The organism is Pseudonocardia ammonioxydans (genome assembly GCF_900115005.1).
GTDB classification, from domain to species: Bacteria; Actinomycetota; Actinomycetes; order Mycobacteriales; family Pseudonocardiaceae; genus Pseudonocardia; species Pseudonocardia ammonioxydans.
On sequence record NZ_FOUY01000027.1, the window covers coordinates 1 to 101340 of the forward strand.

96 protein-coding genes and 2 pseudogenes are annotated in these 101340 nt (G+C 73.7%); 50 read left to right on the top strand and 48 right to left on the bottom strand.

Annotation, left to right across the window (positions count from 1 at the left end):
* Positions 1-142 (top strand): annotated as a pseudogene (locus tag BM093_RS35270) (integrase core domain-containing protein); the annotation flags it as partial.
* Here the strand turns inward: BM093_RS35270 and BM093_RS22885 are convergent.
* Positions 139-945 (bottom strand): SGNH/GDSL hydrolase family protein, encoded by an 807-nt coding sequence (locus BM093_RS22885; RefSeq protein ID WP_093348915.1) that lies wholly within the window; start codon positions 943-945, stop codon positions 139-141. The pseudogene BM093_RS35270 and the gene BM093_RS22885 sit on opposite strands and share 4 nt — an antisense overlap.
* Before the next feature lie 88 nt (positions 946-1033).
* Positions 1034-2593 (bottom strand): long-chain-fatty-acid--CoA ligase, encoded by a 1560-nt coding sequence (locus BM093_RS22890; RefSeq protein ID WP_093348921.1) that lies wholly within the window; start codon positions 2591-2593, stop codon positions 1034-1036.
* 96 nt (positions 2594-2689) lie between these two features.
* On the opposite strand from BM093_RS22890, the gene BM093_RS22895 reads away from it, so the two are divergent.
* Both BM093_RS22895 and BM093_RS22900 read left to right on the top strand, forming a co-directional pair.
* Complete coding sequence (locus tag BM093_RS22895; RefSeq protein ID WP_245773731.1) at positions 2690-3385, top strand: GntR family transcriptional regulator; 696 nt, start codon at positions 2690-2692, stop codon at positions 3383-3385.
* A 25-nt stretch (positions 3386-3410) separates the two neighbouring features.
* Entirely contained in the window at positions 3411-4556 is a 1146-nt protein-coding gene (locus tag BM093_RS22900; RefSeq protein ID WP_093348930.1) for an acyl-CoA dehydrogenase family protein, read from the top strand.
* 244 nt (positions 4557-4800) lie between these two features.
* Here BM093_RS22900 and BM093_RS22905 read toward each other — a convergent pair whose 3' ends face one another.
* On the bottom strand, positions 4801-6192 hold the full coding sequence (locus BM093_RS22905; protein ID WP_177238650.1) for a glycosyltransferase: 1392 nt from the start codon (positions 6190-6192) through the stop codon (positions 4801-4803).
* Positions 6193-6533: 341 nt separating this feature from the next.
* Here BM093_RS22905 and BM093_RS22910 point away from each other — a divergent pair, with 341 nt between their 5' ends.
* Entirely contained in the window at positions 6534-6890 is a 357-nt protein-coding gene (locus BM093_RS22910; protein WP_093348940.1) for a tetratricopeptide repeat protein, read from the top strand.
* 885 nt (positions 6891-7775) lie between these two features.
* On the opposite strand, the gene BM093_RS35275 is transcribed toward BM093_RS22910, so the two are convergent.
* Both BM093_RS35275 and BM093_RS22920 read right to left on the bottom strand, forming a co-directional pair.
* Entirely contained in the window at positions 7776-8708 is a 933-nt protein-coding gene (locus tag BM093_RS35275) for a glycoside hydrolase family 16 protein (RefSeq protein WP_143105490.1), read from the bottom strand.
* Positions 8709-9667: 959 nt separating this feature from the next.
* Positions 9668-10900, bottom strand: coding sequence for an MFS transporter (locus BM093_RS22920; protein WP_093349265.1), 1233 nt, complete (start codon positions 10898-10900; stop codon positions 9668-9670).
* Positions 10901-10994: 94 nt separating this feature from the next.
* Between BM093_RS22920 and BM093_RS22925 the strand changes: the two genes are divergently transcribed.
* The gene (locus BM093_RS22925) at positions 10995-12224 is read left to right on the top strand and encodes a class I SAM-dependent methyltransferase (protein ID WP_093348948.1); all 1230 of its coding nucleotides are present in this window, start codon (positions 10995-10997) and stop codon (positions 12222-12224) included.
* Here BM093_RS22925 and BM093_RS22930 read toward each other — a convergent pair.
* A complete protein-coding gene (locus tag BM093_RS22930) occupies positions 12199-12639 on the bottom strand; it encodes a VOC family protein (RefSeq protein ID WP_093348953.1) in 441 nt (146 codons plus the stop codon). The genes BM093_RS22925 and BM093_RS22930 overlap by 26 nt on opposite strands.
* Positions 12640-12722: 83 nt before the next feature.
* Entirely contained in the window at positions 12723-13220 is a 498-nt protein-coding gene (locus tag BM093_RS22935; RefSeq protein ID WP_143105491.1) for a GNAT family N-acetyltransferase, read from the bottom strand.
* 76 nt (positions 13221-13296) lie between these two features.
* On the opposite strand from BM093_RS22935, the gene BM093_RS22940 reads away from it, so the two are divergent.
* Positions 13297-14358: an NAD(P)-dependent alcohol dehydrogenase gene (locus BM093_RS22940; protein WP_245773733.1), complete on the top strand. Its 1062-nt coding sequence runs from the start codon at positions 13297-13299 to the stop codon at positions 14356-14358.
* Positions 14355-14936, top strand: a complete 582-nt coding sequence (locus BM093_RS22945; RefSeq protein WP_093348965.1) for a nucleoside/nucleotide kinase family protein — start codon at positions 14355-14357, stop codon at positions 14934-14936. The genes BM093_RS22940 and BM093_RS22945 overlap by 4 nt, the downstream gene beginning before the upstream one ends.
* A 75-nt stretch (positions 14937-15011) precedes the next feature.
* Here the strand turns inward: BM093_RS22945 and BM093_RS22950 are convergent, their stop codons facing one another.
* Genes BM093_RS22950 through BM093_RS22960 form a run of 3 tightly spaced genes read right to left on the bottom strand, consistent with a single transcriptional unit; the run spans position 15012 to position 16998 of the window.
* A complete protein-coding gene (locus tag BM093_RS22950; RefSeq protein WP_093348968.1) occupies positions 15012-15758 on the bottom strand; it encodes a hypothetical protein in 747 nt (248 codons plus the stop codon).
* A complete protein-coding gene (locus tag BM093_RS22955; protein WP_093348971.1) occupies positions 15755-16639 on the bottom strand; it encodes an ABC transporter ATP-binding protein in 885 nt (294 codons plus the stop codon). Before BM093_RS22955 ends, BM093_RS22950 begins: the two co-directional genes overlap by 4 nt.
* On the bottom strand, positions 16639-16998 hold the full coding sequence (locus BM093_RS22960) for a GntR family transcriptional regulator (protein ID WP_093348976.1): 360 nt from the start codon (positions 16996-16998) through the stop codon (positions 16639-16641). Before BM093_RS22960 ends, BM093_RS22955 begins: the two co-directional genes overlap by 1 nt.
* Positions 16999-17117: 119 nt before the next feature.
* Between BM093_RS22960 and BM093_RS22965 the strand changes: the two genes are divergently transcribed.
* Genes BM093_RS22965 through BM093_RS22985 form a run of 5 tightly spaced genes read left to right on the top strand, consistent with a single transcriptional unit; the run spans position 17118 to position 20340 of the window.
* The gene (locus BM093_RS22965; protein WP_093348981.1) at positions 17118-17465 is read left to right on the top strand and encodes an ArsR/SmtB family transcription factor; all 348 of its coding nucleotides are present in this window, start codon (positions 17118-17120) and stop codon (positions 17463-17465) included.
* Positions 17465-18085: an SRPBCC family protein gene (locus tag BM093_RS22970; protein ID WP_093348986.1), complete on the top strand. Its 621-nt coding sequence runs from the start codon at positions 17465-17467 to the stop codon at positions 18083-18085. Before BM093_RS22965 ends, BM093_RS22970 begins: the two co-directional genes overlap by 1 nt.
* Positions 18082-18576, top strand: coding sequence for an SRPBCC family protein (locus BM093_RS22975; protein ID WP_177238651.1), 495 nt, complete (start codon positions 18082-18084; stop codon positions 18574-18576). The genes BM093_RS22970 and BM093_RS22975 overlap by 4 nt, the downstream gene beginning before the upstream one ends.
* A gap of 52 nt (positions 18577-18628) precedes the next feature.
* Positions 18629-19639, top strand: a complete 1011-nt coding sequence (locus tag BM093_RS22980; protein ID WP_093348991.1) for a DMT family transporter — start codon at positions 18629-18631, stop codon at positions 19637-19639.
* A complete protein-coding gene (locus BM093_RS22985; RefSeq protein ID WP_093348996.1) occupies positions 19636-20340 on the top strand; it encodes an ArsR/SmtB family transcription factor in 705 nt (234 codons plus the stop codon). The genes BM093_RS22980 and BM093_RS22985 overlap by 4 nt, the downstream gene beginning before the upstream one ends.
* Before the next feature lie 9 nt (positions 20341-20349).
* On the opposite strand, the gene BM093_RS22990 is transcribed toward BM093_RS22985, so the two are convergent.
* Positions 20350-21000, bottom strand: coding sequence for a hypothetical protein (locus tag BM093_RS22990; protein ID WP_143105492.1), 651 nt, complete (start codon positions 20998-21000; stop codon positions 20350-20352).
* A gap of 134 nt (positions 21001-21134) precedes the next feature.
* On the opposite strand from BM093_RS22990, the gene BM093_RS22995 reads away from it, so the two are divergent.
* Positions 21135-21821: a TetR/AcrR family transcriptional regulator gene (locus BM093_RS22995; RefSeq protein WP_177238652.1), complete on the top strand. Its 687-nt coding sequence runs from the start codon at positions 21135-21137 to the stop codon at positions 21819-21821.
* A gap of 13 nt (positions 21822-21834) precedes the next feature.
* On the opposite strand, the gene BM093_RS23000 is transcribed toward BM093_RS22995, so the two are convergent.
* The 6 genes from BM093_RS23000 to BM093_RS23025 form a co-directional block, all read right to left on the bottom strand.
* A complete protein-coding gene (locus tag BM093_RS23000; RefSeq protein ID WP_093349007.1) occupies positions 21835-22554 on the bottom strand; it encodes a hypothetical protein in 720 nt (239 codons plus the stop codon).
* A complete protein-coding gene (locus tag BM093_RS23005; RefSeq protein WP_245773734.1) occupies positions 22551-23480 on the bottom strand; it encodes an ATP-binding cassette domain-containing protein in 930 nt (309 codons plus the stop codon). The genes BM093_RS23000 and BM093_RS23005 overlap by 4 nt, the downstream gene beginning before the upstream one ends.
* Positions 23481-23603: 123 nt before the next feature.
* Entirely contained in the window at positions 23604-24257 is a 654-nt protein-coding gene (locus BM093_RS23010) for a DedA family protein (protein ID WP_245773735.1), read from the bottom strand.
* A gap of 69 nt (positions 24258-24326) precedes the next feature.
* Positions 24327-24623: a Dabb family protein gene (locus BM093_RS23015; protein WP_093349011.1), complete on the bottom strand. Its 297-nt coding sequence runs from the start codon at positions 24621-24623 to the stop codon at positions 24327-24329.
* Positions 24624-24792: 169 nt separating this feature from the next.
* Positions 24793-26967: a 3-hydroxyacyl-CoA dehydrogenase NAD-binding domain-containing protein gene (locus tag BM093_RS23020; RefSeq protein ID WP_093349016.1), complete on the bottom strand. Its 2175-nt coding sequence runs from the start codon at positions 26965-26967 to the stop codon at positions 24793-24795.
* Between the two features lie 31 nt (positions 26968-26998).
* Positions 26999-28219: an acetyl-CoA C-acetyltransferase gene (locus BM093_RS23025; RefSeq protein ID WP_218162889.1), complete on the bottom strand. Its 1221-nt coding sequence runs from the start codon at positions 28217-28219 to the stop codon at positions 26999-27001.
* Between the two features lie 203 nt (positions 28220-28422).
* Between BM093_RS23025 and BM093_RS23030 the strand changes: the two genes are divergently transcribed.
* The gene (locus tag BM093_RS23030; protein ID WP_093349020.1) at positions 28423-29181 is read left to right on the top strand and encodes a MerR family transcriptional regulator; all 759 of its coding nucleotides are present in this window, start codon (positions 28423-28425) and stop codon (positions 29179-29181) included.
* Positions 29182-29210: 29 nt separating this feature from the next.
* On the top strand, positions 29211-29642 hold the full coding sequence (locus BM093_RS23035; RefSeq protein ID WP_093349025.1) for an acyl-CoA thioesterase: 432 nt from the start codon (positions 29211-29213) through the stop codon (positions 29640-29642).
* A 7-nt stretch (positions 29643-29649) separates the two neighbouring features.
* Here BM093_RS23035 and BM093_RS23040 read toward each other — a convergent pair whose 3' ends face one another.
* On the bottom strand, positions 29650-30825 hold the full coding sequence (locus BM093_RS23040; protein WP_245773736.1) for a fumarylacetoacetate hydrolase family protein: 1176 nt from the start codon (positions 30823-30825) through the stop codon (positions 29650-29652).
* A 199-nt stretch (positions 30826-31024) separates the two neighbouring features.
* Between BM093_RS23040 and BM093_RS23045 the strand changes: the two genes are divergently transcribed.
* Positions 31025-32113, top strand: a complete 1089-nt coding sequence (locus BM093_RS23045) for an S-(hydroxymethyl)mycothiol dehydrogenase (protein WP_093349030.1) — start codon at positions 31025-31027, stop codon at positions 32111-32113.
* Positions 32110-32751 (top strand): MBL fold metallo-hydrolase, encoded by a 642-nt coding sequence (locus BM093_RS23050; RefSeq protein ID WP_425439193.1) that lies wholly within the window; start codon positions 32110-32112, stop codon positions 32749-32751. Before BM093_RS23045 ends, BM093_RS23050 begins: the two co-directional genes overlap by 4 nt.
* A 219-nt stretch (positions 32752-32970) precedes the next feature.
* Here the strand turns inward: BM093_RS23050 and BM093_RS23055 are convergent, their stop codons facing one another.
* Complete coding sequence (locus BM093_RS23055; RefSeq protein WP_093349034.1) at positions 32971-34167, bottom strand: MFS transporter; 1197 nt, start codon at positions 34165-34167, stop codon at positions 32971-32973.
* A gap of 148 nt (positions 34168-34315) precedes the next feature.
* On the opposite strand from BM093_RS23055, the gene BM093_RS23060 reads away from it, so the two are divergent.
* Together BM093_RS23060 and solA are read left to right on the top strand one after the other, a co-directional pair.
* On the top strand, positions 34316-35677 hold the full coding sequence (locus tag BM093_RS23060) for a sodium/glutamate symporter (protein ID WP_093349039.1): 1362 nt from the start codon (positions 34316-34318) through the stop codon (positions 35675-35677).
* Positions 35674-36849 (top strand): N-methyl-L-tryptophan oxidase, encoded by a 1176-nt coding sequence (solA, locus tag BM093_RS23065; protein ID WP_093349044.1) that lies wholly within the window; start codon positions 35674-35676, stop codon positions 36847-36849. The genes BM093_RS23060 and solA overlap by 4 nt, the downstream gene beginning before the upstream one ends.
* Positions 36850-36861: 12 nt before the next feature.
* On the opposite strand, the gene BM093_RS23070 is transcribed toward solA, so the two are convergent.
* Together BM093_RS23070 and BM093_RS23075 are read right to left on the bottom strand one after the other, a co-directional pair.
* On the bottom strand, positions 36862-37503 hold the full coding sequence (locus BM093_RS23070; RefSeq protein WP_093349049.1) for a VC0807 family protein: 642 nt from the start codon (positions 37501-37503) through the stop codon (positions 36862-36864).
* Positions 37500-38909 carry a carotenoid oxygenase family protein gene (locus BM093_RS23075; RefSeq protein WP_093349053.1) on the bottom strand — a complete coding sequence of 470 codons (1410 nt, stop codon included), beginning with the start codon at positions 38907-38909 and terminating at the stop codon, positions 37500-37502. Before BM093_RS23075 ends, BM093_RS23070 begins: the two co-directional genes overlap by 4 nt.
* Positions 38910-38982: 73 nt before the next feature.
* Between BM093_RS23075 and BM093_RS23080 the strand changes: the two genes are divergently transcribed.
* Positions 38983-39513 (top strand): PadR family transcriptional regulator, encoded by a 531-nt coding sequence (locus BM093_RS23080; RefSeq protein ID WP_093349058.1) that lies wholly within the window; start codon positions 38983-38985, stop codon positions 39511-39513.
* 39 nt (positions 39514-39552) lie between these two features.
* Here BM093_RS23080 and BM093_RS23085 read toward each other — a convergent pair whose 3' ends face one another.
* The 6 genes from BM093_RS23085 to BM093_RS23110 all read right to left on the bottom strand — a co-directional run bounded on the left by BM093_RS23085 (position 39553) and on the right by BM093_RS23110 (position 47166).
* Positions 39553-40713, bottom strand: a complete 1161-nt coding sequence (locus BM093_RS23085; protein WP_093349061.1) for an amidohydrolase family protein — start codon at positions 40711-40713, stop codon at positions 39553-39555.
* Positions 40714-40788: 75 nt separating this feature from the next.
* Positions 40789-42477 carry a chaperonin GroEL gene (gene groL, locus BM093_RS23090; RefSeq protein WP_093349066.1) on the bottom strand — a complete coding sequence of 563 codons (1689 nt, stop codon included), beginning with the start codon at positions 42475-42477 and terminating at the stop codon, positions 40789-40791.
* 209 nt (positions 42478-42686) lie between these two features.
* The gene (mimD, locus tag BM093_RS23095; protein ID WP_425439194.1) at positions 42687-43046 is read right to left on the bottom strand and encodes a propane 2-monooxygenase effector subunit MimD; all 360 of its coding nucleotides are present in this window, start codon (positions 43044-43046) and stop codon (positions 42687-42689) included.
* Positions 43043-44251: a ferritin family protein gene (locus BM093_RS23100; RefSeq protein WP_093349071.1), complete on the bottom strand. Its 1209-nt coding sequence runs from the start codon at positions 44249-44251 to the stop codon at positions 43043-43045. The genes mimD and BM093_RS23100 overlap by 4 nt, the downstream gene beginning before the upstream one ends.
* Positions 44251-45303 (bottom strand): FAD-binding oxidoreductase, encoded by a 1053-nt coding sequence (locus BM093_RS23105; protein WP_093349076.1) that lies wholly within the window; start codon positions 45301-45303, stop codon positions 44251-44253. The genes BM093_RS23100 and BM093_RS23105 overlap by 1 nt, the downstream gene beginning before the upstream one ends.
* Before the next feature lie 213 nt (positions 45304-45516).
* On the bottom strand, positions 45517-47166 hold the full coding sequence (locus BM093_RS23110) for a ferritin family protein (RefSeq protein WP_177238653.1): 1650 nt from the start codon (positions 47164-47166) through the stop codon (positions 45517-45519).
* 530 nt (positions 47167-47696) lie between these two features.
* On the opposite strand from BM093_RS23110, the gene BM093_RS23115 reads away from it, so the two are divergent.
* Genes BM093_RS23115 through BM093_RS23125 form a run of 3 tightly spaced genes read left to right on the top strand, consistent with a single transcriptional unit; the run spans position 47697 to position 51267 of the window.
* Complete coding sequence (locus tag BM093_RS23115; protein ID WP_245773737.1) at positions 47697-49550, top strand: sigma-54-dependent Fis family transcriptional regulator; 1854 nt, start codon at positions 47697-47699, stop codon at positions 49548-49550.
* Between the two features lie 10 nt (positions 49551-49560).
* Entirely contained in the window at positions 49561-49812 is a 252-nt protein-coding gene (locus tag BM093_RS23120) for a hypothetical protein (protein ID WP_093349086.1), read from the top strand.
* 54 nt (positions 49813-49866) lie between these two features.
* On the top strand, positions 49867-51267 hold the full coding sequence (locus BM093_RS23125; protein WP_093349091.1) for a gamma-glutamylcyclotransferase family protein: 1401 nt from the start codon (positions 49867-49869) through the stop codon (positions 51265-51267).
* 144 nt (positions 51268-51411) lie between these two features.
* On the opposite strand, the gene BM093_RS23130 is transcribed toward BM093_RS23125, so the two are convergent.
* The gene (locus tag BM093_RS23130) at positions 51412-52791 is read right to left on the bottom strand and encodes an MFS transporter (protein ID WP_093349301.1); all 1380 of its coding nucleotides are present in this window, start codon (positions 52789-52791) and stop codon (positions 51412-51414) included.
* A 177-nt stretch (positions 52792-52968) separates the two neighbouring features.
* Between BM093_RS23130 and BM093_RS23135 the strand changes: the two genes are divergently transcribed.
* Complete coding sequence (locus tag BM093_RS23135; RefSeq protein ID WP_093349096.1) at positions 52969-53874, top strand: ABC transporter ATP-binding protein; 906 nt, start codon at positions 52969-52971, stop codon at positions 53872-53874.
* Positions 53871-55049 carry an ABC transporter permease gene (locus BM093_RS23140; RefSeq protein WP_093349099.1) on the top strand — a complete coding sequence of 393 codons (1179 nt, stop codon included), beginning with the start codon at positions 53871-53873 and terminating at the stop codon, positions 55047-55049. The genes BM093_RS23135 and BM093_RS23140 overlap by 4 nt, the downstream gene beginning before the upstream one ends.
* A gap of 32 nt (positions 55050-55081) precedes the next feature.
* Here the strand turns inward: BM093_RS23140 and BM093_RS23145 are convergent, their stop codons facing one another.
* From BM093_RS23145 to pdxH, 4 genes are all read right to left on the bottom strand, one after another.
* Positions 55082-56476, bottom strand: coding sequence for a cryptochrome/photolyase family protein (locus BM093_RS23145; protein ID WP_093349103.1), 1395 nt, complete (start codon positions 56474-56476; stop codon positions 55082-55084).
* 188 nt (positions 56477-56664) lie between these two features.
* Positions 56665-57975 (bottom strand): citrate synthase, encoded by a 1311-nt coding sequence (locus BM093_RS23150; RefSeq protein WP_093349108.1) that lies wholly within the window; start codon positions 57973-57975, stop codon positions 56665-56667.
* A gap of 89 nt (positions 57976-58064) precedes the next feature.
* Complete coding sequence (locus tag BM093_RS23155) at positions 58065-59573, bottom strand: MFS transporter (protein WP_245773740.1); 1509 nt, start codon at positions 59571-59573, stop codon at positions 58065-58067.
* Between the two features lie 55 nt (positions 59574-59628).
* Positions 59629-60282, bottom strand: coding sequence for a pyridoxamine 5'-phosphate oxidase (pdxH, locus tag BM093_RS23160; protein ID WP_093349111.1), 654 nt, complete (start codon positions 60280-60282; stop codon positions 59629-59631).
* A gap of 216 nt (positions 60283-60498) precedes the next feature.
* Here pdxH and BM093_RS23165 point away from each other — a divergent pair, with 216 nt between their 5' ends.
* Positions 60499-61638, top strand: coding sequence for a citrate synthase 2 (locus BM093_RS23165; protein WP_093349116.1), 1140 nt, complete (start codon positions 60499-60501; stop codon positions 61636-61638).
* A gap of 233 nt (positions 61639-61871) precedes the next feature.
* Here the strand turns inward: BM093_RS23165 and BM093_RS23170 are convergent, their stop codons facing one another.
* Complete coding sequence (locus tag BM093_RS23170; RefSeq protein ID WP_093349120.1) at positions 61872-63158, bottom strand: MFS transporter; 1287 nt, start codon at positions 63156-63158, stop codon at positions 61872-61874.
* A 71-nt stretch (positions 63159-63229) separates the two neighbouring features.
* Between BM093_RS23170 and BM093_RS23175 the strand changes: the two genes are divergently transcribed.
* The 3 genes from BM093_RS23175 (at position 63230) to sepH (ending at position 68134) form a co-directional block, all read left to right on the top strand.
* Complete coding sequence (locus tag BM093_RS23175) at positions 63230-64219, top strand: GlxA family transcriptional regulator (RefSeq protein WP_093349125.1); 990 nt, start codon at positions 63230-63232, stop codon at positions 64217-64219.
* An 84-nt stretch (positions 64220-64303) separates the two neighbouring features.
* Positions 64304-65437, top strand: coding sequence for a phosphoserine transaminase (gene serC, locus BM093_RS23180; RefSeq protein WP_093349311.1), 1134 nt, complete (start codon positions 64304-64306; stop codon positions 65435-65437).
* 336 nt (positions 65438-65773) lie between these two features.
* Positions 65774-68134, top strand: a complete 2361-nt coding sequence (gene sepH, locus BM093_RS36730) for a septation protein SepH (RefSeq protein ID WP_218162890.1) — start codon at positions 65774-65776, stop codon at positions 68132-68134.
* Between the two features lie 11 nt (positions 68135-68145).
* On the opposite strand, the gene BM093_RS23190 is transcribed toward sepH, so the two are convergent.
* Complete coding sequence (locus tag BM093_RS23190; protein ID WP_093349129.1) at positions 68146-68955, bottom strand: TrmH family RNA methyltransferase; 810 nt, start codon at positions 68953-68955, stop codon at positions 68146-68148.
* A gap of 146 nt (positions 68956-69101) precedes the next feature.
* Here BM093_RS23190 and BM093_RS23195 point away from each other — a divergent pair, with 146 nt between their 5' ends.
* The 7 genes from BM093_RS23195 to BM093_RS23225 all read left to right on the top strand — a co-directional run bounded on the left by BM093_RS23195 (position 69102) and on the right by BM093_RS23225 (position 76495).
* The gene (locus tag BM093_RS23195) at positions 69102-70607 is read left to right on the top strand and encodes a glutamate-cysteine ligase family protein (RefSeq protein ID WP_093349133.1); all 1506 of its coding nucleotides are present in this window, start codon (positions 69102-69104) and stop codon (positions 70605-70607) included.
* Positions 70608-70825: 218 nt separating this feature from the next.
* On the top strand, positions 70826-72211 hold the full coding sequence (locus BM093_RS23200) for a hypothetical protein (RefSeq protein ID WP_143105494.1): 1386 nt from the start codon (positions 70826-70828) through the stop codon (positions 72209-72211).
* Positions 72208-72726 (top strand): hypothetical protein, encoded by a 519-nt coding sequence (locus BM093_RS36110; protein WP_093349142.1) that lies wholly within the window; start codon positions 72208-72210, stop codon positions 72724-72726. Before BM093_RS23200 ends, BM093_RS36110 begins: the two co-directional genes overlap by 4 nt.
* Positions 72727-72731: 5 nt before the next feature.
* Positions 72732-73865, top strand: a complete 1134-nt coding sequence (locus tag BM093_RS23210) for a VldE C-terminal domain-containing protein (protein ID WP_143105496.1) — start codon at positions 72732-72734, stop codon at positions 73863-73865.
* Between the two features lie 4 nt (positions 73866-73869).
* Positions 73870-74454, top strand: a complete 585-nt coding sequence (locus tag BM093_RS23215; protein WP_093349152.1) for a hypothetical protein — start codon at positions 73870-73872, stop codon at positions 74452-74454.
* Between the two features lie 17 nt (positions 74455-74471).
* Positions 74472-75458, top strand: a complete 987-nt coding sequence (locus BM093_RS23220) for a family 16 glycosylhydrolase (protein ID WP_093349157.1) — start codon at positions 74472-74474, stop codon at positions 75456-75458.
* A gap of 83 nt (positions 75459-75541) precedes the next feature.
* Positions 75542-76495: a glycoside hydrolase family 16 protein gene (locus BM093_RS23225; RefSeq protein WP_093349160.1), complete on the top strand. Its 954-nt coding sequence runs from the start codon at positions 75542-75544 to the stop codon at positions 76493-76495.
* Between the two features lie 186 nt (positions 76496-76681).
* On the opposite strand, the gene BM093_RS23230 is transcribed toward BM093_RS23225, so the two are convergent.
* Positions 76682-78115 carry an NCS2 family permease gene (locus BM093_RS23230; RefSeq protein WP_093349163.1) on the bottom strand — a complete coding sequence of 478 codons (1434 nt, stop codon included), beginning with the start codon at positions 78113-78115 and terminating at the stop codon, positions 76682-76684.
* 62 nt (positions 78116-78177) lie between these two features.
* On the opposite strand from BM093_RS23230, the gene BM093_RS23235 reads away from it, so the two are divergent.
* Both BM093_RS23235 and BM093_RS23240 read left to right on the top strand, forming a co-directional pair.
* Positions 78178-78483: a DUF2530 domain-containing protein gene (locus tag BM093_RS23235; RefSeq protein ID WP_093349167.1), complete on the top strand. Its 306-nt coding sequence runs from the start codon at positions 78178-78180 to the stop codon at positions 78481-78483.
* A gap of 68 nt (positions 78484-78551) precedes the next feature.
* Entirely contained in the window at positions 78552-79295 is a 744-nt protein-coding gene (locus BM093_RS23240; protein WP_093349171.1) for an SDR family NAD(P)-dependent oxidoreductase, read from the top strand.
* Positions 79296-79309: 14 nt separating this feature from the next.
* On the opposite strand, the gene BM093_RS23245 is transcribed toward BM093_RS23240, so the two are convergent.
* On the bottom strand, positions 79310-79504 hold the full coding sequence (locus tag BM093_RS23245) for a hypothetical protein (RefSeq protein ID WP_093349175.1): 195 nt from the start codon (positions 79502-79504) through the stop codon (positions 79310-79312).
* 44 nt (positions 79505-79548) lie between these two features.
* On the bottom strand, positions 79549-80598 hold the full coding sequence (locus BM093_RS23250; RefSeq protein ID WP_093349179.1) for a UDP-N-acetylmuramate dehydrogenase: 1050 nt from the start codon (positions 80596-80598) through the stop codon (positions 79549-79551).
* A 23-nt stretch (positions 80599-80621) separates the two neighbouring features.
* Between BM093_RS23250 and BM093_RS23255 the strand changes: the two genes are divergently transcribed.
* From BM093_RS23255 to BM093_RS23265, 3 genes are all read left to right on the top strand, one after another.
* Entirely contained in the window at positions 80622-81119 is a 498-nt protein-coding gene (locus BM093_RS23255; protein WP_093349183.1) for a DUF2505 domain-containing protein, read from the top strand.
* Positions 81116-82012, top strand: a complete 897-nt coding sequence (purU, locus tag BM093_RS23260; RefSeq protein WP_093349188.1) for a formyltetrahydrofolate deformylase — start codon at positions 81116-81118, stop codon at positions 82010-82012. Before BM093_RS23255 ends, purU begins: the two co-directional genes overlap by 4 nt.
* Positions 82013-82231: 219 nt before the next feature.
* Positions 82232-83119 (top strand): endonuclease domain-containing protein, encoded by an 888-nt coding sequence (locus BM093_RS23265; protein ID WP_093349192.1) that lies wholly within the window; start codon positions 82232-82234, stop codon positions 83117-83119.
* A 126-nt stretch (positions 83120-83245) separates the two neighbouring features.
* On the opposite strand, the gene lon is transcribed toward BM093_RS23265, so the two are convergent.
* The 7 genes from lon to BM093_RS23300 all read right to left on the bottom strand — a co-directional run bounded on the left by lon (position 83246) and on the right by BM093_RS23300 (position 90513).
* Positions 83246-85696: an endopeptidase La gene (lon, locus tag BM093_RS23270; protein ID WP_218162891.1), complete on the bottom strand. Its 2451-nt coding sequence runs from the start codon at positions 85694-85696 to the stop codon at positions 83246-83248.
* 55 nt (positions 85697-85751) lie between these two features.
* A complete protein-coding gene (locus tag BM093_RS23275) occupies positions 85752-86324 on the bottom strand; it encodes a YbaK/EbsC family protein (protein ID WP_245773738.1) in 573 nt (190 codons plus the stop codon).
* Positions 86321-86629: a DUF2516 family protein gene (locus tag BM093_RS23280; protein ID WP_093349198.1), complete on the bottom strand. Its 309-nt coding sequence runs from the start codon at positions 86627-86629 to the stop codon at positions 86321-86323. The genes BM093_RS23275 and BM093_RS23280 overlap by 4 nt, the downstream gene beginning before the upstream one ends.
* A 169-nt stretch (positions 86630-86798) precedes the next feature.
* Entirely contained in the window at positions 86799-87545 is a 747-nt protein-coding gene (locus tag BM093_RS23285; protein ID WP_143105497.1) for a hypothetical protein, read from the bottom strand.
* A 5-nt stretch (positions 87546-87550) separates the two neighbouring features.
* Entirely contained in the window at positions 87551-88075 is a 525-nt protein-coding gene (locus BM093_RS23290; RefSeq protein WP_093349208.1) for a helix-turn-helix domain-containing protein, read from the bottom strand.
* A 151-nt stretch (positions 88076-88226) separates the two neighbouring features.
* Positions 88227-89495: a DUF445 domain-containing protein gene (locus BM093_RS23295; protein WP_177238655.1), complete on the bottom strand. Its 1269-nt coding sequence runs from the start codon at positions 89493-89495 to the stop codon at positions 88227-88229.
* 511 nt (positions 89496-90006) lie between these two features.
* Positions 90007-90513 (bottom strand): bifunctional DNA primase/polymerase, encoded by a 507-nt coding sequence (locus BM093_RS23300; RefSeq protein WP_093349218.1) that lies wholly within the window; start codon positions 90511-90513, stop codon positions 90007-90009.
* A gap of 317 nt (positions 90514-90830) precedes the next feature.
* Between BM093_RS23300 and BM093_RS23305 the strand changes: the two genes are divergently transcribed.
* Complete coding sequence (locus BM093_RS23305) at positions 90831-91604, top strand: tryptophan-rich sensory protein (RefSeq protein WP_093349223.1); 774 nt, start codon at positions 90831-90833, stop codon at positions 91602-91604.
* Between the two features lie 97 nt (positions 91605-91701).
* Here BM093_RS23305 and BM093_RS23310 read toward each other — a convergent pair whose 3' ends face one another.
* Entirely contained in the window at positions 91702-91905 is a 204-nt protein-coding gene (locus BM093_RS23310) for a cold-shock protein (protein WP_010243760.1), read from the bottom strand.
* Between the two features lie 621 nt (positions 91906-92526).
* Between BM093_RS23310 and BM093_RS36735 the strand changes: the two genes are divergently transcribed.
* On the top strand, positions 92527-93825 hold the full coding sequence (locus BM093_RS36735) for a hypothetical protein (protein ID WP_218162892.1): 1299 nt from the start codon (positions 92527-92529) through the stop codon (positions 93823-93825).
* A 421-nt stretch (positions 93826-94246) separates the two neighbouring features.
* On the opposite strand, the gene mftR is transcribed toward BM093_RS36735, so the two are convergent.
* The gene (gene mftR / locus BM093_RS23320) at positions 94247-94885 is read right to left on the bottom strand and encodes a mycofactocin system transcriptional regulator (protein WP_093349227.1); all 639 of its coding nucleotides are present in this window, start codon (positions 94883-94885) and stop codon (positions 94247-94249) included.
* 241 nt (positions 94886-95126) lie between these two features.
* On the opposite strand from mftR, the gene BM093_RS23325 reads away from it, so the two are divergent.
* From BM093_RS23325 to BM093_RS23340, 4 genes are all read left to right on the top strand, one after another.
* A complete protein-coding gene (locus BM093_RS23325) occupies positions 95127-96182 on the top strand; it encodes a sigma-70 family RNA polymerase sigma factor (protein WP_093349230.1) in 1056 nt (351 codons plus the stop codon).
* Between the two features lie 132 nt (positions 96183-96314).
* On the top strand, positions 96315-96875 hold the full coding sequence (locus tag BM093_RS23330; RefSeq protein ID WP_093349235.1) for an ATP-dependent Clp protease proteolytic subunit: 561 nt from the start codon (positions 96315-96317) through the stop codon (positions 96873-96875).
* 13 nt (positions 96876-96888) lie between these two features.
* Positions 96889-97524: a MerR family transcriptional regulator gene (locus BM093_RS23335; RefSeq protein ID WP_093349238.1), complete on the top strand. Its 636-nt coding sequence runs from the start codon at positions 96889-96891 to the stop codon at positions 97522-97524.
* A 60-nt stretch (positions 97525-97584) separates the two neighbouring features.
* Positions 97585-98523: a hypothetical protein gene (locus BM093_RS23340; RefSeq protein WP_093349242.1), complete on the top strand. Its 939-nt coding sequence runs from the start codon at positions 97585-97587 to the stop codon at positions 98521-98523.
* Here the strand turns inward: BM093_RS23340 and BM093_RS23345 are convergent.
* On the bottom strand, positions 98507-99451 hold the full coding sequence (locus BM093_RS23345; RefSeq protein ID WP_093349247.1) for an MBL fold metallo-hydrolase: 945 nt from the start codon (positions 99449-99451) through the stop codon (positions 98507-98509). The genes BM093_RS23340 and BM093_RS23345 overlap by 17 nt on opposite strands.
* 76 nt (positions 99452-99527) lie before the next feature.
* On the opposite strand from BM093_RS23345, the gene crcB reads away from it, so the two are divergent.
* The 3 genes from crcB (at position 99528) to BM093_RS23360 (ending at position 101011) form a co-directional block, all read left to right on the top strand.
* On the top strand, positions 99528-99956 hold the full coding sequence (gene crcB, locus BM093_RS23350; protein WP_245773739.1) for a fluoride efflux transporter CrcB: 429 nt from the start codon (positions 99528-99530) through the stop codon (positions 99954-99956).
* Positions 99953-100327 carry a fluoride efflux transporter FluC gene (locus BM093_RS23355; RefSeq protein WP_093349257.1) on the top strand — a complete coding sequence of 125 codons (375 nt, stop codon included), beginning with the start codon at positions 99953-99955 and terminating at the stop codon, positions 100325-100327. The genes crcB and BM093_RS23355 overlap by 4 nt, the downstream gene beginning before the upstream one ends.
* A 189-nt stretch (positions 100328-100516) precedes the next feature.
* On the top strand, positions 100517-101011 hold the full coding sequence (locus BM093_RS23360; protein WP_093349262.1) for a nuclear transport factor 2 family protein: 495 nt from the start codon (positions 100517-100519) through the stop codon (positions 101009-101011).
* Here the strand turns inward: BM093_RS23360 and BM093_RS23365 are convergent.
* Positions 100983-101340 (bottom strand): annotated as a pseudogene (locus tag BM093_RS23365) (HD domain-containing protein); the annotation flags it as partial. The gene BM093_RS23360 and the pseudogene BM093_RS23365 overlap by 29 nt on opposite strands.

The following is a 101340-nucleotide window of genomic DNA, read 5'->3' on the forward strand; positions in this document are numbered from 1 at the left end:
CCAGCCGTATCAGTCCGAGACCGAACGCCAGGTCGCGTTCGGGGACTGGCTCGACTGGTACAACTTCCACCGACCCCACACCGGAATCCGAGGCCACGCACCAGCCGACCGCGTCACCAACCTCTCCGGATCACACAGCTAGATCGCGGACAGCACCGCGCGCAGGATCGCGACCTGGCCCAGGGGGCTGGGGTGCAGGCCGTCGTCCTCCCAGAAGCCGGGACGCACCGGCAGCCGGCTCAGGTCGATCGCCTCCGGGTCCACCTCCCGGACGACCGCGACGAGCTCGGGCAGGTCGCTCGCGTCCCACCACTCGCCGGTGATCTCCCGGGTCAGGCCGACGCGCGCCGGGTCGACCGGCGGCGGGACGACGAACCGCACCCGCGCCCCGCCGTCGGTCTCGAGCAGCAGGCGCAGCGCACGCAGGTTCCGCGCGGTCTCCGACGCCGACACCATCCGGATCCCGGTGGTCGCGCCCTCGCGGCGGACGTCGTTCGTGCCGAGCATGACCAGCACCCGGGTCGGGACCCGCGAGACCAGCACCGGGCCGAGCGCGAGCGCCTCGGAGCTGGTCCGCCCGGACAGGGCCAGGACCTCCACCGACGCGTCGGGCTCGACCATCGGCACCAGCTCGGCGAGCAGCCGGGCCCAGCTGAGCCGGTCCGCGGAGATCGAGTCCCCGACCACGACGACCCGCTCCCCCGGCCGCAGCGCCATCCGGTGCAGCCCGGCCGCGACCGGACGCTCGCCGAGCAGCGCGCGCGCCGCGGACCGCACCCGGCCGGACAGATCCGACCGCACACCGGCGACGGCCGCGGCGTCCAGGCCGGCGGTCGTGGCCAGCAGCCGGTCGATCTCCTCCTCCCGCACCCCGAAGGCGGCGAACGCCGGCCACGCGGTGAGGTCGGCATACCGGATCAGCCGGGTCATCAGGTCGCTGTCCACGCATCCCTCCACATCGGTGGGTGGCCGGACACGAGCATCCCGCGTCGATCGGCGGCGCCCGCACCCGGCCCCGCGCGCAGGAGGCGGCTCAGCCGATGGTGCGGCCCACCCCGGCCCAGTACGGCGACCGCAGCTCACGCTTGAGGATCTTCCCGCTCGGATTGCGCGGCAACGCGTCCACCACGTCCACCGAGCGCGGCCGCTTGTACCCGGCGATCAGCGGCCGGACCCAGTCGAGCAGCGCGTCCGGATCGATCGTCGCCCCCTCGCGGGGCACGACGACCGCCTTCACGGCCTCGCCCCAGCGCTCGTCGGGCACCCCGATCACCGCCACGTCGGCGACGTCCGGGTGCTCGGACAGCACGCTCTCGACCTCGATCGGGTACACGTTCTCCGCCCCGGTGACGATCATGTCCTTGATCCGGTCGGTGAGGAACAGGTAGCCGTCCTCGTCGAAATAGCCGGCGTCGCCGGTGCGCAGCCTGCCGTCGTCGCCGAGCGCGGCCGCGGTCTCCTCGGGCCGCCGCCAGTAGCCGGAGGTGACCTGGTCGGAGTGGATGCGCACCTCACCGACCGCGCCCGCCGGGAGCTGCTCCCCGGTGGCCGGGTCGACGACCGTGAGCTCCACCCACGGGTACGCCCGCCCGGCCGAGCGCATCAGACGGGCCCGCGGGCCGTCCGGGTCGTGGTCGTCGGGGTCCAGCTGGGTGATCGCACCGGTGGTCTCGGTGGAGCCGTAGACCTGGAACAGCGGCGCCCGGAACGTCTCGACGACCGAGCGGAGCGCGCCCGCGGTGATCGGCGAGGCGCCGTAGGCGATCGAGCGCAGCGCCGACCAGTCCCGCTCGGCCGCCCCGGGCACCGCGACGAGCATCTGCAGCACCGCCGGGACGAGGAAGGCGTTGGTGACCCGCTCGTCGGACATCGTGTCCAGCAGGGCACCCGGCACGATGTCGGCGACCAGCACCACCCGAGCACCCGCCGCGAGGCACACCAGCGCGTAACCGACCCCGCCGATGTGGAACAGCGGCATCGCGACCAGCGCCGTCGACCCCGTGTCGATCGACCAGTGCCCGGCCGCGAGCAGCAGCGCGGAGAACTGCCGGTGCGCCAGCAGCACACCCTTGGGCAGCCCGGTGGTACCCGAGGTGTAGAGCTGCAGCACCGGGTCGTCCGGGGACGAGCCGTCCGGGACCGACGACGGCAGCGGCGCGGCCGGGGCGTCCCGCCAGGCCTCGTAGCCGTCCCCGGCCACGAGCACGCGCCGGTCCCCCAGCGCGGGCCGCAGCGCCGCGAACTCCGGGCCGAGCACGACGAGCCCGGCGTCGGCGTCCTCGACGAGCGCGAGCAGGTCGGCCTCGGTGAGCCGGATGTTCAGCGGGACCGACACCGCGCCGATCCGCGGCGCACCCAACAGCAGCTCCAGGAACTCCGGGCAGTTCTTCCCGATGAAGACCACCCGGGCACCGGCGCCGAGGCCGAGATCCGCGAGCGCGGCCGCGGCGAGCCCGGCCCGCCGGTCCAGCTCCCGGTAGCTGACGGTGGCGCCGTCGAACGAGACGGCGGTCTGGTCCGGGTGCGCCGCCACCCGCTCCCGGAGGATGTCGGTCAGCCGGAAATCCGTCGCCACAGTGCTCTGAGCTGCCACTCCGTGCTCCTTCGGTCGTCGTCGGCCGTCACTGCCAGCGAATCGTATATGATAGTGGCTGTGCCTATGTCGTCGCCGGACCGTGTGCTCGGCCCCGTGACCCTCCCGGGGCGCTCGCCCCAGCTCCCCGACCGGATCGCGCTGGTGCTGCGCGACCGGATCCTCTCCGGCGAGCTGCGTCCGGGCACGTTCCTGCGGATGGACCGGATCGCCGCCGAGCTCGGCGTGAGCCACACCCCGGTCCGTGAGGCGCTGCAGTCGCTGCGCGCCGAGGACATGGTCCACGCGGTCCCCCGCCGCGGGTTCGTGGTCGCCGAGCTGACCCGCGACGACGTCGCCGACCTGTTCGAGGTCCAGGCCGACCTGACCGGCACGCTCGCCGCCCGGGCCGCCGAACGGCTCGCCCCCGGCGACCTCGACCGCCTGCGGGTGCTGGCCGACCGCGTCACCGAGCTCGCCGGGAGCACCCGCGAGGACAACGACCCGGCCGAGCTGGACCCGCTGGTCTCGGCCGAGCACCGGCTGCACGCCGAGGTCAACCGGGTGGCCGCATCGCGCAAGCTCGCCTGGCTGGTCGGGCGGTCGGCCCACTACCTGCCGGCGCACTTCTACACCGGCTCCCCCGCCTGGCGGACGGGCGCGCTCCGCTCGCACGCCGAGCTGCTCGACGCGCTCGGCGCGACCGATCCGGACGCCGCGCGGTCGGCGATGCGCCGGCACGTGCTCGACGGCCGGGACCTGCTCCTGGCCCACCTGGACGCGATCGGTATGTGGACCGATCCCCCGACGTGAGAACGCCGAACCGAGGAGGAGACCGATGCCCGTGACCCTGAGCGAGGACCAGGCCGACCTGGCCCGCGCGATCGGCGAGTTCTGCCACCGCGAGCTCGGCTCGAAGGAACGCCGCGACGAGCTCACCGAGAACGGGACGAACCCGCACTCGCAGGAGATCTACCGGAAGATGGCCGGGCTGGGCTGGCTCGGCATCGCCGTCCCCGAGGAGTACGGCGGCGCCGGCAGCGGCATGCGGGAGCTGCTGGTGTTCCTGGAGGAGACCTCCTACGGCCAAGCGCCGATCTCGGGCTTCGCCACCACGATCATCACTGCGGCGGCGATCGAGAAGTTCGGCTCCGAGGCGCAGAAGCGGGAGCTGCTCGGCGGGGTGTGCCGCGGCGACGTGCTGTCGATCTCGATGTCCGAGCCGGAGGCCGGGTCCGACGTGGGCGGCCTGACCTGCCGCGCGACGCGGACCGATTCCGGCTGGCGGATCGACGGGCAGAAGACCTGGTGCTCGAACGCGCACATCGCGACGCACATCCTGCTGGTCGCCCGGACCTCCACCGAGGGCGGCAAGCACGACGGCCTGACGATGTTCGTCGTGCCGGCCGACGCCGCCGGGCTGACCGTGCGCGGCATCGACACGATGGGCGGCAAGGAGGTCAACGACCTCTACTTCGACGGCTGCGAGCTGCCCGCCGACGCCGTCGTCGGCACCGAGGGCCAGGGCTGGAAGCAGCTGATGGCCGGGCTCAACCTGGAGCGGATGATCCTCGCCGGGCTGATGCTGGGGCTCTCCCGCCGGGCGTTCGACGACACCGTCGCCTACATCCGGGAGCGCACCCAGTTCGGCCGCCCGGTCGGCAGCTTCCAGGCCATGCGGCACCGGGTCGCCGACAACGCGACCGAGCTGGCGGCGACCCGGCTCCTGGTCCACGACACCGCCCGGGTGATCGACGAGGCGGAGCCGGGCGCGCTGTTCCCGCGCGAGGCGTCGATGGCCAAGCTGAAGGCCACCGAGCTGGCCAAGCACCTCTCGCTGGAGGGGATGCAGATGCTCGGCGGGTACGGCTACGCCACCGAGTACGGGATGGAACGGCTGCTGCGGCAGAGCGTGGTGTCCACCGTGTACGGCGGCACCAGCGAGATCCAGCGCGACATCATCGGCAAGACGTACGGCCTCTGAACCGCGGGGCCCGCTCGGCCGGCCCGATCCGGGCGCCGGCACCTGATGCTCGGCCGGCCCGGTCCCGGTGCCGGCACCGATGCGCACGCTCGGCCGGCTCGATCCGCGCGCCGGCACCCGAACCGAGGGGCACGCTCGACCGGCTGGATCCGGGCGCCTGCACCTGAACCGAGGGGCACGCTCTGCCGCCTCGGTCCCGGCGCCGGTACGCCGCCCTGCTGCTGGCCGGCCGGGGGCCAGTCGGTCAGCGCGCCCCGACGCAGGCCCGCTCGGCCCGCGGCGTCGGCACCGCGGCGGTCCCCCGGGCCACCACCGTCGGCACGGTGGCCTGCGCCCGACCGTCGCCGTCGCCGTCCGTGACCGGGGCGGCCTCGTCGGCGGGACGGGCGGCGCGCCGGATGTGTGCGGGAACGGTGCTGCTCCGGCGCGGCATCAGCATCGGCGGGACCGCGCCGCCGTTGCGGCGGACCTCGCGGGACCGGCGCACGTACGCCAGGCCGCCGCGGGCCAGCCGGGCACCGCGCTGCAGCGCCCCGGCCTCCGGCATCGCCGCACCGGCACCGGCCTCGCGCTCGGAGATGTGGCGCAGCCGGGCGACCGCGGCGGGCAGCCGGCGCAGCGCCGCCGCCCGGCCCTGCGGGGACAGCGCGACCTTGGTGAGGAAGCTGCCGAGCCCGACCGCGTAGCCCTCGAGCTGCGAGGCGAGCGCGTCGTGGTCGGGACGGTGGTGGTGCCACAGGTACGCGCCCGGCACGTAGCCCAGCACGTGACCGGCCAGCACCATCCGCACCAGGAACTCGATGTCCTCACCGCCGTGCGTCGGCGTGCCCGGGCCCATGGCCTCGTCGAAACCGCCGACCGAGCGGGCCGCGACGGCGCGCACGGCGAGGTTGGCACCGATGCCGAACAGGCCCGGCGCGAACGGGAAGACCGGCGAGTCCGCGGGCGGGTGGTCCAGCGAGAACCGGCGCGGGGCGAAGCCCTTGTTCCAGGCCAGCGCGACGTCGGCGGCCCGCTCCTCGGGGCTGCCCAGCCGCGCCGCGAGCACCGGGCCGGACACGCAGGCCAGATCCGGGTCGGCGGCGAACGCCCCGGCGATGCGACCGGCCCAGCCGCGGTCGACCTCGGTGTCGTCGTCGGTGAAGGCGACGATCTCGGTACGGGCCTCGGCGAGTCCGCGGTTGCGCCCGATCGAGACGCCCCGGCGGGGTTCGCGCACGTAGCGGACCCGCGACGAGCCCGCGGCGGCGACGGCGAGCTCGGTGCGCTCGTCGTCCGGGTCGTTGTCGACGACGACGACCGACAGCGCCGGGTGCTCGGAGGCCAGCACCGCGCGCAGGCAGCGGGCCAGCGACTCGGGACGGTTCCGGGTGGCGATGACGACGGTGACCGGGTCGGTCCCGACCGGCGCCCGCTCGACCCGCCCGAGGGGCCCCAGCGGCGCGACGGCGTCCGCGATGTCGGCGGCGGAGGCACGCCCGTTCCGCAGGGGCACCGTGACCTGGCCCTGCGGGGTGCCGTCCACCGTGATCAGCAGGCGGGCGGCGCCGAACCGCGGGTCGACCACGAGGTCACGTGCGGGCCCGAGCCGGTCCAGCTCGCCCACCCAGGTCGGTTCGTCCGGATTCGTCGCCATGGGTCCCATGGTGCGACTCGCTCCTGTGATGACGCTGAGACCTGAGCGTGCGTGGCGCAACACTGCTCCGGGCGAGCCCGGGAGCTCCCCCGTACGGCCCGCCCGCACCGTCCTCGTCGAGATGCAGCTCAGCGCGAATTGCCGATCTTCCCGCGACGCTGAGCTGCATCTCGGCGGGCATCGGGTGTTGCCGGCCGGGCGCGATGCGAGATCGGATCGGCCCTGCTCCATGCGGGCATACGGGCACCCGGACATGCGGGCCCGCCGCACCGCGGGAATGCCCCGGTACCGCCCACCGTTCTGGTTGATGCTTCAACAAATGGACCGGAGGGAGGCCGACGATGAACCTCGACTCGCTGCCCTGGACGGTGGACGCCACCGCGGGCCCGGCCGACCGCTGGGAGCAGGCGACCTACCTGTTCGACTCCGGCGACCACATCGCCGCCGCGCGGGTACTCGCCGATCTCGTCGCCGAGGAGCCCGACGCGCCGGCCCTCCGCCAGCTGCTGGCCCGGGCGTACTACCACTCGGCGCAGCTCGGCCGCGCCGAGTCCGAGCTGCGTGAGCTGCTCGAGCGGGCCCCGTCCGACGGGTACGCCCATCTGCTGCTCGGCCGGACGCTGCAGCGGCGGTCCCGGCACGACGAGGCCGCGCCGCACCTGCGCCTGGCCGCCGCGATGGGCGTCACCGCGTCCTGACCGCGGGTGGCACCGGTGCCCGCCGGTGCCACCCCGGCCCGGCGGGCACCGCGTCGCCCGACCGCTCCCCCGGCCCCAGGTTCACCCGACGCGTACGACCACGTCACCGCGCCCGCCGGCCCGGCCCGCAGTCGCCGCGGAGGACTTCGGCGGCCGGCCGAACGCCGTCCAGTTGCACGATCCCGCCCTGCCACAGGCGACAACGCGCAGATGACCATGACCACGGCCGTCGAGCTGCACGCTTCCGCCCCGCCGAGGGCGGAAACGTGCACGTCACCACGGTCGCGTCGTCGAGACGCACGCTTCCGCCCTCTGCACTGTCGAGAACGCCCACTCGCCACGGCTCGTGCCGTCGATCCGCACGGTGCCGCCCCCGGCCCGGGCGGCATCGTGCAGCTTGCCGGCGCCGAGGCCGGCGAGGTGCACCCTTCCGCCCTCCCGAGGACGAGACCGTGCAGATCGCCGCGGCCGGCGCCTACTGGGGCGCGCACTGCACCCTCGCGGTGACAAGAACGTGCAGCTCAGCACTCCCGGCACTATCGAGGTACGTGCCCCTGCCCTCCCGAGGGCGGAAACGTGCAGATCACCATGGCCGCCGCCGTCCAGTTGCACGATCCCGCCCTGCCACGGGCGACAACGCGCAGATGACCATGACCACGGCCGTCGAGCTGCACGCTTCCGCCCCGCCGAGGGCGGAAACGTGCACGCCACCACGGTCGCGTCGTCGAGGCGCACGCTGCTGCCCCCTGGCGCGACGGCGCGGCCGCCGCGATCGGGGTGCACCGCGCGCTGCTGCCTCCGGATGCGAGACGCCCGTGAGCGGGGCGCGTGCACCGCGCGCCGTCCCCGACGAGCATGTGCGGCTCGGGCGGGCGCCGCGCCGGATCAGTTCTCGAGGTCGTAGATGCGGACCCAGTCGACCTCGTAGGTCGCGGGCTGCATGTCGCCACCGAAGAAGTTGTCGAGCTGGATCGTCAGGTGCCCACTGGGCATGTCCTGGATGTTGCGCCGGTTGCCCTGCGCGCCACCGGAGAAGCTGAACCACTCCACGCCGTCGATGAAGCCCGTGATGTGGTCCGGGGTCCACTCGATCGCGACGTTGTGCCACTCCGACAGCGGGGCGCCGCAGTCGCTCTCCCGGACGAACTCCTGCTGGATCGCGCCGCGGCCGTGCGGGTAGTGGATGAACGCCTCGGCGCACTGCTCGCCCGGCGCGCCGTTCTCCAGGAAGTCGTACTCGCCGTCCTCGGGCCACTGGTCCGACTGCGGCCAGATGATCAGCAACGGGTGGTACTGGCGGCCGTTGTCGGGGCCGGTCCCCTCGGAGCGGACGCGGGCCTCCCAGCGGCCGTACTGCTGGTTGAACGTGGAGCCGATCCAGGCCGAGTCGCCGTCGGCGAGACCGGTCTGGACGAGCTTCTCCCCGTCCACGGTCGACCGGCTCGCGCAGCGGCCGCCGTTGCCGTCGTGCCCGGGCCAGCACTCGCCGGCGTGCTTCCACTTCTGCGGGTCCGGCGGGCCGTCGTAGTCGAACTCGTCGGACGCGGGCAGCGGGGTGCCCCACCCGTAGCGCTCGGCCGCGGTGGGCGCACCGGGCTTCGGGCGGCTCTGGTCGGCGGGCCGGGCCGAGGGGTCGGGCTGCTCGTCGGCGGGCGGAGCGGTGGGGTCCGCGCCCGGTGACGCAGCCGGATCCTCGCCCGGCGCATCGGCGGGATCGGACGCGGCCGGATCGGCAGCGGGCCCCGAGCCGGCCGGGCCGTCCACGGGGTCGGGCCCGGCCGGGCCGTCGACGGGGTCGGATGCCGCCGGGCCGTCCACGGGATCGGCCCCGGCCGGGCCGTCGACGGGATCGGCCGCCGCCGGGGCATCCGCGGGGCCGGCGCCGGCCGGATCGTCGGCAGGCTCCGGCGCCCCGGGATCGTCCGCAGAACCGGGCGCGCCCGGGTCGCCGGCAGGATCGGACGCCGCCGGACCGTCCGCAGGGCCGGGCCCGGCCGGGCCATCGGCCGGCTCCGCCGCGCCCGGCGCATCCGCAGGACCGGACCCGCTCTGGTCGCCCGCCGGCCCCGACGCCCGCGGACCGTCCACAGGGCCGGGCACGGCCGGATCGCCGGGCGGCCCCGACGCCGCCGGGCCGTCCGCGGGATCGGATACGCCCGGGTCGTCCGCCGGACCGGATGGGACCGGCTCGTCGGTCGAGTCGGACCCTGCACGGTGAGCAGGGCCCTCGGCCGGTGAGCCGGCCGGCTCACCGGCAGGCGCAGGCACAGCCCCGGCAGACGGCGACTCACGCGACCCCGATGACGACAGGTCGGCCGAGCCGGACGACCGCGGATCAGTCGGGCCGCCGGGCGGCGAACCGGCCGGGTCCGACGATGATTCGCCCGGCCCCGCGGGCACCGCAACGGGCGCGGCCGACACCGTGGGTGCCGAGGACCCGGCCTCCGTCGTCCCGCCGGCCGTCGCGACACCGGTGCTGGTGAACGCGACGACACTCACCGTCACGATCGCCGTCGCGCCGATCACCGTGCGTCGTGCCAGTCCGCGCCTCATGGCCCGATCCGCCCCCGTCCGTGTCCGGCTTGTCCGATATGGCGGACGCTAAGTGCACGGCGGGCACGACGACCATGCGAGCCACCCGACGGTGGGGTGACCACACCCGGTCAGGTGTCCCCCGGTACGGGAACCGGCCCGGGCGGCGGGTGCCCGGCGCGACGGGTGGGGCACAGGGGGGCGGGGCAGGTCCGCATCCGGGTGAGACGGCGACCCGGACGCGCTCAGCCCGCCGGCCGCACCCGACCCGGGAGGGTCTCCGGCGCCCGCACCCACACGACCATCGCCACCAGCGACAACGCACCGGTCAGGGCGAACGCCGGCCCGTAGCCGAGGCCTTCGGCCAACGCCCCGGCGACCAGCGGACCGGCGATCGCGCCGAGGTCGGCGGCCATCTGGAACCCGGCCAGCACGGACCCGCCCCGGGCCCGCTCCCCGATCACGTCGGCCACGACGGCGTTCAGCGGCGGGTTCACCAGGCCGCTGCCCAGGCCGGCGACGAACGACAGCGCCAGGAACAGCCACGGCGAGGCGGTGTAGCCGAGCACCGCCGTGGCGGCCCCGGACACGGCGAGCCCGGCGATCAGCGGCGGCCGTCGTCCCGACCGGTCGGCCACCCGCCCGGCCACGAGCAGCGTCGCCGCGTTCCCGACGGCGAACACCGACAGCGCGATGCCGCCGAACACGTCGTCGCGACCCAGTGCCTCGACCACGACCAGCGGCACCAGCGCGATCCGGACGCCGAACACCGCCCACCCGTTCGCGAAGTTCCCGATCAGCGACGCCCGGTAGGCGCGGGTGCGCACGGCGTCGCGGAACCGGGTACGCGGCCGCGCCTCGCCGCCGTCGGCCTCGTCCGGCGGGCGCCGCAGCATCCGCCCGCCCACCGCCAGCACCAGCACGAGCAGCCCGGCGTAGATCAGGAACGGTGCCCGGATGTCGATCGCGGCGAGGGTCCCGCCGAGCAGCGGGCCGGCGATGTTGCCGAGCAGGAAGCCGGTGGCCCACAGGCTCGTCGCCCGTCCCCGCTGGTGCGGGGGCGTGAGCCGGACCAGCAACGACACCGCGGAGATCGTGAACATCGTCGAGCCGATGCCTGCGATCCCGCGGAACGCGATGAGCTGCCAGTACGCCGTCGCGAAGGCGAGCCCGGCCGTCGTCACCGCGACGACCACCAGCCCCCCGACGAAGACCGGCAGCTCACCGAGCCGGCTCACCACCGTCCCGGACATCGGCGCGAACACCAGCCGGGAGAACGCGAACACGCTGATCACCGCGGAGGCGGCCGTGATCCCGACGTCGAACGACCGGGCGAACGCCGGCAGCACCGGGGCGACGAGGCCGAACCCGAGGGCGATCGCGAACGCGGACCCGACGAGGACGTAGACCTCCCGGGGCAGCCGGCCCGTCCCGGGCCCGCCGGGTGCGCCGGAGACGTGGCCGTCCTGGTCGACCACGATCCCTCCCTCGTCCGAGCCCGCGACGTGTCCGACCGACGACCGTACGCGCGTACCGGAACCCACTGCCGCCGGGCGTCCGGCGACCCGGAAAATGGGGGACGTGGATCGCGAGGACACCACGTGGCTCGACCGGCTCACCGAGCCGGAGGGTGCCGCGCTGCTCGACCACCTGGCCACCACGGACCGTTCCGGGGGCGGCGCACTCCGGCTGGGCAGCGCCCTGCGCCGCGAGCACGACGCCGTCCTGGTCGCCGACGCCATGGCACTCGCGGAGCTCCGTGACCGGGCGGCGGCGAAGTTCAGCCACGCCGACCGGATGTGGTTCACCCGCGACGGGCTCGAGCAGGCGTCGTCGGAGGTGCTCGCGCGCCACCGCGCGGCCCGCTACGACGGCCGGGGCCCGCTCGCCGACCTGTGCTGCGGCATCGGTGGTGATCTCTCCGCGCTGGCCTGCGGGCACGAGGTCACCGGCGTCGACCTCGATCCGGTGCACCTGTGGATGACCCGGCACAACGCCGAGGTCCACGGCGGGTGCGCCCGGACGGTCCGCGCCGACGTGCGGGACGCCGACCTGTCGGGTGTCGACGGTGTGTTCGTCGACCCGGCCCGGCGCACGTCCGGCGGGCGGAAGCGGACCGGCGACTCCGAGCCGCCGCTGTCCTGGTGTGTGGACCTGGCCTGCCGGGTCGACGCCGTCGGGATCAAGGCCGCACCCGGGATCGGGCACGACACCGTCCCGGCGGACTGGGAGATCGAGTTCCTGGCCCTGGGCCGCGAGCTGAAGGAGGCGGCCGCCTGGTCCCCCGCGCTGGCGGACACCCGGACCCGGGCCACCGTGCTCGACCCGGACGGCACCGCACACGTGCTGGCCGGCACCCCCGACCCCGAGGACGGCGACACCGGCGTCCCGCTCCGCTCCCCCGGCGGCTGGCTGCTCGACCCGAACCCGGCCGTCACCCGCGCCGGGCTGGTCTCGGAGCTGGCCGGGCGCACCGGCACGGCCCGGATCGACCCGCGCATCGCGTTCCTGACCGGCGACGACGAGCCGCAGCCGACGCCGTTCGCCCGCACCCTGCAGGTGATCGACTCCCGGCCGTGGGACCAGAAGCGGCTGCCCCGGCTCCTGCGCGAGCTCGACGTCGGCGCGGTCGACGTGCGGCGCCGCGGCCTGGCCGGTGACGTGGACGCGCTCGCCCGCAAGCTGCGCGGGCACGGGTCGCGGCGGGCCACCGTCGTCATGACCCGGGTGGACGACCGGCCGTGGGGCCTGGTCTGCGTGGACCCGGACCGGGCGACTACGCCCGGCCGGGGAAGTGGATGAACTCCAGCGCGATCCCGTCCGGGTCCCGGAACTCCAGCGTCGCGTAGTCGGTCGGGTCGGTGCGGTCGGCGACGCCCTCGTGCGGCACCGAGAGCATGTCCAGCCAGGCCGCCCAGCGGTCCAGCGTGGCGCGGTCGGACACGCCGAACGCCAGGTGGTCCAGCGCGCCCCGCACCGGGCCGCTGTCGCCGTCGGCGGGCGCGTGCAGCTCGATCATGACGCCGGTGGCGGAGTCGAGCAGCAGCGTGGCCTTCTCCGGATCGCCGCCGCCTGCCTCGTGGTGCGGGAAGGTCATCGGCAACCGTTGCAGCCCCAGCACCCGCTGGTACCAGGTGGCGCTGGCCTCCACGTCGGAGACCACCGCCGAGACATGATGGAACCCGGTGACCGCCGGTCGTTCGATGCCCGAGTCCATCGGCGCGCCTCTCCTCCCCGGCCGTGGGCCTCCCACGGCACAGTCAACTCACCGGGCCCACCCGGTGTCCAGGTCCGGCGCCGTCAGCCATGATCGTCGCTGGGGAACCGGGCCGTCACGGCCCCGTCCGTGCCTGGTGCCGTCACCGCGCCGAGCGCGCGCAGCAGTCCCAGCGCGGCGCGGTTGGCCGTGGTCGTGCGGGCGACGAGCGGCGTGCCGGCGGCGCCCACGGGCCCTGCGAGCTGCCCCGGCCCGAGCAACTGCCGGACGGCGGCGGCACCCAGCCCGCGACCGCGGGCGTCGCGCACGAGCCAGATCCCGACCTCGTCCCCGTCGGGTCCGGGCTCGAGCCGCAGCGCCCCGACGGCGTCACCGTCCGCCCGGACCACCCAGGTGCGTTCCACCGGATCCGGGGCCAGCGCGCGGCCGCGGTGGAACGCGAGGAACCGGGCACGCAACCCGTCGTCCCAGGTCGCGCCGGCCGCGGCGGGCAGCACCTCGGCCGGGTCCGCGCCGGCGACCGCCGCGTCGAGCAGGTCGGCGAGCCCGCGCTCGTCCAGCGGGTCGATCCGTACGTCCACGGCGCCCAGCGTGACCCCCGCCCCGTCCCGGTGCGAGCGGATTGCCCCGGCCCGCGGGCCGTGCCACCGTCGCCCGGTGAGCGCGAGTGTCGAGGTCCCCGAGTCGATGCGGTGCAGCGTGCTGCAGGCCGCGGGCGAACTGGAGGTGCAGCAGCGGGCGGTGCCGCGCCCGGGGCCGCGGGAGGTCCTGGTGCGGGTCGGCGCGGTCGGCACCTGTGGCTCGGACGTGCACTACTACCGGCACGGCCGTATCGGGGAGTTCGTCGTGCGCGAGCCGCTGGTGCTCGGGCACGAGCCGTCGGGCCGGATCGTGGCCGTCGGCCCCGGGGTCGACGCCGGCCGGATCGGGCAGCGGGTCTCCCTCGAACCGGGTGTGCCGTGCCGGCGTTGCCGCTACTGCCACACCGGCTCCTACAACCTGTGCCCGGACATCGTGTTCTTCGCGACGCCCCCGGTGGACGGCGCGTTCGCCGAGTACGTCGCGATCGCCGACGACTTCGCCCACCCGGTGCCCGAGCACGTGTCCGACGACGCCGCCGCGCTGCTCGAGCCGCTCTCGGTCGCGCTCTGGGCGCACCGCCGGGCCGGCACCGGCATCGGCTCGCGGGTGCTGGTCGCCGGTGCGGGCCCGATCGGGCTGCTGGTGGCGCAGGTGGCGGCGGTGCAGGGTGCGACCGAGATCCTCGTCAGCGACCCGGACCCGGCGCGCCGCGAGCTCGCCCGGACGTTCGGCGCGACGGCCGTGCTGGACCCCGCCGTCGACGATCCGGCCGGTGTGGACGGTGCATCCACTGCGGACGGTACCGCAGGCAGGCACGGCGTGGACTCCTTCGTGGACTGCTCGGGGGTCGCGCCCGCCGTCCTGTCCGGACTGCGGGCGGTGCGCCCGGGCGGCACCGTGGTCCTGGTCGGGATGGGCGCCGACGAGATGACCTTGCCGGTCGCCGCGCTGCAGTCCCGCGAGATCGTCCTGACCGGCACGTTCCGCTACGCCAACACCTGGCCGACCGCGGTCCGGCTCGCGGCCTCCGGTGCCGTCGACCTCGACCGGCTCGTCACCGGGCACGTCGACCTCGAGCACGTCGGTGACGCCCTCGACCCTTCCCCGGCGCAGGTCAAGGTCATGGTCCGGCCGTGACACCGCGACTCCTGCCGGCGGCGCCCGGCTGGGAGCAGCGGGTCGCCGGGCTGGTGCGGTGCGCGCCCCCGGGCGGGGCCGGGAACCGGCTCGTCACCGTCGACGGGTTCTCCGGAGCCGGCAAGTCGACGCGGGCGGGCGCGCTCGCCGCGGCACTCGACGCCCCGCTGCTGGAGATCGAGGACCTGTGCCCGGGCTGGGACGGCCTGTCCCGGGCCCCCGCGCTGGCCCGGCGCGGGATCGGCGACCCGCTGGCCGCCGGGACGACGCTGCGCTGGACGTCGTGGGACTGGGAACACGACCGCCCCGGCCCGGTCCGGTCGCTCCCGCCCGCCCCGGTCGTCGTCCTGGAGGGGTGCGGGGCCGCGGCCGCGGTGCTGGCCCCGGTGACCTCGCTGGCGATCTGGGTGGACGCCCCGGCCGAGGTCCGGGAGCAACGGCTGCGCGCCCGCGCGGACTGGCCGGTCTACGCCCCGTACCGGGAGGTGTGGCGGCGGGCCGAGGAGGCGCTCGCCGCCGCCGACCACAGCCGCGAGCGGGCCGGCGTCGTGCTCGCGGACCCCCGGAGCGTCGAGTAGTGGACACACGTCCGCGACCCGGCAGCACCCCCCAGTGGATGCCGGGCCGCGGAGCGTGGGGACGGCAGCGGGGTCTCAGACCCTCGCCCGCCGGACGACGAGGTAGCCGCCGACGACGGCGACCGCTGCCAGGATCATCGGGTAGCCGAACATGAGCACCGGGATCGGCGTCTCGACGAAGAAGCTCCCGAACGCGGGCCAGGCGTTCTGCCAGGTGAGTACGAACGTGATCGCGCCGAGGACCAGGACCAGGCCGATCATCACCGTCCACACCCCGAACTGGCCCCACCGGCGGAAGACCGCACCGACGGCGAGGAACACCAGCCCGATCGTCAGCAGCGGGCCCCAGTAGGTGAGCACCTGCAGCAGCACGTTCTGCTCCGGGATGAACGACATCGAGAAGAAGTCCATCCGGATGCCCCAGCCATCGGTCGCCCGTTCGATCCCGAGCAGCGCGGTCAGCACGAGCGCGTGGAACAGGGTCTCGACGGCCAGCAGCAGCGACACGCCGCCGTAGAAGTGCCGCCGGGTGAGCCCGAGGCTCAGCGCGAACGGCATCACCTGGGTCATCGCGATCAGGTAGGTGGAGCCGACGATGAAGAACAACGCGGAGACGGCCCCCGTGGTCCCGGCCCCGGCGTCGTCCACGTTGACCCGGATCGCCCACCAGATCGCGAAGTTGACCGCGAAGATCGCGGCCAGGATCACCCAGGGCCCGCCCACCCGGCCGCGGAGGTCGACCGTGTTCAGCCGCAGCACGGCCGCCAGCCGGCTGCCGGTGGTGACGGGCTGTTCCGCCGCAGCGACGGTGGTGGCGCTCATGACAGGACCTCCCGGTCGGGACGGGCTCCGGAGTTCAGCTGGGTGGTGCGGACGACGAGCTGCTGCAGCGAGACCGGCTCGAACTGCAGGCTGGTCTCCCGGGGCTCCGGCTCGGCACCGGACAGGGTGACCCGCAGGAAGCCACCGAGCTGCTCGCGGTGCAGTTCGACGTGCCCGCGGGCGAAGCGCTCGACCGGTTCGACCGGGCCGGTGACGGTGACCGCACGCCCGCGCAGGTCGTCGGCCCCCGCGTCGATCAGGACCCGGCCCTGGTCGATCAGCACGACGTGCTCGATCAGGTCGGACACCTCGTCGATCAGGTGGGTGGACAGGATGACGGTGCGCGGGTGCACGGCGTAGTCGGCGAGCAGCCGGTCGTAGAACAGCTGCCGGGCGACGGCGTCGAGGCCGAGGTAGGGCTCGTCGAAGAAGGTCAGCGGGGCGCGCGAGGCGAGTCCGATGACGACACCGACCGCCGACTGCTGGCCGCGGGAGAGCTTGTTGCACGGCCGGCCCGCGGGCAGCCCGAACTCCTCGACGAGCTGCTCGGCGAACGCCGGGTCCCAGTGCGGGTAGACGGTCGCGGCGGCGGCCAGGGCGTGGCGGACCTTGTAGGCGTCCGGGTACTTCAGCGACTCGCGGATGAAGCAGGTGCGGGCGAGCACCCGGGCGTTCTCGTACGGCTGCTCGCCGAAGATCTCGGCGCGGCCGGAGGTGGCGAAGTTCTGGGCCGTGAGGATCTGCATCGCGGTCGTCTTGCCGGCGCCGTTGCGGCCGAGCAACCCGTGGATGCGGTTCTCCTCGAGCGTGAAGCTCACGTCGTCGAGCGCGGTCACGTCGCCGTAGCGCTTCGTGACGCCGTACATGGCGAGCACGCTCATCACTCGTCCCCCCAAACATCGATCATCTTCTTCAGCTGCTCCGGGTCGATCCCGATCTTGCGGGCCTCGATCACCAGCGGAGCGATGTACTGCCGGGCGAAGTCCTCGCGGCGGCTCTCCAGCAGGCGGGTCCGGGCCCCCTCGGCGACGAACATCCCGATCCCCCGTCTCTTGTAGAGGACGCCCTCGCTGACCAGCTGGTTCAGCCCCTTGGCCGCGGTCGCCGGGTTGATCCGGTGGAACGCGGCCAGCTCGTTGCTGGACGGGACCTGGGACTCCTCGGGGTAGGTCCCGTCCACCACCGCGGAGGCGATGTCCTCCGCGATCTGCACGAACAGCGGGCGACCGTCGTCGTTCACGGCGGCCCCCCGGTGTTGCAGTGCAGTGGTTCATTAGTCATGTAATGAACCATAGCGGCGACGAACCTCTTCGTCCAGCAGGCCTTCTATTTTCGATTTGTCTTATATAAGCTGCCACTGTGCATGCTTTCGACGTCCTGGGCGACCCCGTCCGGCGCCGGATCCTCGAGCTGCTGGCCGGCGGCGAGCACACCGCGGGCCAGGTCACCGAGGTCATCCGGGCCGAGTTCGGGATCTCCCAACCCGCCGTCTCCCAGCAGCTGAAGGTCTTGCGGGAGAACGGCTTCGCGACCGTCCGTGCGGAGGGGACCCGGCGCATCTACGCCGTCGACCCGAGCGGGGCGGCCGACGCCGAGGAGTGGCTGTCGCGGCTGCGCGGCTTCTGGTCGCAGCGGCTGGACGCACTCGGCACCGAACTGGCACGCGGCCGGCGCGAGCGTGGCCGCCGAGCTCCCGAGGAGACCTGATGAACGACCTGCTGGACGCCCTGGAGGCCGTCCACCGCCGGGTGCACGCCGGCACCGACGAGGACGCCGTCGCCGTTGTCCTGGAACGCCGCTACCCGGCCGGCCCCGCCGACGTCTGGGACGCGCTGACCGCCCCCGACCGCCTGGCGCGCTGGTTCCTGCCCGTCACCGGGGACCTGCGCCCGGGCGGACGGTTCCGGACCGAGGGCAACGCCGACGGCGAGATCCTGGCCTGCGACGCCCCGCACCGGCTGGTGGTGACCTGGGGCGCGCCGGAGAGCATCGTGTCGGTGCGACTGACCGCGGACGGCCCGGACACCCGGCTGGAGCTCGAGCACGCGGTCCCCGCCGCGTACGTCCCCGACGCCGGCGGCGCGCTGTACGTCGGCCCCGGCTGGGACGAGGCGCTCGTGACGCTCGGCCTGTACCTGGCCGGGGACACGATCCCGCCGGACCTGGGCACCTCGCCGCAGATGTACGAGTACGGCGGCCACACCGTGCGGGCCTGGGAGTCGGCCCTGCGCCGGTCCGGGATGGCCACCGACGAGCAGGTCGACGCCGCCGTCGCGGTGTCGCTGCAGCAGTTCGCGGTGCGCCCGCAGGACGGGGACGGGGCGTGAGCGCCCCGGCCGGCACCGTCGTCCGCGGGGCGGACGGCCGGGAACGCCTGGCGTTCCGCCGCGAGTTCCGGGAGCCGGTGGACGACGTGTGGTCGGCGATCACGGACCCGGACCGCTGCGCCCGCTGGTTCGGCCACTGGACCGGCGACGCCCGCCCCGGTGGGACGGTCGCGTTGACCCTGACCAGCGACGAGGACGGCGGCGGTCCGCCCGCCGACGCCCGGATCGTCGTCTGCGAGCCGCCGCACCGGCTGGCCGTGGAGATCGCCGAGGACACCGGCCCGCCGTGGGAGCTCACGGTCGCCCTCACCGCGGCCGGCGGCGGCACCGTGCTCGAGTTCGAGCAGGTGCTCCCGGACGGCTTCTCGCCCGCCGACGCCGGGCCCGGCTGGCACTGGTACCTCGACCGTCTCGCCGCCGTCCTGGCCGGCACCCCCATGCCCGACTGGGAGGCCACCCTCGCCACCACCCGTCCCCTCTACCCGGCCTGACCGCGGGCGAATTCGCTGCCCGGCGAAACGTTCGGCGCCTAGCGTTCGCGGCATGAGCGGAACGAGAGCGCGGGTCGCGGTCGCGGCCGGGGTGACGGTGCTCGCCTGGGCGTCGGCGTTCGTGGCGATCCGGGCGGTCGGGCCGGTGTTCGGCGCCGGCGGGCTGGCACTGGGCCGGCTGCTGGTCGGCGGGGCGGCGCTGACGGTCGCGGTGCTGGTGCGCCGCACCTGGATCCGTCCGACGGCGCGGGAGTGGCTGCTGCTCACCTGCTGCGGGCTCAGCTGGTTCACCGTCTACAACGTCGCGCTGAACGCCGCCGAGGAGCAGCTCGACGCCGGGACCGCGGCGATGCTGGTCAACGTCGGGCCGATCTTGATCGCGCTGTCCGCGGGCGTCGTCCTGCGGGAGGGTTTCCCCCGCCCGCTCCTCGCCGGCGCCGCGATCGGTTTCGCCGGCGCGGTGGTGATCGGGTTCGCGACCTCCGGGCCGGGGCCGGCCGGCGCGGCCGGGCCGGCGGGGGCGCTGCTGTGCCTGCTGGCCGCGGCGACCTGGACGATCGGGGTGCTGACCCAGAAGCCGGTGCTGCGCCGCATCCCGGCCCTGCAGGTCACCCAGATCGCCTGCGTGATCGGGGCGGTCGGGACGCTGCCGTGGGCCGGGGACCTGGCCACCGCGCTCGGTACCGCGCCCGCCCCGGCCGTCGCCGGGCTGGTCTACCTGGGACTCGTCCCGACCGCGCTGGCGTTCGGGACGTGGGCCTACGCGCTGTCCCGGACCGATGCCGGGCGCCTGGGCGTCACCACGTACCTGGTGCCGACGCTGGTGGTGCTGATGGCCTGGCCGGTACTGGGCGAGCTGCCGCCGCCACTCGCGCTGCTCGGCGGGGCGCTGGCGCTCAGCGGGGTGGCACTGTCTCGCTACCCCGCCCGCCATCCCGGGCGGCGGGTTCCACGCCGGCCCGCCGCTGCCGCCGGCGTCGAGGACGAGCCACGGGATCCCGGGACCCGGATGCCGGCCGAGGCGGCGGAGCCGGACCACGACCGGACGGGGCCGCAGCGATGAGCGGCGCCGGTCCGGTCGACCCGGCGGCGCTCGCCGCCCGGGCGGCCCTGCTGGCCGACCGGACCCGGGCCACGTTCTGCCTCGCGCTGATCGACGGCCGTGCCTGGACCGCCGGTGAGCTGGCCCGGCACGCGGGCGTCGCACCGTCGACGGCGTCGGTGCACCTCGACCGGCTGGTGCGGGCCGGGCTGCTGGTCACCGAGCGGCAGGGGCGGCACCGGTACCTGCGGCTCGCCGGGCCGGAGGTCGCGCGCACGGTGGAGACGCTGGCCGGTGGCGCCGGCCCGGCACCGGTCCCGCCCGGTCTGCGGGCCTCCCGCGCGGCGAGCCGGCTGGCCGCGGCCCGCACCTGCTACGACCACCTCGCCGGCGCGCTCGGCGTCACCCTGTTCGACGGGCTGGTCGCCGATGGCCTGCTCACGACCACCGACGGGCTCGCACTCACCCCACCCGGCCGCGCCTGGTTCACCGCGCTGGCCGGGCCGGACCCGCTGCCCCGGACCGGCCGTCCGGTCGTGCGCGCCTGCCTGGACTGGACCGAACGCCGGCACCACCTGGCAGGGGCGGCCGGCGCCGTGCTGTGCCGGGCGCTGTTCGCCCACGGCTGGGTCGAGCGCGGCCGGGACCGGCGCTCGGTCCGGATCACCGAGGCCGGGCGGGCCGCGCTCCCCGACCGGCTGACGGTGGCGCTGCCGTCCTGAACCGGGCCGTCACACCCGGTGGGCGTCCCCGGCCGCACGATCCGCACCGGTCCCCGCGTGACGGACGTCCACGGCGGACCGCCGCAGCCCCGCCGCCAGCAGCAGGCACCCCACCCCCAGCAACACCCCGTGCGCGATCCGCAGCGGGGGTGTCCCGAAGAACTGCGGCAGGTACAGCACCAGCCCGGCGGCGACCACGGCCGCCCCGGTGACCGGTACACCCCCGCCGCCGCGGCGGGCCGCGACCAGCACCGCCACCCCGGCCGCCGCCACGGCGAGCAGGCCGAGCCCGAACGTCGATATCGCGTAGGGCCCCATCCGGATCGCCTCGGCGACCGCCTCCGAGCCCGGCCCGGACAGCGCCGCCAGCCCGTAGGACTCGGCGCCGAAGTACGGCAGCACCAGGGCCGCCCCGGCTCCGGCCAACAGCAGCGCCGCCCATGCCGGCCCCTCCCCCGGCGTCCCGCGCAGGCGTGCCCACACCGCGGCGAACCCCGGCACCAGCAGGGCGAACCCGAGCGCCCCGAGCAGGTGGGCGGGCACCCACAGCGGGTGCGCCCACACCTGCGGTCCGTCCACGTACGGGCGCAACACCGGGAACGCCGCGAAGGCCACCCCCGCCACCCCGAGCGCCGCGACTCCCCACACCGTCCGATCCATCCGAGCCCCCTCTCAACGATGAGAGCAATGCTCTCGTAATGGATCAGCAGACACAAGAGCACTGCTCTCTTTTTCCAACACGCCCGTGCCCAGAGCATCGCTCTCGTCCAGGATCAGTGACCTACGCTCGGGTCGTGAACGCCTCCCGCACCGCCCGCGAACGAGCCCGGGCCGAGCTGGTCTCCGAGATCACCGCCGCCGCCCGGCGACAGCTCGCCGAGACCGGGGCGGCGGCGCTGTCGATGCGTGCGGTGTCCCGCGAGCTCGGCATGGTGTCCTCGGCGCTGCACCGCTACTTCCCCACGCGGGACGACCTGCTCACCGCGCTGATCGTGCAGAGCTACGACGCACTGGCCGACGCGCTCGACGCGGCCGCCGCCGACGTGGCCGAGCCGGCGGGACGGTGGCGCGCGATCGCCGGGGCGGTGCGGTCCTGGGCCCTCTCGCACCCGCACGAGTACGCCCTCATCTACGGCTCACCGGTCCCCGGCTACCGGGCCCCGGCCGACACCGTCCCGGCCGCGGGCCGGGTCATCGCGCCCTTCGCCCGGCTCCTCGCCGACGCCCACGCCGCCGGCGCCCTGCACGCCGGGGCCGCCACCGCCGGCCCGCCCGCGGACCTCGAGCGGCTCCGTGCGGCGCTGGAGACCCCGGACCTGTCCGACGACGCGCTGCTCGCCGCCGTGACGGCGTGGACGGGCCTGTTCGGCCACGTCTCGTTCGAGCTGTTCGGCCAGTTCCAGAACGTCTTCGACGAGCGGGACGCGCTGTTCGCCGCGACCGTCGACCGGCTCGGCCGGCTGGCCGGTTTCGTGCCCTGACCGCTCGCGGACCTCAGCCGCGGGACCGGGCCCGGTCGAGCATCGCCGCCCACCGTTCCCGCCAGGCCGCGAACCGGCCCTGCTCCACACCCGCCACGAGTGCGAGCGCGGCGACCGCGACGAGCAGCGCCAGCACGAGGTCACCGAACGGGCCGAGGCCGCCGCCGCGCTCGCTGCCCAGCGAGGCCGCTGCGGTGCCGACCGGGGGCAGCCACGAGCTCGTACCGGTGACCACGAGGAAGGTCAGCGCCGCGACCAGGGCCACGCCCTGGCTGCGGAACAGCGGGCGCGCGAACACCGTCCCCACCGCGGAACCGGTGATCCCGCAGGCCAGGTGCGCGAGCAGCCCGGCGAGCAGGCCCCCGGTGGTGGCCGTGCCCCAGGTGGCGATCACCCCCCACACCACGGCGACCAGGCCGAGCGCGGCGATCCCGGCCGTGGCGGCCAGGAACCCGCCCACCACGACCGGGAGCGGGCCCCCGGCGGCGGAGAGGGTGACGGTGCGGGCGGTGTCGTCCTCGGTCTCGGCGACCGCGTGGGCCAGCCAGGCACCGACCGGGTAGAGCAGCAGGGCGCTGGCCGCCCACGGCTCCGGCAGCGGTCCGGGCGCGCCCCCGAACAGGATCGCGAGGAAGCCGGCGTAGAGCACCGCCGGGGCGACGAACCGCTCCGACCGTGCGACGTCCTCACCCAGCAGCATCGCCACCGCGGTGGCCGAACGCAGCCACCTCATCGCGGCACCTCCTCGGACCGGCCCGGGCCGGGTGGCATCGGCAGCCGGTTCGAGTCCTGGCCGGGCCGCACCGGCCGTACCGAGCGGACCGCGCACCCGGCGGCGAGCGCGGCGGCCAGCCAGGCATCGCTGTCCGGGGCGGGCACCCGGACGGTGAACCGGCCCGGCGCGGCCCCCTCCACCCGGGCCGGCGGCAGGACGCGTTCCAGCAGCGGACGGGGATCTCCGGCACAGGCCATGTCGATCCGCATCATCGCTCCCGGCGGGGGCGCCGTCGGCAGCGGCACCGACTCGGGGTCGGCGGCGGTGGCGAGCCGCCCCTGGCGCAGCCGGTGCACCCGGGCGCCGGGCAGACCGTGCGCGGTCCCGGTGTGGTCGGTGATCAGGACGGCGCCGGTGCGGGAGGCGAGCAGCGCGGTCAGCGCGTCGGCGGCGTCGTCGTCCAGCCCCGACCAGGGCTCGTCCAGGACGAGCAGGCCCGGCTCGCAGGCCAGCGCCTGCACCAGACCGATCTTCTGGGTGTTCCCCTTGGACAGCTCGGACATCGGCTCGTCGTCGTCACCGGTGTAGCCCAGCTCCTCGAGGAGTCCGTCCGCCCGGTCGGCGACGACGTCCGGGTCGAGCCGGCGCACCCGCGCCATGTGGTCGAGCCAGCGCCGCGGGGGCAGCCGCAGCCGCGCCGGGAAGCGGTCGGGCAGGTAGCCGACGACCGCGGGCCGGTCCTCGACGGTGCCGGCGGTGGGCGTCTCGGCACCCGCGGCGATCCGCAGCAGGGTGGACTTCCCGGCGCCGTTGCCGCCGCGCACCACGGTGGGGACGCCCGCGTCGACGTCGAGGTCGACGCCGCGCAGCGCGGCCGTCCCGGACGCGTAGGTGTGGTGGATGCCGACGAGGCGCACGACCACCTCCACCTGTCCGGGAACCACCTGCTGACGACGGTCAGGTTCGCACAGTGCCGTGCCGGGGCGACCGGCCGGTAGCACACCGGCCGGCCCGGTGGTGGGACCGGCGCGCAGGCGGTGTCGAGATCACCGCGACGAGCGGCCGGGTCAGGAGCGCGGTGGCCCCGTCCGCGGCACGTCCTTCTCCTGGACGCCACCGCGCGCGCGGCGCTGCCGGATCTTGCGCCAGACGAGCCAGGCCAGCACCAGGACGCCGAGGACCGCGACGCCCCTGCTCAGCGGCGAGATGTACCCCTCGACGGTCTCCCAGCGCTCGCCGAGGGCGTACCCCAGAGACACGAAGATCGCGTTCCAGACGCCGCTGCCCAGCGTCGAGAGCGCGGTGAACCGCAGCAGCGACATCCCGGCGATCCCGGCCGGGATCGAGATCAGGCTGCGCACGATCGGGATGCAGCGCCCGCCCAGCACGAACCAGTTGCCGTACCGCTCGAACAGGTCCAGGCCCTTCTCCAGGTCCTTCTGGCTGGAGAGGACGAACCAGCGGTTCCCCGCCAGCGCGTGCAGCCGCTCGAAGCCGAGCCACGATCCCAGCGCGTAGAGGACCAGGGCCCCCGCGACGGCGCCCATCGTCGCCGCCGCCCAGACCCCGATCGGGTCCATCGCGCCGGTCGAGGCGCGGAACCCGCCCAGTGGGAGGATGACCTCGGAGGGGATCGGCGGGACGACGTTCTCCAGGAAGATCAGCAACCCGATCCCGGCCGCCCCGAGCCGGTCCACGATGTCGAACACCCACTGCGTCACGCACCCCATGGTGCCTGCACGACGGACCGGTCACCCTCCGGGTTCACCCGGAGTGACGGCCCGCGACACTCAGCCGGGCAGCCGGAACTGGATGCGGTCGATCGACGCGCTGATCGGTGCGAACAGCTCGCGGCGGATCCGGTTGTGCTCGGGGTCGGTGTCGTAGGCCTGGTAGGCCCGCTCGTCGGGCAGGTCGACGGTGATCGCCCAGGACGCGTTGCCGTCGCGCAGGCCGAGGTCGAGCCCGGCCTCCAGGCTCAGCTCGACACCCTCGACGCGCAGGTCCCGCAGCGCCTGCAGGGCCTTCTCCGCCTCGGCCGGGGCCACGCCGTCCTTGAGCCGCCCCACGACCACGTTCCGAATCATGAACCGACCCTACCGTCGCGGGTGATCCGCCATCGGGCGTCGATCCGGCCGTCGGTGACCGCTTCCACGCCCGATCCGTGATCACACCTGCCACCGGGGCGACATCACCACGACACGACGGAGGCCCGCCGGCCAGGGTGCCGGCGGGCCTCGCGACGGAGCGGCGGGATCAGGCGGCCGCGGTGGCCGCCTCACCCTTCGCGGCCCGGTCCCGCAGGCTCTGCGGGACGTCGAACCGGTCGCCGTAACGCGCCTTCAGCTCGTCCGCGCGGGCGACGAAGCCGGCCGGGCCACCGGGGTAGCCCTCGATGTACTGCAGCACACCGCCGGTCCACGCCGGGAAGCCGATGCCGAAGATCGAGCCGATGTTGGCGTCGGCGACGGTGGTCAGCACACCCTCGTCGACGCACTTGACGGTCTCGATCGACTCGATGATCAGCATCCGCTCGGACAGCTCGTGCAGGTCGACGTCGTGGTTGGTCGCCCCGAAGTGCTCGCGCAGGCCCGGCCACAGGCCGGCACGCTTGCCGTCCTCGTAGACGTAGAACCCGGCGCCCGAGCTCTTGCCCTTGCGGTCGTACTCGTCGAGCATCCGGTCGACCACGGCGTCCGACGGGTGCGGGGTCCAGGTGCCGCCGGCGGCCTCGACGCCCTTGCGGGTCTCCTCGCGGATCTTGCGCGGCAGCGTCAGGGTCAGCTCGTCCATCAGCTGCAGCACCGGCGCGGGGTAGCCGGCCTGCGACGACGCCTGCTCGATCGTCTGCGGGTCGATGCCCTCGCCGATCATCGCGACACCCTCGTTGATGAAGGTGCCGATCACGCGGCTGGTGAAGAACCCGCGGGAGTCGTTGACGACGATCGGCGTCTTCTTGATCCCGAGCGTCAGGTCGAACGCCTTGGCCAGGGCCTCGTCGTTCGTCCGCTCACCCTTGATGATCTCGACCAGCGGCATCTTGTCCACCGGGGAGAAGAAGTGCAGGCCGATGAAGTCGTCCGGACGGTCGACGCCCTTCGCGAGCTCGGTGATCGGCAGGGTCGAGGTGTTCGAGCAGAGCAGGGCGTCGGCGTTGATGTACTTCGCCGCCTCCCGGAACACCTCCTGCTTGAGCTCGACGGACTCGAACACGGCCTCGATGACGACGTCGCAGCCGGCGAGGTCGGCGTAGTCGTCGGTCGGGGTGATCCGGCCCAGCAGGGCGTCGCCCTTCTCCTGGGTGACCTTGCCGCGCTGCACGCCCTTCTCGACCAGGCCGACCGAGTACTGCTTGCCCTTCTCGGCGGCCTCGCGGGAGACGTCCTTGAGCACGACCTCCCAGCCGGACTGGGCGCAGACGTAGGCGATGCCCGCACCCATCATCCCGGCGCCGAGGACGGCGACCTTGCTCGGCGCCCACTTCTCGGGGCCGGACGGGCGGGACTTGCCACCGTTGATCGCGTTGAGGTCGAAGAAGAACGCCTTGGTCATGTTCTTCGAGACCTGGCCGGTCACCAGCTCGGCGAAGTAGCGGCCCTCGATCCGCAGCGCGGTGTCGAAGTCGACCTGGGCGCCCTCGACCGCGGCCGCGAGGATGTTGCGCGGCGCGGGCATCGGCGCGCCCTTGAGCTGCTTGCGCAGGTTCGCCGGGAACGCGGGCAGGATCGAGGCCAGCGACGGGCTCGACGGCGTGCCACCGGGGATCTTGTACTTCGGCTTGTCCCAGGGCTGGGCGGCCTCCGGATTGGCCTTCACCCACTCCTTGGCCTTCGCCAGCACCTCGTCCGGCGTCGAGGCCAGCTCGTCGATGACTCCCAACTCCAGGGCCTTGGCCGGCTTGAGCCGCTGGCCCTGGGCCAGGACGTTCATGAAGCCGTTCGCGATGCCCAGCATCCGCACGATCCGGGTGACGCCGCCACCGCCGGGCAGTAGGCCGAGGGTGACCTCCGGCAGGCCGTAGACCACGCCCTTGGCGTCGATGCCGACCCGGTGGTGACACGCCAGCCCGATCTCCAGGCCGCCGCCGAGCGCGGTGCCCGCCATCGCGGCCACGACCGGCTTACCGAGGGTCTCCAGCTTGCGCAGCTGGGCCTTCACCTCGGTCACGTTCTCGAACACCTGCGGGGCCTCGGCCGGTCCCGCGGCCGAGAGCTGCTCCAGGTCGCCACCGGCGAAGAAGGTCTTCTTCGCCGAGGTGATGACCACGCCGGCGATGTCGTCCTTCGCCGCGACCAGCTCGTTGACGACCTCGTCCATGGCCGCCTTGTAGCGGTCGTTCATGGTGTTGGCGCTGCGGCCCGGGTCGTCGAGGGTGACGATCGCGATCCCGTCCGCGTCCTTCTCCCAGCGGACGGCCTTCTGCTCACTCACTGTGATTCCGTTCCTTCCGAGTTCCGGGAGATCAGACGCGCTCGACGATGGTGGCGATGCCCATGCCGCCGCCCACGCACAGCGTGGCCAGCCCGCGGCGCAGGTCGCGACGCTCGAGCTCGTCGACCAGCGTGCCGAGGATCATCGCGCCGGTGGCGCCGAGCGGGTGGCCCATCGCGATGGCGCCGCCGTTGACGTTGGTCTGCTCGGCCGAGATGCCCATGTCACGCATGTAGCGCAGGGCGACCGCGGCGAACGCCTCGTTGATCTCGAAGAGGTCGATGTCGTCGACGGTCAGGCCGGCCTTGTCCAGGGCCTTGCGCGACGCCGGGGCCGGGCCGGTCAGCATGATCGTCGGGTCGGCGCCGGACAGCGCGGTGGACACGATCCGGGCGCGCGGGGTCAGGCCGTTGGCCTTCCCGGCGGCCTCGGTGCCGATCAGGGTCAGCGCGGCCCCGTCGACGATGCCCGACGAGTTGCCGGCGTGGTGCACGTGGTCGATCTTCTCGACCCAGTGGTACTGCTGCAGCGCGACGGCGTCGAACCCGCCGTCGGCGCCCATCATCGCGAACGACGGCTTGAGCCCGCCCAGGCTCTCCAGCGTCGCGCCGGCGCGGACGTGCTCGTCGCGGTCGAGGACCGTCATGCCGTTGCGGTCCTTGACCGGGACCACCGAGTTGGCGAAGTACCCGTTCGCCCAGGCCTTGGCGGCGCGGGTCTGCGACTCGACGGCGAAGGTGTCCACGTCCTCGCGGGAGAAGCCCTCGAGGGTGGCGATCAGGTCGGCGCCGATGCCCTGCGGCACGAAGCCGGTGGTGTAGGCGGTGTCCGGGTCCATCGCCCAGGCGCCGCCGTCGGAGCCCATCGGCACCCGGCTCATGGCCTCGACGCCGCCGGCGAGGACCATCTCCTCCATGCCGGAGCGCACCTTCTGGGTGGCGGTGTTGACCGCCTCCAGGCCGGACGCGCAGAACCGGTTGAGCTGCACGCCGGCGACGGTGTCGGGCAGGCCGGCGGCGATGGCCGCGGTCTTGGCGATGTCGCCGCCCTGGTCGCCGATCGGCGAGACGACGCCGAGCACCAGGTCGTCGACGACGGCCGGGTCCAGCTCGGGGTTGCGCGCGCGGATCTCGTCGATCAGTCCGACCACCAGGGAGATCGGCTTGACCTCGTGCAGCGAACCGGAGGCCTTGCCCCGGCCGCGCGGTGTGCGGATCGCGTCGTAGATGTAGGCCTCGGGGATCTCGCTCATCCGAACCTCTCGTAGGTGGTCGGGCGCTCCAGGTCGCGAGCGCGAGGCGCGGCTGTGCGCCTCCTACTTGCTGGTAGCTTTGTTACAGCAGCGCTGTCACATGGGTCAAGCAGCCGGCGGCGACATGTGACAGCGATAATGTCACACCACCACTGTCACACCGATGCTGTCACGTTCGCCGTCCGGCCCGTACCCTCCTCGCCATGTCCGCCGCGCCGACCGGGTCCGACGACCAGCTGACCGACGACCAGCTGACCGTCGACCAGCTCGCCGACCGGACCGGCGTGTCGGTGCGCACCATCCGGTTCTACGCCGGCAAGGGCCTCATCCCCGCGCCCCGGCTGCGCGGCCGCACCGGTCTGTACGACGCCGGGCACCGCGCCCGGCTGGAGCTGATCAGCGAGCTGACCGCGCTGGGCTTCACCCTCGCCGCGATCGAGAAGCAGCTCGCCCGGCTGCCCCACGACGCCGGCCCGGAGGAACTCGCGCTGCAGCGGGCGCTGCTCACCCCGTGGGTGCCCGAGGACGGCGAGGAGCTGACCCGCGCGGACCTGGACCGCCGCGCGGGCCGGCCGCTGTCCGACACCGAGGTCGATGCCCTGGCCCATCTCGGGGCCCTGGCCCGGCACGCCGACGGGGCGGTCCGGGTGCGCGGGGCGACCGCGCTGACCTCGGCGCTCGAGGCACTCGACTCCGATCTCCCGCCGGAGCTCTGGGCACGCTCGCACGCGCTGATCGAGCAGCACATGTCGGCGCTGGCCGAGGACCTGATGGCGTTGTTCCAGGACGAGGTGCTACAGCCCTACCGCGACCGCGGCCGGCCCGCCGAGGAACGGTCCCGGCTCGCCGCGGCACTGTCCCGCCTCAAGCCGATCACCGTGCAGGGGGTCGTCGCGGCGTTCGGCCGGGCGGTGAACCGGACCATCCGCGAACGGGTGGGCGGGAACGCGCGAAACGGGTGATCACGGGCGCGGCGTCGTAATCTCCCCCCATGTCGACCTTCGAGTTCCCGGTCCGGGTGCGCTACCACGAGGTGGACGCCCAGGGCGTGGTGTTCAACGCCTGGTACCTCGCCTGGTTCGACGAGGCGATGACCGAGTTCCTGGAGTCCCGGAGCCTGACCTACCGCGGGATGCTCGACGCCGGGTACGACGTCCAGCTCGTGCACACCGAGATCGACTGGAGCGCCGGGGTCGGCTGGGGCGAGGACGTGGTCGTCGCCGTCGCCACCGCCTGGATCGGCCGGACCAGCTTCGCACTGGACTTCCAGGTCCGGGCGCTCGACGACACCGGCCACCGCGTCGTCACCTGCGACTGCCGGACCGTCTACGTGGTCGTCGACGTCGACGGCAGCGGCAAGCGCGACGTCCCGCCGCTGATCAGCAACGCGCTCGGCGCGCCGGAGCCGCTGCGCGGCCCGTGACCGCCGCTCAGTCGGCGCGGACGCGCCCCCGCACCTCGCCGAGGGAGAAGCGGCCGCCGTCCGCGGCCGGCGCGGTCGCGGTGATCACGACCTCGTCGCCGTCCTCGAGCCAGCTGCGCGGTGCACCGGCGGAGAGGGCGACCGGCTCCCGCCCGTTCCAGGACAGCTCCAGCAGGGAGCCGTACTGGGCGCGTTCCGGCCCGGAGATCGTCCCGGAGCCGAGCAGGTCACCGGCCCGCAGCCCGGCACCGTTCGAGGTCAGGTGGGCCACGAGCTGCTCGGGTGACCAGTAGAGGTCCGCGGCGGGCGGCGTGGAGATCCGCTCGCCGTTGAGGTGGACGGCGAGATCGAGGTCCAGGCCGCGGGCGGGTTCGCGCGGGCACAGGTAGGGCAGCGGCTCCGGGTCGTGCGGCGGCACCGGGACGCGGGCGGCGGCCAGCTCGCCGATCGGCGTCACCCAGGCCGAGATCGAGGTGGCGAACGACTTGCCCAGGTGCGGGCCGAGCGGACGGGTCTCGAAGCCCTGCACGTCGCGGGCCGACCAGTCGTTGAGGAGCACGACACCGACGACGTGGTCCGCGGCATCGTCCACGGACACCGGGCCGGGCGCCGAACCGCCGAGCACGTACCCCAGCTCGGCCTCGAGGTCCAGGCGCCGGGTCGGGCCGAAGTCCCCGGCGCCGCGCTGGCCGGACGGCCGGGTGACCGGGCTCCCGCTGACCCGCACCGTGCCGGCCCGCCCGTGGTAGCCGACCGGCAGGTGCCGCCAGTTCGGGGGCAGCGGCTCGGCGTCCGGGCGGAAGATCAGGCCCGCGTTGCGGGCGTGCTGCTCGCAGGCATAGAAGTCGACGTAGTCAGCGACGGTGAACGGCAGCATCGGGACGAGCCCCTCGTCCGGGAGCCGGTGCGCGACCGCCTTCTCGTGGTCGGCCCGCCAGCCCGCCAGCCACTCGCACACCTCGCGCCAGGCCGAGGGACCCGCGTCGAGCAGCCGGTCCAGGTTGGGCGCGGTGAGCAGGTCCGGGTACGGGCCGCGCTGCGCGGTGGCGAGCGAGCCGACGTCGAGCACGCCGCCGTCGGGCAGCGGGCAGGCGATCCGGGAACTGCCCGGGCGCCCGGCCCCGGCGACGGCACCGAGCGCGAGTCCGGGAGGCGGGCTGGACGGGGCGTTCGGGGTCGTCACGATCACCGACGTTACGCGCCTCCGGCGCCCGTGAGCGCCTTTCGCGGTCAGGGCCGCGATTTCCACTCACGGACCCTACTGAAAAGTAACACGTGTTTCGGGGCGGTCCGGCGAGACATCGCCGGGTGACCCATGCCAGAGTCGCGATCCGAGCATCTGTCCTAGCGGACGTCGTCGAGGACGAGTGGGAGTACAACGAATGGCACAGCAGGTACGCGGGGTCGTGGCCCGCGCCAAGGGCGAGCCGGTGACCGTCGAGACGATCAACGTCCCGGACCCGGGTCCGGGTGAGGCCGTGGTGAAGATCCAGGCGTGCGGGGTCTGCCACACCGACCTGCACTACAAGCTCGGTGGGATCAACGACGAGTTCCCGTTCCTGCTCGGCCACGAGGCCGCCGGGGTCGTGGAGTCGGTCGGCGACGGGGTCGCCGACCTGCAGCCGGGTGACTACGTCGTGCTCAACTGGCGCGCGGTGTGCGGGGTCTGCCGCGCGTGCAAGAAGGGCAAGCCGCACCTGTGCTTCGACACCCACAACGCGACCCAGAAGATGACCCTGGAAGACGGCACCGAGCTGTCCCCGGCCCTGGGGATCGGCGCCTTCATCGAGAAGACCCTCGTCGCCGCCGGCCAGTGCACCAAGGTCAACCCCGACGCCCCCGCCCAGGTCGCCGGCCTGCTCGGCTGCGGTGTCATGGCCGGGCTCGGCGCCGCGGTCAACACCGGCCAGGTCGGACGCGGCGACTCGATCGCGGTCATCGGCTGCGGCGGTGTCGGTGACGCCGCCATCGCCGGCGCCAAGCTCGCCGGGGCCACCACCATCGTCGCCGTCGACACCGACCCGCGGAAGCTCAAGTGGGCCGAGGAGTTCGGCGCCACCCACACCTGCAACGCCAAGGACACCGACCCGGTCGAGTTCATCCGCTCGGTCACCGACGGCAACGGCGCCGACGTCGTCGTCGAGGCCGTCGGCCGCCCGGAGACCTACGAGCAGGCCTTCTTCGCCCGCGACCTCGCCGGCACCGTGGTCCTGGTCGGCGTCCCCACCCCGGACCTGATGGCCCCGCAGATCCCGCTGATCGAGTACTTCGGCCGCGGCGGCGCCCTCAAGTCCTCCTGGTACGGCGACTGCCTGCCCAGCCGCGACTTCCCCACCTACGTCGACCTGTACCTGCAGGGCCGGTTCCCGCTCGACAAGTTCGTCACCGAGACCATCTCCCTCGACCAGATCGAGGCCGCGTTCGACAAGATGCACTCCGGTGACGTGCTGCGCTCGGTGGTGATCCTGTGAACGGGCCCATCGACTCTGCTGTCGGGCATGTCGTCACCTCCGGCACGTTCAACCTCGACGGCGGCAGCTTCGACGTCGACAACAACGTCTGGATCGTCGGTGACGACTCCGAGGTGTTCGTCATCGACGCCGCCCACGACGCCGTCGCCATCGCCGCCGCCGTCGGCGACCGCCGGGTCAAGGCCATCGTCTGCACCCACGCCCACGACGACCACGTCAACCAGGCACCCGCCCTGGCCGACCGGTTCGGCGCACCCATCCTGCTCAACCCCGCCGAGATGGTGCTGTGGGACATGACCTGGCCGGACCGCAAGCCCGACCAGGAACTCGCCGACGGCCAGGTCCTCTCCGCAGGCGGCGTCGACCTGCGGGTCCTGCAGACCCCCGGCCACTCACCCGGCTCGTCGTGCCTCTACGCCCCCGAGCTCGGGGTCGTGTTCACCGGCGACACCCTGTTCCAGGGCGGGCCCGGCGCCACCGGACGGTCCTACTCCAGCTTCGACACGATCATCGAGTCCATCCGGACCACCCTGCTGACCCTGCCCGGCGACACGCAGGTCCGCACCGGCCACGGCGACTCCACCAAGATCGGCGACGAGGCACCCCACCTGGAGGAGTGGATCCGCAACGGATCCTGACCCCTCGACCGCAGTGACGGGCCCGGCACCGACCTCGGTGCCGGGCCCGTCCCGTACCTCCGTACCCGCGCCGCCCACCGCCGCGTAGCAGACCCCGAACCTCGCCGAGATGCAGATCAGCGCGAATTGTCGATCTTTCGGGAACCCTGAGCTGCACCTCGGCGAGATTCGCGGGGCGCCCGGGGCCCGGACGTGGCGTGGCGGGTGCGGTCCCGGGCGTCACCGGGCCGGACGGCGGCGCCGGACGACCGGGGTGACGACCAGCAGCAGCCCGGCCGTCACCCCGAACGCGGCCACGAAGCCGAAGGGCTCGGCGATCGCGCCCAGCCCGGAGGCGCCGAGGCCGGTGCCGGCGTCGTAGGCGATGTTCCAGGCCGCGCTGGCGGCGCCGTAGTGCAGCGGTCCCGCCGCGGCGAACAGGGCGACCATCGCGTCGTTCTGCACCAGGCCGAACCCGGCACCGACCGCGGCCGCGCCGGCCACGAGCAGCACCGGCGCGAGCGGGGCCAGCAGCACGCCGACCATGCCCACCGCGGCGAGCAGCGTCCCGACCGGCAGCAGTGCCCCAGGGCGCCCGCTGCGGTCGGTGCGCGACCCGGCGATGCCGCGCCCGATCAGCGCGCCGAGCGCGGTCGCGAACAGCGCCGCCGCCACCGCGAACCGCGCGCCGGGTACGGCGAGCGGGGCGAAGGTGATCACGCCGCCCTGCGCGGTGGAGCAGGCCAGCATCGCCAGGACCGGAGCGGCCGGAAGATGCCGCCGGTGCTCCCGGGGATGCGCCGAGACGTCGTGGCGGTCCGCGTGCCCGGCGGCCTCCGCCCCGCTCGATCCCCGGCCCGGATCGAGCGCCCCGGCCCGCCGCGGACCGCGCACGAACGCCATGACGAGTGCCCCGGCCACCGGCAGGGCGCCGCCGAGCACGAACACGCCGGCGAACCCGAGCACGTCGACGACCGCCACCCCGGCCGGCAGGAACGCCAGCTGCGGGAGCCCGACCGCGTAGCCGTAGCGGGCCGAGGCCCGCCCGTGCGCCGACGGCTCGACCAGCTCGGCGACCAGGGCGCTGCCGGCCACGGTCGCCAGCCCGAACCCGACCCCGCGCACGACTGAGATCGCCAGCACCGGTGACAGGTCCGCGGTCAGCGCCAGCAGCGGGGTCGGCAGCCCCAGCAGCAGCGACCCCGCGACCAGGACCGGCCGGTGCCCGACGCGGCGCAGCAGCGCGGGCACCAGCAGTTGGGTGCCGACGGTGACCGCCATCAGCACCCCGGTCGTCAGCCCGGCGCCGAACTCGCCCGCTCCGCCGCGGGCCACCCACAGCGGCACCACCGGCAGCAGCAGCGCGTAACCGCCGAACCCCAGCGCGGTGGCGGCCAGGAGCAGCAGGAACGGCGGTGACGACAGGGAGCGGGGCACGCCCTCAGCCTGGCAAACCCCGGGCCGGCTCCCCGGGAGCGCCCGCCCGATTCGAGCCGGCTCCGGGGGACCTCCCCGCCGATCGGTGCGGCGCACGTCTTCCGGTCACCCCGTCCGTCCTGCTAGGACCTCCGGGACGGAGGTGTGCATGGACTACGGACCCTGGTCCCTGGTGGTCGACGCCGGCCTGATCGGCGGGCTGCTCCTCGTGGGCACGCTGGTCCGGAGGTGGGTCGGGCCCGCGCAGCGGCTGATGCTCCCGGCGAGCGTCGTCGCCGGGTTCCTCGGCCTGCTGCTCGGCCCACAGGTCCTGGGGGTCCTGCCGTTCTCCGACCAGCTCGGAACCTACGCGTCGGTGCTGATCGCCGTGGTGTTCGCCTGCCTGGGCCTCGGCGACGATCCCCACTCCCGCGGGTTCGGCCGTTCCACCGCCGCGTTCTCGGCGTACTCCGTCGCCATGTACGCGCTGCAGGTCGGGCTCGGGATGGTGCTGGCCTACGCCCTGTTCGTCCCGGTCTTCGACACCCCGGACGGCTTCGGGCTCCTGCTGTTCGCGGGCTGGGCAGGTGGTTTCGGCTCCGCCGCCGCGGTCGGCTCGGTGTTCGGCGAGGCCGGTTGGGCCGGGGCGAGCTCGCTGGCCTTCACCTCGGCCACGGTCGGCATGCTCGCCGGGATCGTCGGCGGGATCGCCATCGCGAACTGGGGCGCCCGGCGCGGGCACACCGACCGGCTCGGCCGGTTCGACCAGCTCCCTGCGGCCCTGCGCACCGGGCTGATCCCACCCGGTGGCCGTGAGCCCACCGGTGTCGCCACCACCTCCGCGTCCTCGATCGAGCCGCTGGGCCTGCAGGTCTGCCTGGTCGCGCTGATCACCGTCCTCGGTTACGGCGCGGCCGAGGGTGTCGAGCTGCTCGTACCGTCGCTGTCCGCGCCGGTCTTCGTCCTCGCGTTCCTGGCCGGCCTCGTGGTCAAGGCACTGGCCCGCCGGACCCCGGCCTGGGAGTACTGCGACCAGCGCACCCTCAAGAGCATCTCGGGGGTCAGCACCGACCTGCTCATCGTGTGCGGCATCGCCTCGATCACCCCCAGCCTGGTCGCGGACTACTGGCTCCCGCTCGCGCTGCTCTTCGTCGCCGCGCTCGCGCTCAACCTCGCGATGTTCCGCTGGGTCGCGCCGGCGGTCATGCACGGCGCCTGGTTCGAGAAGTCGCTGTTCACCTGGGGCTGGGCCACCGGGGCCGTGGCGACGTCGGTCGCGTTGCTGCGCATGGTCGACCCCGATCTGGACAGTCGCACCCTGGAGGAGTTCGGGATGGCCTACCTGCCGGTGGCGCCGCTCGAGACCGGCAGCATCGCGGTCACCCCGTTGCTCGTGCTCGCCGGTCTGGGGTGGACGGTCGCGGTCGGGTGGACGGCCGTCGGGCTCGTCGCGCTCGTCCTCCCGTTCGTGTTCGGGTGGACCCGGCCCCGGGGCCCCGACCCCGACCGTGCCCCGGAGGGATCCGCGTGAGCGCCCGGGACGCCGACGTCGCCGTCATCGGCCTCGGCACGATGGGTTCGATGGCCGCCTGGCGGCTCACCGGGGCCGGAGCCGATGTGATCGGCTTCGAGCAGTACGGCGTGGCGCACGACCGCGGCGCCGCCGGCGGGGAGTCCAGGCTGTTCCGGACCGCCTACCACGAAGGTTCCGAGTACGTCCCGATGCTGCGACGTGCCCGCGAGATGTGGGTCGAGCTGACCAGGGCCTCCGGACGCCCGCTGTTCACACCCACCGGCTGCCTGTCGATCGGCCTGCCGGACATCGACCCGATGCGCAACGTCCGCGCCTCGATCGAGGAACACGACCTGGAGCACGAGACCCTCGACCCGGACGCGCTCGCCCACCGGTTCCCGCAGCACGCCCCGGCTGCCGGGGAGATCGGGATCCTGGACACCGCGGGCGGGATGCTGCGGCCCGAGCTCGCCGTCCTGACCGCGGCGGTCCTCGCCCGGACGGCCGGCGCCCGGCTGTTCGAACGCACACCGGTCCTGGCGGTCGAGCCGGAGGACGACGGCGTCGCCGTCGTCACCGCAGAGCGCACCTGGAGGGCCCGCCGGGCGGTGGTGACGACGGGACCGTGGGTCCGCGAGCTCGTCCCGTCCGCGGAGGTGACGCCGAAGCCGATCGTGCTGACCTGGTTCGCACCGATCGACGTCCGCGCCTACCACCCGGGGGTCTTCCCCGCGTTCATCCGGGACACCGACGGTCACCACCTGTTCGGCTGCCCGGTGATGGACGGCGTCTCCGTGAAGGCCGGGGTCGCCGACGTGTGGCCCCCGCTCACCGACGCCCGCGAACTGACCCGCGACCTCCCCGAGGACGCGATCGCCCCGGTCATGCGCTCGGTGCAGCGGTTCCTGCCGGGCCTGCACCCCTCGCCCATCCGGCACGAGGTCCATCTGGACGGCTACACGGCCGACCGGACCGCGCTCATCGGGCCGGTGCCCGGCATGCCGGACGTGATCGTGCTGGCCGGCTTCTCCGGGCACGGGTTCAAGATGGCGCCGGTGTTCGGCTCGATCGCCGCGGACCTCGCGCTGCGCGGCGGGACCGGCTTCGACATCGCCCGCATGGACCCGGCCCGGTTCCCTGCCCGATTCGCCCCCGGAGGTGGAGCGGCTCCCGCTCCGGCGGACCACTGAGCGCGGCGGCGCTCACCCCGCGGGCGACCCGGCGCGCATCAGGCGGCCATACCAGATGTTCCACCCGGCCAGCCCGCCCAGCACCACGATCGCCATGACCTCCGACAGGCCGACCGCCACGGGCACCGGCAGCAGGTACACCACCGGCAGCCGCAGCAGGGCCTCGCCGATCAGGCCGACCCCCCAGACGGCCGACGAGACGCGGTGCCCGCGGCGGGCCCGCGGCACCGTGGCGTACTCGTGCTCGATCGCGTCGGCCCGGGCCGGGGCGAAGCTCTGCATCGCGGCCAGGGTCAGCGGGCGCCGGCCGCGGACCGCCGTCACCAGGAACACGGCGCCGACCGCCCCGGTGATCAGCGAGGTGCGCAGCAGCAGCGTCCGGGCGTCGCCGGTGACGAAGGCCAGCAGGAACCCCACGCCGTAGACGATCAGCATGACGGTCGCGAACGGGTTCAGCGTGCGGGTGCGCACGGCCGACCAGGCCACCCGGGCGGCGGCGATCGCGGACGCCGCGAGCAGCGCCCACCAGTCCCCCACCCCCAGCGAGTACAGCAGGTAGTAGGCGCCGACCGGCAGGGCGACGTCGAGGCCGAGGCCACGCAGCAGCGCACCGCGCTCGGCCCGGGCGGCCGGTCCGGCGGTCCGCGCGCTCACGCGGTGCCCGCCGGGGCGGTCGATCCGTCGGTCCCCGGGTCGGGGATCCAGGAACCGTGGAAGCCCGACGGCACCCCGCGCGGCAGCGCGACCCGGGCGACGGGTGCGGCGGCGACGTCGGTCGCGTCCAGCACCAGCAGCTCCGAGGCGCGCCCGTCCCGGGTCGTCGTGATCGAGAGCAGCCAGCCGTCGTCCTCGGCGCGGTCCGGGGCCGCGGACGGCACGAACACCGCCTCCCCGGCGACGACGTCGCGGCCCAGCTCGTGCCCGGTCAGCTCGTCCCGGGCCCGGTCGTGCCGCAGGACCGCGGCCCGTGGCTCGCCGTCCGGGCCGGTGTCGGCCACGGCGTAGGTGTAGCGGTTCGGGCGGCCGACGATCTCGTCGTCGACGGTCGGGAACTCGCACCCCAGCTCGGAGAGCGGGGACTCGGTGACCGACCCGTCCGCGGGGTCGAGGACCCACCGGTGCAGGGTCGCCTGCCCGCTCGCGGCCGCGGTCGCGGCGGGCCCGGCCGGGTCGTCGCCCAGCGACGGCCACATGACGGCGACGTCGGCCGGGGCGTAGCGGGCGCCGTCGACGACGACGCGGCCGCGCTCGTCGGTGTGGGCGTTGCCGACGTGGAAGACGAAGCACGGGTCGATCTCGAACCAGCGGACCTCGCCGGGCCGGTCGAGCGGCATGACACCCAGCCGGGCGCCGTAGTCGTCGTCCCACCGGAACGGCAGCGCACCGCGCTGCGCGTCCGCCATCCGGAACGTCATCGGCAGGTCGAGGAAGACCGCGTGCCGGTCGGTGATCGCGAAGTCGTGCATCATCGACGGCGCCCCGACAGCGATCTCCGCGCTGGTCACGAGCTCACCGGCGGCCGAGAGCCGGTGGTAGGTCAGGTACGGCGGCAGCACGCCGTAACCGAAGAAGTGCAGGTCACCGGTGACCGGGTCGGTCTTCGGGTGCGCGGTCATCGCGGTGGTGAGACGCCCGCCGAAGTCGTCCGGGCCGACGGTCTCGAGCTCGGGCGTCACGACGTAGGGAAAGCTGCTCTCGACCAGCGCGAGGATCCGTCCGGCGTGCTCGACCACGTGCGTGTTGGCGGGGCCGACGGTCAGGTCGAACGTACCGTCCCGCCGGATGTGCGGCTCGCCCTCCAGCAGCCGGGTGCGCACCCAGCGGTTGCGGTACCACTCGGCACGTCCCCCACGGAGCCGGATGCCGTGCAGCATCCCGGCCCCGGCGAACCAGTGCCCGGGGTCGTGGCCCGGCAGCGGGTTGGGGCCGTTGCGCAGGTAGCGCCCGGTCAGCTCGGGTGGCAGCGACCCGGTCACCGGCAGGTCCCGGACGGTGATCTCGTCGGGGACCGGCGCCAGGTGCCCCTGCAGGTAGCTCGGAACGTGCCCGGTCGTCGTCATGGAGGGAGGGTCCACCCCCGCCGCCTCACATGTCAATACTGACATGTCGCTACTGACATGTAGGGTCGGTGGCATGTCGCTCCCGCACGCGTTGCTCGGACTGCTCGCCGTCGGGCCGAACACCGGCTACGAGCTGGCCAAGTACTTCGAGGGCGACCTCGGGCGCTACGCCTGGCAGGCCGGGCACACCAGCGTCTACCCCGAGCTGAACCGGATGGCCGGGTCCGGGCTGATCGAGGTCACCGCGCTCGGCCCGCGCGGCGCGAAGACCTACAGCGTGACCGACGCCGGGCGGACCGAGCTGCGCCGCTGGATGATGGCGCCACCGGCCGACGCGAAGGTCCGCAACGAGCACGTGCTGCGGATGTTCCTGATCTCCGCGCTGCCCCGCGAGGACGCGCTGTCGCTGCTGGACCGGATGGCCGAGAGCACCGACGAATCCGCCGCGGAGCTGCGGAAGGTCCGCGCCGAGCACCCCGACGGTGCGCCGATGCACGGCGCCGAGGGGTTCGGACAGCTCGCGGCCGAGTTCGGGGTCCGCCAGTACGAGGCGGTCCGGGACTGGGCCCGGTGGGCGGCCGACCGGCTGCGCGCCGAGGGCTGACACCGGTGCGGGCCCGGCGGACGCCCGCGGCGGGGCCGGCTACCGGCGGGGTGCGCGGCCGGCCGCGACCGGGCGCGGGGCCGGGGCCCCGGTGGTGCTCGGGCTGTGCGGCAGGTCCAGGCCGTAGAGCCGGGCCGCCGTACCGCCGAGCAGGGCCTCGCGGACGTCGTCGTCGAGCTCGGGATAGGCCCCGCGCAGCGATTCCGGGTAGCGGAAGGTCATCAGGTCCCGGATCAGCCGGGCCGGGCGCACCAGCGGGTAGCCGCTGCCGAACATCAGCCGGTCCGGCCCGTACGCGGCGAGGAGCTCGCCCAGCGCGACCGCGGCCGGCTCGGGGTTGCGGCGCAGCGCGATCAGCAGGTCGGTCAGCAGCACGTACACGTTGGGCAGCCGGGCCAGCCGGGCGAGCGCGGCCGTCGGGGCCGAGGCCGCGCCCAGCACGAAGCGGACCCGGGGCAGCGCCGCGGCGAGCTCACGCACCTCGGCGACGTCCACCGAGCCGGCCGGCAGCGGGCCCGCCGTACGGGCCCGGACCGGCAGCGCCGACCCGGCGCGTACCGGCTCCGCCCAGGACGGCCAGCGCGGGCGCGGTGCGGCCTCGCCGGCCTCGACCACTCCGGCGTGCGCCCAGTCCGGGGCACCCTCGGGCGGCCGTGCGGTGGGGGCGACGCCGAGATGCACCACCGCGGCGCCCGCCTGCTCGGCGCGGATCAGGGTGCGGCGCAGCCACGGCGCGTGCAGCGGGACGGCGGTCTCCGGACGACGCGCGGGGAGCACGTTCAGCGCCCGGAACCCACCCCGGGCGACCTGGCCCCCGATCCCCCGTGCCCGGTCCCGGTCCGCGGGGTCGATCTCGCCGGCGAGCACCAGCCGTCCGGGGTGCTCCTCGGCCAGCTCGGCGTGCCAGGCGGGCGCGGCGAAGCCGAGCACGAACAGGTCGTCGTAGGTCGCCGGGACCAGCACCGCACGGTCGACCGCCGAGAGCACGTGCGCGGCCAGCGCGTCCGGGGTGACCAGGCCGAACGCGTCCGACGACAGCGGGCGCGGCGACGGGTCGACCATCCGGTGCCGGTGGTGGAGGTCGGCGACGAACTGCTCACCGGCCGGGCCCGCCTGGTTGTGCGGACGCCCGTCCCAGCCGTGGACCTGGGCGTCCACGACGAACGGGACACCCCCGCAGCACCGGTCCAATTCGACCACCCCTCCACTTCCACGGACCGGCCCGGCCCGGCGCTGACGCACCGTGCCGGGCCGGGATGCGACGGCTGCGGTCGCTCAGCCGACCTGCGGACCCATGCCGAGCGACTGCGGCGTGCTCGAGTCCGGGTCGGGCTGCGGGATACCGTCGTCGAGCTGGCCGAACTCGGTCATCAGCGACTTGTTCCAGGGCGTCTGCTCCTCGGCCACCAGCGAGTTCGTGGTGAGGATCAGGCCGGCCACCGAGGCGCCGTTCTGCAGGGCGGAGCGGACCACGCGCAGCGGGTCGATGATGCCCATCTCGACCATGTTCCCGAAGCGGCCCTCGAGGGCGTCGAATCCCTCGTCGACCGCCATCGTCGTGACCTGCTTGACCACCTCGTCGCCGTCGTACCCGGCGTTCATGGCGATCAGGTGCGCCGGCTCGGTCAGCGCGTGCCGGACGATCTCGACGCCGATCCGGTAGTCACCGTTGACGTCGAGCGCGTCCAGCGCGGGCTCGGCGTGCAGCAGGGCCGAGCCGCCACCGGCGACGATGCCCTCGGCGACCGCGGCCCGGGTGGCCTGCAGCGCGTCGTCGACACGGTGCCGCACCTCGCGGGCCTCGGCGTTCGTCGGGGCGCCGGCCGAGATGATCGCGGCCTTGCCGGACAGCCGGGCGATCCGGTCGGAGAAGAAGTCCTCGTCGGTGCCGATCGTGGCCCGGCCGAGCTCGGCACGCAGCTGGGAGAGCCGGTACTCCAGCTTCTGCCGGTCCCCGAGGCCCCCGATGATCGTGGTGTTCTCGCTGTTCACCCGCACCTGCGTGGCACGGCCGAGGTGCTCGATGTCGATCTGCTCGAGCGAGAACGACGAGCTCTTCGAGTGCACCTGGCCACCGCACAGCGCGGCCATGTCCTCGAGCAGGTGGATGCGCTTCTCCCCGAAGCCGGGGGCCTGGATCGCGACGGCCTGGAAGTGCCCGTTGACGTGGTTGTGCACCAGCATCTGCAGGGCGGTGCCCTCGACCGCCTCGGCGATGATCACCAGGGGACGGCGCTCGTTGCGCATGATCCGGTCCAGCACCGGCATGATCTCCTGGACATCCTTGATCTTCCCCGCGGAGAAGAGGATGTAGGGGTCCTCGACGATCGCCTCGAGCGTGCCCGGGTTGGTCACCATGTACGGCGAGATGTAGCCGTTGTCGAACTCGAAGTCCTCGACGAAGTCCACCGAGACGCCGCCGACCGGGGAGTCGTCGATGGTCACGACGCCGTCGTCGCCGACGGTGTGCAGCGCCTTGGCGACGACGTTGCCGATCGTCCAGTCGTCGTTCGCGGAGATCGACGCGACCCGGGCGTAGTCCTCCTCGGTGCTGACCGGGTGCGAGACGGACTGCAGCCGCTCGACCAGTGCCCCGACGGCGAGGTCGATACCCCGCTTGACCAGCACCGGGTTCCCGCCGCGTCCGATCGCGGCCATCCCCTCACGGACGATCGCCTGGGCGATGACGGTCGCCGTGGTGGTGCCGTCACCGACGGTGTCGTTGGTCTTGACCGCGGCTTCCTTGACGATCTGGGCGCCCATGTTCTCGAACGGGTCGCGCAGGTGGATCTCGCGGGCGATGGTGACACCGTCGTTCGTGACCTCGGGCGAGCCCGTGATCTTCTCCAGGATGACGTTGCGGCCCTTGGGGCCGAGCGTGCTCTTGACGGCTTCGGCGAGCTGGTCGACGCCGGCCTGCAGCAGGTGGCGGCCCTCGGCGCCGAAGCGGAGTTCCTTGGCCATGGTGTGTCCTCCCGGAGGAAAAAGTCGGTCCAGTTGCGCGGGGTGTGGATCAACGGAGCGGACGCTCGCCGCGCGAGGGTTCGCTCAGATGCAGCACCGCACCGCCCGAGCCGGCTCGGGTGTGGTGGGCCCGCGCCGGGTCGTCGTCCCGGGCGGCGCGGTGCGTCAGCGGCTCGGTGATACGGAGCCGGGTGGGCGAGGGCGCTCGGTCAGTGCACCGGCTTCAGGTCGAAGTCGATGTACTCGGCCGCGTCCTCAGGGTTGGCGAACATGATCGTCTTGTCGTCGAGGTGCACCATGCGCCCGTAGTGGGTCGACATGTTCTCCTCGAACTCGGCGGCGTCGAACCAGCCCTCCTCCTCGCCGGCCTCCTCGTCGAGCGCGGCGTAGTCGACCTCGAACACGCCCTCGCCGTCGATGCGGATCATCGAGGGCAGGTGCGTGACGGTCACGTTGTCCTGACGGTCCATGACGGTCGCGATGATCGCGCCGACCTGGTTGTTCATCAGGGTGAAACCGCACATGTTCGAGGCAGTGCTGTCCTGCTTGAACGAGCTTTCGGTGGTCACTGCTTCAGCTCCTCGGGGACGTCGAGACCGAGATCGGTGCAGATCCCGGCGAACCGGTTCTTCGCACGGTCGAGGGAGTCCTCGAACGTCGGCGGCTTCGAGTCGGACTGGGACCACATCGGCTGCATCGTCCGTGCCGCCTCGAGTGCCTGCGGGACGTAGTTCCGCAGCCAGCCGCCCATGAGCTCGCGGTTGTGGTCGGCGAACTCACGGTCCTTGGTCAGCGGGCCGAAGCAGGCGACGGTCCAGCGCAGGTCCCGCATGGCGTAGTCGTACTCGCCGGCACCCATGACGGTCGGGGTCACGAAGTCGCCGTTCGTGGCGGCCGACTGCATGACGAGGTTCGACCGGAACAGCTCACCGATCAGCGGCTCGAACACGACGTTCGCCGCGAAGACCGCCTCGCCCCAGTCGTCCTGGACCGCGGGGAGCGCCTCGACCAGCTTGCGGGCGCCCTGCCACTCCGGTGCGTTGTTCCAGGCGTCCAGGTGCGCGGAGCCGTCGAACCCGTCGATCTCCTCGGAGAGCGTCAGGTTGTAGAGCGCCAGGTCCTGGGCGAACCGGATCTTGCGGGTGGAGTTCGCGGCGAGTGCCGTGTTGTGCATGTTGGTCGGCGCCGACCGCTCGTTGGCGGCGAAGACGTACAGGCCGAGGATGTGCTCGATGTGCATCCAGGCACCGACGTTGCGCTCGACGAACGTGGTCCAGTTCGGGTTCCACAGCTCGAACGCCTTGGAGTTGCGCGCGTTCTCGATGTTCTGGGTGAGCTGACGGACGACGTTCGCGTTGTACCGGAAGAGGGACTGCTCCCACTCCTCGTTGGGGTCACGGAACTCGTGCCAGCCGTGCGCCGGCCAGTCCTGCACGTGCAGCGCGCCGGTACCGATGCCGCGGGCGGGCTCCGGGTCGTCGACGCCCCAGGCCTTCAGCTTGGTCCAGTGCAGCGGGTAGCCGCCCTCGCCGTTGGCGAAGCCGTAGATCCAGCCCTGCGCGAGGTAGTGCCGGGGGTCCGGCTGAACCTCGACCGTGACGTCCTCGTAGTGCGTCTGCTTGCGCTTGGCGGGCTTGAAGTAGTTGTAGCGGCGCGCACTCGCACTCGAGTCCGGGAACTCCCGCGCTCCGGCCTCCGCGTCGGTGAAGACGGGCTTGGGAACGCTGCGCTGCGAACCGGACGAGCTATCCGCTGTGGTGGTGGGCTGTGCCATTAGTGTCCGACCTCGCCTTCTTGTTCACCGGTCGTGGTGAACTTGTCGTAGAAGATGTTTTGCTCGCTCACACCCAGCTGGGTCAGCGTCGCGATCGCCGCGTCGACCATGGGCGGCGGACCGCAGACGTAGGCATCGGCTCCCTTCAGATCGGGTTCCATGCGTTTGACCACCTCGGTGATCAGTCCTGTCTCTCCCGCCCAGTCGGCCTCGTCCGGCTCGGACAACGCGGGGACGAAACGGAAGTCCGTGAGCTGCGGGGCCAGGTCGGCGATCTCCTTCTCGAAGCACAGGTCCTTCTGGGTCCTGGCGCCGTAGTAGAAGGTGGCCTTGCGCTCGATCCCGCGCTCGGCCATCGACCGCATCAGGGACAGCACCGGCGACATGCCGGCCCCGCCGCCGACGAAGATCAGGTCGGAGGTCCGGCTGTCCCGCAGGGTGAACGTCCCGAACGGCGCCTCGACCTGCAGGCGGTCCCCCACAGCGGCCTGCGTGTCGAGCCAGGTGCCGAACAGCCCGCCCTCGTAGATCTTGATGACGAACTCGAACAGGCCGTCCCGGTTGGGGATGTTGGCCATCGAGAACGACCGCGTCTCCTCCGTCCCCGGGATGGTGAAGTCCATGTACTGGCCCGGGAAGAACTTGATCTCCGTCGGCTCCACCAGCTTCACCGTCAGATGACGCATGTCATGGGTGACGGCGTCGATCGAGACGATCTCGACCTCACCCCGGGTCAGCGGGAGCCCGGAGCGGATGACCTCCTCGTCGTAGTTGAGGAGCTCGATCACCAGGTCCTCGTACGCGTGTGCCCGGCAGAGGAGCGTCTGGCCCTCTTCCTTCTCGAAGTCGGGGAGCGCGAAGGTCGAGTAGCTGTCGTACTCGATGTCCTCGCCCTCGAGGACGAACGACTTGCAGGCCGAGCACTGGCCCTCCTTGCAGCCGTGCATGAGCTGCACGCCTGCCTCGGCGGCACCGCGGAGGATGTTGGTGTCCTCGTCGACCTCGATCTCGATGCCGACCGGCTCGAACCGTACGACGTGTTTGTCACCCACGGTCTACGAACCACCTCTCTGACGTGAAGCACCGTGCGACCGGCGCGATAAAAAAGACTTATCGGACATTTCCGGCCACACACGTCCCGGATGCCCGTGGCGGGCGGGGTGGTCCGGCCGGGGAAGACGACCCCCCGGCCGGACCGCGGGAGGAGGGCCCCGTCATGGCACGACGGGAGCCCTCCCCCCTCGCCTGACCCGCGCTCAGGCGCCTCAGGCCTTCAGGTGCTCGCCCTCACCTGCAGGCCGGCCAGCCGGTCCCTGACGGACGTAGTCCGCCGCGAACGCCGTGCGCTCGTCGTCGCTCATCTCGTTGAGCACCACGTTCGGGCTCGCGAAGGTGGGCATGCGGCGCATGTGGTCCAGGGTCCACATCTTCTTCGGGTCCAGGTCCAGGTGCGGCTGGGCGGTCAGCGTGTGACCGTCGTCGCGCACGTGGCCCATGTCCTTGACGACGTCGGCCCAGTTCCAGCCGTGGTACAGCGTCTCCCACTCACGGTGACCGACGAGCTTGCCCATGTTCGGGGTCTCGCGGCCCTGGTAGGTGGGCCGGAAGGCCTCGGCGTCGGTCCAGTGGCACATCTCGTGGCAGTAGGTCCGCCACTGGCCGTCGACCTTGTCCATCACCATGTCCTCACGCACCAGGCACGGGACCATGCAGGTCCAGCAACGGTGCGGGTAGACGTAGTTGACGTCCTCCGCGACGATCGCGTGGTGACCGTTCGGCTTGGCGAGGCGGTTGTAGTTCTCCCACCACTTGCCGTAGCGGTCGTACCAGCCCGGGTACTTGTACTCGAACCACTCGAAGTCCTCGTCGGTCATGCCGTCGATCCGCCAGTAGTTGGCGAGCCAACCGGTGGCGAAGAACTGCGCGACCTCGTGGACGTAGCCCTTGTTCCAGATCTGGTTCCAGGACTCCTCGACCAGGTCGTGCGGGATGACCAGGCCGTACTTCTCCAGCGGCAGCAGGTACGAGCGGTAGTAGTCGTCGTAGATCCAGCGACGCCACATCTCCGCGTAGGACTCGCGCTCCTTGCGGCGGTCCTTCGTGCCGTACTCGATGAAGGTACCGATCGCGGCGTCGACCACGCGGTGGTTGTTCCACCACGCGTAGCGCAGGTCGCGCTCGAGCAGCAGCCGGTTGTCCTCGTCGGACAGCGCCATCAGCAGGGTCGCGTAGCCGTTCGAGATGTGCCGCGACTCGTCGGACTGCACCGAGTGGAACACCGTCGGCAGCAGGTAGTCGCCGTTGGCGGCCGCCTCCGCCGGCATCGCCACGAACAGCGTGTTCGTGAAGGCGGTCTCCGCGACGATGGTCAGGTAGATCGACGCCGCGGTGATCGCGTCACCGGTGATGAACCCCTCGGCGAACTGGCGGCCGATGGTGCCGCAGTAGTCCGTTTGGAAGTTCTTCAGCGAGTTGTTGAAGCCCGCCGGGTCGATGTAGTTGTTCATGTACAGGCGCTTGAGGTTCTGCTGGATCGTGCTGTGCCGAACCTCGTCGATCATCTGGATCGCCTGGCCGTTGTGCAGCTCCGGGTTCGGAACCACGTGGAACAGCATCGGCATCGAGCGCGCCGCCGAGATCTCCGGCAACGGGATGATCGACAGGAAGAGCTTCTGCCACTCCAGCCAGCGCTCCTGCACCTGCCGGAACATGTTGCCGCGGATGGCACCGTCCTGGGCGCCGTAGACGCGGTTGTCCTTCTCCTCCTCCATCGGGAAGTACGACCGGAGGACCTGCTTGAGCGGGTCCTTCTTCGCGGACTTCCGGAAGGTGTAGTCGGTTCCGTACTTCATGTACGGCTCGTGGTACAGCGGCTCCCAGGAGAGTTCCTGGATCTTCTGGTGAGCCTTCGCCAAGCTCTGCCGACTCACGTCGTCTCCTCACGGTGGTGGGTGGTGGTCGGATTTCGGTCCGAACCGGTCGTGCGTGCGGTTGTCGCGGATCCGTCCGTCCGGCACTGCGCGGGCTCCCCGGCTCGGGGACAGTGCGCGGGTCGTACGGGTCCTGCTCGCCCGACCGCCGGACCTCGGGGCGAGCGCGGGTGCCCCGGGTTGGAGATCGGTCGCGGGGCGGTCGACATCCGAGGCGCGAGTGGGTCCCGCGTTCGACTGCCGGTCGTCCCGTGCTGCGAATCACACCGGCTCAGGTTGGTGACGGAGGTCTCAATATGAGACGCAGGCCGGTGACCACGTCTGGTGATCTTGCTTGCACGGCGCGTACCGTCGCCGTCACAGCTGCATCCGGAGCAGGTCACCGCTGCTCAGAATCCGGATGCGAGGTGTGGTTCCCGATCTCGATGCAGGCGAGGAGGCCGCGTGTGAGACCCCTGCCCGACGGCGCGCGGGGCGGCTCCGGGACGGATGGACCGACAGACCCGCGACACCCCGTGGACGGCCCGACCAGCGATCTTCTCGCGGGTTCCGCGACGTCGACCGCCACGGCCGAGCGGATCGCCGCCGCGCGCGAGGCCTTCCTGCACCGCGCCGACGTCTCACCGGACTCCGTCCGGCCGCCGATCATGGCGTCCTGGATCCGGTCGCGGGACATGGACGTGCCGGCCGACGCGATCGACCTCCCCGAGCTCGAGTGGGAGACCGACAGCCAGCTGGTACGCGCCGCCAAGCCGATCATGGCCGAGCTGTGCGACCAGTTCACGACGGAGCCGGTGAGCCTGATCCTCTGTGATCACGACGGCGTCGTCCTGGACCGGCGGACCGGCGACTCGTCGCTGCGCCAGCACCTCGACCGGGTCTGGCTCGCGCCCGGCTTCTCCTACGCCGAGCGCCACGTCGGCACGAACGGCATCGGCACCGCGCTGGAGGGACGCCGGCCGACCGAGGTGTTCGGCCACGAGCACTTCGTCGAGCACCTCGAGAACCTGGCCTGCGCGGGCGCCCCGATCCGGCACCCGATCACCGGCAAGGTGCTCGGCGTCATCGACCTGACCTGCTGGCGGCGCGAGGCGAACGCGCTGATGATGGCGACCGTCGCCTCCACCGCGCGGCGGATCGAGGAGGCCCTGCTCGCGGCGTCCGGCCGGCACGAGCTGACCCTGCTGCACGACTACCTCGCCGCTGTCCAGCGCGCCGGGAACGTGGCCGTGCTCGCCGTCGGCGACGACCTGATGATGATGAACGACCGGGCGCGCGAGCTCATCGCCCCCGGGGACCAGGTGGCCCTGCTCGCCGGGGCGTCCGACGCCCTGCAGACCGGCCGCAGCCGGCAGATCGTGATGGACCTGCCCAGCGGCGCGACCGCGCGGGTCCAGTGCCGGCCGAGCTGGAGCGAGCCCGGCTCCGCGGGCGGGGTCGTCCAGGTGGCGATGACCCACCGGGAGACGGTCGGGCGGTCGATGTCGGCCCCGACGATCACCACCGCGCTGCCCACCGCCGTCGGCTCGGGCGCACTCTGGACCAAGTGCGCCCAGACGGTGGACCGGCACTTCCGCACCAAGGAGTGGGTGGTGCTGCAGGGCGAGCCCGGATCGGGGCGGACCACCCTGGCCCGGGCCACCCACCACCTGCACTCCCCCGCCGGGCACGTGCGGGTGCTGGACTCGGCCGACTTCTGCCCGCGCTGGCTGGCGGAGGTGTCCGACGAGCTGTCCGGCGCCGACGGGACGCTGATCCTGCGCGATGTCGAGAAGCTCTCCCCAGCTGCCGCGACCGCCCTGGCCGAGGCCCTGGAGCCGGTGCGCGAGTCCACCGACCACGAGCGGCCGTGGGTGGTCGCGACGCGGGCGGCCTCGCCCGACGGGGCCGACCACCCGGTCGAGTCCCCGGAGGTCGCGGCGCTGCTGCGGGCGTTCCCCCGCACGATCGAGGTGCCGCCGCTGCGCCACCACGTCGAGGACGTCGGCGAGCTCGTGCCGTACCTGCTGGCCCGCCTGACCCGGGGCAGCGACCTCACCTGCTCGCCGGAGGCGCTGCGGGTGCTGATGCGCAACCGCTGGCCGGGCAATGTCGACCAGCTCTACCAGGTGCTCCGCAAGGTCGTGGCCCGCCGGCGGACCGGGACGATCCGGGTGGAGGACCTCCCGCCGGAGACCCGGGCGCTCACCCGCCGGGTGCTGACGCCGCTGGAGTCGATCGAGTGCGACGCGATCGTCGACGCGCTGCTCGACGCCGACGGCAACAAGGCCGAGGCGGCCCGGCGGCTGGGGATGAGCCGGGCGACGATCTACCGCAAGATCCGTGGGTACGGGATCGCGGTTCCGGAGGGGGCCGCCGGCTCCGGGTAGCCTGCGCGGCATGTCCGATCCGGCTCGGCGGCACCCGCTCGTACGCCTGCTGGCGTTCCCGCCGGGCGCGCCCGCACCGCTGCTGGCCCTGGTCGCGCTGAGCTGCTCGCTGGTCGGCGTGTTCGTCGTGCCGCTGCTGCTGCCCGACGCGGCGCCGGGCTGGCTGCGGCTGGTCGTCGGGGTGCTCGTCGTCCTCGGGCTGATGATGCTGACCGCGGCGCTGCTGCGCCGGGCCCACGCCCGGGGCCGCTCCCCGCGCTGACGCGGCGGGCGAGCCGGGTGCGGGCCCGGTGGCGGTGATCTACGGTGCCTGTCCATGGAGCCGGAGACCGCACCACCGTGGCCGGACTCCGCCTTTCCCGCGGACCCCTACCCCGGTGCGCGGCCGGCCGTCTCGTTCGTCCACGTCGCCACCGCACAGGCGGACCCCGCCGCACAGGTACCGGGCGCGCCGCACGGGCTCGGGCCTGTGCGGCGCCCGGACGAGGTGTGCGACGACGACGGCGGCAGCCTCCCGTTGCACGCGGACCGGTCGGCGCCGTCCGGGTGGCGGCTCGCGGGGCGGTGCCTGGACGCGTGGCTGGCCGACCACGGGGCCGCACCGATGTCGGGGCGGGTTCCGGTGCTGGCCTACGGGTCGAACGTGTGCCCGTCGAAGATCGCCTGGATGCGCGCCGAACGCGGGCTGACCGGCCCCGTCGTCGTGCTGCGGGTGCGGGTGGAGGGCCTGTCCGCCGTGTGGTCGGCGGGCCTGCGGCTGGTCGACGACCAGCGCCCGGCCACGCTCGCCGCCGCGCCCGGCACTGTCGAGACGCACGCCGTCTGGATGGTCGAACCGCACCAGTTCGCCGCGCTCGACACCGTCGAGGGCCGCGACGTCGACCCGCCGATCTACCGGCTGGCCCGGGTCGCCACCGGGGCGGTCACGGTGCTCGACGACGGCGCTCCGCCCGCAGCGCTCGACGGCGGCGCTCCGCCCGCAGCGCTCAACGACGGTGCTCCACCCGCGGTGCTAGACGGCGGTGCTCCACCCGCGGTGCCCGGCAACGACGCACCGATCGGAGTGCTCGACGACGGCACTCCGGCCGCAGTACTCGACGACGGCGCACCGGCCGCGGTACTCGACGGCGGCGCACCGGCCGGGGTGATCGACCGTCCCTGGGCCTACCTTGCTCCCGACGAACCGACCGGGAACCCGCGCACCGACCGCCGGCCGCTGCTCGTCGACGGTTCCGCGGTCCCCTGCACCGCACTCGACCAGGCCGGCAGCGTCGCACTCGCCGGCGTCCCCGGCCCGGACGGGCTCGACGCCGCGACCGTCGACGGTGTCCCGGCGCCGCAGCAGTGGCCGCCGCGCGTGTTCGTCTACGGCTCACTGATGCCCGGGCAGGCCGCCTGGCCGCTGCTGCAGGAGCACGCGGCCCCGCACCGGCCGCCGTACCCGGCGACCCTGCAGCATGGGACGGTCGCCGACACCGGGTGCGGCTACCCGGCTCTGACCCTGGACACCGCCGGTGCCGCCGCCGGGGGCGCACCGGGGCACGTGGTGGAGCTGAGCGACCCGCAGGCGGCGCTCCCGGCGCTCGACGAGTACGAGGGCCCGCAGTACCGGCGGATCCGGGTGGTCGTCGCCGACGGGACCGTCTGCTGGGCGTGGCTGTGGACGGCCTCGCGCGCCGGGCTCACCCCGCTGGCCCGCGGCTGGGCGGCGCGCTGACGACGGCCACGGCCGTCGTACAGCCACCGCCGTCGTACAACCACAGCACTCGTACAACCACCGCCGTCGTACAACCACGGCCCGCCCGTACGACACCGGGCCCGCCTCCGACGTGCTGAGACGGGCCCGGTACGGGGGAGCGGGTCAGCCGGTGGCCTTGGCCTTCGCCGCCTGCCGCTGCCGGTGCTCGGCGAGGCCCGGGACCTCCCGGCCCTTGATCGACATGCCCTTGGTCTCGATGACGAAGTACAGCGCGATCATGCCGATCACGCAGGACCCCATCATGTAGTAGGCGGGGAACAGCACGTCCCCGGTCGACTCGACGACCGCCTCGTTGACCAGCGGCGCGGTCCCGCCGAACGCGGCCGTGGCCACGTTGTAGGAGATCGCCATGCCGGCGAACCGGACGTGGGTCGGGAACATCGCCGGGAACGTCGCCGAGATCGTGCCCAGCTGCAGCAGGTAGATCAGGCCGAGCACGGTGAACCCGAGGATCGCCCAGCCCAGGCCCTGCGCCATGAGCATGTACATCGGTATCGCCAGCACGAAGATGCCGATCAACGAGATCCACCAGCACGGCTTGCGCCCGATCCGGTCGGACAACGCACCCGCGAACGGGACGAGCAACATCATGATCGCCTGCCCGACGATGGCCAGGGTGTCGGCGCTCGCCGAGTCCATCCCGATCGTGGTGTTCAGGTAGGTCGGCATGTAGGTCAGCAACGTGTAGTTGATGATGTTCAGCGCGATGACCAGGCCGAACAGCGCGAGGATCGGCTGCCAGTAGCGGACGAGCAGGTCCTTCAGCGCCCCGGTCGCGGCGCTCTCGGACTCGCCGGACTCCTCCAGCTCCCGGAAGACCGGGGTGTCCTCGAGCTTGGTCCGGATGTAGAGACCGATCATCGCCAGCGGCAGCGCGATCATGAACGGGATCCGCCAGCCGTAGTCGAGCATCGCCTGCTCGCCGATCGCGCTCTCCAGCGCGAAGACGACCGCGACGGCCAGGGTGAACCCGGCGAGGGTGCCGAACTCCAGGAAGCTGCCCCAGAAGCCGCGCTTCTTGGACGGGGCGTACTCGGCCATGAACGTCGCGGCGCCGCCGTACTCGCCGCCGGTCGAGAAGCCCTGCACGATCCGCAGCAGGAACAGCAGTGCGGGCGCGCCCCAGCCGATCGTCTCGTAGGACGGGATCACGCCGATCAGGAACGTGGCGACACCCATCAGGATGATCGTCATCGAGAGCACCCGCTGGCGCCCGATCCGGTCGCCCAGCGGCCCCCACACGAACCCGCCCAGCGGGCGCAGGATGAAGGAGATCGCAAAGCCGAGGAGCGTACCGAGGTAGCCCAGCTCCCCCGGGAAGAACGCGTTCGTGAGCTCGACCGTCAGGTAGGCGTAGATCCCGTAGTCGAACCATTCCGTGGCGTTACCGATCGCCGACGCGGCGACCGCCCTGCGCAGGACAGATGGCTCGACTTCCTCGTCCGCCCCCTGCGGACCGGCATTCGCCGGGACCGATGTCATTCGGTACACCCCCATTCACGAAATGCGCATACGCAAGGGCAGCGCATTTTCGTTACATAATCGACACCCTATCCAGCCATTTCGGTCAACGGAGCGTACAGAGCGCAATGATCCGCTGCCACCCCTCGTCGCGTCCAGCCACCGGTCGGGGCACCCGCCCCGTGTAGCGTCGGCCGCGTGCTGGCGATCGAGGGGCTCGCCAAGCGGTTCGGCACCGCGACGGCCCTGGACGGCGTGACGTTCCAGGTCCGTCCCGGCGAGGTCTTCGGCTTCGTCGGCGGCAACGGGGCGGGCAAGACGACGACGATGCGGATCGTCCTCGGCGTCCTCGACCCCGACGCCGGGACCGTCTCGTGGCGCGGCTCACCGGTGGACGCCACCGTCCGGCGCCGGATCGGCTACCTGCCCGAGGAACGCGGGCTCTACCCGAAGATGCGGGTCACCGAGCATCTGGTCTACCTGGCCCGGCTGCACGGCATGTCCCGGTCCGCCGCTCGGGACGCGGCGGCCACCTGGACCGGGCGGGTCGGCCTGGCCGAGCGCCGCCACGACGAGGTGCAGAAGCTCTCCCTCGGCAACCAGCAACGCGTCCAGCTCTGCGCGGCGCTGGTGCACGACCCGGACGTCCTCGTCCTCGACGAACCGTTCTCCGGGCTGGACCCGGCCGCCGTCGACACCCTCAGCGAGGTGCTGCGCGAGCGGGCCGCCGCCGGGATCCCGGTGATCTTCTCCTCGCACCAGCTGGAGCTGGTGGAGCGCCTGTGCGACCGGGTCGGGATCATCTCGGCCGGCCGGATGGCCGCCGTCGGCACCGTCGACGACCTCCGGGCCGCGTCCGCGGAGCGCTACGACGTCACCGGCCCCCCGGCCGGCTGGGCGGACGGCCTGCCGGGGGTGCGGGTCCTGGACACCGACGGCGCCCGGACCCGGGTCGAGCTCGAACCGGGCACCGACGACCAGAAGCTGCTGGCCGCCGCGCTGCAGGCCGGGCCGGTGCACGCGTTCGGGCCCTACCGTCCGCCGCTGAGCGAGCTGTACCGCGACGCCGTCGCCGACCGCCCCGGCACCGGGGGGCCCGCATGAACCGGGTGGCCGCCACGATCGCGCTGGTCGCCCGGCGCGAGGTGAGCACGCAGGTCCGCTCGCGGACGTTCGTGATCGGCCTGGTGCTGATGCTGGCCGTGTTCGGCGGCTACGGCGCGGTGTTCGCGTTCGTGGGGTCGCAGACGTCCGAGGCGTCGCTGGTGCTCGACGGGCAGGCCCACGAGCTCCGCGAGGATCTCCGGTCCGCCGCGGACCGGCAGGGCCTCCAGCTCACGCTGACCGAGGCCGGCAACCGGGCCACCGCGGAGTCCATGGTCCGCGGCGGCGAGGCGGACGCGATGCTCACCGGGGGCTTCGGCACGTTCCAGCTCGTCGGCCGCGACGACGTCGGCGCCGGCCTGCGCACCCTGGTGACCGGGGTCGTCGAGCAGCGGGCCGTGACCGACGCGCTGAGCGCGGCGGGCGCCGACCCGGACCGGGTCAGCGCGCTGTCCGGGGTCGGGATCCGCACGCTCGAACCGGCCGACCCCGAACGCGGGCAGCGGATCGCCATCGCGCTGGCCGTGACGTTCCTGCTGTTCTTCTCGGTCACCGCCTACGGCGCCGCCGTCGCCCAGGGCGTGGTCGAGGAGAAGTCGGGCCGGGTCGTCGAGCTGCTGCTGGCCACGATCCCCGCGACCCAGCTGCTGGCCGGGAAGATCGTCGGGCTGGGCCTGGTCGGGCTGCTGCAGCTGCTGATCCTGGGGGCCGTCGGGACGGTGGTCGCGCTGGCCACCGGCCTGCTCGCGGTACCGGCGGTGCTGGCCGGGACGCTGCTGTCCGCCGTCGTCTGGTACCTCGTCGGCTTCTTCCTCTTCGCGACGCTCTACGCCGCGGCCGGGGCACTGGTGTCCCGGCAGGAGGAACTGCAGTCGGTGACCGCCCCGGTCGCGGTCCCGCTCCTGGTGCCGCTCCTGCTGGCCGTCGCCGTGCTGCCGACGGACCCGCACAACACCGTGACCACGGTGCTGTCCTACGTGCCGTTCTTCTCCCAGACCCTGATGCCCGCCCGCACCGCGCTCGGCGCCGCGGCCTGGTGGGAGGTGCTGATCGCGCTCGCCCTCGCACTCGCCGCACTCGTCGGCATGGTGCTGCTGTCGGCACGGGTCTACCGCAACTCGGTCCTGCGCACCGGCGCCCGGGTGGGCTGGCGGGAAGCGCTGAAGCGCCCGTGAGTGGTTTTCGCGGCTGGAGCCGCGAAAACCACTCACGGGCGGCGGGCCGCCTTCACGGCCTCGTAGCGGTCCAGGGACTCCCGGCGCTCGGTCCGGTGGTCGACCATCGGCTCCGGGTAGCCCTCCGGGATGCCGTCACGCAGCTTCCACGGCTGGTGCACGGCCTTGCCCGGCACATCGGCGAGCTCGGGCACCCAGCGGCGCACGTAGTCGCCGTCGGGATCGAATCGCTCCCCCTGGGTGATCGGGTTGAAGATCCGGAAGTACGGCGAGGCGTCGGTCCCCGAGCCGGCCGTCCACTGCCAGCCGTGCTGGTTGGAGGCCAGGTCGCCGTCGACGAGGTACTGCATGAAGTGCCGCGCACCCCACCACCACGGCAGGTGCAGGTCCTTGACCAGGAACGACGCGACGACCATCCGCAGCCGGTTGTGCATCCACGCCTCGGCGCGCAGCTGGCGCATCCCGGCGTCGACGATCGGGAACCCGGTGCGCCCCTGCGTCCAGCGGTCGAGGTCGGCGTAGGCGTCGGAGTCGGTGCGCAGCGGGAGGTGGTCGAAGGCCGTGTCGTAGTTCCGCCGGGCCGAGTCCGGGCGCCGGTACAGGACGTCGGCGTAGAACTCCCGCCACGCGATCTCCGTGCGGAAGGCGCGCACCGAGTCGCCCCGGCGCTCGCCGAGGTCGGCCAGCAGCGTGCGCGGGTGCACGCAGCCGTACTTGAGATAGGGCGACATCCCGGACGTGTCGTGCTTCGCGGGCAGGTCCCGGTCGCCCTCGTAGTCGTGCAGGCCCTCGTCGAGGAAGTCCGACCACCGCTGCACGGCGGCCCGCTCCCCCGGTTCGGGCAGCGTCGAGTCGCACGGTTCGTCGCCGGGGACCGGCACCGCACGCGGGCCACCGTCGACCGTGGACGGGTCGACCCAGCTGCAGGACGACGCGGACGTGCGGGCCGGAGCCCGCCAGCCGTGATCTGCCCAGGCCCGGCTGAACGGGGTGAACACCTTGAACGGGCCGCCCTCGCCCTTCTCCACCCGGCCGGGGGCGACGGCATACGGCGAACCGGTCCGGATCAGCTCCGCGCCGGCATCGGCGAGGGCCTTCTCCACCCGCTCGTCGCGCTCGAGGCCGTAGGGCCCGAAGTCGGCGGCGATGTGCACCGTCCCGGCCCCGGCCGCCGTCGCCACCTGCGGGACGACCTCGGCCGGGTCGCCACGCACCACGAGCAGGTTCCCGCCGAGCGCCGCGTCGAGCTCGCGCAGACAGCCGTACAGGAAGTTCGTCCGCGCCGCGCCGGACGGGCCGAGCAGCGCCGGGTCCAGGACGAACAGCGCCAGCGCCCGGTCCGCGGCGTCGGCGGCGGCGAGGAACGTGGGCTGGTCGGCGACCCGCAGGTCACGCCGGAACCAGACGACGGCGGTGCTCGAAGCCATGCCGCAGGACGTTAACGGCGCCCCGCCCCCGCCGCGCGTCGTCGGAGTCGCCGGGCGCCGGCCCGCAACGGCGAACGGCCCCGCCGGAACCGGGTCCGGCGGGGCCGTCGCGGGAGCAAGCTCCGCTCAGTGTCGATGTTCGCTCCGCAAGCGTCGCTCAGTGCCGATGTTCGCTCCGCAAGCGTCGCTCAGCGCCGGTCGAGCGGGACGTACGCGCGCTCCGCCGAGCCGGTGTACAGCTGGCGCGGGCGGCCGATCTTGTTCTGCGGGTCGTTCATCATCTCGCGCCAGTGCGCGATCCAGCCCGGGAGCCGGCCGAGCGCGAACAGCACGGTGAACATCTTCACCGGGAAGCCCATCGCCCGGTAGATGACACCGGTGTAGAAGTCGACGTTCGGGTAGAGCTTGCGCTCGACGAAGTAGTCGTCGGCCAGCGCCTTCTCCTCGAGCGTCATGGCGATGTCGAGCAGCGGGTCGTTGACCCCGAGCTTCTTCAGGATCGTCTCGGCCTGCTCCTTGACGATCTTCGCCCGCGGGTCGTAGTTCTTGTAGACCCGGTGCCCGAAGCCCATCAGCTTCGCGCCCTGCTCCTTGTTCTTGACCCGGTCGACGAACGCGTCGACGTTGCCGCCCTCGACGTCCTTGATCCGGGTCAGCATCTCCAGCACGGCCTGGTTGGCGCCGCCGTGCAGCGGGCCGAACAGCGCGTTCACCCCGGCCGAGATGGAGGCGAACAGGTTCGCCTGGCTCGAACCGACCAGGCGCACGGTCGACGTCGAGCAGTTCTGCTCGTGGTCGGCGTGCAGGATCAGCAGGGTGTCGAGCGCCCGGGCCATGTCCGGGTCGATCTCGTAGGGCTCGGCCGGGAACCCGAAGGTCATCCGGAGGAAGTTCTCCACCAGGCCCAGCGAGTTGTCCGGGTACAGGAACGGCTGGCCGACCGACTTCTTGTAGGCGTAGGCGGCGATCGTGAAGACCTTCGCCATCAGCCGGACGGTGGAGAGCTCGACGGCCTCCTCGTCGAACGGGTCCAGGGCGTCCTGGTAGAAGGTCGACAGCGCGCTGACCGCGGACGACAGCACCGGCATCGGGTGTGCGTCGCGCGGGAATCCGTCGAAGAACCGCTTCAGGTCCTCGTGCAGCAGCGTGTGCCGGCTGATCCGGTTGGTGAACCCGTCCAGCTGCTGCTGGGTCGGCAGCTCACCGTAGATGAGCAGGTAGCTGACCTCGAGGAAGGACGAGTTCCCCGCCAGCTGGTCGATCGGGTAGCCGCGGTAGCGGAGGATGCCCGCGTCCCCGTCGATGTAGGTGATCGCGGAGGAGCAGGCGGCAGTGCTGGTGAATCCCGGGTCGTAGGTGACCAGGCCGGTCTTGCCGAGCAACTTGCTGACGTCGACGGCCTGCGACCCCTCCGTCGGGGTGTGCACCGCCATCTCGAACTCGCCACCGGAATGCTGGAGTACGGCGGAGTCGGCTTTGGCGGCGGTCTCGTCGGACATGTGGAGGTTCCCTCTCACAGCTGGAATCAATCGGGTCTCGCGCACACGCTAGTCCGCCGGACCGGATACGCAGAACGCGGCGACAAGAGTCACCCCGCAGTACCGCCCGCGACCGGTCCGCGGTAGCGCAGGAACTCCGGGAAGCGCCACACCACGACCAGCGTCCCGACGATCACCGCGAGCCCGCCGAGGGTCGCGGTCAGCCCCGGGCCGACCGCCTCCGCGGTCGGCCCGTGCCACAGGTCGGCCAGCCGGGGGCCGCCGGCGACGACGACGATGAACACCCCCTGCATCCGGCCGCGCATCTCGTCGGTCGCGACCGTCTGCAGCATCGAGGACCGGTACACCGAGCTGACCAGGTCACCGGCGCCGGCGACGGCCAGCGCCAGCACCGCCAGGAACAGCGACCCGGTGAGGCCGAAGACGGCGACGCCGCCGCCCCACACGCAGATCGCGACGACGACGGCCACACCCTGCCGCCGCACCCGCTGCAGCCAGCCCGACAGCACCCCGCCGGCCACCATGCCCAGCGGGATCGCCGCGAACAGCAGCCCCTGCTCGATGCCGCCCTCGGCCGAGCCGCCGAACGTCGTCGCGGCCATCTCCGGGAACACCACCCGCGGCATCCCGAAGCCCATCGCGATCACGTCGACCAGGAACGACACCAGCAGGATCCGGTGCATGCCGACGTAGCGGAAGCCGTCGACCACGGCCCGCAGGCCGACCTTCTGCCGGTTGCCGCCGTCGGCGGGGGCCGAGCTGGGCAGCGGCGGCAGCCGCCAGGTCGCCCACAGCGTCGCGAGCAGCGCGATCGCGTCGATCAGGTAGAGCGTGGCCAGCCCGATCAGCGGGATCAGGATCCCGGCGAGCAGCGGCCCGAGCACCGCCCCGACCTGCACGACGGTCATGTTCAGCGCGTTCGCCGCGGGCAGCTGGTCGGGCGGGATCAGCCGCGGGATGACGGCGCTGCGGGTCGGCTGGTTCATCGCCAGCATCGCCGACTGGAGCGCGAACAGCACCAGCACGAACCAGACGTCGCCGGTTCCGGACGCCGCCACCACCCACAGCGCCAGCGAGGTCAGCGCGATGCCCGAGCCGGTGAACAGCAGCATCACGCGGCGGTCGACGGCGTCGGCGATCGCACCGCCCCACAGCCCGAACACCACGAGCGGGACCAGGCCGAACAGGCCGGTCAGCCCGACGTACGCCGAGGACCCGGTGAGCTCGTAGATCTGGATCGGGACGGCGACGACCGAGAGCTGCGCCCCGATGACGGTGACGATCCCGGCCAGCCAGAGCCGGCGGTAGGCCGGTGTCCGCAGCGGGGTCGTGTCGGCGAACGTCGACCGCACCAGGCCGGTCAGCCGTGCGGTCAGCGACCGGACCCGCGCGGTGGGGGCACCGGCCGTGGTCGTGGCCGTGTCCGCGTGGGCGGCAGTGTGGCCCGCCCCGTGGTCGGCCCCGTGACCGGCTCCGTGGCCTGCGGTGCGTGCGGTCGTCTCCTCCGCGGTGGTCTCGTTCAGCACGGGTCGCGTCGGCGAGTCCCGGTCCGGGCCCGGCACGGGTCGGGTGGGCCCGTCACCAGGATCGTTGCGCATGCTCACCGGCTCAGGTGTACACGGCGGGACGGTCGTGGCGCCTCGGGGTCACCCCCTACGGGGCGAGCCGGCGCACGGACCAGCTGTCGTCGTGACCGGCGTCGAACCGCAGACGGTCGTGCATGCGGTCCTCCCGCCCCTGCCAGAACTCGACCTGCCACGGCACGATCCGCCAGCCGCCCCAGTGCGGCGGGCGCGGGATCCGCTCGACCCCGTCGAACCGCGCCGTGATGCCGGCCAGTGCCTGGTCCAGGGCGGTACGCGCCCCGACGACCGTCGACTGGGCCGACGCCCACGCCCCCAGCTGGGAGCCGCGGGGGCGCAGCGCCCAGTAGGCGTCGGACTGGGCCTCCGAACAGCGCTCGACCCGGCCGGCCAGCTGGACCTGACGCTGCAGGTCGTACCAGGGGAAGGTCACCGCGGCGACCCGCGTGCGGTTCAGGTCGTGGCTCTTCGCGGACGTGTAGTTGGTGTAGAAGACGATCCCGCCCGCGTCGAGCCCCTTGCAGAGCACCGTGCGCGACGACGGCACGCCGTCGGGGTCGGCGGTGGCCAGCACCATCGCGTTCGGCTCGGCGAGCCCGGCCTCGCGGGCCTGCTCCAGCCAGGCGGCGAGCTGCTCGTGCCAGGTCGGGGCCAGATCCGCGACGTCGAACGGGTGAGCGGTGTAGTCGGTCCGCATCCGCTCCAGGGCCGGTGCGTCGGTCATGGGTTCCCCTTCCCCGCTGGTGTGGCTGCGACCGACGGTATGCGGCACCCCATCGGCCGTACACCCGCCGAACGGTCCTCCCGGCCGATCCCGGCGCCCGGTGCGGGACCGCTCCCGTTGCCGATCACCGTGACCGATCACACCGCACGGCCGCGTTGCCCGGCCGTGCCGCCCGGAGGAGGGTGACCGGCGACAAGGCGAGTCGAAGGAGACCCGGTGACCGAATCCCCCGCCCACGAGGTCCCGCCGCCCCCGCCGGGGTTCAGGTCGGGCCTGGAGGGGCACGTCGCGTTCCGCACCGAGATCGCCGAGCCGGACAAGGACGGCGGGGCGCTGCGCTACCGCGGCGTCGACCTCTCCGACCTCGCCGGCACGGTCACCTTCGGCGACGTCTGGGCGCTGCTGGTCGACGGCCGCTTCGGGCAGGGCCTGCCGCCGGCCGAGCCGTTCCCGATCCCGGTGCACACCGGCGACGTGCGGGTGGACGTCCAGGCCGCGCTCGCGATGCTGGCGCCCTACTGGGGCTACCGCCCGCTGCTCGACATCGACGACGCCGAGGCCCGCGACAACCTGGCCCGTGCCTCGGTGATGGCGCTGTCCTACGTGGCGCAGTCCGCCCGCGGCATCGGCGTCCCGGCCGTGCCGCAGGCCCGCATCGACGAGAGCTCCACGATCACCGAGCGGTTCATGACCCGCTGGCGGGGCGAGCCGGACCCGCGGCACGTCGCGGCCGTCGACGCCTACTGGGTCTCCGCCGCCGAGCACGGCATGAACGCCTCGACCTTCACCGCCCGCGTCATCGCCTCGACCGGGGCCGACGCCGCCGCCTCGCTGTCCGGGGCGATCGGTGCCATGTCCGGCCCGCTGCACGGCGGCGCGCCCGCCCGGGTGCTCCCGATGATCGACGAGGTCGAGCGGACCGGCGACGCCGCGGCACTGGTCACCGGCATCCTGGACCGCAAGGAGAAGCTGATGGGCTTCGGCCACCGGGTGTACCGGGCCGAGGACCCGCGGGCCCGCGTCCTGCGGCGCACCTGCCAGGAACTGGACGCACCCCGCTTCGAGGTGGCCGCCGAGCTGGAGCGGGCCGCGCTGTCGATCCTGCGCGAGCGCCGCCCGGACCGGCCGATCGAGACGAACGTCGAGTTCTGGGCCGCGGTCGTGCTCGACTTCGCCGAGGTGCCGCCGCACATGATGCCCGCGATGTTCACCTGCGCCCGTACCGCCGGCTGGTCCGCGCACATCATGGAGCAGAAGCGCGAGGGCAAGCTCGTCCGTCCGTCCGCGCAGTACATCGGGCCGGGCCCGCGCAACCCCGCTGACGTCGACGGCTGGACCGCCGCCGTCACGCACTGAGCCCCGGCCTCCGGGCTCGCCGGCCTCCCGAGCCCCGGGCACTCGAGCCCGAGCCCCGAACGCCGAGCCCGGAGCCCCCGAGGCCCGAGCCCCGAGGGGCACCCTCGTAGCGCCCTGTGCCCCGAGGGGCCCCCTCGGGGCGGTGCGCACGGCGCCCGGGGCAGTGCGGGCCACGCCTACCCGACGGGCCGGGCGCGGGGTCGACGGGACACCCGATCGTGATCGTTGTCCGATCAGCCGGCGGGCGCGGGCTCCGGTGCCCGCCGGCGACGGATCGCCAGGGACAGCCCGGCGGCGACCAGGCACAGCACCGCACCGCCGTACCACGCCGCGTCGTAGCTGCCCAGCGCGTCGCGGACGACCCCGGCGGTCAGCGCCGCGAACGCCGCCCCGATCTGGTGCGCGGCGAAGATCCAGCCGAACACGACCGCCGAGCGGGCCCCGAACGCCTCGCGGGCCAGCGCCATCGTCGGTGGCACGGTGGCCACCCAGTCCAGGCCGTAGAACACGACGAACGCGAGCATGCTGGCGTTCAGGTCGGTCCCGAACAGCGGTGGCAATGCGAACAGCGACACCCCGCGCAACGCGTAGTAGGCGCCCAACAGCAGGCGCGGGTCGATCCGGTCGGTGAGCCAGCCGGAGCAGACGGTGCCGACCAGATCGAAGACCCCGACCACGGCCAGCAGGGACGCGGCCGTCGTCGCGGGCATGCCGTGGTCGTGCGCGGCCGGCACGAAGTGCGACTGGACCAGCCCCGCGGTCGTCGCACCGCAGATGAAGAAGCCGACAGCGAGCAGCCAGAACGTCCGGGTGCCCGCGGCGTCGCGCAGCGCGCGCACGGCGAGCGCGGCCGCCCCCGAACGCTGGGGCACGACGACGTCGGCCTCGCTCCCGCCGTACGGGAGCACCCCGGCGTCGGCCGGGTGGTCGCGCAGGAACAGCAGTACCACCGGCACGACGGCGAGCGCCGCCCCCGCCGTGACCAGCGCCGCCGGGCGCCACCCGCCGGACTCGACGACGGCCGCGACCAGCGGGAGGAACACCAGCTGCCCGGTCGCGGTCGCCGCGGTCAGGATCCCGGACACCAGCCCGCGCCGGGCCACGAACCAGCGGTTCACCACCGTCGCGACCAGCGCCATCGCCATCGACCCGGTCCCGAGCCCGACGACCACGCCCCACAGCAGCACCAGCTGCCAGACCGCCGTCATGAACACGGTCGCCCCGGCGCCGGCCGCGACGAGCAGCAGCGCGCAGCTCACCACCCGCCGCACGCCGAAGCGCTCCATCAGCGCGGCCGCGAACGGCGCGGTGACGCCGAACAGCGTCAGGTTCACCGCGAGGGCGAACGAGATCGTCCCGATCGACCAGCCGAACTCGGCGTGCAGCGGCTCGACCAGGACGCCCGGTGTGGACCGGAACCCGGCCGCGCCGAGCAGCGCGAGGAACGTCGCCCCCGCCGCCCACCAGGCCGGGTGCACCCGGCGTTCACGTCCCGCTGCGCGCGGGGGTGCGTGCGTCATGCACCGAGCAAAGCACCGGGACGGGCGCCGACGACAGTGGCCGAAGCGACCACATGTGCAAAAATTCGGCCATGCCCACTGCATCGCCGCACCGGGTCGGGGTGCTCGCCGTCGACGGGGTGATCGCGTTCGAGGTGGCCATCCCGGACCGGATCCTCGGCACGACAACCGCGCCGGACGGCACCCCGCTCTACGACGTGCGGGTCGCCTCCCTCGACGGCGGGCCGGTCCGCACCAGCTCCGGCTACCGGCTGCTGCCCGAGCACGGGCCGGAGGTCCTGACCGGCGCCGACACCCTGGTCGTCCCGGCGGTCGCCGCCGGCGGCCCGGGCCCGGCCGGCCGCCCGGAGCGGGCCCCGGACGAGCGGGTGCTCGAGCTGGTCCGCGCCGCGGCGGCCTGCGGCCGGGTGGTTGCGATCTGCACCGGCGCGTTCGTCCTGGCCGCCGCCGGGGTGCTCGACGGCCGGCGCGCCACCACACACTGGGCGCACGCCGACCGGTTCCGCCACCGGTTCCCGCAGGTCCGGCTGGAGCCGGACGTGCTGTTCGTCGACGACGGCGACGTCCTCACCTCGGCCGGGGTCGCCGCCGGGATCGACCTGTGCCTGCACCTGGTACGCCGCGACCACGGCGCGGACGTGGCCGCGGCGACCGCCCGGCGCAACGTCGTCGCGCCGTGGCGGGAGGGCGGGCAGGCCCAGTTCGTCGAGCACCGGCTGCCGGACCCGGAGGGGCCGGACACCTCGGGTGCGCGCGCCTGGGCGGTGGCGCACCTCGACCGCTCACCCGGGGTGGAGGACCTGGCCGGACACGCGGCGATGAGCGTGCGGACCTTCACCCGGCGCTTCCGCGCGGAGACCGGCACCAGCCCGGGCCGGTGGCTCGCCGCGCGGCGCCTGGACCTCGTGCGACGACTGCTGGAGACCACCGACCTGCCGGTCGAGCAGGTCGCCGCCCGGGCCGGCTTCGGCACGACCGCGGCCCTGCGCCACCGGCTGCACACCGAGATCGGGATGTCGCCGCTGGCGTACCGGCGCGCGCACCGGGCCCCCTCCGCCTGACCGGGCGCTCCCGCACCCGGTCCGGGTGTGGCCCGGAGCACCGTCGGGTCCGCGGGTCCGCGCGGTACTGCGACACTGGTCGTCGTGACCTCTCCTGCCGATCTGAAGATTCCCGCCGATCTCCTGCCCTCGGACGGCCGCTTCGGATGCGGTCCCTCCAAGGTGCGCACCGAGCAGCTGTCCGCGCTCGCCGCGACCGGGGACTCGCTGCTGGGCACGTCGCACCGGCAGAAGCCGGTGAAGAACCTGGTGGGACGGGTGCGGGCCGGCCTGTCCGAGCTGTTCTCCCTGCCCGACGGCTACGAGGTCGTCCTGGGCAACGGCGGGTCGACCGCCTTCTGGGACGCCGCCGCGTTCGGCCTGGTCCGGGAGCGCTCGCTGCACCTGACCTACGGCGAGTTCTCGCAGAAGTTCGCCGACACGACGCGGGGGGCGCCGTTCCTGGCCGACCCGGTGGTCGTCTCCGCGGAGCCGGGCAGCGCCCCGGCCCCGACGAGCGACCCGTCGGTGGACCTGATCGCCTGGGCGCACAACGAGACCTCGACCGGTGTCGCGGTGCCAGTGAACCGGCCCAAGGACACGACCGGCGACCAGCTCGTCGCGATCGACGCGACCTCCGGGGCCGGTGGGCTGCCGGTCGACATCGCGCAGTCCGACGTCTACTACTTCGCCCCGCAGAAGGGCTTCGCCTCCGACGGTGGCCTGTTCATCGCGCTGATGAGCCCGAAGGCGCTGGAGCGCGTCGCCGAGCTGGCGTCCTCCGACCGCTGGATCCCGCCGTTCCTGTCGCTGGCCACGGCGGTCGACAACTCGGGCAAGGACCAGACGTACAACACCCCGTCCGTCGCCACGCTGTTCCTGCTCGCCGACCAGATCGACTGGCTGAACGGGCTCGGCGGGCTCGACGGCGCGGTCGCGCGCACCCGCGACTCGTCGGAGCGGCTGTACTCCTGGGCGGAGAAGAGCTCGTTCGCGCGGCCGTTCGTGACCGACCCGGCACTGCGCAGCCTGGTCGTCGGCACGATCGACTTCGACGACGCGGTCGACGCCGCCGCGGTGGCCACGGTCCTGCGGGCGAACGGGATCGTCGACACCGAGCCGTACCGCAAGCTCGGCCGCAACCAGCTGCGGGTCGGGATGTTCCCGGCGGTCGAGCCGGCCGACGTCTCGGCGCTGACCGCGAGCATCGACTGGATCGTGGAGCGGCTGGCCTCCTGACCCGTCCCGCCGGCCGGGTCCCGCGTCGTCCGCGGGGCCCGGCCGACGTGTATCCGGGCCCGGTCCGGATCCCGGGCGGACCACGGGTTGCCTCGGATTCCGATCTTGTTGCCGGATCGATAGCAACTCGTCGTAGTCACACCAGTAACATCAGCCCCAATCTCACCGACAGCAACGCCTCATGGGAGTGTGCGTACGGTGCGTGACACCACTCGCGGGTCCCACGGCCAGGTGGGACTGACCGACCAGGCGGAACTCGCCCGGCGCGCCTCACCCGGCGCGGAGTCGTAGGGATCTACCGTCACCCGGACGGGGACGACAGCAGGAGGTCGATCGATGCGCGCGTTGCGGGTCGTGGGGGTGACCGGGGACGGCTCGGTCGTCCTCGAGGACCCGGGACGTCGAGAGCGCTACACCGTTCCGGCCGACGAGCAGCTGCGCGCGGCGGCCCGTGGTGACGTCACCCGGCTCGGCCAGATCGCGATCGAGTTGGAGAGCCAGTTGCGCCCACGGGAGATCCAGGCCCGCATCCGGGGCGGCGCGTCGGTGGACGAGGTCGCCGCAGCGGCGGGCGTCCCGACCCAGAAGATCGAGCGCTTCGCCTACCCGGTGCTCCTCGAACGCTCACGCACTGCCGAACTCGCCCAGGGCGCGCACCCGCAGCGTGCCGACGGCCCCGACTCGCGCACCCTCGGCGAGACGGTCGCCCACACCTTCGGCCTGCGCAGCCAGGACTACACGACCGCAGGCTGGGACTCCTGGAAGGGCGACGACGGCAAGTGGATCGTCGCCCTCAACTGGCAGACCGGGCGGTCCGACAACGCCGCACACTGGTCGTTCCAGCCCGGGGCGCACGGTGGCACCGTCGTCCCGCTCGACGAGCACGCCTCCGACCTGGTCGAGGGCCTGCCCGCGCGTCCGCTGCGCCCGATCGGCGCCGTCGTCGACATCGCGCGGGACGACAGCGCCCGGGACGAGGAGCAGGAGCCCGCACCGTCCGAGCCGGCCACCGCGGCGCCCGCCCGGGCCGTCGCCGGTGGGCAGGCGCCCCCGCCCACGGAGTCCTGGGCCGGACGCGGCGCCACCGCACCCGAGCAGCGCCGGCCGAGCCCGCCGCCCCGACCCCGGGTGGACACGCCCGCGCGCGGCTCGCGCGTCGACGGCACCCGCGCACCGGCCGCCGACGCGCCGGTGATCCCGCGGGTGGACACGCCCGCCGAGCAGGAGCCGGCCGGTAGCACCGCGCCGGACACGGACGCCCCGGGGCGGACCGGCTCCGACAGCGCAACCGACGGGCACACGCCCGCGCTCGACAGCGTCGCGCCGGCGACCGAGGACAGCGCGCGCACCGGCGCACCGGCCACCGGCGCCTCCGCCACGACCGGTGGTTCGCACAGCAGTGCCGCCCCGGCTCCGGCCGACACAGCGGCCGCGGACACCGCCGCGCCCTCCGCCGACACCGGCACCGCACCCACCGGCGGGACCGCTGCCGTCGAGGGCGGACCGTCCGGTACAGCGGTCACCGACACCGACACCGCGACCGGGGCCACCGGCGCCGCGTCGGACACCACCCGCTCGACGCCCGCCACTGTGCCGGGCAACGATGCGTCCGGACACGCCGACGCGGAGTCCCGCGGAACCGAGGGCGGCACCGCGAGCCGCACCGTCGCCGGCGACAGCACCACGACTCACAACACCGCAGCTCACGACACCGCGGGCAGCGGTTCGGCTCCAGCCGGCGCGACGACCGGCCACTCCGGCGACGGGCTCCCGGCGGGCGGCACCGCACCGAGCGGGTCGGCCGCCGCGAACGACACCGCTCCGGCCGACACCACCCCCGACAGCGCAGCTTCGGACAACGCCGCTTCGAGCAACGCCCTCACCGGCAGCGCCGGCTCAAGCAACACCGCAACCGGCAGCGCCGACTCGAGCAACGCCGTCACCGGCAGCGCCGATTCGAACACAGCCGACTCGAACACGGCCGACTCGAACACCACAGCCTCCGGCAGTGCCGACGCGGACCACACGGTCCCGGCCGACGCCGCCGCAGACAGTGCCTCGTCGAGCGCGGCCCCATCGAGCAGCGCCCCGTCAAGCAGCGCCCCGTCCGACGGTGCTGTCTCGGGCACGGCCGCCTCCCCGGCAGGCACCGACTCGGTTGACGCCGGCTCGGACGACACCGCCGACCCGACCGGCCCTCTCCCGGGCGACACCATTTCGGACAACGCCGGCTCGGGCAGCGCTCGTTCGGACGTTGATCGCTCGGCCACCAGCGCTGCCGACTCGGACAGCGCGCCGGCGAGCGACTCCGCCCCGGACCGCACCGGCACACCGGACACCGGCGCCGCGGCGGACGACTCCGGAGCCGCCTCGACGACGGGTACGACCGGCACGGCCCCGCAGCAGCGGTCGTCCTCCGAGAACGAGGACGTGGCCACGAGCGGCGACGAGGCGCCCGCGGGTTCCGACACGGACACCGCCGCCGCTCGGGACGGTGTTGACCAGGCCCCCAAGAACGACGCAGAGCAGCAGGCCACCGCACAGCAGGACGCCGAGCAGCAGGACACCGGGAAGCAGGAAGCCGAGGAGCCCGCGGCGCGCCCGCGTGGGGGCGCCGGGTCCCGCCGGACCAAGAAGGGCAAGCCGGTCATGCCGTCCTGGGACGAGGTCCTCCTCGGCGTACGCGGCCAGCGCTGACGCCGGAGGGCTCAGCCCCCGCCGGTCACCGCGTGGAACGCCACGGCCGCGGCCGTGGCGACGTTCAACGAGTCCACGCCGCCCGCCATCGGGATCCGTACCCGACGGTCGGCGGCGGCCAGCGCCTCGTCGGTCAGGCCGGGCCCCTCCGCACCGAGCAGCAGCGCGACCTTCTCCCCCGTCAGGTTCGCCGTCGCGAGCGGTTCGGCGTCCGGGGCCGGGGTCAACGCGACCACGCTGAACCCGGCATCACGCAGCGTGTCCAGCGACGCCGGCCAGCCACCCGCCAACCGGGTGAACGGCACGCGCAGGACGTGGCCCATCGACACCCGGACGCTGCGCCGGTACAGGGGGTCCGAACAGCCCGGCCCGAGCAGCAGCGCGTCGACCCCCAGCGCCGCCGCGTTGCGGAACAGCGAGCCGAGGTTCTCGTGGTCGCCGACGCCCTCGCACACCGCGACCGACCGCGCGCCCGCCAGCAGTCCGGTGAGATCGGGTGCAGCCGCCCGGTCGGCCACCGCCAGGACACCCCGGTTGAGGTGGAAACCGACCGCACGGGCCATCGTGTCCGCGTCGGTGGCGTAAGCGGGTACGTCCAGACGGGCCAGGTCACCGGAGAGCTCCTCCAGCCGTCGCGGGACCCCCAGCAGCGACCGGACCGGGTACGGGGAGTCCAGCAGCCGTCGTACGACCACGACACCCTCCGCGATCACCAGCCCGCGCCCGCCCGGGCGATCCGGACGGCGGTCGGCGGTGGTGAGGTCGCGGTAGTCGTCGATGCGGGGGTCGTCGGGATCGTCGACCGCGGTGAGGATGGCCACGGCTACCGATCGTCCCACGTCATAAACCGCTCGCCGCTCCTGGTCGCCCTTTCAGCCGGTACCGCCCGGACCAGCGATATGACACGGTGTAATGCCGTCTCCCTCGAACCGGGCCTCCGGCCGGGTGAGGAGGCGCTCCCCGTTCGATGGAGGTCGGTTCTCGCATGGGCCAGGTGGTCGACCGGACGACGTTCACCCGGCGCGACCGCCAGCGGTACCGGATCAAAGTGCAGCGCTGCCTGGACTCGCTCGAGGAACTGCTCCGGACCTACCCGTTCCCCGAGACCGAGCCGATGACCGGCGTGGAGATCGAGTTCAACCTCGTCGACCCGCAGCTGGCACCGTCGCTGAACGGCCTCGACGTCCTGGAGACGATCAACAGCGGTGAGTGGCAGACCGAGCTCGGCCGCTGGAACCTGGAGCTGAACCTGCCGCCCCGGCCGCTGCCGGGCGACCAGTGGCGCCAGCTGGAGCACGAGCTGCTGGACCTGCTCGCCGGGGCCGGCGCCAAGGCCGGTGATCTGCACACCCAGCTCGCGATGATCGGGATCCTGCCGACCCTCGACGTCGGGCACATGGTCGGCGAGGCGATCTCCCCGGAGGAGCGCTACCAGGCGCTCAACGACCAGATGCTCAACGCGCGCGGCGAGCCGGTCCGGATCGACATCACCGGCTGCGACCCGGACGAGCGGATCAACGCCGACTTCGAGACGATCATCCCGGAGGCGGCCTGCACCTCCATGCAGCTGCACCTGCAGGTCGCGCCGTCGGACTTCGGCCGGTACTGGAACGCCGCCCAGTGCCTGTCCGGCGTCCAGCTCGGACTCGGCGCGAACTCGCCGTTCCTGCTCGGCTCGCAGCTGTGGGCCGAGACCAGGATCCCGCTGTTCGAGCAGGCCTGCGACGTCCGGACCCCCGAGTTCCACAACCAGGGCGTACGCCCGCGGGTCTGGTTCGGCGAGCGCTGGATCGATTCGGTCCTGGACCTGTTCTCCGAGAACGCCCGCTACTTCCCGGCGCTGATGCCGCTCACCACCGACATCGATCCCGCCGCCCAGATGCGTGAGCACGGGTTCCCGGAGCTGCCGGAGCTGACCCTGCACAACGGCACGATCTGGCGCTGGAACCGGCCGATCTACGACAGCACCGGGCGGACCCCGCACGTCCGGCTGGAGAACCGGGTGCTGCCCGCGGGCCCGACGACCGTCGACATGGTCGCCAACGCCCTGTTCTTCTACGGGCTGCTGCGCACCCTGGTCGAGTCCGACGAGGAGCTGTGGCGGTCGGTGTCCTTCGAGGCGGCCCGGGAGAACTTCCGCACCGCCGCCCGGCACGGGATGGACGCTCCCCTCTACTGGCCCGGTACCGGCTGGATCCGGCCGGACGAGCTGACGTTGCGCAAGCTGCTCCCGCTGGCACACGAGGGGCTCGCACGCTGGGGGGTCGGCAGCGCGGTCTGCGACCGCTACCTGACCGTGATCGAACGCCGCTGCGTGACCCGGCAGACCGGGGCGTCCTGGCAGATCGGCACGGTCGCCGCCCTGGAGGACCGCGGCGCGGACCGGTTCACGGCGCTGCACGGGATGCTGGAGCGCTACCTGTGCCACTCCGCGGCCAACGAGCCGGTGCACTCCTGGGACCTCCCGGGCTGAGGGCGGGGCCGCGTCCGCGGCCGTCCGTGCCGGGGTGTCTTCGCCATCGCGAAGGCGCTCGCCCGAGCCCGCCCGCCGGGCCCGCTGCGTTCCTACCGTCGGTGATCGCGCGACCCGCCCCGGGCGCGCGGCCCGGGACGGAGGGACATGTCCGCGCACCAGCACCGCACCGATCCGGCCGGTGATCCCGGCCCGCGTCGATGACGCGGGCGGCGGCGATGTCCCCGTTCCGCCTGTTCGGTCGCCGCGCCCGGCCCGCCGGCGACGAGCCCGACCCGTGGCTCGACGACCCGGCCCCCGCCACCGCCCACTCCGCCGCGGCGCCCGGCCCCGCCGCGTCGGCGCGGACCGGTCCCCCGGGGCATCCGGGGGCAGCGCCCACCGGTCCGCCCGGCCATGCCGCAGCAGCGCCCGGCCGCCCGGCACCGGCCGGTACCGGCGACTCCCCGGCCGCGTGGGCCGCGGCCCCCGCCGGACCCGCGACGACCGCGGCACGGCCCTCGCTGTGGACGGCGCAGCGGCCGCCGCAGGGTGAGCCGGCCGAACCGGAGCCGGTCACGGACCCGTTCGGTTTCGCGCCGGTCCCCCCGCCGCGACCTCGTACCGACGACCCCTCCGCGGGCTGGGCCCCTCGATCCCCCGGCGGCGAGCAGGTCGTGGCGCACCGGACGGGGCAGCCACCGGCGCCGCGCCGGGCCTCGGCGGTCGACGAGCCCGACGACGCGGGCCGGGTGGTCCGCACCGGCGGACACGCGGCTCCGCCCGCTCCCACCGGGGCCGGGTACGCGGCCCGGCAGGCCGGCCGCACCGCACCGTCGCTCACCGACGGGGCCGACCACGCGGGGCCACCGGCGACCGGCGTGACCGACACGGGCACGGCGCCGGAACGTCGCGCCTCCGACCACGCGGCACCATCGACAACCGGCGAGGCTGAGGACGCGACGCCGCCGACGAGCCACACCACGAGCAGGGCGACACCGCGCAGCGCCGGTGCCGGGTACGTGGCACCGCCGGCACCGGCCGCCTGCCGTCCCGACCCCGGCGCCCCCTCGACGGCCGACGCGACCGAGGACGAGACCGCCCCGACGGCCCCGGCGGCGGATCCCCCGGACGGGATCGACCCCGCCGAGGCGTCCGCGCTGGCCGGGGCGTTCGCCGCCGACCTGCTCTCCTGGGACGAGGACGACCCCGCGCGACGGGGCCGGGCCCTCGGCACCCACCTGGCGTCCCCGGAGGGCGCCGCGCTGCTCGGGTGGACCGGGACCGGCCGCCAGCGGGCCGACCTGGTGCTGCCGGGCCGGGTCCGCCCCGACGGGGACCGGGTGCACGTCGACGTCCGGGTACGGGTCGTCCCGTACCGCCGGGTCGACGCCCGCACGCCGGGCGCTCCCGAGCCCGAGCCGACGAACCCCCTCGGCGGGCCGGCCGCCGCACCGGCACCGGCGGCGCGCGGCTGGCGCGGGCTGGGCGCCCGGTGGGTACGCCTCGAGGTCGCCGTCGTCCGGACGGGCGGTCGGCTCGTGGTCGACGCCGAACCGGTGGGTGACCCGTCCGGCCCCTCCCCGGCGGCCCTCGCCGGCCGCGCACCGGGCCGGTCGCGGTGACCCCGGCCCGCCGGGTCCCGGCCGTCGGTGGTCTCGCGGGCGGGGTCGGGACGACGACCGTCGCCCGCGCCCTGCACGCCCAGGACCTCGGCGTCGTCACCGGGGCCGATCCGGTCCCGGACGTGCTGCTCTGCCGGGCGACGGCCGCGGGCCTGGCCGCTGCGTCCCGGGTCGCCCCGGGCCAGGGGCCGGATCGGCCGGTCCTGGCGGTGCTCCCGCTCTCCACGGATCCGGACGGCGTCGATGCCGCGGCCGCCGGGACCGGGTGGGCCGCCGTCGTCGTCCTGCCCCTCGTCCCGGCGTGGACCCGTACACCCGATCCGTGGTCGGAGGCGGCCGCGGTACTGAGCGCACCGCGCCCGTCCACCGCCGTCCGCCGGTACGCCGAGGCCCTCGGGCGGATCGTCACCGCGCTGAGCGCCGGGGAGCGGCTCACCCGCCCGCTCGTCCCGCGGCAGCGCGGGCCGCTGCGCCCGCTGCGCGGTGTGGTGCTGCGGCCCGGGCCGGGGTGGTGAGCGCCGTGCGTGCCCTGCTCACCGTGCGGGTCCTGGTCACCGTGCTCGCCGTGGTCACCGCGCTGCTCGTCGCGGCTCCCACCGCCGCCGGGGCCGCCCCGGATCCATCCGGTGTGGACCCGGCCGCGGTGCCCGACGCGGCCCGGCCACACCTTGCGCTGGTCACCGAGCTCACCGCGGACGGCTGCCCGGAGCTGCCGCCCGCCTGGGTCGTCGCCCAGATCCAGGCCGAGTCGGGCTGGGACCCTCGGCTGCGGACCGGCGCCGCGGCCGGCCTGCTGCAGGTCTCCGAGCGGACCTGGGTCGCGGCCGGCGGTGCCCCGTGGCCGGATCCCGCGCTGACCGATCCGGCCGCGCACCTGCGGGTCGTCGTGCCGTGGCTGTGTTCGACCCTGCGCGCCGCTGCCGGCTACCTGGCGACGACGCCGAAGGCCGTCCCGGTGCTCGACGCGATGCTCGTCTGTCACCTCGCCGGCTGCCGCCGGGTGACCGGCTCCGCCTCCGGGGTGCCCGGGCCCGGGGAGGCCGGCTGCACGCAGGCCTGTGCGGCAGCGGTGCGGCGCTACCTCGACGCGGTGCACGACCTCGTCGGCAGCTACGCGCCCGACGCGCCCCCGGCCGACGACCGGAACCGCGCCCCCGCTCCCGCACCCGCCGCGACACCGGCCGACCCGGCGGCGGCACCCGCACCGGCCTGGACCGGCGGGCCGACGGCGTGCGACCGCCCCGACCCCGTCCGGTCCGGCGGCTGCCTCACCGGCGCCACCGCGCACGGCCTCGCCGCGGCGCAGCAGGTCTTCGACCCCGTCCTCGACAGCGTCGGCTGCTGGGACGAGCACGCCCAGAACCCGCGCTCGGACCATCCGAAGGGACGCGCATGCGATCTGTTCACCGGCCCGGCGGGCCGCTTCGCCGACGGCGCGGACCTCGACGAGGGCTGGCGGGTCGCCCGCTGGTTCGCCGCCAACGCCGACGCGCTCTCGGTGCGCTACCTGATCTGGCAGGGCCGCTACTGGGATCCCTCGGTCCGCGACGACGGCACCGGCTGGGGCCGGCGCTACACCGGCGGCGGGGTCTACGACACCTCCGACCCGACCGGCGGGCACTACGACCACGTGCACGTCAGCTTCGCGGAATGACGCCGTGAACCGCGGCGCGCTGCCCGGCCGCGGCCCGGTACTGCTGGTCCTCGCCGCCGTCCTGGTCGCTCCGCTCGCGCTGCTGCTGCCCGGCTCCCGCCCGGAGCCGCCCGCGCCCGCCGTGCTGACCTCGGCCGACCGGGCCGCGATCGGCGAGCCGGGACCTGCGCGGGGCCCCGACCCGGCACCACCACGGGCCGTCCCCGCGGCACCGGCCGCGGTCGCCCGGGCCTACCTGCGGGCGGCCCACGCGGCCGGGCCGGACGACGCCGGGCGCACCCGCCGCGACGCCGTCCCCTTCGCCGAGCCGGGCAGCCCGGCCGCCGTCGGCGCACCGGTGCTCGACCCGCCACGGCCCGGGGAGCGCCGGCTCGCCGAGGTCGGCGAGCCGGCACCGGCGGGCCACGACCCGGTCCGCGGGCGCGCGGCGTTCGTGGCCGAGATCCGCACGAGCACCGCGGCACCGGGCGCCGTGCCGCGCGTCGAACGGTGGCGCACCCGGGTGGTGCTGCACCGCGGCCCGGACGGTGACTGGCTGGTCCACACCGATACCGCGATCACCCCGGACACGCCCGACGTGGACGACTGACCTTCGAGGAGCGGGCGATGAGCGCCGACGAGCTGGAAGAACTGATCCGCAGGCTGGTGGCCCAGGGGGTGACGGTGCTGCTGTTCGTGCTCGGGCCGGCCGGGGAGCCGGTGGCGGTGGCGCCGGGTCCGGGCGCGGCGTCCCCGCCGGCCACCGGGCAGGACGACCGGCAGCGGGACCGGCCGTCCCTCGATCTCGACCGTGATCCTCCGGTCTCACCCGACGAGCCCGTGGCACCCGACGACGACAGCCCCGCCACCCCCACCACCCCCGCCGACCCGGTCGGGTCCCCCGGCCCGGCACCATCGGAGGACGGCACCACCTCGGGAGGAGGGGACGTGACGATCGAGGGCACCACCGCCGCCGCGACCCAGGGCTGGGGCGAGCCCGTCCGCACCGACGACTTCACCGACGGCACATCCGGGTGGAGCATCTACGACGGCCCCGGCCACGCCGGCAACGGCCGCCGCACACCCGACGCGGTGAGCGTGCGCGACGGCGTACTCACGATCACCGGTGACAGCGCGGGCAACACCGCCGGGATGGCCTGGACCGCCGGCAGCCGGCAGTACGGCCGCTGGGAGGGCCGGGTGCGGGCCCCGGCCTCCGACCCGTCGTACAACGCGTTACTGCTGCTCTGGCCGACCGCGGAGAACTTCCCGGAGGGCGGCGAGATCGACTTCATGGAGATGATGGACCCGTCCCGGCAGACGACCAACATCTTCGTCCACTACGGGGCGGACAACTCCCAGATCGACGGCTCGGTCGACATCGACGGCACCGGCTGGCACAACTGGGCCGTCGAGTGGACCCCGGAACGGATCACCGCCTACGTCGACGGGGAGCCGTGGTTCGAGACGACCGACCCGACGGTCCAGCCGCCGGGCCCGATGCACCTGTGCATCCAGCTCGACTGGTTCCCGAAGGGCGGATCGGTGCAGGAGTCGACGATGCAGGTCGACTGGGTCCGCCAGTACGCACTCGACGGCGCGAACCCGGGCTGAGACCGGACCCGGGGTTTCTCAGCGCCACCACAGGCGTCCCCTCCTAGCGTGTCGCCCGTCCACGATCAGCGAGGAGGACGGGCGTGCAGCAGCAGGCTCCGGGGCGGGCACGGCATCGGGCCCCCGAGGACGTGCAGGACCCGGAGGCGCCGCAGCGGCGGCGCTGGCCGACGCTGCTGGGGGCCGCGCTCGCCGTCGGCGCACTGGCGGGGATGGTCGCCGTGGCCGCGAACCTCGACCTGCTCGGCGGCGGCTCGGAGCGGACCGGCTCCCCGCCGCCGCAGCCGAGCGCCGCACCGCCGGCGCCCGCGCCGGGCGGGATGCACGACCAGGAGCGGCCCGACCAGGTCGGCGCGCTGGACCCGGCGTCGCGTTCGGATTCCGAGGCCGCCGTCCGCAACGGCTGGCAGCTGGTCGCGGGCGACGAGTTCGACGGCGCCGCGCTCGACCCTGCCCGGTGGGCCCCGTACACCGGGGAGACCACCGGGGGCAACGGCAGGCACCGGGCGGAGAACATCTCGCTGCGCGACGGCCGGCTGGTCCTCACCAGCCGGGGACGGGAGTCGGCAGGCCTGCACTGGAAGGGCGGCATGCAGTACGGCCGCTGGGAGATCCGGGCCAAGACCGCCCCGGGGACCGGCTACGGCGACGTCGCGCTGCTCTGGCCGGTGGCCGAGGACTGGCCCGAGGGCGGCGAACTCAACTTCATGGAGATCCCGAAGGGCGACCGTGCCGAGACGCACACGATCGTCCACTACGGCGAGGACAACAGCCAGGTCGGCAAGTCGATCCGTGGCGACTTCACGCAGTGGCACAACTACGCCGTCGAGTGGCTGCCGGACCGGGTCGTGTTCTACATCGACGGCCAGGAGGTCTTCCGGACCACCGACCCGGAGCACATCCCGCCGCGTCCGATGCACCTGGCGATGCAGCAGGACATCGGCCCGTACGGCAAGGACTGGATCCCGCCGCTCGACGAGACCTCGCCCGACACCCTGGACTTCCAGGTCGACTGGGTGCGGATCTACGCACCCTGATCGGGCGGAGAGCGCCGTGCCGCTCGGCGGCGGGACGGTGTGACTGGGGAAAGAGAACGGCCCCGGCTCCTGGTGAGGAGCCGGGGCCGTCCCCTGTCCCGAACTGACGCGCCGCTCCCACCACGAAGCGACACGTGAAAGTTAGCTCAGGCTTGCCTTACTACGCAAGAGGTGACCCTGATCGGGTCATCCGAGCAGCTCCCGAAGCGGGCCCACGCCGAAGTACGCCACGAACAGCACCGCGACCACCCACATCAGCGGGTGCACCTGCCGCGCCCGCCCGGTCGTCGAGGCGAGCACCACGTAGCTGATGAAGCCGGCGCCGATCCCGTTCGCGATCGAGTAGGTGAACGGCATGACGGTCACCGTGAGGAACACCGGGATGACCGTCTGCAGCTCGTCGATCCGAATGGAGGTGATCTGCCGGAACATCAGCGCGCCCACGACGACCAGCGCCGGGGCGGCCGCCTCGACCGGCACGATCGCGTACAGCGGCGTGAAGAACATGGCCAGCAGGAACAGTGTGCCGGTCAGCACGTTCGCCAGGCCGGTCCGGGCACCCTCGGCGATCCCCGCGGCGGACTCGACGAACAGCGTGTTCGACGACGCCGAGCCCGCCCCGCCCGCGACCGCGCCGGCCCCCTCGACGACCAGCGCCTTCCCGACGTTCGGGAGCTTGCCCTCGGAGTCGGTCAGCCCGGCCTGCTTGCCGAGCCCGGTCAGCGTGCCCATGGCGTCGAAGAAGTTCGCGAGCACCAGCGTGAAGATCAGCAGGACGACGGTGATCAGGTCCAGCCGGGTGAAGGCGCCTAGCGAGACCTGGCCGACCAGCGAGAGGTCCGGCAGGCCGACGATCTGGTCGGGCAGCGTCGGGACGGCGAGCGACCAGCCCTTCGGGTTGTCCGGCCCGGACGACCCGACCTGCGCGAACGCCTCGATGATGATCGCGATGATCGTGTTGATCACGACGCCGATCAGGATCCCGGCGCGCACCCCGCGCGCCACGAGCACGCCGACGATCAGCAGCCCGAGTACGAACACGAACGTCGGCCAGGACGCGATGGACCCGTCGATGCCCAGCCCGACCGGCACGGTCGTGTTGGCCGCGTCCGGCAGCCGGCGCACGAACCCGGAGTCGACCAGCCCGATCAGCGCGATGAACGCCCCGATGCCGACCGCGATCGCCGTCTTCAGCTCCGCGGGTACGGCGTTGAACACCGCCGTCCGGAAGCCCGTCACGGCCAGGACGACGATGATGATGCCGTCGATGACCACCAGGCCCATCGCCTCGGGCCAGGTCATCATCGGCGCGATGGTCACCGCGAGCAGCGTGTTGATCCCGAGGCCGGTGGCGATCGCGAAGGGGTAGTTCGCGAGGATGCCGAAGAGGATCGTCATCACGCCCGCGACCAGGGCGGTCACGGCGGCGACCTGGGCGACCGGCAGGATGCCGCCGAGCGCGTCCGTCTTCGCCGACGGGTCGGTCGCGGTGACGCTGCCGAGGATCAGCGGGTTCAGGACGATGATGTAGGCCATCGCCATGAAGGTGACGAGGCCTCCCCGCAGCTCCCGCGGGATGGTGGAGCCGCGCTCGGAGACGCGGAAGTAGCGCTCGATCACGGCGACACCCTAGTCGTGGTGCAACGACGGGCTCGTGCCGCGTACACCGATAGGGTGGAGCCGTGACGGCACCCGGACCCCCGCCCGGAGCCCCCTCCGGGCCGCACGGCCCCCCTGCGCCGCCGCCGCTCCCGCCGCGCCTCTACGAGACACCGCCGGTGCTCCTCGCCGGGCTGGCGGCGTGGGTGGTCGTGGGGGTGGTCGCGTTCCTGGTCCCGGTGCTCGCCGGGAGCGCACCGGGTGAGCTGTTCTGGACCTGTGTCGCCGGGGTCGGGGTCGGGTTGCTGGGTGTCGCGGTCTTCCTCGTCCAGCGGGCCGCGGCCCGCCGCGGCGACCGGTCGGCGCAGCGGGGTGTGGAGCCCCGGTGACGCCCGCCGGTGACGCCCCGAGCAGGCCCGGACCGTCCGGAGCCGGCCACGGCCTACAGTCGGTGACCATGACCGCCGCGAACGACCGTCCGACCGCCGTCGTCACCGGCGCCTCCTCCGGGATCGGCGCCGCCACCGCCCGGCAGCTGGGCGCTGCCGGGTTCCACGTCGTCCTCGGCGCCCGCCGGGTGGACCGCTGCACGGAGATCGCCGAGGAGATCGGCGGCACCGCGCTGCCGCTCGACGTGACCGACGCCGACTCGGTGCGCGCGTTCGACGAGGCCGTGCCGCAGGCGAAGCTGCTGGTCAACAACGCCGGCGGCGCCAAGGGCCTGGAGCCGGTCGCGGAGGCCGACGAGGACTCCTGGCGCTGGATGTGGGAGACGAACGTCCTCGGCACCCTGCGCCTGACCAAGGCGTTCCTGCCGAAGCTGGAGGCCTCCGGCGACGGGCACGTCGTCACCGTCACCTCGATCGCCGCGCTCGACTTCTACGACAACGGCGCCGGCTACACCGGGGCCAAGCACGCCCAGGCGATGCTGCACCGCACGCTGCGCGGGGAGCTGCTGGGCCGGCCGATCCGGATCACCGAGATATGCCCGGGCATGGTGGAGACCGAGTTCTCCGAGGTCCGGTTCGACGGCGACGCCGAGCGCGCGGCGAAGGTCTACGAGGGGCTGACGCCGCTGAGCGCCGACGACGTGGCGGACACCATCGTCTTCGCCGCCACCCGGCCCCCGCACGTCAACCTCGACCAGATCGTGCTGAAGCCGCGCGACCAGGCGTCGGGCTCCCGGCGGCACCGCCGGTAGGCCGTAGCCGGCCTCTACAGGGTCTCCTCGGAGCGGCGGCGCTCCTCGGCGTCGTCGGCCGGTTCCCGGCCGTCCAGCGCGCCGGCGATCCGCTGCTCGGACTCGAGCAGGATCTCCTCCGCGTCGGGGTCGGTACCGCGCTCCTCCGGCAGCGGGGTACGGCTCCGGGCGCGGTCGGCGGGCACGTCGGGGTTCTGCGGACCGGTCATGCCGCCGGGTACCCACTCGCCGGGGCGCCCACGCGGGCCCCGGGTCAGAGCGCGCAGTGCACCAGCACGGGTTCGGGACGCAGCACGACCCCGAAGCGGTCCGTGACGCCGTCGCGCACCTCCCGGGCCAGCGCCAGCAGGTCCGCGGTCGTCCCGCCCCCGCGGTGGGTCAGCGCCAGCACGTGCCGGGTGGACAGCGACACCCGCCCGCCCGGACCGGCGTGCCCGCGGGTGAAGCCGGCGTTCTGGATCAGCCCGGCCGCCGACAGCTTGACCAGACCCTCGCCGGCCGGCCAGGCGGCCAGACCGTCGATCACCGGCGCCTCGCCGACCGGCAGGATCGGGTTGGTGAAGAACGACCCGGCCGACCAGGTGTCGTGGTCGGCCGCGTCGAGCACCATGCCCTTGCCCCGGCGCAGGCCGAGCACGGCCTCCCGCGCCGCCGCCGGGTCCACCCGCGACTCGGGGGCGACGCCGAGGGTGCGGGCCAGCTCGGCGTAGCGGATCGGCGCGGAGCGGCCGTCGGCGGACAGCGCGAAGCGCACGCGCAGCACGATGGCGTCGTCGTTGCCCTTGAGAACGCTGGTCCGGTAGGCCAGCCCCAGCTCGGAGGCGGGCACGTGCTCCCGGACGGTCCGGCTGCGCCGGTCGTAGAGGTCGACGTCGACGAGCAGGTCGGCGACCTCGACCCCGTAGGCGCCGACGTTCTGCACCGGCGTCGCGCCGGTGCGCCCGGGGATCCCGGACAGGCACTCCAGCCCGCCGAGGCCGTCCGCGACGGTCGCGGCGACGACGTCGTCCCAGTCCTCACCGGCCTCGACGGTCACCACCACGGTGTCCCCGTCGCGCTCGTGGGCCATCCCCCGCCCGGCGAGCAGGACGGCGGTGCCGTCGAACCCCTCGTCCGCGACGACCAGGTTGGACCCCCCGCCGACCAGCAGCACCGGCTCCCCGGCGGCATCGGCCGATCCCACGGCGTCGGCCACCTCCCGCGCGCCCTCGGCACGCACGACCCGGGTCGCCGGCCCACCCAGCCGCAGGGTCGTGTGGGCGCTCAGCCGGGAGTCGGTGGTGGTCGTCGCCGCCGCATGCACACCCGCAACGGTAACCTGCGCGCATGCCGCGCTCGCTCGACTACCGCGCCACCTCCCCGCACCCCGCCGAGAAGGTGTACGCGGCGATGGTGGACCGCGAGCTGCTCGAGAAGCAGCTGCACCACCTGGGGGGTCCCGGCGCCGGCATCACCGCGTACGAGACCACCGGCGACGGGGTGCGGTACACGTTGCGGCACGGGATCCCGGCCGATCACCTGCCGTCGGTGGTGACCTCGTTCGTGCCGGGCGGCGATCTGAAGATCGACCGCACCGAGCAGTGGCGGCCCGGCGGCCCCGGTGTCTACGACGGCACCGGATCGGTGCAGGTCGTGGGCACGCCGGCGACGGCGCGGTCGGTGATGCGGATCGCCGACGTCGAGGGCGGCTCCGAGGTGCGGATCCGGGCCGAGGTCACGGTGAAGGTGCCGCTCGTCGGGAAGAAGATCGAGGACGCGGTCGCCGGTCAGATCGAGCAGCTGCTCGAGGCCGAGACCCAATTCACCCTGAGCCGGATCGCATGACACCGGACCGCCGCTACATCATCACGCTGTCCTGCCCGGACCGCACCGGCATCGTCGCGCGGATCGCGACGTTCCTCGCCGAGCTGGGGGCCTCGATCACCGAGGCGGCCTACCACGCCGACGTCGAGGCCGGGGTGTTCTGCACCCGCCAGGTCGTCGACGCGGCGTCGGTGCCGTGCGACATCGACGAGCTCCGCACCCGCTTCGCCCCGGTCGCCGAGGAGCTCGGCGGCGAGCACCGGATCTCCGACACGGGCGTGCGCAAGCGCGCGGTGCTGCTGGTGACCCGCGACCAGCACTGCCTGCACGACCTGCTGGGACGGGTGTGGGCGGGCGAGCTGCCGGTCGAGATCACCCGGGTGATCGGCAACCACACCTCGCTGGAACCGGTCGTCACCGCGCACGGGGTCCCGTTCCACCACGTGCCGTTCCCCGCCCCCGGGGACCGGTTCCGCGAGCAGCGCAAGGTCACCGCGTTCGAGGAGATCCGCACGCTCGTGGAGGACCCGGACGCCGACGGCGGGCTCCCGGACGCGATCGTGCTGGCCCGGTTCATGCAGATCCTGCCCGCGCACCTGTGCGAGGCCTGGTCCGGCCGGGCGATCAACATCCACCACAGCTTCCTGCCGTCGTTCGCGGGGGCGCGGCCCTACCACCAGGCGCACCGGCGCGGGGTGAAGCTGATCGGCGCGACCTGCCACTACGCCACGGCCGACCTCGACGCCGGCCCGATCATCGAGCAGGACGTCATCCGGGTCGACCACGGCGACACCGCCGAGGACATGGTGCGCCGGGGCCGGGACATCGAACGCCTCGTGCTGGCCCGCGGCCTGCGCTGGCACCTGGAGGACCGGGTGGTGGTCCAGGGCAACCGGACGGTCGTCTTCCGGTAGACCGTCCCGCCGTCCCGCCGTCCCGCCGCCCGGGCCGGCCCGGTAACTCCGCCGAGATGCAGCTCAGCGCTCCTGAGAGATCGACAATTCGCGCTGAGGTGCATCTCGGCGGTGTTGGTCGGGCGTCCGCGTTGGTCGGGCATCCGTGGCCGTTCACGATCGCGAAGCGACCACTCGGATCCGCAGTCGTACCCGGTGTCGGGAACGCACCCTCCATCCATGACGGTTCCCGGTTGGCCCGCAATGTTCCGTGGGACGGCAGCCATCGCGGCCGGGCTGGTCACGCCCGGTCGCCTGCGCGGCCCGGAGTTCCTGCGCCTCCTCCCCGACACCTACGTCAGGATCACCGCGTCGCCGCCGGACCTGCGGCTGCGCTCGTACGCCGCCTACCTCTGGGCGGGGTCGGGTGCCGTGCTCTGCGGGTACTCGGCTGCCGAGTTCCTCGGAGCGTCGTGCGCCCCGCTCCGGGCGCCCGCGGAGGTCGCGGTGACCGCGGTACAGCCGGGGCCCCGATCCCGGCGGGAGGTACGGGTCCGGCGCGACGTGGTGCATCCCGACGACGTCGTCGACGTGGCAGGTGTCCGTGTGACCAACCGGATGCGCACGGCATTCGACCTCGCACGGTGGCTTCCGCCGATCGAGGGCGTCGTCGCGGTGGACGCCCTCGCCCGCGGCTCCTTCGACCCGAACCTGCTGTTGAACTTCACCGTGCGCAGTCCGGGTCTCCGCGGCGTGCGGAAGGTGCTCGACGCGCTGACCTGGTGCGACGCGCGCTCCGGCTCGCCACCCGAGACCCGGTTGCGCCTGCTGCTCGTGCGCGCCGGCCTCCCGCGCCCCGTGCCCCAGCACCCCGTCGTCGACCGGCACCGCCGGATCCTTTGGCTGGACCTCGCCTACCCCGAGCAACGCCTCGGCATCGAGTACGACGGCGGTGATCACTTCGCCACGCCGGAAGCAGCACGTGCCGACGCGCAACGGCACACCCGGTTGGTCGCACTCGGCTGGCGTGTACTCCGCTACACGGCAGAGGAGATGCGGCGGGAGCCGGAGCGCATCGTGGCCGAGATTCGGCACGCGCTCGGACTACCCCTGCCGAGATGCACCTGAGCGCGAATTGTCGATCTCGGTACGACCCTGAACTGCATCTCGGTGAGGGTCCGTCCCCTCCCCCGCGGCCGCACAGCCGACGGCGCCCGCCCCGCGACGTGCGGGACGGGCGCCGGAGCATGCCGGTCAGGCGGCGTGCTGCTGTGCGGTCTCGGGCTCCAGGGCGATCTCCAGGACCTCGGCGACGTCGGCGACCGGGTGCACCCGCAGCGCGCTGCGGACCGACTCGGGCACCTCGTCCAGGTCGGGCTCGTTGCGCTTCGGGATGATCACGTCGGTCAGCCCGGCCCGGTGCGCGGCGAGCAGCTTCTGCTTCACGCCGCCGATCGGCAGGACCTTGCCCTGCAGGGTGATCTCCCCGGTCATCCCGACCGTCGAGCGCACCGGGCGGCCCGAGGCCAGCGAGGCCAGCGCCGTCGTCATCGTGACCCCGGCGCTCGGACCGTCCTTGGGGACGGCACCGGCTGGGACGTGGACGTGCAGCTTGCGCTGGGCCAGGTCACCGGCCAGTCCCTGCGAGCGCAGGTAGCTCAGCGCGATCGAGACCGACTCGGTCATGACCTCGCCCAGCTGTCCGGTGATCTGCAGGCCCGGCTCGCCGTCCATGCCGGTGGCCTCGATGAACAGCACGTCGCCCCCGGCCCCGGTGACGGCCAGACCGGTCGCGACGCCCGGCACCGACGTCCGCTCGGCGGACTCCGGTGTGAACCGTGGCCGCCCCAGGTAGGTGACGAGTGCGTCGGCGTCGACGTGCACCGGCCGCTCGACGGCCGTGGACCCGCCTCCCTCGGCGCTCTCGGCTTCGGCAGCGCTCTCGGCTCCCGCGGCACTCTCGCCCGGCAGCACCGCCGCAGCCCCGGCGGGCAGCGCGCTGCGGTCGAGCTGCACGGCGACCTTGCGCAGCACCTTGGCCAGGCCCCGCTCGAGCTGACGCACCCCGGCCTCGCGGGTGTACTCGGCGGCGATCATCGACAGCGCGACGTCGCTGAACTCGACGTCCCCCGGGTCCAGGCCGGCCTTCTCGATCTGCCGCGGCAGCAGGTGGTCGCGGGCGATCGCGACCTTCTCCGGCTCCGTGTAGCCGTCGAGCGTCACGACCTCCATCCGGTCGGCCAGCGGGCCGGGGATGGCGGCACCGTCGTTCGCGGTGGCCAGGAACAGCACGTTCGACAGGTCGAGGTCGACCTCCAGGTAGTGGTCGCGGAAGGTGTGGTTCTGCGCCGGGTCCAGCACCTCCAGCAGCGCCGCGGTGGGGTCACCGCTGACGCCGTAGGAGGAACCGGTCTTGTCCACCTCGTCGAGCAGTACGACCGGGTTCATCGAACCGGCCTCGCGGATCGCACGAACGATCCGGCCGGGCAGCGCACCGACGTAGGTCCGCCGGTGGCCGCGGATCTCCGCCTCGTCGCGCACGCCGCCGAGCGCGACCCGCACGAACTTGCGGCCCAGCGCCCGGGCCACGGACTCCCCCAGCGACGTCTTGCCGACGCCGGGCGGGCCGACCAGCGACAGCACGGCGCCGGAGCCGCGGCCACCGACGGTGTCGAGACCCTTGCGGGCCCGCCGCGCGCGGACGGCGAGGAACTCGACCAGGCGCTCCTTGACGTCGTCCAGGCCGGCGTGATCGGCATCGAGGATCCGGCGCGCCTCGACGAGGTCGTCGGAGTCCTCGGTGGTCGTGGTCCACGGGATGTCCAGGACGGTGTCGAGCCAGGTCCGGATCCAGCCGGACTCCGGGCTCTGGTCCGAGGCCCGCTCCAGCTTGCCGACCTCGGTCAGCGCGGCCGTGCGGACGTGCTCGGGCAGGTCGGCGGCCTCGACACGGGCGCGGTAGTCCTGCTCGCCGTCGGGGTCGTCCTCGCCGAGCTCCTTGCGGATCGCGGCGAGCTGCTGGCGCAGCAGGAACTCCCGCTGCTGGCGCTCCATGCCCTCACGGACGTCGTTCGAGATCTTCTCGGAGACCTCCTGCTCGGCCACGTGCTCCTTCGTCCACTCGAGGAGCTTCTCCAGCCGTGCGGTCACGTCGGTCTCGGCGAGCAGCTCGGCCTTGTGCGCGACGTCCAGCCAGGACGCCCAGCCGGCCAGGTCGGCGAGCTGGCCGGGATCGCTCGTCTGCTGCACGGAGTCGATCACCTGCCAGGCATTGCGCTGCTGCAGGATGCCCACCACCAGCGCCTTGTACTCCGTCGCCAGCTCGTGGGTGCGGCCGGTCGGCGGGTCGGAGGTCACCGGTTCGGCCTCCACCCACAGGGCGGCACCGGGGCCGGTGACCCCGCTGCCGATCCGGGCCCGGCGCTCACCGCGGACCACTGCGGCCCGCTCGCCGTCCGGCAGCCGGCCGATCTGTTCGAGCACGGCCACCACACCGATCGCGCCGTAGTGGCCGTCGAGGCGGGGCACGACGAGCACCCGCCTCCCGGTGTCGTCGTCGTTCTCGGGTCCCCGCTCGGCCCCCGCGCCGGCCGCGTCGATCGCGGCCCGGGTGTCGGGCGCGTCCAGACGGACCGGAACCACCATGCCGGGCAGCACGACGGCGTCGTCGAGGGGCAGGACGGGGAGCTTCAGCAGGTCACTCATGACCACTGCAACGGGGTTGAGCCGCGGCGGCTTCCCTGAGTTGAGCCGTGTCCGCTCAGGGCGAACGCACGGGCTGGGCGAGGTCCGGCACGACGGTCGCGTTCGGCAACGAGACCAGCAGCTCACCGGGGACCGCGAGCTTCGCGTGCCGCGTGCCGCTCCCGACGACCACGGCGTCGGCCTCGGCGACCTCCGGAGCGAGCCACAGCGGCCAGTCCGCGGGCAGGCCGATCGGGGTGATGCCGCCGTAGGCCATGCCGGTCAGGGCGACGGCCTCGTCCATCGGCGCGAACGATGCCTTGCGGACGTCGAGCCGCCGCTTGACGACCCCGTTGACGTCGGCCCGGGTCGTGGCGAGCACGAGGCACGCGGCGTACCGGACCTCTCCGGCCCGCTTCCCCGCGACGACCACACAGTTCGCCGAGCTCCCGGGCGGGGAGTCGTAGGCCCGGCAGAACTCGGCGGTGTCGGCCAGGTCCGAGTCGATCTCGGCGACGCCGACCCGGGCGGCGTCGAACTCCTTCAGCGCGCGGACCACCGGCTCGGCGAGCAGGTCGGGACGGTCGAGCGCGGGGACGGCGTGCAACGTCCCGAGCACGCCCCAGCCGTCCCGTCCGGGCAGGCTCACCAGCGCGGGCCCCCGCCCTGGACCTCCATGACGGCCGGTTTGACGTCGACGATGTAGACGAGCACGGCGACCATCGCGGCCAGCCAGAACATGGCCCCGCCGTACATCGGCCCGCTGGTGACGATCAGCAGGAGCAGACCCACGCCGGTGATGCCCAGCCAGGCGTTCTTGGTCAGCTTCCCGGCCGCGGCGAAGGCGTCGGCCCGCTGCCGGAGCGCGTGCACGAACGCGTAGCCACCCACGGGGAGCGCGAGGATCCAGAAACCGAAGATGATCCACCGGTCGAGGACGGACAGGAGCTCCACACGGCCAGAGTACGGGCAGACCGGTCACCGGTCACGCGGGCCCGGACGCCGGCGCGCTCGCCGTCCCGCCCCCGCACCGGCCTCCGGCCCCGCGGACGACGAACGCCCCCGCCTGCGGGAGGCCGGCGGGGGCGTCGTCCTGCTCACCGGGCGATGTGCCCGGCGGAACTCACTTCTCGGTGCTGCTGTCGCCGGTGCGGCGGGCAGCGGGCTTGCGGGCCGCGGCCGACTTCGCCGCAGTCTTCGGCGCCGCCTTCGGGGCGGTCTTCGGCGTGGTCCGGGCGGCCGCCTTGCGGCTGGTGGACCGGCTGGTGGCGGCCACCTCGTCACCGGCCTCCTCGATCGCCTCGGCGGCGTCGGAGGACACCTCGGTCACGGTCTCGGCGGCCTTGTCCGCGGTCGACTGCGCACGGCGGGCGACCTTCTCGCCGACCGAACGGGTCTGGGTCGTGACGCTGCTCAGCGCCTTCTCGGCGGCCTCGTGGGTGTCGTCGACGAACCCGTCGACCCGGGCGTCGAACTTCTCGGTCAGGTCCTCGACCGTCGCGATGGCCTGCTCGACCTGCGGCTGCTTGCGGAGCCGGCCCCAGGCCTTCTCACCGCGCTGGGCGAAACCGACGTAGACGCCCTCGACGTCGGAACGGAACTCGTCGACCTGCTTGCGCAGGCTGTCCGAGGACAGCTTGCCGCGCAGCTCCTTGAACTCCTCCGGCAGCTCGGAGACCCGGTTCTGGACGTCCTCGACGCGCTTGGTCGCGGTGGCGCGGGCGTCGGTGACGGCCCGGGACACGGTGCTGTAGGCGAGGTCGCCGGCGCCGAGCACGGCGAGCAGCGGGGTGCGGACGACCTCGGCCTGCTCGGCGGTCTGCTCACGCAGCTTGCGGACGTCGGCACTGGTCGGGAGGTTCACGGCCATGGTGATCACTTCCTCGTTTCGTTCGGGGTGCCGGCGGCGCCGGCGGTGTCGGCAGCGCTGACGGTCCCGGCAGGACCGGCGAGATCGTTCTCCCGGCGGAACGACTCGTACACGTCGAGCAGCACGCGCTTCTGCCGCTCGTTGAGGGTCGGGTCGGTGAGCACGGCGTCGGTCACCTTGCCGGCGGGACGCTCCTCGAGGATCCCGGCGCGGACGTACAGGGCCTCCGCCGAGATCTGCAGCCCCTTGGCGATCTGCTGCAGGATCTCCGCCGAGGGCTTGCGCAACCCGCGCTCGACCTGGCTCAGGTAGGGATTGCTGACCCCCGCCGAGCGCGCCAGCTGGCGCAGCGAGACCTGCGCGGCCTCGCGCTGCCCGCGGATGTAGGACCCGATGTCCTCCACCGCGTGCTCGACGGCCTGTTGGGCCTGGCCGACCACCTGGCCGACGTGTTCGACGGCCTGGCCGACCCGCTCGGTGGGCTCGGCGGACTGCGGCTCACCGCGACCGCGCCTCGGTTCGGTGGCCATCCGTCTCCCTCCGATCGATCCGTCCTCATCCGGACACCGTCGACCGTACGCCGAGGCGCTAGCTCTAGCAAGCAGAGTGCTAGCGCTGGTCACGTGGCTTGCGACACGTTCGTGGCGGGGCGGTGTCGGGCAGGTGACGACCGTGGGCGCCTCAGCCGATCAGCAGCTCGCCCACCGTGTGGATGACCAGGCCGGCGAGCGCACCGACGACGGTGCCGTTGATCCGGATCCACTGCAGGTCGCGGCCGACCTGGAGCTCGATCTTGCGCGAGGTCTCCTCGGCGTCCCAGCGGGCGACCGTCTCGGTGATCAGCGTCGTGATCTGGTGCCGGTAGTGGCGCACGACGTAGGCCGCGGCGTCGGCCAGCCAGCCGTCGAGCTTGCCGGCGAGCTCCCGGTCCCGGCCCAGGCGGCGGCCGAAGGCCATCAGCCCGTCCCGCACCCGCAGCCGCAGGTCGTGGGACGGGTCGTCGGCGGCGTCGAGCACCATGCCCTTGACGACGGTCCAGGCCCGCCCGATGAAGTGTTGCACCTCGGGATGCTCGACGACCTGGCGCTTGACCTGCTCGGCCCGGTCCATCGTCTGCGGGTCGTGCTGCAGGTCCTGCGCGAACTCGGCCAGGTAGCGGTCGACGGCGTGCCGCAGCGGGTGCTCCGGGTCGGTCTTGACCCCCCAGGCGTAGCCGCGGATCTCGGCGAACAGCTTGTCGGCGACCATGTCGTCGACGAACCGCGGCGTCCAGGACGGTGCCCGCTCGTGCACCACCCGCAGGACCATCTCCTGGTTGTCGGCGACCCAGTCGTAGGCACGGTCGCAGACGAGGTCCACGAGACGCTTGTGCGCGCCGTCGGCGAGGACCCCCTCGAGGGCCTTCCCCAGCGGCGGGCCGACCGGGATCTCCATCAGCTTGCGGACGGCGACCGACTCGATGACGTTCTGCACGTCCTCGTCCCGCAGGACGGTGACGACCGCCCGGGCCGCCGTGACGAGCTCGGTGGTGACGCGCTCGGCGTTGGCCTGCTGCCCGATCCAGTGTCCGACGTGCTCGCTGACGGCGACCCGCTCCAGCTTGTCCCGGACGACCGCCTCGGACAGGAAGTTCTCGCCGACGAAGTCGCCCAGGCTGTCGCCGATCGTGTCCTTCTTGCGCGGGATGATCGCGGTGTGCGGGATCGGTATCCGCAACGGGTGCCGGAACAGCGCGGTGACCGCGAACCAGTCCGCCAGGGCACCGACCATGCCCGCCTCGGCGGCGGCCCGGAGGTAGGCGGCCCAGGCCATGCCGTGGACCACCTCGAGGTACTTGGCGACGAGGAAGACAACCGTGGCCCCGACCAGGAACCCGGTCGCGACGGCCTTCATCCGGCGCAGGTCGCGCCGTTTCTGCTCGTCACCGGGGCCGAAGCCACCGAGCGGCACGGAGGGGACGGAGCCGACGGTCCGGTCCCGCTGCGGGGTCGGGGCCGGGCGCTCCGGCGCGCGGGAGGTCTGCACGGCTCCATAGTGCCTCGCGGGACCGACACCGGGCCTCGGGGTCGGGCTCGGGGGCGTGCCGGAGGCGGCGATCCGGCAGTAACACGGGGGCAGGGTCGCGGGGAGGGCAGGGACACGGGCACGACCCGGCCGAACGGAGGGGAACCGGGGCGGCCGGGCCCGCGATGACGTCAGCGGGCCCGGCCGCGACCGGCGGAGCGGCTGCTCTCCTGCGGATGCCCGCTGTGCGAGCTCCGCTCGGCACGAGGGAGAAGTGCCCCCTCGGGCGCCGCTTCCGGTACGCGCCGTCCGGCCGGTCCCGGCTCCCCGTGAGACGGGGCGGCAGCGGGACGACTCCGGGCGGACGGCGCCGGGCGCGCGGGCCGGCTCGTCGGTTCCGGCCGGGCCGCGCGGCCCGATGGTCGATGGTCGCTTTTCAGGTGATCGGTGGTACAGGTCAGTACCGCAGTACAGCGGCCTCCTCGTCCGACGCGTCGGTCGCGGTGTCGGCGGCCCGGCCCCGGACGGCGTCGCAGATCGCCTCGACGACCAGGGCCGCCTCGGGGACGCGGTAGCCGACGCGCGACGGCGCCACCCGCCACTGCACCCAGCCGTCGGGCCGCTCGGTCGGCGGCGCGACGACACCGATGCCGTCGGTGTGCAGCACCACGTCGGTGTGCAGGCTGAGCTCGGCCGGCAGCGCGTGCCGCGGGCTCATCGGGAACCACCACGTGTCCTGTGGTGTCGCGGCGACCGGCACGACCTCACCCGCCTCGCGCAGGGTCCGGCAGACCTGACGGCCGATCGCGGCCGGCACCTCGACGACGTCGAGCACGTCGCCGGTCGCCAGCAGCACGTCCGCCCCGTGCCCCGGCACGAGTGGCCAGCCGTGGTCGGCGTACTCGCGTGCGGCAGCTCGCAGCTCCGCGCCGTAGACGGCTCGGTAGCTGTCCCACCAGGACATCGGGATCCACTTCCTTCCACGTGCGTCGGCACCACCGTGGTGCCCATCTGTGAAGTGCAACACCAGGATGCGGGTTCCGTGACGGGCTTGCGAGTGGTAGGCGACGAGGGCACGTGCGGGCGAGACGAGCGGGCCCGCAGGGCCGTACGACACCGGCGACCGCCGGTGAACGGCGGACGACCGGCCCGGACGTGTGGACGACCGGTGGCAACCTCCGGGCGCCCCCGGGCGTCACCGACCGTCGTACCGCTCGACATGCCCGGTTCGTCGAGTTTCTTTACGATCGAGCGAGTCCTGATCGTCCGGAGGGAACCGCCATGACGACCATCCGCACCACCGGCCCCGCGACCCGGGCCGACACCGTCCGCACGTGGGCGGTGCTCGCCGCGGCCGTGCTGCAGACGGTGGCCGGCTCGCTCGGCGGCAGCGGCTTCTTCGGCGAGTCGCAGCGAGTGCTCTCCGACCGCTACCCCTCGGTCCTGGCGCCCGCGACGATCGCGTTCTCGGTGTGGTCCGTGATCTACCTGGGCCTGCTGCTGTACGCGGTGTACCAGTCGCTGCCCGGCCAGCGGTCGCGCCCGGTGCACCGGGCGACCGGCTGGCTGTTCGTACTGACCGCCGCGTTCAACGCCGGCTGGATCGTGATCTTCTCCCGGGAGTACCTGGGCACGGCCCAGCTGGTGATCACCGCGTTGCTGGTGACCCTCGGGGTGGTGCTGTGGCGGCTCACCCGGCTCCCGGCCGACGGCGTGGCCGACCGCGTCCTCGTCCACGGGCCGCTGGCGTTCTACGCCGGCTGGGTGTCCCTGGCGACGGTGGCCGGCTTCTCGGTGACGCTGACCTACTGGGGTGCCGCGCTGGGCCCGGTCACGGGGGCGGTGGTCCTGCTGGTCGCGGTCGTCGCGGTCGCGGCGGTGACCCTGCGGACGGCCGCCGCGGTGCCCTACGCCGCGACGGCGGTCTGGGCGTCGGCCTGGATCGCGGTGGAGGCGTCCGGCCCGGTGATGGCGGTGGCCGCCGCCGGCACGGTCACGCTGGTCCTCGCGGCGGCGCTGCGGGCCCGGCGGGGAGTACGCCCGGCGTTCGGCTGAGCCGACCGGAGCCGTCCGGGCCCCGGAACGCGAACGGCGCCGACCCCCGAGGGAGCCGGCGCCGTTCGCACACGCGCGGGGTGATCCCCGCGGGAAGTCAGATCACGCGGACCGTGTCGGCCTGCGGGCCCTTCTTGCCCTGGCTGGACTGGAAGTCGACCCGCTGGTTCTCCTCCAGGGTCCGGAAGCCGTTGGCCTCGATGGCGGAGTAGTGGACGAAGACGTCCGGTCCCTCGTCGTCGGTGGCGATGAAGCCGAAGCCCTTCTCGGCGTTGAACCACTTGACGGTGCCCTGCGGCATAGCTTGTGTCCTTCTCAGATGGAGCGGTCCCGGCCCTCACGGCGAGGGCCGGAGGTCGCGCGGGCGGCACCGGGCGACACGACCGCGTCACTGGCGAAGCCCACCGTCACAACTTCACACGGACGCTTCACGGCGATCGAGAGAAGAACGACTGCAACCAGCGCGGACGCTACCACGGTCCGGCGCGCTCACCGGTCGTGCCGCGCCACGTCCCGTGACGCGTCCGATGTGGTCCGGCTCCCCCGGGTCGCCCGCGATCCCGATCACTCCGGACGACGTCACGGATCGTGAGGCCGGGGGCCGATTTCCGCCACGGCCGGTCACCGAATTCCCCAACAGGTGAACGCCGACGCGATTCCATGCCGACGGGTGACCGCGCCGCGACGGGACATCCCCCGAGTCGGGTGGTGGACACGTCCGGAGCCGGTCCGCAGCCCGGGCGCTCACCCCGACGGGGTAGCCCGTTCCGGGGCGCGTGCACCCCGCACCGCTCGGTGCGTGACCGGTGGGGCGGGCGTGACGGGTGCGGCCACGATCGGGTCACTGGTGGATGACCGCCGGTGATCGCAAGCTCTGCGCCGTCCGTCACCACGTGCAGCAGCACCGCGAACTGGAGACACCGTGCGATCCCGAGTCACCACATCCGTCGCCCTGACCCTCATGATCGGCACGCTGGGCGTGTGCGGCGCCGGCGTGGCCGGCGCGGCCGAGCCCGCGCGTACCTCCGCCGGACCCGCCGTGTTCTCGGCGCCCGAACAGTCCTCGGAGGACGGCCCCCTGGACCGGCTGTTCGACACGCTGTTCGGCAACAGCCCGGCCCCCGCGGACCTCGACACCCCCGCGGCACCGGCCGCGCCGGCCCTCGGGGCCGGGGACGAGGTGCCGGACGTCCCGGGCGCGCCCGCCGTGCCGGCGGTGCCCGGTGCGCCGGCCGCGCCCGCGGTCCCCGGCACGCCCGCGGCACCGGCCGTCCCCGGGACCCCGGTCCCGCCCGCCGACCCGGGCGCTGCGGCGGTTCCCGGGACGCCGGCCGCCCCCGCCGTACCGGGTGCGCCTGCGGTGCCGGGCGACCCCACTGCCCCCGCCCTACCGGGTGCGCCGGCGCTCCCGGCGGCCCCGGCCGCCGCGGTGACGCCGGTCGATCCGCCCGAGCCGGCGGTTCCGGGCGCGCCGGCAGTTCCGGGCGCGCCGGCCGTGCCCACGGCCCCCGAGGCACCCGCGGTGCCTGCGGCGCCGGCCGTTCCGGCGGCTCCCGCGGTGCCTGCCACCCCGGCGGTGCCCGCGGCACCCGCTGCTCCGGCGGCCCCCGCCGCACCCGCGCTCCCGGGCACGCCGGCGACTCCCGCCACTCCGGCGGTTCCGGGTGCTCCGGCGGTTCCGGCGGTTCCGGCGGCTCCGGGCGCACCGGTGGTTCCGGCCGCGGTCCAGGCTCCGGCGGTTCAGGGTGCTCCGGCCGACGTATCCGCGGCCCCGGCGGTCTCGGACCCGGCCGTCGCCGCCCCCTCGGACACCGCACCGGTCACCCCCGCGGTCCAGGACGTCCCGGCCGTGCCCGTGCCCCAGCCCGAGCCCCCGGCCGTGCCCGAGCCCCCGGTCGCTCCGGTTCCCGCTCCGCAGGCCCCCGGCGTGCCGCAGGCCCCGGCGGTCCCGGGCGCACCCGCCGCACCGCAGACCCCCGCCGTTCCGGGCGCACCGGAGGCACCGGCCGTCCCCGGGGCGCCGGGAGCCCCCGCCGTTCCGGGCGCACCGGAGGCACCGGCGGTCCCGGGCGCTCCGGTCGCTGCCGACCCGGCCGAGGCGGGCGACCCCGAGGCCGCTGCCGACCCCGCCTCCGACCCCGGGGCCGGCCCGTCCGACGAGGCGCCCGCCGAGCCGCGGAAGCCGAGTCTCTGGGAGCGGATGTTCGGCACCACCCGCTGACCGGACCACGTACCGCGGCGGCGCCCCGTTCCGACGGGACGCCGCCGCGTCGTCCGTCAGGAGCCCTCCGTCGGAGCCCGTCCATCGGGACCCGACGGTTCGGAGCCCGTCCGTCGGAGCCCGTCCGTCGGAGCCCGTTCGTCGGAGCCCGTCGGGCGGGGCCCGTCTGGCGGGCCCTCCGTCGGAGCCCGTCCATCGGGCCCGAGGGTTCGGAGCCCATCTGTCGGGGCCCTCCGTCGGGGCCCGTCTGGCGGAGCCGTCCGTCGAGGCGGTCCGTCGGAGTCCGTCGGTCTCGCGCCGGCTGCCTCGGGCGTCCGGCAGAGGCCGCTCGTCCGGGCCGTCCGTCACGGGGCCCGCGCCGGGCACGGCCCGCCCGGCTGCCGGTTCAGCACGGGCTGCCGGTTCGGCACGGGGTGCCGGGTCAGCGCAGGTCGGTGGCCCAACCGGCGGCCAGCGACCGGAAGACCTGGTCGAGGAGGTCGGCGAGCTCGAGCGACTCGTCGGTCAGCCAGTGCTCGTAGGCCGCGAGGCAGACGCCGAGGCAGGCGTGGCCGAGACTCTGCGGGACCAGCTCCGACGGGGACCGGCCACCCCGCTCGGCGACGAAGTCCGCGACGACCTGGCGCCACGCGGCGTAGCGGAGCGTGGAGTGGGCCTGCAGCGCGGGCGTCTGCAGGATCAGCCGCAGCCGGCGGCGGTGCCAGGGCTGTTCCTCGGGGTCGACGTGGTTGAACTCGAGCACGGCCCGCCGCAGGCACTCGATGACCGGCAGCTCGGCGGGCTGGGCCGCGAGCACCGCCCGCATCCGGACCAGCTGCTCGTCGAAGGCGCCCCACGCCACGTCGTTCTTGGAGGCGTAGTAGCGGAAGAACGTGCGCCGGCCGATCCCGGCCGCGTGCGCGACGTCGTCGACGGTGGTGTTCTCGAACCCCTGCTCGCTGAACATCTCCAGCGCGATGTGCTCGATCTCGAAACGGGTGGTCACCGGGCGGCGGCCCGCTCGCCGCAGCCCGGACGTCCGGTCGGGGTGGTCGGTGCCGTCCCGGGCCGTGGTCGACATCGTCGTCGGGTCTCCACACATCCCGGCCCCTCTCCGCCGGCGGGTCGGCGCACCGGGGGCCGAACGGGCGCCGTCCCCCGATCATCCCATGACACACCGCCGGTCGGCGTCGACCGCCCTCCGTGACCGGCCGGGCGGGGGCCGTTCACCGGAAAGTGCTCCACATTGTCGGTGGTGCGCGGCACACTCGCGCCCAGACGCCGGGCCACCCGTTCCGGGCACGTCGCGAGGGGGAACGAACATGAGTGCACCTGTCCATACGACCGGCGGTGTCGACGAGGCCGGCAGCCACGACGACCGCCCGATGGACCTCCGGATCGAGGACTACCGCCGCGAGCTGACCGGCTACTGCTACCGGATGCTCGGGTCGGCGTTCGAGGCCGAGGACGCGGTGCAGGACACGATGATCCGCGCGTGGAAGGGCGTGGCGCGGTTCGACGGCCGGTCCTCGCTGCGGTCGTGGCTGTACCGGATCGCCACCAATGTCTGCATCGACGCGTTGAACGGCCGCAAGCGCCGTGCGGTGCCGATGGACATCGGCGGGCCCGGGGCGCCGGTCGCCGAGTCGCTGCGCGAGCCGCTGCCCGACGCCGAGTGGCTCGAACCGATGCCGGACGCGCGCGTCGCCACCCCGGCCGGCGACCCCGCGGACAAGGCGGTCGCCAAGGAGACGATCCGCCTCGCGTTCATCGCCGCCCTGCAGCACCTGCCCGCGCGCCAGCGCGCGGTCCTGATCCTGCGCGAGGTGCTGTGCTGGAGGGCCGCCGAGGTCGCCCGGCTCCTCGACACCACGGTGGCCTCGGTGAACAGCGCGCTGCAGCGTGCCCGCGCCACCCTGCACGAGCACGGTGTCTCCGAGGCCGCACCCGGCACCACGCCGGCGATGGATCCGGCGCAGACGGACCTGCTGATGCGCTACATGGCCGCGTTCGAGGCGTTCGACATGGAGGCGCTGACCGCGCTCCTGCACGAGGACGTCGAGCAGAACATGCCCCCGCTCGAGCTGTGGTTCCGCGGCCGCGAGGACGTCATCGCCTGGATGGCGACCGGTCCGGGTCAGGGGTGCCGCGGCTCCCGGGTCGCCCCGGTGGAGATCAACGGCACGGTCGGGTTCGCGCAGTGGAAGCCGTCCGGCCCGAACGGCGAGTTCGAGGCCTGGGGGATCCAGGCGCTGCGGATCGAGGACGGCGCGGTCACCGGCCTGAGCATCTTTCTCAACACGGACCTGTTCGGCTACTTCGGCCTGCCGCTGCAGCTGGCGGATCAGCCGGAGCTGTGGCAGCCGAAGGGCGCCTGAAGCGGGCCGCTCGGAGCGCAGGAACGCCGATCGCCGTCGGTGAACACGGTCCGCCGGTGGCGAAAGCGCAGGTGGGAAGGGCCTCCGCGGCTCTAGCGTCGGTCGGAGCACACCGACGAACGGAGGCCGCCCATGCCCGCCCTGTCCACCACGTCCGAGCTGGCCGACCGGCTGCTCGGCGAGCGGATCGTGCTGCTCGCCCGGGAGCTGGACGACGACGCCGCGGCCGAGGTCTGCGGTCGTCTGCTCCTGCTCGCCGCGGAGGATGCGCGTCGCGACGTGACCCTGCAGGTCGTCTCCCCCGGCGGGTCGCCGGTGGCGGCGATGGCCGTGCACGACACGATGCGCTCGCTGAGGACCGACGTCGTCACGGTCGCGACCGGCTCGCTGGCCGGTCCGGTGCCGTTCCTGGTGGCGTCCGGCACGGCCGGGAAGCGGTTCGCCCTGCCCCACGCGGCGTTCCTGCCGGCGATGGACGACACCGCCGGCCAGGCCCGCGGCGCCCGCCCCGGCGACGTCCGGGTCCGTGCCGACCACCTGGCCCGGCGCCGCGACGAGATCGAGACGCTGACCGCCCGGTACTGCGGCCGACCGCTGCCCGACGATGCCCGGACGCGGTGGTGGTCGGCCGACGAGGCCGTCGCGCTCGGCCTGGTCGACCGGATCCACGGCACGGACACACGGAACGGATAGCTAGTCTCTCCGTGTGCGCGTGTCCGAGCTGTCCCGGTCGTCCGGCGTCCCGGTGGCGACGATCAAGTACTACCTGCGAGAGGGGTTGCTGCCCCGCGGGGAGACGACCTCCCCGAACCAGGCCCGCTACGACGACACCCACCTGCGCCGCCTCCGGCTGATCCGGGCGCTGGTCGAGGTCGGCGGGCTGCCGATCGCGGTCGTCAAGGACGTGCTCGGCGCCGTCGACGACCCGGACACCGGACTGCACGACGTGCTCGGCCGCACCGTCTACGCGATCACCGGCACCGGCACGGACGACGGTGGCGACGAGTTCGCCGACGCGGCCGACGCGGACGTGCGGACCATGACCGCCCACACCGGCTGGCAGGTCTCGGACTGCGCGCCCGCACTGACCGGCGCCCGCACCGTGCTGGCCCGGCTGCACGAGCTCGGCCAGGCCCCCGGTGACGACACCCTGAAGCTGTGGGCCGAGGCCGCGGACCGGGCGGCCGAGGGAGACCTGCGCGCGATCGCCCGCAGCGGTGGCCGGGAGGGCGCCGCAGAGACCGCGTTGATCGGGACGGTGCTCGGCGACGCCCTGCTGGCCGCGCTGCGCCGGATCGCCCAGGAGAGCCACTCGGCCGCGCGGTACGCCCCCGAGAAGTAGGCCGCGCCCCGCGGAACATCAAGATGGACAGCATCACTATCCGATAGCTACGGTATCCGCATGAGGATCCGTGACGCCGTCGCCTGGCACCGCCCGTTGATGACCGTGGGACTGGCGTGCGCCGTCCTCGTCCCGGTCGGTGCGGTCGGGATGCTGGTCGACCCCCGTACGCTGCTCGGCGCCCCGCTGTGGATGAAGCCGACGAAGTTCGCCGTCTCCATCGCGATCTTCTGCATCAGCTGGGCGTGGCTCTACGACCAGGTGCGGGCCCGGCGCGGCCGGATCCGCGGCGTGTACGCGGCCGGGGTACTCGCGGCGATCACGCTGGCGATCGAGATCGCAGTGATCACCGTCCAGGCCGGACGCAGCACGACCAGCCACTTCAACTTGTCCACAGCCCTGGACGGGGCCCTGTGGACGACCATGGGTGTGTCGATCGTGGCGGCCTGGCTCGGGACCCTGTGGCTGAGCGGGGCGCTCTTCGGCGTGCGCGGCCTCGACCCGGCGCGGGCGCTGGCGATCCGGGCGGGGGCGGTGCTGGCGCTCGTCGGGATGGCACTGGCCTTCCTGATGACCACCGCGACCCCGGCACAACGTGCCGACTTCCAGGGCATCGCCGGCGCGCACACCGTCGGACTCCCGGACGGCGGGCCGGGCCTGCCCCTCGTCGGCTGGAGCACGGTCGCCGGGGACCTGCGGGTCCCGCACTTCATCGGCATGCACGCCCTGCAGCTGCCGCTGCTGCTGATCGGGCTGGAGCTGGCGGCGTCGCGGTTGGCGCCGCTGGCCGATCCCCGGGTGCGTCGCGACCTGGTCGCAACGGCAGCGGCCGGCTATACGGGCCTGCTCGCCCTGGTGACCTGGCAGGCGCTGCGCGGGCAGCCGCTGTTCTCGCCCGACCCGTGGACCGCGGCCGCGACCGGCGTACTGGTCCTCGGCGTCGCCGGTGGGGTGGTGCTGTCGCTGCGCCGCGCGCCCGCGCTCACGCCAGGCAGGTGAGCGGCCGTCCGCCGTTGTACTCGACCATCTCCCCCAGCGCGGTCATGACGTCGATCGGCGCGCCCCGCCCGGTACCGGTGAGCTCGGCACAGGCCCGGTGCAGGTTCCCGACGATCCGTTCGGCGTCCGGCCAGTCCGCGAACCGGCCGAGGTCGGTCTCCCGCGCGGCCTCCAGCGGCGCGACGCCGGCATCCACCGCCTCCTCGGCGAGGTCGAGCACGAACCGCAGGTAGGCCAGCGTCTCGTGGACCGGGCCGGCGCCCTGGAACACCGGCCCGTGCCCCGGGACGACGGTCTCGGCACCGAGCGGCAGCACCACCTGCTCCAGGACGTCGATCGCCCCGGCCACCGACCCCATCAGCAGGAACGGCGTCCCGCCGTGGAACACGAGGTCACCGCAGAACAGCACCGACCGGTCCGGGATGTGGACCAGCACGTCGTTGGTGGTGTGCGCGGGCGTCCCGACATGGACGACGTCGGCCCGCAGGTCACCGACGTGCAGCGCGACCCGGTCGGTGAAGGTCAGGAACGGCGGGTCGAGCGGGAGCGACCCCCAGTCCGGGTGGTCCCAGAACGGGAGCTCCCGCGGTGGCCCGAACGCGATCATCTCGGAGCGGGCGCACTCGTGCGCGACGATCGTCGCACCGCCGAAGAGCGCGTTGCCCCAGGTGTGGTCGCCGTGGTGGTGGGTGTTGACCAGGGTCCGCACCGGCGCGTCGGTGACCTCACCGATCGCCGCCGTGAACGCCCGGGTGCGTCGTTCGGTGGAGCAGGAGTCGATCGCGACGACGCCCTGCGGCCCGACGGCGAAGCCGGTGTTGTTGATCCACCAGGTCCCGTCCGGCTGGATGTAGGCGAAGACGCCGTCGGAGACCTCCTCGGTCCGGGGCCGGCCGGGGACCTCGATGTCGTGCGGGTGCGCGCTCATCCGCCCGATCCTGCTGGTTCCGGCGGACGACCGCCACGGTGCCGCACGCCCGGACCGCTCTACAGTGGCCTCACCGGTGAAGCGACGTCCGTGGACGGTGATGCGTGTGCCCTCCCGCGCCCGGGCGCTGGTCGCCGTGTCCGCCGGTGGTGTCCTGGGCGCCGAGGCCCGCTACCTGCTCGGCGCCGCGTTCCCCGCCGAACCGGGTGCCTGGCCGTGGACCACCTTCTGGATCAACATCACCGGCTGCCTGCTGATCGGCGTCCTGTACACCGTGCTGTCCGAACTCGCCACCGACCCGCACCCGCTGCTGCGGCCGTCGCTCGGTGTGGGCGTGCTCGGCGGGTACACCACGTTCTCGACCTGGTCGGTCGAGACGGTGCAGCTGGTCGACCGGGGCAGCTACGGCACGGCGCTGGGCTACGCGGTGGTCTCCCCGGTCACCGCCGTCCTGGCGTGCGCGCTCGCGGTGGCCCTCACGCGACGGATCGGCGGAGCGGCATGAGCGGTTGGACGATCGTGCTGGTCGGGCTGGGTGCGGCGGTCGGCGCCCCGCTGCGCTACCTGGCCGATTCCGCGGCCCGTTCCCGGTTCGACTCGGCGTTCCCGTGGGGCACCTTCGCGGTCAACGTCGCCGGTTCGCTGCTGCTCGGAGCCCTGACCGCGGCGACCGCCGTCCTCCCCGCGGGACTCGCGGCCCTGCTCGGGCCCGGGTTCTGCGGCGCGCTCACCACCTACAGCACGTTCGGTCACGAGCTGGTGGCGCTGGCCGAACGGCGGGCGGGCCGTACGGCCGTCGGCTACCTGCTGGGCAGCGTCCTGGCCGGGGTCCTCGCCGCGGCCGCCGGCTGGGCCGCGGTCCGGCTGACACTCTGATCCCGCGGGTTCACGACACCGCGGGTGCCTCGTGGGCGATCGCGCCGGCCCCTCCCCCCGCGCCCGCGGTCCATGACCTCGCAGGTCATCGATTCCGCTCCGCGTCCCCGTCACGCTGGGTGGCAGAGCAGGAGCGACCGGGCACCCGACGCTCCCGAACCGGACCGATCGACGGAAGCGGGACCACCGATGACCGACCTCCACGCACCCGCCCGCACCGGAGCCATCCCGGACACGACCGGGAACACCCGCGCAGTGGTCGGGGAGCTCCTGCGCAGGATCGCCACGGGCGATCCCGCTGCCGTCGCCGACCTCTACGCCGCGGAGGTCGACTGGCGGCTCGGCTGGCCCGACGACGAGCACGGCACGTCCGTCCCCTGGGTCCGGCACCGCTCGACACGCGCCGACATCGAGGACCACTACCGGACGATCGCCGAGCACCACGTGCCGAACGCGGCGACCGTCGACGTCGACAGGGTGCTGGTGGACGGCCCACATGCCGCCGTCCACGGTGAACTCGGCCAGACCCTCCGTTCCACCGGCGTCGGCTACCGTGCCCGGTTCTCGCTCCACCTCACGGTCGTGGACGACCGGATCGTCGCGCAGACCATCGTGGAGGACAGCCTCGCCGTCCTGCGCGCCGTCCGCCGTCCCGCTACTCCGGCCAGTCCGAGTTCCGGATGACCTCGACGAAGTCCCCGCGGACGAAACCGGGCACGAAGTGGGCGAGCACGTCGGCCTTGACGTTGCCGAAGGTGGTCTCCGGGCGGTCCCGGATGCCCTCGGTGAACGCTGCCAGGATGCGGTTCTTGAAGTCCGGGCGGGGATGGGCCTCGACCACCGCAGCGCGCTGCTGCTCGGAGAGCGCGTGGTAGCCGATGCCGAGCACGTCGAGCTCCACGCCCCGGGTGAGCAGGGCGATCTCGGGTGCCATGTGCAGCGGGATCTCCGGGGTGGTGTGCAGCGCGATCGCGGTCCACACCCGGTCCGCGCTGTCGCCGGTGATGCCGTGG

What these genes read in the sequence shown, in the direction of transcription:
- BM093_RS23150 (WP_093349108.1), bottom strand. Translation starts at nt 57,975, where the DNA reads ATGTCCGACGAGACCGCCGCCAAAGCCGACTCCGCCGTACTCCAGCAT.
- BM093_RS22985 (WP_093348996.1), top strand. Translation starts at nt 19,636, where the DNA reads ATGAGCGGCGCCGGTCCGGTCGACCCGGCGGCGCTCGCCGCCCGGGCG.
- BM093_RS23145 (WP_093349103.1), bottom strand. Translation starts at nt 56,476, where the DNA reads ATGGCTTCGAGCACCGCCGTCGTCTGGTTCCGGCGTGACCTGCGGGTC.
- BM093_RS22930 (WP_093348953.1), bottom strand. Translation starts at nt 12,639, where the DNA reads ATGGACTCGGGCATCGAACGACCGGCGGTCACCGGGTTCCATCATGTC.
- lon (WP_218162891.1), bottom strand. Translation starts at nt 85,696, where the DNA reads ATGAGTGACCTGCTGAAGCTCCCCGTCCTGCCCCTCGACGACGCCGTC.
- BM093_RS23290 (WP_093349208.1), bottom strand. Translation starts at nt 88,075, where the DNA reads ATGGCCACCGAACCGAGGCGCGGTCGCGGTGAGCCGCAGTCCGCCGAG.
- BM093_RS23170 (WP_093349120.1), bottom strand. Translation starts at nt 63,158, where the DNA reads ATGACGCACGCACCCCCGCGCGCAGCGGGACGTGAACGCCGGGTGCAC.
- BM093_RS23120 (WP_093349086.1), top strand. Translation starts at nt 49,561, where the DNA reads ATGTCCGATCCGGCTCGGCGGCACCCGCTCGTACGCCTGCTGGCGTTC.
- BM093_RS22910 (WP_093348940.1), top strand. Translation starts at nt 6,534, where the DNA reads ATGAACCTCGACTCGCTGCCCTGGACGGTGGACGCCACCGCGGGCCCG.
- BM093_RS23255 (WP_093349183.1), top strand. Translation starts at nt 80,622, where the DNA reads ATGCCGCGCTCGCTCGACTACCGCGCCACCTCCCCGCACCCCGCCGAG.
- BM093_RS23340 (WP_093349242.1), top strand. Translation starts at nt 97,585, where the DNA reads ATGAGGATCCGTGACGCCGTCGCCTGGCACCGCCCGTTGATGACCGTG.
- BM093_RS22925 (WP_093348948.1), top strand. Translation starts at nt 10,995, where the DNA reads ATGGGGGACGTGGATCGCGAGGACACCACGTGGCTCGACCGGCTCACC.
- purU (WP_093349188.1), top strand. Translation starts at nt 81,116, where the DNA reads ATGACACCGGACCGCCGCTACATCATCACGCTGTCCTGCCCGGACCGC.
- BM093_RS23130 (WP_093349301.1), bottom strand. Translation starts at nt 52,791, where the DNA reads ATGACATCGGTCCCGGCGAATGCCGGTCCGCAGGGGGCGGACGAGGAA.
- BM093_RS23265 (WP_093349192.1), top strand. Translation starts at nt 82,232, where the DNA reads ATGACGGTTCCCGGTTGGCCCGCAATGTTCCGTGGGACGGCAGCCATC.
- BM093_RS23015 (WP_093349011.1), bottom strand. Translation starts at nt 24,623, where the DNA reads ATGATTCGGAACGTGGTCGTGGGGCGGCTCAAGGACGGCGTGGCCCCG.
- BM093_RS23200 (WP_143105494.1), top strand. Translation starts at nt 70,826, where the DNA reads ATGTCCCCGTTCCGCCTGTTCGGTCGCCGCGCCCGGCCCGCCGGCGAC.
- BM093_RS23345 (WP_093349247.1), bottom strand. Translation starts at nt 99,451, where the DNA reads ATGAGCGCGCACCCGCACGACATCGAGGTCCCCGGCCGGCCCCGGACC.
- BM093_RS22980 (WP_093348991.1), top strand. Translation starts at nt 18,629, where the DNA reads ATGAGCGGAACGAGAGCGCGGGTCGCGGTCGCGGCCGGGGTGACGGTG.
- BM093_RS23060 (WP_093349039.1), top strand. Translation starts at nt 34,316, where the DNA reads ATGGACTACGGACCCTGGTCCCTGGTGGTCGACGCCGGCCTGATCGGC.
- BM093_RS23310 (WP_010243760.1), bottom strand. Translation starts at nt 91,905, where the DNA reads ATGCCGCAGGGCACCGTCAAGTGGTTCAACGCCGAGAAGGGCTTCGGC.
- BM093_RS23140 (WP_093349099.1), top strand. Translation starts at nt 53,871, where the DNA reads ATGAACCGGGTGGCCGCCACGATCGCGCTGGTCGCCCGGCGCGAGGTG.
- BM093_RS23300 (WP_093349218.1), bottom strand. Translation starts at nt 90,513, where the DNA reads ATGTCCTGGTGGGACAGCTACCGAGCCGTCTACGGCGCGGAGCTGCGA.
- BM093_RS23080 (WP_093349058.1), top strand. Translation starts at nt 38,983, where the DNA reads ATGTCGCTCCCGCACGCGTTGCTCGGACTGCTCGCCGTCGGGCCGAAC.
- BM093_RS23125 (WP_093349091.1), top strand. Translation starts at nt 49,867, where the DNA reads ATGGAGCCGGAGACCGCACCACCGTGGCCGGACTCCGCCTTTCCCGCG.
- BM093_RS23220 (WP_093349157.1), top strand. Translation starts at nt 74,472, where the DNA reads ATGAGCGCCGACGAGCTGGAAGAACTGATCCGCAGGCTGGTGGCCCAG.
- BM093_RS23155 (WP_245773740.1), bottom strand. Translation starts at nt 59,573, where the DNA reads ATGCGCAACGATCCTGGTGACGGGCCCACCCGACCCGTGCCGGGCCCG.
- pdxH (WP_093349111.1), bottom strand. Translation starts at nt 60,282, where the DNA reads ATGACCGACGCACCGGCCCTGGAGCGGATGCGGACCGACTACACCGCT.
- BM093_RS23025 (WP_218162889.1), bottom strand. Translation starts at nt 28,219, where the DNA reads ATGAGCGAGATCCCCGAGGCCTACATCTACGACGCGATCCGCACACCG.
- BM093_RS23325 (WP_093349230.1), top strand. Translation starts at nt 95,127, where the DNA reads ATGAGTGCACCTGTCCATACGACCGGCGGTGTCGACGAGGCCGGCAGC.
- BM093_RS23240 (WP_093349171.1), top strand. Translation starts at nt 78,552, where the DNA reads ATGACCGCCGCGAACGACCGTCCGACCGCCGTCGTCACCGGCGCCTCC.
- BM093_RS23000 (WP_093349007.1), bottom strand. Translation starts at nt 22,554, where the DNA reads ATGAGGTGGCTGCGTTCGGCCACCGCGGTGGCGATGCTGCTGGGTGAG.
- BM093_RS22990 (WP_143105492.1), bottom strand. Translation starts at nt 21,000, where the DNA reads ATGGATCGGACGGTGTGGGGAGTCGCGGCGCTCGGGGTGGCGGGGGTG.
- BM093_RS23285 (WP_143105497.1), bottom strand. Translation starts at nt 87,545, where the DNA reads ATGGCCGTGAACCTCCCGACCAGTGCCGACGTCCGCAAGCTGCGTGAG.
- BM093_RS23100 (WP_093349071.1), bottom strand. Translation starts at nt 44,251, where the DNA reads ATGGCACAGCCCACCACCACAGCGGATAGCTCGTCCGGTTCGCAGCGC.
- BM093_RS23305 (WP_093349223.1), top strand. Translation starts at nt 90,831, where the DNA reads ATGACGACCATCCGCACCACCGGCCCCGCGACCCGGGCCGACACCGTC.
- BM093_RS23330 (WP_093349235.1), top strand. Translation starts at nt 96,315, where the DNA reads ATGCCCGCCCTGTCCACCACGTCCGAGCTGGCCGACCGGCTGCTCGGC.
- BM093_RS23075 (WP_093349053.1), bottom strand. Translation starts at nt 38,909, where the DNA reads ATGACGACGACCGGGCACGTTCCGAGCTACCTGCAGGGGCACCTGGCG.
- BM093_RS23030 (WP_093349020.1), top strand. Translation starts at nt 28,423, where the DNA reads ATGTCCGCCGCGCCGACCGGGTCCGACGACCAGCTGACCGACGACCAG.
- groL (WP_093349066.1), bottom strand. Translation starts at nt 42,477, where the DNA reads ATGGCCAAGGAACTCCGCTTCGGCGCCGAGGGCCGCCACCTGCTGCAG.
- BM093_RS23045 (WP_093349030.1), top strand. Translation starts at nt 31,025, where the DNA reads ATGGCACAGCAGGTACGCGGGGTCGTGGCCCGCGCCAAGGGCGAGCCG.
- BM093_RS23245 (WP_093349175.1), bottom strand. Translation starts at nt 79,504, where the DNA reads ATGACCGGTCCGCAGAACCCCGACGTGCCCGCCGACCGCGCCCGGAGC.
- BM093_RS22970 (WP_093348986.1), top strand. Translation starts at nt 17,465, where the DNA reads ATGAACGACCTGCTGGACGCCCTGGAGGCCGTCCACCGCCGGGTGCAC.
- BM093_RS22955 (WP_093348971.1), bottom strand. Translation starts at nt 16,639, where the DNA reads ATGAGCGTGCTCGCCATGTACGGCGTCACGAAGCGCTACGGCGACGTG.
- BM093_RS23175 (WP_093349125.1), top strand. Translation starts at nt 63,230, where the DNA reads ATGCCCACTGCATCGCCGCACCGGGTCGGGGTGCTCGCCGTCGACGGG.
- mftR (WP_093349227.1), bottom strand. Translation starts at nt 94,885, where the DNA reads ATGTCGACCACGGCCCGGGACGGCACCGACCACCCCGACCGGACGTCC.
- sepH (WP_218162890.1), top strand. Translation starts at nt 65,774, where the DNA reads ATGCGCGCGTTGCGGGTCGTGGGGGTGACCGGGGACGGCTCGGTCGTC.
- BM093_RS23195 (WP_093349133.1), top strand. Translation starts at nt 69,102, where the DNA reads ATGGAGGTCGGTTCTCGCATGGGCCAGGTGGTCGACCGGACGACGTTC.
- BM093_RS23355 (WP_093349257.1), top strand. Translation starts at nt 99,953, where the DNA reads ATGAGCGGTTGGACGATCGTGCTGGTCGGGCTGGGTGCGGCGGTCGGC.
- BM093_RS23035 (WP_093349025.1), top strand. Translation starts at nt 29,211, where the DNA reads ATGTCGACCTTCGAGTTCCCGGTCCGGGTGCGCTACCACGAGGTGGAC.
- BM093_RS22900 (WP_093348930.1), top strand. Translation starts at nt 3,411, where the DNA reads ATGCCCGTGACCCTGAGCGAGGACCAGGCCGACCTGGCCCGCGCGATC.
- BM093_RS22950 (WP_093348968.1), bottom strand. Translation starts at nt 15,758, where the DNA reads ATGAGCGCCACCACCGTCGCTGCGGCGGAACAGCCCGTCACCACCGGC.
- BM093_RS22905 (WP_177238650.1), bottom strand. Translation starts at nt 6,192, where the DNA reads ATGGCGACGAATCCGGACGAACCGACCTGGGTGGGCGAGCTGGACCGG.
- BM093_RS23360 (WP_093349262.1), top strand. Translation starts at nt 100,517, where the DNA reads ATGACCGACCTCCACGCACCCGCCCGCACCGGAGCCATCCCGGACACG.